This window comes from Paenibacillus apiarius, assembly GCF_017052585.1.
Lineage (GTDB): Bacteria > Bacillota > Bacilli > Paenibacillales > Paenibacillaceae > Paenibacillus_B > Paenibacillus_B apiarius.
Window position 1 is genome coordinate 4,722,057 of sequence record NZ_JAFFHZ010000001.1, and the last position, 115,343, is coordinate 4,837,399.

108 protein-coding genes, 4 pseudogenes, 2 riboswitches and 1 other annotated feature (2 of these 115 cut by a window edge) are annotated in these 115,343 nt (G+C 49.6%); of the genes and pseudogenes, 86 read left to right on the forward strand and 26 right to left on the reverse strand.

What is annotated here, in order from left to right:
• The 18 genes from JSQ80_RS21105 to JSQ80_RS21190 all read left to right on the forward strand — a co-directional run.
• Positions 1-617, forward strand: partial view of a RecX family transcriptional regulator gene (locus JSQ80_RS21105; protein WP_206096573.1) — the 3' portion only. 67 nt of this gene lie to the left of the window's left edge; 617 of the gene's 684 nt are visible here — the last part of the coding sequence; the start codon falls outside the window, past its left edge; its stop codon occupies positions 615-617.
• Positions 618-915: 298 nt separating this feature from the next.
• Positions 916-2,463, forward strand: a complete 1,548-nt coding sequence (gene rny / locus JSQ80_RS21110) for a ribonuclease Y (RefSeq protein ID WP_087432910.1) — start codon at positions 916-918, stop codon at positions 2,461-2,463.
• 72 nt (positions 2,464-2,535) lie between these two features.
• Entirely contained in the window at positions 2,536-3,330 is a 795-nt protein-coding gene (locus JSQ80_RS21115; protein ID WP_206096574.1) for a TIGR00282 family metallophosphoesterase, read from the forward strand.
• A gap of 134 nt (positions 3,331-3,464) precedes the next feature.
• Entirely contained in the window at positions 3,465-3,725 is a 261-nt protein-coding gene (locus JSQ80_RS21120) for a stage V sporulation protein S (protein ID WP_006286829.1), read from the forward strand.
• 272 nt (positions 3,726-3,997) lie between these two features.
• The gene (locus JSQ80_RS21125; protein ID WP_206096575.1) at positions 3,998-4,957 is read left to right on the forward strand and encodes a dipeptidase; all 960 of its coding nucleotides are present in this window, start codon (positions 3,998-4,000) and stop codon (positions 4,955-4,957) included.
• 207 nt (positions 4,958-5,164) lie between these two features.
• Positions 5,165-6,898, forward strand: a complete 1,734-nt coding sequence (locus JSQ80_RS21130) for a 2-oxoacid:acceptor oxidoreductase subunit alpha (RefSeq protein WP_206096576.1) — start codon at positions 5,165-5,167, stop codon at positions 6,896-6,898.
• Between the two features lies 1 nt (position 6,899).
• Positions 6,900-7,766 carry a 2-oxoacid:ferredoxin oxidoreductase subunit beta gene (locus tag JSQ80_RS21135; protein ID WP_087432914.1) on the forward strand — a complete coding sequence of 289 codons (867 nt, stop codon included), beginning with the start codon at positions 6,900-6,902 and terminating at the stop codon, positions 7,764-7,766.
• Positions 7,767-7,879: 113 nt separating this feature from the next.
• The gene (gene pduL / locus JSQ80_RS21140; RefSeq protein ID WP_087432915.1) at positions 7,880-8,449 is read left to right on the forward strand and encodes a phosphate propanoyltransferase; all 570 of its coding nucleotides are present in this window, start codon (positions 7,880-7,882) and stop codon (positions 8,447-8,449) included.
• Between the two features lie 277 nt (positions 8,450-8,726).
• Complete coding sequence (gene miaB / locus JSQ80_RS21145) at positions 8,727-10,280, forward strand: tRNA (N6-isopentenyl adenosine(37)-C2)-methylthiotransferase MiaB (RefSeq protein WP_087432916.1); 1,554 nt, start codon at positions 8,727-8,729, stop codon at positions 10,278-10,280.
• A gap of 87 nt (positions 10,281-10,367) precedes the next feature.
• Positions 10,368-10,847 carry a YlbF/YmcA family competence regulator gene (locus tag JSQ80_RS21150; protein WP_087432917.1) on the forward strand — a complete coding sequence of 160 codons (480 nt, stop codon included), beginning with the start codon at positions 10,368-10,370 and terminating at the stop codon, positions 10,845-10,847.
• Between the two features lie 425 nt (positions 10,848-11,272).
• Positions 11,273-12,970: a GspE/PulE family protein gene (locus JSQ80_RS21155; protein WP_206096577.1), complete on the forward strand. Its 1,698-nt coding sequence runs from the start codon at positions 11,273-11,275 to the stop codon at positions 12,968-12,970.
• Positions 12,971-14,032, forward strand: a complete 1,062-nt coding sequence (locus tag JSQ80_RS21160; RefSeq protein WP_206096578.1) for a type IV pilus twitching motility protein PilT — start codon at positions 12,971-12,973, stop codon at positions 14,030-14,032.
• 54 nt (positions 14,033-14,086) lie between these two features.
• Positions 14,087-15,298, forward strand: coding sequence for a type II secretion system F family protein (locus JSQ80_RS21165; RefSeq protein WP_206096579.1), 1,212 nt, complete (start codon positions 14,087-14,089; stop codon positions 15,296-15,298).
• A 107-nt stretch (positions 15,299-15,405) separates the two neighbouring features.
• Complete coding sequence (locus tag JSQ80_RS21170) at positions 15,406-15,807, forward strand: prepilin-type N-terminal cleavage/methylation domain-containing protein (protein WP_206096580.1); 402 nt, start codon at positions 15,406-15,408, stop codon at positions 15,805-15,807.
• A gap of 63 nt (positions 15,808-15,870) precedes the next feature.
• A complete protein-coding gene (locus tag JSQ80_RS21175) occupies positions 15,871-16,647 on the forward strand; it encodes a prepilin peptidase (RefSeq protein WP_240463740.1) in 777 nt (258 codons plus the stop codon).
• Positions 16,648-16,658: 11 nt separating this feature from the next.
• Complete coding sequence (gene pilM / locus JSQ80_RS21180) at positions 16,659-17,828, forward strand: type IV pilus biogenesis protein PilM (RefSeq protein WP_206096581.1); 1,170 nt, start codon at positions 16,659-16,661, stop codon at positions 17,826-17,828.
• Positions 17,825-18,436 (forward strand): hypothetical protein, encoded by a 612-nt coding sequence (locus tag JSQ80_RS21185; protein WP_206096582.1) that lies wholly within the window; start codon positions 17,825-17,827, stop codon positions 18,434-18,436. Before pilM ends, JSQ80_RS21185 begins: the two co-directional genes overlap by 4 nt.
• Position 18,437: 1 nt before the next feature.
• Complete coding sequence (locus JSQ80_RS21190; protein ID WP_087432925.1) at positions 18,438-19,172, forward strand: hypothetical protein; 735 nt, start codon at positions 18,438-18,440, stop codon at positions 19,170-19,172.
• 60 nt (positions 19,173-19,232) lie between these two features.
• Here JSQ80_RS21190 and JSQ80_RS21195 read toward each other — a convergent pair whose 3' ends face one another.
• The 5 genes from JSQ80_RS21195 to JSQ80_RS21215 form a co-directional block, all read right to left on the reverse strand.
• Complete coding sequence (locus JSQ80_RS21195; protein ID WP_206096583.1) at positions 19,233-20,747, reverse strand: hypothetical protein; 1,515 nt, start codon at positions 20,745-20,747, stop codon at positions 19,233-19,235.
• Positions 20,748-20,789: 42 nt separating this feature from the next.
• Positions 20,790-21,440 (reverse strand): PilW family protein, encoded by a 651-nt coding sequence (locus tag JSQ80_RS21200; RefSeq protein WP_240463741.1) that lies wholly within the window; start codon positions 21,438-21,440, stop codon positions 20,790-20,792.
• Entirely contained in the window at positions 21,437-21,892 is a 456-nt protein-coding gene (locus JSQ80_RS21205) for a type IV pilus modification PilV family protein (RefSeq protein ID WP_087432928.1), read from the reverse strand. Before JSQ80_RS21205 ends, JSQ80_RS21200 begins: the two co-directional genes overlap by 4 nt.
• 207 nt (positions 21,893-22,099) lie before the next feature.
• Positions 22,100-23,104: an electron transfer flavoprotein subunit alpha/FixB family protein gene (locus tag JSQ80_RS21210; RefSeq protein ID WP_206096584.1), complete on the reverse strand. Its 1,005-nt coding sequence runs from the start codon at positions 23,102-23,104 to the stop codon at positions 22,100-22,102.
• Positions 23,105-23,127: 23 nt separating this feature from the next.
• Positions 23,128-23,904 carry an electron transfer flavoprotein subunit beta/FixA family protein gene (locus JSQ80_RS21215; protein WP_087432930.1) on the reverse strand — a complete coding sequence of 259 codons (777 nt, stop codon included), beginning with the start codon at positions 23,902-23,904 and terminating at the stop codon, positions 23,128-23,130.
• 207 nt (positions 23,905-24,111) lie between these two features.
• Here JSQ80_RS21215 and JSQ80_RS21220 point away from each other — a divergent pair, with 207 nt between their 5' ends.
• The 6 genes from JSQ80_RS21220 (at position 24,112) to JSQ80_RS21245 (ending at position 30,030) form a co-directional block, all read left to right on the forward strand.
• Positions 24,112-24,306, forward strand: a complete 195-nt coding sequence (locus tag JSQ80_RS21220) for a hypothetical protein (RefSeq protein WP_206096585.1) — start codon at positions 24,112-24,114, stop codon at positions 24,304-24,306.
• Positions 24,307-24,468: 162 nt separating this feature from the next.
• Positions 24,469-26,166, forward strand: coding sequence for a long-chain-fatty-acid--CoA ligase (locus JSQ80_RS21225; protein WP_206096586.1), 1,698 nt, complete (start codon positions 24,469-24,471; stop codon positions 26,164-26,166).
• Between the two features lie 234 nt (positions 26,167-26,400).
• On the forward strand, positions 26,401-26,820 hold the full coding sequence (locus JSQ80_RS21230) for a PaaI family thioesterase (RefSeq protein WP_087432933.1): 420 nt from the start codon (positions 26,401-26,403) through the stop codon (positions 26,818-26,820).
• A gap of 88 nt (positions 26,821-26,908) precedes the next feature.
• Positions 26,909-27,451: a cysteine hydrolase family protein gene (locus JSQ80_RS21235; protein ID WP_206096587.1), complete on the forward strand. Its 543-nt coding sequence runs from the start codon at positions 26,909-26,911 to the stop codon at positions 27,449-27,451.
• Between the two features lie 50 nt (positions 27,452-27,501).
• Positions 27,502-29,022, forward strand: a complete 1,521-nt coding sequence (locus JSQ80_RS21240; RefSeq protein ID WP_206096588.1) for a nicotinate phosphoribosyltransferase — start codon at positions 27,502-27,504, stop codon at positions 29,020-29,022.
• Between the two features lie 150 nt (positions 29,023-29,172).
• Positions 29,173-30,030, forward strand: coding sequence for an SMP-30/gluconolactonase/LRE family protein (locus tag JSQ80_RS21245; protein ID WP_206096589.1), 858 nt, complete (start codon positions 29,173-29,175; stop codon positions 30,028-30,030).
• A 433-nt stretch (positions 30,031-30,463) separates the two neighbouring features.
• On the opposite strand, the gene JSQ80_RS21250 is transcribed toward JSQ80_RS21245, so the two are convergent.
• From JSQ80_RS21250 to JSQ80_RS21260, 3 genes are all read right to left on the reverse strand, one after another.
• The gene (locus JSQ80_RS21250; RefSeq protein ID WP_176392758.1) at positions 30,464-31,144 is read right to left on the reverse strand and encodes a GNAT family N-acetyltransferase; all 681 of its coding nucleotides are present in this window, start codon (positions 31,142-31,144) and stop codon (positions 30,464-30,466) included.
• 81 nt (positions 31,145-31,225) lie between these two features.
• Positions 31,226-31,903, reverse strand: a complete 678-nt coding sequence (locus JSQ80_RS21255) for a GNAT family N-acetyltransferase (protein WP_206096590.1) — start codon at positions 31,901-31,903, stop codon at positions 31,226-31,228.
• Positions 31,904-31,914: 11 nt separating this feature from the next.
• The gene (locus JSQ80_RS21260; RefSeq protein ID WP_206096591.1) at positions 31,915-32,769 is read right to left on the reverse strand and encodes a carbon-nitrogen hydrolase family protein; all 855 of its coding nucleotides are present in this window, start codon (positions 32,767-32,769) and stop codon (positions 31,915-31,917) included.
• A 139-nt stretch (positions 32,770-32,908) separates the two neighbouring features.
• Here JSQ80_RS21260 and JSQ80_RS21265 point away from each other — a divergent pair, with 139 nt between their 5' ends.
• The gene (locus JSQ80_RS21265) at positions 32,909-33,931 is read left to right on the forward strand and encodes a P1 family peptidase (RefSeq protein WP_206096592.1); all 1,023 of its coding nucleotides are present in this window, start codon (positions 32,909-32,911) and stop codon (positions 33,929-33,931) included.
• A 108-nt stretch (positions 33,932-34,039) separates the two neighbouring features.
• Here JSQ80_RS21265 and JSQ80_RS21270 read toward each other — a convergent pair whose 3' ends face one another.
• Positions 34,040-34,993: an L-lactate dehydrogenase gene (locus JSQ80_RS21270; RefSeq protein WP_087432940.1), complete on the reverse strand. Its 954-nt coding sequence runs from the start codon at positions 34,991-34,993 to the stop codon at positions 34,040-34,042.
• Between the two features lie 257 nt (positions 34,994-35,250).
• Here JSQ80_RS21270 and JSQ80_RS21275 point away from each other — a divergent pair, with 257 nt between their 5' ends.
• From JSQ80_RS21275 to metE, 3 genes are all read left to right on the forward strand, one after another.
• Positions 35,251-35,454 (forward strand): cation transporter, encoded by a 204-nt coding sequence (locus JSQ80_RS21275; RefSeq protein WP_087432941.1) that lies wholly within the window; start codon positions 35,251-35,253, stop codon positions 35,452-35,454.
• 105 nt (positions 35,455-35,559) lie between these two features.
• On the forward strand, positions 35,560-35,850 hold the full coding sequence (locus JSQ80_RS21280) for a HesB/YadR/YfhF family protein (RefSeq protein WP_206096593.1): 291 nt from the start codon (positions 35,560-35,562) through the stop codon (positions 35,848-35,850).
• Between the two features lie 165 nt (positions 35,851-36,015).
• Positions 36,016-36,206: riboswitch (cobalamin riboswitch) on the forward strand.
• Positions 36,207-36,460: 254 nt separating this feature from the next.
• A complete protein-coding gene (metE, locus tag JSQ80_RS21285) occupies positions 36,461-38,788 on the forward strand; it encodes a 5-methyltetrahydropteroyltriglutamate--homocysteine S-methyltransferase (RefSeq protein ID WP_206096594.1) in 2,328 nt (775 codons plus the stop codon).
• Between the two features lie 119 nt (positions 38,789-38,907).
• Here the strand turns inward: metE and JSQ80_RS21290 are convergent, their stop codons facing one another.
• Positions 38,908-39,711, reverse strand: coding sequence for an SDR family oxidoreductase (locus JSQ80_RS21290; RefSeq protein ID WP_206096595.1), 804 nt, complete (start codon positions 39,709-39,711; stop codon positions 38,908-38,910).
• A gap of 212 nt (positions 39,712-39,923) precedes the next feature.
• On the opposite strand from JSQ80_RS21290, the gene JSQ80_RS21295 reads away from it, so the two are divergent.
• The 5 genes from JSQ80_RS21295 to JSQ80_RS21315 all read left to right on the forward strand — a co-directional run bounded on the left by JSQ80_RS21295 (position 39,924) and on the right by JSQ80_RS21315 (position 43,278).
• Complete coding sequence (locus JSQ80_RS21295; RefSeq protein ID WP_087432945.1) at positions 39,924-40,403, forward strand: DUF3939 domain-containing protein; 480 nt, start codon at positions 39,924-39,926, stop codon at positions 40,401-40,403.
• 117 nt (positions 40,404-40,520) lie between these two features.
• Positions 40,521-40,925 (forward strand): DnaJ family domain-containing protein, encoded by a 405-nt coding sequence (locus tag JSQ80_RS21300; RefSeq protein ID WP_206096596.1) that lies wholly within the window; start codon positions 40,521-40,523, stop codon positions 40,923-40,925.
• 133 nt (positions 40,926-41,058) lie between these two features.
• Positions 41,059-41,997 (forward strand): glutaminase A, encoded by a 939-nt coding sequence (gene glsA / locus JSQ80_RS21305; RefSeq protein ID WP_087432947.1) that lies wholly within the window; start codon positions 41,059-41,061, stop codon positions 41,995-41,997.
• 102 nt (positions 41,998-42,099) lie between these two features.
• Positions 42,100-42,501 (forward strand): YuzC family spore coat inner layer protein, encoded by a 402-nt coding sequence (locus JSQ80_RS21310; RefSeq protein ID WP_087432948.1) that lies wholly within the window; start codon positions 42,100-42,102, stop codon positions 42,499-42,501.
• Positions 42,502-43,278: a hypothetical protein gene (locus JSQ80_RS21315; RefSeq protein WP_206096597.1), complete on the forward strand. Its 777-nt coding sequence runs from the start codon at positions 42,502-42,504 to the stop codon at positions 43,276-43,278.
• Positions 43,279-43,387: 109 nt separating this feature from the next.
• Here the strand turns inward: JSQ80_RS21315 and JSQ80_RS21320 are convergent, their stop codons facing one another.
• Positions 43,388-44,020 (reverse strand): nitroreductase family protein, encoded by a 633-nt coding sequence (locus JSQ80_RS21320; RefSeq protein ID WP_206096598.1) that lies wholly within the window; start codon positions 44,018-44,020, stop codon positions 43,388-43,390.
• A gap of 360 nt (positions 44,021-44,380) precedes the next feature.
• On the opposite strand from JSQ80_RS21320, the gene JSQ80_RS21325 reads away from it, so the two are divergent.
• The gene (locus JSQ80_RS21325; RefSeq protein WP_206096599.1) at positions 44,381-45,265 is read left to right on the forward strand and encodes a DUF72 domain-containing protein; all 885 of its coding nucleotides are present in this window, start codon (positions 44,381-44,383) and stop codon (positions 45,263-45,265) included.
• 103 nt (positions 45,266-45,368) lie between these two features.
• On the opposite strand, the gene JSQ80_RS21330 is transcribed toward JSQ80_RS21325, so the two are convergent.
• Positions 45,369-46,223, reverse strand: a complete 855-nt coding sequence (locus tag JSQ80_RS21330) for a VOC family protein (RefSeq protein ID WP_206096600.1) — start codon at positions 46,221-46,223, stop codon at positions 45,369-45,371.
• A 242-nt stretch (positions 46,224-46,465) separates the two neighbouring features.
• Between JSQ80_RS21330 and JSQ80_RS21335 the strand changes: the two genes are divergently transcribed.
• From JSQ80_RS21335 to JSQ80_RS21345, 3 genes are all read left to right on the forward strand, one after another.
• Entirely contained in the window at positions 46,466-48,016 is a 1,551-nt protein-coding gene (locus tag JSQ80_RS21335) for an ABC-F family ATP-binding cassette domain-containing protein (RefSeq protein ID WP_206096601.1), read from the forward strand.
• Positions 48,017-48,155: 139 nt separating this feature from the next.
• Positions 48,156-48,256, forward strand: a riboswitch (purine riboswitch).
• A 269-nt stretch (positions 48,257-48,525) separates the two neighbouring features.
• Positions 48,526-49,122: a xanthine phosphoribosyltransferase gene (locus JSQ80_RS21340; protein ID WP_087432955.1), complete on the forward strand. Its 597-nt coding sequence runs from the start codon at positions 48,526-48,528 to the stop codon at positions 49,120-49,122.
• Positions 49,119-50,465: a nucleobase:cation symporter-2 family protein gene (locus JSQ80_RS21345; RefSeq protein WP_206096602.1), complete on the forward strand. Its 1,347-nt coding sequence runs from the start codon at positions 49,119-49,121 to the stop codon at positions 50,463-50,465. Before JSQ80_RS21340 ends, JSQ80_RS21345 begins: the two co-directional genes overlap by 4 nt.
• Positions 50,466-51,022: 557 nt before the next feature.
• On the opposite strand, the gene JSQ80_RS21350 is transcribed toward JSQ80_RS21345, so the two are convergent.
• The gene (locus tag JSQ80_RS21350) at positions 51,023-53,293 is read right to left on the reverse strand and encodes a helix-turn-helix domain-containing protein (protein WP_206096603.1); all 2,271 of its coding nucleotides are present in this window, start codon (positions 53,291-53,293) and stop codon (positions 51,023-51,025) included.
• A 175-nt stretch (positions 53,294-53,468) separates the two neighbouring features.
• On the opposite strand from JSQ80_RS21350, the gene JSQ80_RS21355 reads away from it, so the two are divergent.
• The 5 genes from JSQ80_RS21355 (at position 53,469) to JSQ80_RS21375 (ending at position 60,289) form a co-directional block, all read left to right on the forward strand.
• Positions 53,469-54,440, forward strand: a complete 972-nt coding sequence (locus JSQ80_RS21355; protein ID WP_240464218.1) for an ABC transporter permease — start codon at positions 53,469-53,471, stop codon at positions 54,438-54,440.
• Between the two features lie 20 nt (positions 54,441-54,460).
• Positions 54,461-55,336 carry a carbohydrate ABC transporter permease gene (locus JSQ80_RS21360; RefSeq protein WP_206096604.1) on the forward strand — a complete coding sequence of 292 codons (876 nt, stop codon included), beginning with the start codon at positions 54,461-54,463 and terminating at the stop codon, positions 55,334-55,336.
• Between the two features lie 5 nt (positions 55,337-55,341).
• Positions 55,342-56,889, forward strand: a complete 1,548-nt coding sequence (locus JSQ80_RS21365) for an extracellular solute-binding protein (protein ID WP_206096605.1) — start codon at positions 55,342-55,344, stop codon at positions 56,887-56,889.
• Positions 56,890-56,934: 45 nt separating this feature from the next.
• A complete protein-coding gene (locus JSQ80_RS21370; RefSeq protein ID WP_206097674.1) occupies positions 56,935-57,888 on the forward strand; it encodes a Gfo/Idh/MocA family protein in 954 nt (317 codons plus the stop codon).
• A 97-nt stretch (positions 57,889-57,985) separates the two neighbouring features.
• Positions 57,986-60,289: an Ig-like domain-containing protein gene (locus tag JSQ80_RS21375; protein WP_206096606.1), complete on the forward strand. Its 2,304-nt coding sequence runs from the start codon at positions 57,986-57,988 to the stop codon at positions 60,287-60,289.
• Between the two features lie 92 nt (positions 60,290-60,381).
• Here JSQ80_RS21375 and JSQ80_RS21380 read toward each other — a convergent pair whose 3' ends face one another.
• Positions 60,382-61,245: a DegV family protein gene (locus tag JSQ80_RS21380; protein ID WP_206096607.1), complete on the reverse strand. Its 864-nt coding sequence runs from the start codon at positions 61,243-61,245 to the stop codon at positions 60,382-60,384.
• Positions 61,246-61,473: 228 nt separating this feature from the next.
• On the opposite strand from JSQ80_RS21380, the gene JSQ80_RS21385 reads away from it, so the two are divergent.
• The 6 genes from JSQ80_RS21385 (at position 61,474) to argS (ending at position 68,069) form a co-directional block, all read left to right on the forward strand.
• Positions 61,474-61,656, forward strand: a complete 183-nt coding sequence (locus tag JSQ80_RS21385) for an RING finger protein (RefSeq protein WP_087432963.1) — start codon at positions 61,474-61,476, stop codon at positions 61,654-61,656.
• A 222-nt stretch (positions 61,657-61,878) separates the two neighbouring features.
• The gene (locus tag JSQ80_RS21390; RefSeq protein WP_206096608.1) at positions 61,879-62,304 is read left to right on the forward strand and encodes a hypothetical protein; all 426 of its coding nucleotides are present in this window, start codon (positions 61,879-61,881) and stop codon (positions 62,302-62,304) included.
• A 613-nt stretch (positions 62,305-62,917) separates the two neighbouring features.
• Entirely contained in the window at positions 62,918-63,610 is a 693-nt protein-coding gene (locus JSQ80_RS21395; protein WP_206096609.1) for a hypothetical protein, read from the forward strand.
• 94 nt (positions 63,611-63,704) lie between these two features.
• Complete coding sequence (locus tag JSQ80_RS21400; protein ID WP_206096610.1) at positions 63,705-64,253, forward strand: pyruvate kinase; 549 nt, start codon at positions 63,705-63,707, stop codon at positions 64,251-64,253.
• A 302-nt stretch (positions 64,254-64,555) separates the two neighbouring features.
• Positions 64,556-65,974, forward strand: a complete 1,419-nt coding sequence (locus JSQ80_RS21405) for a S41 family peptidase (RefSeq protein WP_206096611.1) — start codon at positions 64,556-64,558, stop codon at positions 65,972-65,974.
• Positions 65,975-66,031: 57 nt separating this feature from the next.
• Positions 66,032-66,297, forward strand: a binding site (T-box leader).
• Positions 66,298-66,341: 44 nt separating this feature from the next.
• The gene (gene argS, locus JSQ80_RS21410) at positions 66,342-68,069 is read left to right on the forward strand and encodes an arginine--tRNA ligase (RefSeq protein ID WP_206096612.1); all 1,728 of its coding nucleotides are present in this window, start codon (positions 66,342-66,344) and stop codon (positions 68,067-68,069) included.
• A 63-nt stretch (positions 68,070-68,132) separates the two neighbouring features.
• On the opposite strand, the gene JSQ80_RS21415 is transcribed toward argS, so the two are convergent.
• From JSQ80_RS21415 to JSQ80_RS21425, 3 genes are all read right to left on the reverse strand, one after another.
• Positions 68,133-68,462 carry a hypothetical protein gene (locus tag JSQ80_RS21415; RefSeq protein ID WP_087432967.1) on the reverse strand — a complete coding sequence of 110 codons (330 nt, stop codon included), beginning with the start codon at positions 68,460-68,462 and terminating at the stop codon, positions 68,133-68,135.
• A gap of 76 nt (positions 68,463-68,538) precedes the next feature.
• Positions 68,539-69,948: a sensor histidine kinase gene (locus tag JSQ80_RS21420; RefSeq protein WP_240463742.1), complete on the reverse strand. Its 1,410-nt coding sequence runs from the start codon at positions 69,946-69,948 to the stop codon at positions 68,539-68,541.
• Positions 69,945-70,649: a response regulator transcription factor gene (locus JSQ80_RS21425; protein ID WP_087432969.1), complete on the reverse strand. Its 705-nt coding sequence runs from the start codon at positions 70,647-70,649 to the stop codon at positions 69,945-69,947. The genes JSQ80_RS21420 and JSQ80_RS21425 overlap by 4 nt, the downstream gene beginning before the upstream one ends.
• An 85-nt stretch (positions 70,650-70,734) precedes the next feature.
• On the opposite strand from JSQ80_RS21425, the pseudogene JSQ80_RS21430 reads away from it, so the two are divergent.
• From JSQ80_RS21430 to JSQ80_RS21475, 10 genes and pseudogenes are all read left to right on the forward strand, one after another.
• Positions 70,735-71,335 (forward strand): annotated as a pseudogene (locus JSQ80_RS21430) (multicopper oxidase domain-containing protein); the annotation flags it as partial.
• 596 nt (positions 71,336-71,931) lie between these two features.
• Positions 71,932-72,273 carry a DMT family transporter gene (locus JSQ80_RS21435; RefSeq protein WP_206096613.1) on the forward strand — a complete coding sequence of 114 codons (342 nt, stop codon included), beginning with the start codon at positions 71,932-71,934 and terminating at the stop codon, positions 72,271-72,273.
• A complete protein-coding gene (locus JSQ80_RS21440; protein ID WP_206096614.1) occupies positions 72,273-72,587 on the forward strand; it encodes a DMT family transporter in 315 nt (104 codons plus the stop codon). The genes JSQ80_RS21435 and JSQ80_RS21440 overlap by 1 nt, the downstream gene beginning before the upstream one ends.
• Positions 72,588-72,607: 20 nt before the next feature.
• Entirely contained in the window at positions 72,608-73,183 is a 576-nt protein-coding gene (locus JSQ80_RS21445) for a TetR/AcrR family transcriptional regulator (RefSeq protein ID WP_206096615.1), read from the forward strand.
• Between the two features lie 183 nt (positions 73,184-73,366).
• Positions 73,367-74,326, forward strand: coding sequence for a serine hydrolase domain-containing protein (locus JSQ80_RS21450; RefSeq protein ID WP_206096616.1), 960 nt, complete (start codon positions 73,367-73,369; stop codon positions 74,324-74,326).
• A gap of 353 nt (positions 74,327-74,679) precedes the next feature.
• Positions 74,680-75,732, forward strand: coding sequence for a permease (locus JSQ80_RS21455; protein ID WP_206096617.1), 1,053 nt, complete (start codon positions 74,680-74,682; stop codon positions 75,730-75,732).
• An 88-nt stretch (positions 75,733-75,820) separates the two neighbouring features.
• Positions 75,821-76,867 carry a TIGR03943 family putative permease subunit gene (locus tag JSQ80_RS21460; protein WP_206096618.1) on the forward strand — a complete coding sequence of 349 codons (1,047 nt, stop codon included), beginning with the start codon at positions 75,821-75,823 and terminating at the stop codon, positions 76,865-76,867.
• 219 nt (positions 76,868-77,086) lie between these two features.
• Entirely contained in the window at positions 77,087-78,058 is a 972-nt protein-coding gene (locus JSQ80_RS21465; protein ID WP_206096619.1) for an LCP family protein, read from the forward strand.
• A gap of 186 nt (positions 78,059-78,244) precedes the next feature.
• Positions 78,245-80,740, forward strand: a complete 2,496-nt coding sequence (locus JSQ80_RS21470) for a CoA-disulfide reductase (protein WP_206097676.1) — start codon at positions 78,245-78,247, stop codon at positions 80,738-80,740.
• A 367-nt stretch (positions 80,741-81,107) separates the two neighbouring features.
• Entirely contained in the window at positions 81,108-81,389 is a 282-nt protein-coding gene (locus tag JSQ80_RS21475) for a hypothetical protein (RefSeq protein WP_206096620.1), read from the forward strand.
• Between the two features lie 111 nt (positions 81,390-81,500).
• Here JSQ80_RS21475 and JSQ80_RS21480 read toward each other — a convergent pair whose 3' ends face one another.
• Both JSQ80_RS21480 and JSQ80_RS21485 read right to left on the reverse strand, forming a co-directional pair.
• A complete protein-coding gene (locus JSQ80_RS21480) occupies positions 81,501-81,767 on the reverse strand; it encodes a hypothetical protein (protein WP_206096621.1) in 267 nt (88 codons plus the stop codon).
• A 694-nt stretch (positions 81,768-82,461) separates the two neighbouring features.
• A complete protein-coding gene (locus JSQ80_RS21485) occupies positions 82,462-83,397 on the reverse strand; it encodes a hypothetical protein (RefSeq protein ID WP_206096622.1) in 936 nt (311 codons plus the stop codon).
• Positions 83,398-83,719: 322 nt separating this feature from the next.
• Here JSQ80_RS21485 and JSQ80_RS21490 point away from each other — a divergent pair, with 322 nt between their 5' ends.
• The 5 genes from JSQ80_RS21490 to JSQ80_RS21510 all read left to right on the forward strand — a co-directional run bounded on the left by JSQ80_RS21490 (position 83,720) and on the right by JSQ80_RS21510 (position 89,659).
• Positions 83,720-84,802, forward strand: coding sequence for an FAD:protein FMN transferase (locus JSQ80_RS21490; RefSeq protein ID WP_206096623.1), 1,083 nt, complete (start codon positions 83,720-83,722; stop codon positions 84,800-84,802).
• A 1,001-nt stretch (positions 84,803-85,803) separates the two neighbouring features.
• Positions 85,804-86,214, forward strand: a complete 411-nt coding sequence (locus JSQ80_RS21495; protein ID WP_206096624.1) for a BlaI/MecI/CopY family transcriptional regulator — start codon at positions 85,804-85,806, stop codon at positions 86,212-86,214.
• Entirely contained in the window at positions 86,214-88,112 is a 1,899-nt protein-coding gene (locus tag JSQ80_RS21500; protein ID WP_206096625.1) for a M56 family metallopeptidase, read from the forward strand. Before JSQ80_RS21495 ends, JSQ80_RS21500 begins: the two co-directional genes overlap by 1 nt.
• A 210-nt stretch (positions 88,113-88,322) precedes the next feature.
• Positions 88,323-89,108 (forward strand): hypothetical protein, encoded by a 786-nt coding sequence (locus tag JSQ80_RS21505; protein WP_206096626.1) that lies wholly within the window; start codon positions 88,323-88,325, stop codon positions 89,106-89,108.
• A gap of 251 nt (positions 89,109-89,359) precedes the next feature.
• Positions 89,360-89,659 carry a hypothetical protein gene (locus JSQ80_RS21510; protein ID WP_206096627.1) on the forward strand — a complete coding sequence of 100 codons (300 nt, stop codon included), beginning with the start codon at positions 89,360-89,362 and terminating at the stop codon, positions 89,657-89,659.
• Between the two features lie 305 nt (positions 89,660-89,964).
• Here the strand turns inward: JSQ80_RS21510 and dat are convergent, their stop codons facing one another.
• The gene (dat, locus tag JSQ80_RS21515) at positions 89,965-90,840 is read right to left on the reverse strand and encodes a D-amino-acid transaminase (protein WP_206097677.1); all 876 of its coding nucleotides are present in this window, start codon (positions 90,838-90,840) and stop codon (positions 89,965-89,967) included.
• A gap of 361 nt (positions 90,841-91,201) precedes the next feature.
• On the opposite strand from dat, the gene JSQ80_RS21520 reads away from it, so the two are divergent.
• The 5 genes from JSQ80_RS21520 to JSQ80_RS21540 all read left to right on the forward strand — a co-directional run bounded on the left by JSQ80_RS21520 (position 91,202) and on the right by JSQ80_RS21540 (position 95,746).
• Positions 91,202-91,903: a macrolide 2'-phosphotransferase gene (locus tag JSQ80_RS21520; protein ID WP_272491144.1), complete on the forward strand. Its 702-nt coding sequence runs from the start codon at positions 91,202-91,204 to the stop codon at positions 91,901-91,903.
• Between the two features lie 299 nt (positions 91,904-92,202).
• The gene (locus tag JSQ80_RS21525) at positions 92,203-92,877 is read left to right on the forward strand and encodes a PspA/IM30 family protein (protein ID WP_206096628.1); all 675 of its coding nucleotides are present in this window, start codon (positions 92,203-92,205) and stop codon (positions 92,875-92,877) included.
• A 28-nt stretch (positions 92,878-92,905) separates the two neighbouring features.
• On the forward strand, positions 92,906-93,943 hold the full coding sequence (locus JSQ80_RS21530; RefSeq protein WP_206096629.1) for a TFIIB-type zinc ribbon-containing protein: 1,038 nt from the start codon (positions 92,906-92,908) through the stop codon (positions 93,941-93,943).
• Positions 93,940-94,737 (forward strand): TPM domain-containing protein, encoded by a 798-nt coding sequence (locus JSQ80_RS21535; RefSeq protein WP_206096630.1) that lies wholly within the window; start codon positions 93,940-93,942, stop codon positions 94,735-94,737. Before JSQ80_RS21530 ends, JSQ80_RS21535 begins: the two co-directional genes overlap by 4 nt.
• Positions 94,738-94,756: 19 nt before the next feature.
• Positions 94,757-95,746, forward strand: a complete 990-nt coding sequence (locus JSQ80_RS21540) for an SPFH domain-containing protein (protein WP_206096631.1) — start codon at positions 94,757-94,759, stop codon at positions 95,744-95,746.
• Between the two features lie 122 nt (positions 95,747-95,868).
• On the opposite strand, the gene JSQ80_RS21545 is transcribed toward JSQ80_RS21540, so the two are convergent.
• Positions 95,869-96,777 (reverse strand): EamA family transporter, encoded by a 909-nt coding sequence (locus JSQ80_RS21545; RefSeq protein ID WP_206096632.1) that lies wholly within the window; start codon positions 96,775-96,777, stop codon positions 95,869-95,871.
• A gap of 312 nt (positions 96,778-97,089) precedes the next feature.
• Here JSQ80_RS21545 and JSQ80_RS21550 point away from each other — a divergent pair, with 312 nt between their 5' ends.
• Positions 97,090-97,650 (forward strand): sigma-70 family RNA polymerase sigma factor, encoded by a 561-nt coding sequence (locus tag JSQ80_RS21550; protein ID WP_206096633.1) that lies wholly within the window; start codon positions 97,090-97,092, stop codon positions 97,648-97,650.
• Between the two features lie 65 nt (positions 97,651-97,715).
• On the opposite strand, the gene JSQ80_RS21555 is transcribed toward JSQ80_RS21550, so the two are convergent.
• Positions 97,716-98,075: an SH3 domain-containing protein gene (locus JSQ80_RS21555; RefSeq protein WP_206096634.1), complete on the reverse strand. Its 360-nt coding sequence runs from the start codon at positions 98,073-98,075 to the stop codon at positions 97,716-97,718.
• A 413-nt stretch (positions 98,076-98,488) separates the two neighbouring features.
• On the reverse strand, positions 98,489-99,646 hold the full coding sequence (locus tag JSQ80_RS21560; protein ID WP_336245796.1) for a GNAT family N-acetyltransferase: 1,158 nt from the start codon (positions 99,644-99,646) through the stop codon (positions 98,489-98,491).
• A gap of 1,058 nt (positions 99,647-100,704) precedes the next feature.
• Here JSQ80_RS21560 and JSQ80_RS30195 point away from each other — a divergent pair.
• The 3 genes and pseudogenes from JSQ80_RS30195 to JSQ80_RS21570 all read left to right on the forward strand — a co-directional run.
• Positions 100,705-100,824: pseudogene (locus tag JSQ80_RS30195) on the forward strand (SDR family oxidoreductase); the annotation flags it as partial.
• 157 nt (positions 100,825-100,981) lie between these two features.
• A pseudogene (locus JSQ80_RS30200) lies at positions 100,982-101,206 on the forward strand (SDR family oxidoreductase); the annotation flags it as partial.
• Between the two features lie 160 nt (positions 101,207-101,366).
• Positions 101,367-101,771 carry a GNAT family N-acetyltransferase gene (locus tag JSQ80_RS21570; RefSeq protein WP_206096635.1) on the forward strand — a complete coding sequence of 135 codons (405 nt, stop codon included), beginning with the start codon at positions 101,367-101,369 and terminating at the stop codon, positions 101,769-101,771.
• 184 nt (positions 101,772-101,955) lie between these two features.
• Here the strand turns inward: JSQ80_RS21570 and JSQ80_RS21575 are convergent, their stop codons facing one another.
• On the reverse strand, positions 101,956-103,092 hold the full coding sequence (locus JSQ80_RS21575; protein WP_240463744.1) for a vanadium-dependent haloperoxidase: 1,137 nt from the start codon (positions 103,090-103,092) through the stop codon (positions 101,956-101,958).
• Between the two features lie 713 nt (positions 103,093-103,805).
• Here JSQ80_RS21575 and JSQ80_RS21580 point away from each other — a divergent pair.
• The 4 genes from JSQ80_RS21580 to JSQ80_RS29185 all read left to right on the forward strand — a co-directional run bounded on the left by JSQ80_RS21580 (position 103,806) and on the right by JSQ80_RS29185 (position 106,772).
• Complete coding sequence (locus JSQ80_RS21580) at positions 103,806-104,360, forward strand: MarR family winged helix-turn-helix transcriptional regulator (RefSeq protein ID WP_206096636.1); 555 nt, start codon at positions 103,806-103,808, stop codon at positions 104,358-104,360.
• A gap of 69 nt (positions 104,361-104,429) precedes the next feature.
• Positions 104,430-105,644, forward strand: a complete 1,215-nt coding sequence (locus JSQ80_RS21585; RefSeq protein ID WP_206096637.1) for an MFS transporter — start codon at positions 104,430-104,432, stop codon at positions 105,642-105,644.
• Positions 105,645-105,801: 157 nt separating this feature from the next.
• Positions 105,802-106,047, forward strand: coding sequence for a helix-hairpin-helix domain-containing protein (locus JSQ80_RS21590; protein ID WP_206096638.1), 246 nt, complete (start codon positions 105,802-105,804; stop codon positions 106,045-106,047).
• A gap of 545 nt (positions 106,048-106,592) precedes the next feature.
• Positions 106,593-106,772, forward strand: coding sequence for a hypothetical protein (locus JSQ80_RS29185; RefSeq protein WP_240463745.1), 180 nt, complete (start codon positions 106,593-106,595; stop codon positions 106,770-106,772).
• Positions 106,773-106,943: 171 nt separating this feature from the next.
• Here JSQ80_RS29185 and JSQ80_RS21600 read toward each other — a convergent pair whose 3' ends face one another.
• Positions 106,944-107,141, reverse strand: coding sequence for a hypothetical protein (locus JSQ80_RS21600; RefSeq protein WP_206096639.1), 198 nt, complete (start codon positions 107,139-107,141; stop codon positions 106,944-106,946).
• Positions 107,142-107,362: 221 nt separating this feature from the next.
• Here JSQ80_RS21600 and JSQ80_RS21605 point away from each other — a divergent pair, with 221 nt between their 5' ends.
• Positions 107,363-108,289, forward strand: a complete 927-nt coding sequence (locus tag JSQ80_RS21605; RefSeq protein ID WP_206096640.1) for a dihydrodipicolinate synthase family protein — start codon at positions 107,363-107,365, stop codon at positions 108,287-108,289.
• A 759-nt stretch (positions 108,290-109,048) separates the two neighbouring features.
• Here JSQ80_RS21605 and JSQ80_RS21615 read toward each other — a convergent pair.
• Entirely contained in the window at positions 109,049-109,711 is a 663-nt protein-coding gene (locus JSQ80_RS21615; RefSeq protein WP_336245797.1) for a DUF4097 family beta strand repeat-containing protein, read from the reverse strand.
• Between the two features lie 192 nt (positions 109,712-109,903).
• Between JSQ80_RS21615 and JSQ80_RS21620 the strand changes: the two genes are divergently transcribed.
• From JSQ80_RS21620 to JSQ80_RS21660, 9 genes and pseudogenes are all read left to right on the forward strand, one after another.
• Positions 109,904-110,044, forward strand: coding sequence for a hypothetical protein (locus tag JSQ80_RS21620; RefSeq protein ID WP_176392764.1), 141 nt, complete (start codon positions 109,904-109,906; stop codon positions 110,042-110,044).
• Positions 110,045-110,070: 26 nt separating this feature from the next.
• Positions 110,071-110,847: a MerR family transcriptional regulator gene (locus JSQ80_RS21625; protein ID WP_206096642.1), complete on the forward strand. Its 777-nt coding sequence runs from the start codon at positions 110,071-110,073 to the stop codon at positions 110,845-110,847.
• Positions 110,844-111,499, forward strand: a pseudogene (locus tag JSQ80_RS21630) (GAP family protein). Before JSQ80_RS21625 ends, JSQ80_RS21630 begins: the two are co-directional and overlap by 4 nt.
• Before the next feature lie 33 nt (positions 111,500-111,532).
• The gene (locus JSQ80_RS21635) at positions 111,533-111,697 is read left to right on the forward strand and encodes a hypothetical protein (protein WP_206096643.1); all 165 of its coding nucleotides are present in this window, start codon (positions 111,533-111,535) and stop codon (positions 111,695-111,697) included.
• Between the two features lie 394 nt (positions 111,698-112,091).
• Positions 112,092-112,970 carry a pentapeptide repeat-containing protein gene (locus JSQ80_RS21640; RefSeq protein WP_206096644.1) on the forward strand — a complete coding sequence of 293 codons (879 nt, stop codon included), beginning with the start codon at positions 112,092-112,094 and terminating at the stop codon, positions 112,968-112,970.
• A gap of 310 nt (positions 112,971-113,280) precedes the next feature.
• Positions 113,281-113,721: a LytTR family transcriptional regulator DNA-binding domain-containing protein gene (locus JSQ80_RS21645; protein WP_206096645.1), complete on the forward strand. Its 441-nt coding sequence runs from the start codon at positions 113,281-113,283 to the stop codon at positions 113,719-113,721.
• A 10-nt stretch (positions 113,722-113,731) separates the two neighbouring features.
• The gene (locus tag JSQ80_RS21650) at positions 113,732-114,184 is read left to right on the forward strand and encodes a DUF3021 domain-containing protein (RefSeq protein ID WP_240463746.1); all 453 of its coding nucleotides are present in this window, start codon (positions 113,732-113,734) and stop codon (positions 114,182-114,184) included.
• A 22-nt stretch (positions 114,185-114,206) separates the two neighbouring features.
• Entirely contained in the window at positions 114,207-114,935 is a 729-nt protein-coding gene (locus tag JSQ80_RS21655; RefSeq protein WP_206096646.1) for an ABC transporter ATP-binding protein, read from the forward strand.
• Positions 114,932-115,343: the 5' portion of an ABC transporter permease gene (locus JSQ80_RS21660; RefSeq protein WP_206096647.1), read on the forward strand. Its footprint extends 314 nt past the window's final position; only the first 412 of its 726 coding nucleotides appear in the window; the start codon lies at positions 114,932-114,934; its stop codon lies beyond the right edge, outside the window. The genes JSQ80_RS21655 and JSQ80_RS21660 overlap by 4 nt, the downstream gene beginning before the upstream one ends.

Below are 115,343 nucleotides of genomic sequence, written 5' to 3' on the forward strand. Positions count from 1 at the left end.
ATATTATTCATTTGGATCAAGCTTCGCCGCTAAATGTGCATGAGGAAGTGATGATTAAATATCGCCTGTTGAAAGGAACGGAGCTATCGCTTGACTCGTTGGACGAGATATTGCGCGCAGACGAAGGGAATAGGGCCTACGTTCAATCGATCAAGTATTTGCAGCGCAAACCTAGAACCCGGATGGAACTGGCCCGTAACCTGGCTCAGAAGGGCTATGAAGAGGGTATCATTCAGGAGGTGCTGGATCGGTTGGAGCGGGAGTGGCTGGTCGATGATCAGGCGTATGCGCATCAATGGACCAATCAGCGGGTTACCCGCCATATGAAGGGGCGCCGCTGGATACAGCACGAGTTGAAGCAGAAGGGCATTCCCGAGCGGCATATCAGTTCCGCCATCGATGCGATAGAGCCTGAACAGGAATGGGAGAGCGCCATGCAGGCCGCCCATAAGAAATGGCGGCAAACCAAGGGGGAACCTCATCTTCGCAAGCAGAAGGTGGCGGCTTTCTTGGCCAGAAGAGGGTATCCAATGGATATAGCCCGCCGCGCCGCTTACCAGGCGGCGGATGAGCAGGAAACTGAGAATGGTGAATGGGACGGGGAAGACGGGAAGTAAAATGCCGGCTTGCGGCATTAGCTTGACAATATCTTTTCATGAATAATAAAATGAACATGTATCTTTATTATCACGAAATCAATTTCCCCTTCCAGAAATTGATTTCTAATGATTCATTTCGCCAATTTGAAGATTTCCGATTGTCGCCTTTGGGCGGCGCCGGTGTATGTCGAAGCATGCACCTTCGCCGGCGTAGAGACGCCGGTCACAAGCTTAATTCGAATATGGAACATGTGAACAACCGAAAATGAAACCTGACCCAAGCAGTGCTTGGAGCAACCAACGGGGAGGTGAGGCAATGGAGATTAACATTTGGCTCGCGATCGTTCTCGTTGTGGCTGCATTGTTCTTGGGGTTTGGAATCGGATACCTGATTCGCAAATCGCTTGCGGAAGCGAAAATAACGAGTGCCGAGCACGCCGCGGAGCAAATTATGGATAGCGCGCGCAAAGAAGCTGAGGCACTGAAGAAAGAAACGGTGCTCGAAGCAAAAGACGATATCCATAAACTTCGCACCGAAGCGGAGAAAGACATCCGCGAACGCCGGAACGAAATTCAACGTCTAGAAAGACGCTTGCTGCAAAAAGAAGAGTCGTTGGATAAAAAGTTAGAATCGCTGGAACGTAAAGAAGAACAAGTGGCTAACAAAGAGAAGCGGATCGAAGAGACACAAGAGCAGATCGATCGCATTTGTCAGCAGCAAGTTTCTGAATTGGAACGCATTTCGAACCTGAGCATGGAAGATGCGAGAAGCATCATCTTGACGAACGTGGAACAGGAAGTGCGTCATGAAACGGCACAAATGATTAAAGAAATCGAGCAGCAAGCACGAGAAGAAGCGGACAAGCGTTCACGCGAGATTATTACGATGGCTATTCAACGCTGTGCCGCGGATCACGTGGCAGAAACGACCGTTTCCGTTGTTGCGTTGCCGAACGAAGAGATGAAGGGACGCATCATCGGACGGGAAGGACGCAATATCCGTGCGCTCGAAACATTGACGGGTATCGATCTCATTATTGACGATACGCCGGAAGCAGTCATTTTGTCCGGGTTTGACCCAATCCGTCGTGAAATCGCACGGACTTCGCTCGAGAAGCTTGTCGCCGACGGGCGTATTCATCCAGCGCGGATCGAAGAGATGGTGGAAAAATCCCGCAAGGAAGTGGACGAACGGATACGCGAATATGGGGAACAAGCGACGTTCGAAGTTGGCGTACACGGCTTGCATCCTGACTTGATCAAGATTTTGGGCCGTCTGAAATTCCGTACGAGTTACGGTCAGAACGTGCTCAAGCATTCCATGGAAGTGGCTTATCTTGCCGGCCTGATGGCAGGAGAGCTCGGCGAAGATGTAACATTGGCGAAACGTGCCGGATTGTTGCATGACATCGGAAAAGCGTTGGATCACGAAGTGGAAGGATCTCACGTCGAAATCGGCGTAGAGTTGGCGAAAAAGTATAAAGAACATCCTGTAGTCATCAACAGTATCGCATCCCATCACGGCGATTGTGAAGCAACTTCCGTCATTGCCATGCTGGTCGGAGCGGCGGATGCCCTCTCAGCAGCAAGACCGGGAGCGCGCAGGGAGACGCTCGAAACGTACATCAAACGGCTGGAGAAGTTGGAAGACATTTCAGAGTCGTTCGAAGGCGTGGAGAAATCGTACGCAATCCAAGCCGGTCGCGAAGTTCGCGTCATGGTCCAACCGGATAAGATCGATGATGCGGAAGCCTACCGCCTCGCTCGAGATATTACGAAGAAGATTGAGAGCGAGCTAGACTATCCGGGTCATATTAAAGTAACGGTTATTCGTGAAACCCGCGCTGTGGAATATGCGAAATAACATGGATATATGGGATTTAGGAGAAGTGGCCCTGAGGGCCACTTCTCCCTTTTAAGGAGGACCTTGTTCAACATGAAAGTGATGTTTATTGGTGATATTGTAGGGAATACGGGGCGTAAAGCGGTCAAGCTGCTCCTTCCGTCACTCAAGCAGAAATACAATCCCCACATCATTATCGCCAATGCGGAAAATGCTGCAGGCGGACGCGGAGTAACAGCTGCCATTATTAAAGAGTTCGCCGATCTCGGTATTCATGGTTTTACGATGGGCAACCATACTTGGGACAACAAGGATATTTTCGAATGGATCGATGACGAGAAGCGCTTGGTGCGGCCAGCCAACTTCCCGCCGGGCACGCCAGGGCTGGGGTATGCATCCATCAAGGTAAACGGCAAAGAGTTGGTCATCGTCAACCTGCAAGGACGCACATTCCTGCCGGCCATCGATTGTCCCTTCCGGAAAGCGGATGAGATCCTCGAGTCGCTGGGCAAGAAGCGCAAAGCAGTTCTTGTAGATTTCCATGCGGAAGCTACGTCCGAAAAAATTGCGATGGGCTGGCATTTGGATGGACGCGCATCGCTCGTTGTCGGTACGCATACGCACGTGCAGACGAACGACGACACGATTTTGCCTCAGGGCACAGCATACTTGACGGATGTCGGCATGGTCGGCTCCAAGGAAGGCGTGCTTGGAATGGAGCGCGAAGCGGTGCTGCGCAAGTTCAAGACACAGCTCCCGGTCCGGTTCGTCGTCGATGAAGGTAAATGGCAGTTCCATGCAGTAGTTGTGGACATCGACGAAGCGACGGGGCTAGCCGTTAAGATGGAAAAGGTGCGCGTGCGCGAAGATGATTGGATTATGAGCTAGACGTTCGTTTGACGAACGTCTTTTTTGTTGGCAGAGGAGCCGGGGAGGATCAAGATAGCAGGAATTTTTGGGCGTTTCTCGAATATGTTGTAGTATTGGAGTCAAACCCTAACATTCCCGAGGAGGTACTTTCCATGGAAGTATTAAAGGTTTCAGCAAAATCCAATCCAAATTCGGTAGCTGGAGCGTTAGCAGGGGTTTTGCGCGAACGGGGAGCAGCCGAACTGCAAGCAATCGGTGCCGGGGCCTTGAATCAAGCGATTAAAGCGGTCGCGATTGCACGGGGATTCGTCGCACCAAGCGGTGTGGATTTGATTTGCATACCTGCATTCACGGATATTGTCATTGATGGTGAAGATCGGACGGCAATCAAGTTAATTGTAGAGCCTAGATAGTACGCAGACATGGAAATGACCCAGGGACTTTCTTGGCCTGTTTACGATGTAAGCAGGTTTTTTATCATTATACGATGAAAATTACCTCTAAGCGCGGTCGCTCATCTGCGAATGGCCCCGATAAGAGGTTTTCTATTTTACTGAACAGGCAAGCCAGCTTGTTATAAACTCGGCGCTTAATCGGACAGGCGTAAGGCATTGCGAGTCACTGGCCATCGATAGGGCGGCACATGCGCAAGAGAGGATGAGAACAAGAGAGGATGAGAAATAGAATGAATAACCGAATTATAGATTTCCATTGCGATGTTTTGTATAAAATGTTGTACGAAGGAAGCATTCATTTTGATCGCGAGGATGAACTTGATGTAACATTGCCACGGATGATCCAGGGCGGAGTGGGTATGCAGGTGTTTGCTCTGTTTTTGGAAGATTCTCTTATATCCGGTCCGCCTCGCTTTTCGCAGGTGCTGCGCTGCATTGATTTGTTGCGGGAACGAATCAATGCTTTGCCTGGAGTGGAATACATACGCTATCGGGAAGATGTTGAACGATGGGAACAGAATGCTGACTGTATAGGAGCGCTCTTGTCGCTGGAAGGCGTGGACGGCCTGGAAGGGGATATGGTCTATGTCCGCACGGCTTATGAGCTGGGCGCGCGCTTTGTCGGGTTAACATGGAATCATGCCAATTGGGCGGTGGACGGGACAATGGAGCCGCGTCAGGGCGGGTTTACGAGCAAAGGGCGGCAGTTCATTCGCGAATGCGATCGGCTGGGGCTGATGATTGATGTGTCGCATTTGAATGAGAATGGCTTTTGGGAATTGCTCGATTTGACGGAACGGCCGATATTCGCCTCTCATTCCAATTCGGCTCATGTGTTCGAGCATCCTCGGAATTTGAAAGATAAGCAGATTCAAGCAATAATTGAACGTAACGGGCGTATCGGTGTAACGTTCGTGCCTCATTTCATTAAGGCTGCGGAAACGGTAACGATTGATGATTTGATTAGGCACATTGATCGCATCTGTGAGCTGGGCGGTGAGCACCATGTGATGTTCGGCTCTGACTTTGACGGCATTGACCGCAAAATTGACAAGCTGGAGCATGCGGGACAATACGTTCATCTGCTGGAACAACTGGACAAAAGATATTCGTCGACATTTGTCAAGCAGATCGCTCACACTAATGCCTTGCAATTTTTAAAGACAAATCTGCCTGCAAAAGATGAATGAGACAAATATTCATCTCGCGAAGGTATCATATCCATCGAAAGTTGCTATCGTGGACAACGGGGAAAACGCTTGCTTTTTCATACCCCCGGACATAGAATGAGAGTGACTCAACCATTACTATTTTTTTACTTGTTACATTTTATCGAACTTTGGTGTGCATCCATGAGGGTGCAAGCGCGAGTCACCTTTCAAAAGGAGTGGGCGAGCTTGATTAGTCAATTGTCTTGGAAAATCGGGGGTCAACAAGGGGAAGGCGTAGAAAGTACGGACCGTATATTCTCGACGGCATTAAATCGTCTTGGATATTATTTATACGGCTATCGTCATTTTTCTTCCCGTATTAAGGGTGGACATACGAACAATAAAATCCGCATCAGCACGAAGCCGATTAGAGCGATTTCGGATGATTTGGATATCTTGGTCGCATTCGATCAGGAATCAATCGATCTGAACGTTCAAGAGCTGCGTTCCGGCGGCGTCATAGTAGCAGACGCGAAATTCAACCCGGTCGTTCCGGAAGGCAACGATGCACGGCTGTTCGCGGTTCCATTTACGGCGATCGCCGAAGAGCTGGGCGCTTCGCTGATGAAAAATATGGTTGCTTCGGGCGCTTCGTGGGCACTGCTTGGATTGCCGCTCGAAGTATTTAACAAAGCGCTCGAAGAAGAATTCGGACGGAAGGGCCCGGCTGTCGTGGAGAAAAACGTGGAAGCGGCGCGCCGCGGCGCAGAGTTCGTGCTGGAGCAAGCGGGCGGGCCGCTGACTGAGTTCCAATTGGGGCCCGCAGACGGCAAGCAGAAGCTATTCATGATCGGCAACGATGCGATTGGTTTGGGCGCACTGGCTGCCGGCTGCCGGATAATGGCGGCCTATCCGATTACGCCTGCGTCTGAAATCATGGAATATCTAATTAAGCGTCTGCCGAAGTTCGGCGGAACGGTTATCCAGACCGAGGATGAGATTGCTGCCATAACGATGGCAATCGGAGCGAACTATGGCGGTGTGCGGGCGATGACAGCGTCTGCCGGACCGGGGTTATCGCTGAAGACGGAAGCTATCGGCTTGGCCGGCATGACGGAAACGCCAATCGTCATTGTCAACACCCAGCGTGGAGGTCCGAGCACGGGTCTTCCGACTAAGCAAGAGCAGAGCGACTTGAACGCCATGATCTATGCGACGCACGGTGAAATTCCGAAGATTGTTATAGCGCCAAGTTCGATAGAAGAATGTTTCTACGATATGATTGAAGCGTTTAATTTGACAGAGAAATATCAAGTTCCGGTCATCGTCTTGACGGATCTTCAACTCTCTCTCGGCAAGCAGTCCTGCGAGATGCTGGACTACGAGCAAATCGTCATTGACCGCGGCAAGCTGGTAAGCGAGTTGCCGCCGTTAGAAGAGCATAAGCAATTCAAGCGTTACGAGATCACCGAAGACGGCATCTCTCCTCGCGTAATCCCGGGGGAGAAGGGCGGATTGCATCACGTAACGGGCGTTGAGCATGACGAAACGGGACGTCCGTCGGAAAGCGCGGTTAACCGCAAAAATATGATGGACAAACGGCTAAATAAATTGAATGGGCTGCACATTTCGAATGCGATTCATGCGGACGCTCCTCATGAGAATCCGGATTTGCTCTTGGTCGGCATGGGATCCACAGGCGGAACGATTGATGAAGCGCGGACAAGGCTTGAAGCCGATGGCATCAAGACGAATCATATTACGGTCCGGCAAATCTACCCGTTCCCATCGGATTTGTTCGCTCCGCATGCAGAACGAGCGCAAGCCATCGTCGTCATCGAGAACAATGCGACCGGTCAATTGGCGGATCAAATCAAACTGAATGTTGGGTTCGGCGAGAAGATGCGCCGAATTAACAAATACGATGGCACACCGTTCCTGCCTTCGGAATTGTACAACCAAAGCAAGGAGTTGGTATAGAATGGCAACGTTTAAAGAATTCCGCAACAATGTGAAGCCGAATTGGTGCCCGGGCTGCGGTGATTTCTCGATTCAAGCGGCCATTCAACGCGCAGCGGCCAACGTCGGCTTAGAGCCTGAACAATTAGCGGTCGTGTCCGGAATAGGATGCTCCGGCCGCATATCCGGGTACATTAACGCATACGGCTTTCACAGCATCCATGGCCGCGCGCTTCCGATAGCTCAAGGCTTGAAGCTGGCCAACCGCGACTTGACGGTTATCGCTTCCGGCGGTGACGGAGACGGCTTCGCCATCGGGATGGGGCATACGGTGCATGCGATTCGCCGCAATGTGAACATTACGTACATCGTAATGGACAACCAGATCTACGGGTTGACCAAGGGGCAGACGTCTCCGCGAAGCGCAGTGGGCTTCAAGACAAAGAGCACGCCGGAAGGCGCCATCGAATCGACGCTGTCACCTCTCGAAATTGCGATGGCATCCGGTGCAACCTTCGTTGCCCAGTCGTTCTCCAGCGATTTGAAGCAACTGACGTCGCTCATTGAGGAAGGAATCAAGCATGAAGGCTTCTCGTTCATTAATGTATTCAGCCCATGTGTTACCTTCAACAAGATTAACACATATGATTGGTTCAAGGAGAACATCGTCAACTTGAATACGGTAGAGAGCTATGACCCTTCTAACCGAATTATGGCCATGACGAAGCTGATGGAATCCGGCGGGATGATTACAGGACTTATATATCAGGATAAGACAAGAAAGAGCTACGAGAACCAAGTGGTGGGCTTCCGTCCGGAACCGCTTGCCAAGCAAGATTTGCAACTTTCGTCTGCGGATTTCGAGAAATTGGTGGCAGAATTCAAATAATTGTTGAAAAAGACATGCGTCATTTGACGCATGTCTTGTTTATTTTTCTAGTATAAGTAGTATAATATGAGTTGGTACTAGCTAGAGAAACACATACGTGAGGTGGATGAGAAATGAAAACTGTACCTGTCGGCGTATCTGCTCGCCATATTCATTTAACCCAAGAACATATCGAAGCATTATTTGGACCTGGGTATCAATTGACGGAATTTAAGCCGTTGTCTCAACCGGGACAATTTGCTGCGAATGAAACCGTTGAAGTTATCGGACCGAAAGGATCCTTTAATAAAGTTCGTATTTTGGGACCGGCACGCCCGGCTTCCCAATTGGAAATTTCCCGTACGGATTCCTTTGCGATCGGTGTGAAAGCTCCTGTGCGCGAATCCGGCGACATTAATGGAACTCCAGGCATCTTGGTTAAAGGGCCTGCAGGGGAAGTTGAATTGCAAGATGGCGTTATCGTCGCTGCCCGTCATATTCACTTTCATACTTCAGATGCTGAAAAATTCGGCATTCAAGACAAGCAAAAGCTCCGTGTTTCTGTTGGCGGCGAACGCGGGGTCGTGTTCGAGAATGTAATCGCACGCGTCTCTCCGAACTTCGCGCTTGATATGCACATCGATACGGATGAAGCTAACGCTGCAGGCGTCAAGAACGGCGATACTGCGGAAATCATTGCCTAATATGCGAATAACATTTCAATAGGTCATAACAGAGAATGCAGCATGTCGAGATTGGACATGCTGTATTTTTTTGTATGATGATATCGGGAGCGTTGCAATGAGTAGCGACACTGCTGTCAAAAAGAGATTTTGCCTATCACAGAATTGATGTTCAATTCCCCTAATGATATAATTTGAAGTAATGCTTTTTTTAGCTACTGCCTAACAACATGATGATTATACAGAGAATGAATAAGAGGAAAATACCATTACAAACCAAGAAAAGGGAGTGGCCGACATGAGCAAAAAGCCAAAGGATTACTCCAAGTATTTTGATTTCTCGAACGCAAAAGTTATTTCCGAGGATGAGCACGGTAAACGTATACGAATAAATGGTCGTGAAATCAACATTATTTCGGAGCCGAATCAGCGTGAAGAGAAGCAGCGCGGCAAGCAAGACATTCAAGTGCATTACGACAATGCAGTCGCGGAAGAGCTGCAAGGTCTCGGGAACGGCAAGAAATATCTAATCTATACGTTCGGCTGTCAGATGAACGAGCACGACTCGGAAACGATGAGCGGGCTGCTCGAGCAGATGGGGTATGAGAAGACCGATGAACGCAAGCAAGCGGATATCATTTTGCTGAACACCTGTGCGATTCGGGAAAATGCGGAGGACAAAGTCTTCGGTGAACTGGGGCATTTAAAGACCTTGAAGCTGGAAAAGCCCGGTCTCGTTCTCGGGGTATGCGGCTGTATGTCGCAAGAAGAAAATGTAGTCAACCGCATTATGCAAAAGCACCACTTTGTCGATATTATTTTCGGTACCCACAATATTCACCGTCTTCCTTATTTGGTGCGCGACGCCTTGTTCAATAAGGAAATGGTTGTCGAAGTGTGGTCGAAAGAAGGCGACATCATCGAGAATCTTCCGAAGAAGCGCGAAGGCATGCGCGGTTGGGTGAACATCATGTACGGATGCGATAAGTTCTGCACCTATTGCATCGTTCCTTATACCCGCGGCAAAGAGCGCAGCCGCCGTCCTGAGGACGTGATCGCGGAAGTGCGCGAGCTTGCCCGTCAAGGCTTTAAAGAGATTACTTTGCTAGGGCAGAACGTCAATGCGTACGGCAAAGATTTTACAGACATGAAATACACGTTCGGGGATCTGATGGATGACATTCGCAAGGTCGACATCCCACGGATTCGATTTACGACTTCCCATCCGCGTGATTTCGATGATCATCTGGTCGAAGTGCTGGCGAAGCGCGGCAATTTGGTGGAGCATATCCATCTGCCGGTACAGTCCGGAAGCAGTGAAATATTGAAGAAAATGAGCCGTAAGTATGATCGTGAACGGTTCCTGGAGTTGGCCGGCAAAATTAAAAAGGCGATTCCCGACGTCGTGCTCTCGACTGATATTATTGTAGGCTTCCCTGGTGAAAGTGACGAGCAATTCGAAGAAACGATGTCGCTGGTCAAGGAAGTAGAGTTTGATTTTGCCTATACGTTCATCTATTCGCCGCGTGAAGGAACGCCGGCAGCCGGTATGGAAGACAACGTTCCGATGGATGTCAAGAAGGCCAGATTGCAGCGTCTGAATGAGTTGATGACGCAGCTCAGCCGCAAGAGCAATGAAAAGCTGCTTGGCGAAACAGTAGAGGTGCTCGTGGAAGGCGAAAGCAAGAACAATTCGGATATTTTATCCGGTCGGACGCGCACGAACAAGCTCGTTCATTTTGCCGGATCGAAGGAATTGATCGGCCAGTTCGTCCATGTCAAGGTGTATGATGTCATGTCATTCTACATTAAAGGCGAGCTTGTCACAGAACGGATGCAAATAAGTTCTTAAAATTTTCCTCTTTTTAGGTTACAATGAACAAGGGTGCTTGATACATTTTCCAATACACTAGTTCGAAACAGATGGGAGAGGTTCTCATTGTCGCAACAATCACAATCTTCGCCGCAGGATTCGCAACAAGCCCATCAGACGGGCTGCGGGATTCCCTCGTTCAATACGCGCGATCTGCTCGTGCGTGAAGATATTATGGCAAAGGCCAAGCAAATGGCCGAGTTGATATGCACCACTGACGAAGTGCAGCATTACCAGCAGGCAGAGAAGCTGATTCAACAGCATAATCGTGTGCAGGAGCTCATCCCCCTCATCAAGAAGAAGCAGAAGGAAATCGTCGCCTTCAAATCGTTCAAGAACGAGCAGATGGTGGATAAGATTGAAAAGGAAATCACAGCGCTCCAAGATGAACTGGACAACATTCCGCTCGTTGTTGAATTTCAACAGAGTCAGAGCGATGTCAACTATTTGCTGCAGCTCATCATGTCCGTCATTCGGGATACGGTGTCGGATAAAATTAATGTGGAGGCGGCAACACCAGAGGATCCAGAGACGTGCAGCGATTAACGGCTGCATGTTGTACGAACCAGCACCAGGGCGGTGCTGGTTTTTTTGCTGTTTGCAGGCTCCTCTCCGATCTCGTTTCAGTCGAAAAGACATTCTGGACCAGGCCTCTTCTGAACGTGAGGGAGAGTGGAAGGAAGTACAGGTCAGCGTAGCATTGCTGGCTCGAAATTTGATCCTTCTTTAGCTCAATTTTTAGATGTTTTACTAGAGAAATGGCAATATTTCGAACGATATCGACACTGTTATGGATAACAGTTGTGAAATGTAAATGAAATTTAAAATATATATGTGGGATATATTGACAATAAGAATAAGGTGTGGTTATATAGCACTAAGAAAAAGTTTAAGCGCTTATAATTATAGGTATATAGTATTATTGTTTGAGGCGGGGAATAGTCGTAATTACTCTGTATGAGGTGTGACTCATGAAACAGCGCAAGCGAATCGGAGAATTATTGGTCGAAGTCGGTCTCATCACCCCATCCCAATTGCAGCATGCCTTGGCGGAACAAGCCAAGCGGAAAGGCCGGCTGGGAGATATTTTGCTGTCGGAAGGCTTCATTAATGAGCAGCAATTAATCGAGGTGTTGGAATTCCAACTTGGGATTCCGCACATCCAGCTATACCGTCAACAGATCGATCAGCATGCCATCGAGCTTATATCACAGCGCCTTGCCGAACAATATCGGGTCCTTCCTGTCCGAATCGACGGATCGAAGCTTATCGTAGCCATGGAAGATCCACTGGATTATTATGCTATCGAGGAGCTGCGTCTTGCGACCGGATACCGGATTGAACCGACCATTGCCTCGCGTGAGGAGCTTGCGCGCACGATTCGCCGTTATTACGGAATGCAGGAATCGGTGGACGAGATGCTGCAGCAGTTGCAGCTCCACGAAGAAGAATCATTATCCGCCCAACTTGAAGACGAGCAATCCCCGGTTGTCAGAACGGTAAATCAATTGATTACACAAGCGGTTATTATGCGGGCAAGCGATATTCACCTCGATTCTCAAGATGATGAACTGGTGATTCGTTATCGTGTGGATGGCGTGCTGCGTACCGAGCGGACGCTGCCCAAACATATGCAGAATGTCATTGTTGCCCGAATCAAAATTTTGGCCAACTTGAACTTGACTGAACGCCGTTTGCCCCAGGACGGCCGGTTCGAATGGCTCCACGATCATGCTCAATGGGACGTTCGCGTCTCCACTCTTCCAACTATCCATGGCGAGAAAGTCGTCATGCGTCTGCTCAATCAGCACCATGGCCTGACCGGGTTGGAACAGCTCGGTTTCACCCCGCACAATTTAACCCAATTTCAACAAGCAATACAATCTACATATGGCATTGTGCTGCTGACCGGACCGACCGGCAGCGGCAAATCGACAACTTTATATGCGGCCCTGTCCCAGCTACATCACGAGGGCATCAATGTCATGACGATTGAGGATCCGGTCGAATATCAGCTGCCGGGAATCAATCAGGTGCAAGTCAATGCGGCAATCGGGATGACCTTTGCCCGCGGATTAAGGGCGATGCTGCGCCAAGACCCGAATATTATTATGGTCGGAGAAATTCGCGATTTGGAAACCGCGGAAATCGCCATTCGCGCGGCGATGACCGGACATCTCGTACTGAGCACTTTACATACGAATAGCGGCGTTAATACGATGACACGCTTGATGGACATGGGAGTAGAACCGTATCTCGTCTCTTCTTCGTTGCTCTGTGTCGCCGGACAAAGGCTCGTGCGGAAAGTATGCCCGCAATGTGCGCGGCCCTATCAGCCTACGTTGGAGGAGCGAGGGTGGTTGGGACGATATAAGTTGCCGGCCGATGGGTTGCGCCGTGGCGAAGGCTGCGAAGCATGCGCACGAACAGGATATCGGGGAAGACTGGCCATTCATGAGGTGCTGACGATGGATGACAAGCTGAGGATGCTTACCATGAAAAAACGTCCGGATAGCGAATACCGCGCGGCGGCGGCGGCGCAGCGCTTTGCCTCTCTGTTCGAGGATGGTCTGCGCAAAGCGGCGGATGGTCTAACGACGATAAGCGAGGTGTTCCGCGTGGCGAGCCCGGCTGATGAGGAACGTCTGGAAAGGGGTATGCATAACTAAATGAGTATTTTAGAACATTGGTCTGAATGGTTGGAAATTGCGGTGGCCAAGGAAGCTTCAGACTTGCATTTGTCACCTGATATGCCCCCGATGATGCGCGTAATGGGCGAATTGCAGGCGACGGGTAACCGCATTCTGACAGAGGCGGACTGTACGGAGCTGTGCGAAGGGTTATTGTCGCCTCAGCAGTGGCAGCAATTCGTCATCCGTGGGGATGTGGATGCGGCAATCCAGCACAGCGTGGCCGTTCGCATTCGTCTGCATGTATACCGTATGCAGGGATGTCCGTGTATTGCGGCCCGGATCGTGCATAGCAGGACGGCATCCATCGATTCGTTGGGGTTGCCGGAGACCACGCGGCAGCTCATTCACAAGAAGCAAGGACTTGTGCTTGTCGTCGGTCCGACGGGCAGCGGGAAGTCGACTACGTTGGGCGCATTCGTGAACGAGCTGAACCGGACGAAGCCGCTTCATATCGTGACACTGGAGGACCCGGTAGAGAAGTTGCACCGTTCAAAGCAAGGACTTGTTCATCAACGGGAAATTGGAGTTGACACGCCTACGTTTTATGATGGCTTGCGTGCTGCTCTCAGGCAGGACCCCGACATCATCGTCATCGGAGAAATGAGGGACAACGACACTATCTCGACAGCGCTGACCGCTGCTGAGACGGGGCATCTTGTATTTGGAACTTTGCATACGTCCAATGCCGCCATGGCCATCGATAGGCTCATCGACAGCTTCCCGGGCGAGACGCAGCCGCATATCCGTTCGCAATTGGCGTCGGTGCTGGTTGGCGTCGTGGCGCAGCGTTTGGTCCGAAGGCAGTTCGGTAAGGGGATGATAGGGATATTTGAATTGCTGGTCAATATTCCAGCAGTAGCGCACTGCATCCGCTCGGGCAGGACACATCAATTGCCGGGCATTATGCTGACAAGCCGATCCAACGGGATGATTACCTTTTCCCAAGCGTTTGCCGAGGCGGCGGCCAGCGGACTCATAGCTTATGATACGATTCAATCGGATATCGACAGAGGCGGAGAACTTGAAGCTGCGGATTGAAGCGCTCACTAAATTAAAACGCTTATATATTTGGGTGAAATGAGGTTGTTAGTAATGCCTGATTTTCATTTCCAGGCCATTGATGAATATGGTGTATCCCGGCGCGGCGTCGTGAAAACGGCGACGAAGAAACAAGCGGCTGAGCAGCTGCAAGCAAGGAATTGGTGGGTTACGAAGCTTGAGGATCGCAAAGGTCATTGGCTGCACCGCGATATTGCTCTCGGCGGTCCGCGTGTGAAGGTAGGGGAGATGACCGTATTTTGCCGGCAGTTCGCCACGATGGTGCGTGCCGGGATTCCGCTCGCGGAATCCATTCGCATCCTTGCAGAGCAGGCGGGCAACAAGTCATTCGGCGAGGTGCTGCAGCAGGTGCTTGAAGACTTGGAATCGGGGACGCCGCTGTCACAGTCTGCCGAACGCTATCCATGCGTATTTAGTCAAATGTTCGTCAACATGGTAAAGGCTGGCGAGGCATCGGGAAAGCTGGACGAGATGTTGGAGCGGTTGGCCGTCTTCTATGAGAAGGAGCACCAAACACGCGAGAAAGTAAAATCAGCCATGATATATCCGATTATTATGCTCATCATGACCGTTGTCGTCGTCACGGTATTAATGATTTTCGTTATTCCGAAGCTCGTATACAGCTTCACGACAATGGACATCGAGCTGCCGCTGCCAACCCGGATCGTGATGGCCATGAGCGAGTTCATGCAGATCTATAGCTTTATCGTCATTCCGGTTATGGCGCTGCTTCCGTGTGCATGGGTGTTCCTGAAGAAGCTGCCGCGGATGAGGTACCCTTGGGACATGGCGAAGCTGCGGATGCCGGTGTTCGGGACGCTGCAGCAGAAGCAAGCGCTGGCGCGGTTCACCCGAACGTTCGCTTCGCTCTTCGGCGCAGCGATACCGATAGTGGACACGCTGACCATTGCGGCACGCGTCACGGGCAATGAGGTGTACGGACGCATCATACGCGATGCGCGTGAAGATATCAAGAGCGGGCAGTCGTTGACGGAAACGTTCACTGAGCATGCTTGGTTTCCGCCGATGCTGGTGCAGATGATGGCAGTCGGGGAACGGACCGGCAATTTGGATGAGATGATGGAGAAGGTCGCTGATTTTTACGAGCGCGACGTTGAAACGATGTCTGATCGTTTGAAGGCGATGCTCGAGCCGCTCATGATTGTCGTGCTTGCCGTAATCGTTGGCTTTATCGTGCTGGCTGTAATGCTGCCGTCGTTCAAGCTGATGGACAATCTGCGGTAATCCGTATTCGAAGGGGCGGGTTCAAACAGGGGACCTGCTGCACGATTCAAAACGGTTTTACGGAAGTAAAACATATATCATTTTTCTAGAGAGGGGAAAGGTAAATCATGAGTATGGCATGGGTACAGGAGCGGGTGAAGGCCGCTCGCAACGAGAAGGGGATGACGCTGATCGAACTGCTGGCGGTTATCGTTATTCTGGGGATTATAATTGCAATTGCAGCGGTAGTTATTATTGGTCAGTTCGATAAGGCAAAGGATACATCGGATGCAACATCGATGAAAATAGTGACGGATGCAGCACAACGATATATCTTGGATAATCCAAAAGAAAAAATCGACGAAAATGGTAAGGAAATTACGATGGACGCTCTTGTTAAAGGGGGATACATTAAGGAGCCCCCTAAAAACTCAGAGGGAAAAACATTGCAATCTATTAATGTTAAATATACTTCCGCTACTGATAAGACTCTTATAATTTATCCAACTTGGAAGGATACTACTCCATAAGTCTCACATGTTTATCATTCAGAAAGGTAACTCGCGAGAGTTACCTTTTCCTTAGGGGGAACGATGATGGAAATGGCACTGGCAATGTGGGTTGTCAGCTTCGCCCTGCTTGGGCTCTGCATCGGCAGCTTTCTTAACGTCGTCGCTTACCGGGTGCCGCGCGGGGAGTCCGTCGTGGCTCCGCCTTCGCGTTGCACCCACTGCGGGGAGCAGGTGCGGCCGTATGATCTGATTCCGCTCATCAGCTATGTAATCCTCCGGGGACGCTGCCGCTCCTGCGGTATGCCGATCGCGGCGCGCTACCCCTTGGTGGAGCTGCTGACGAGTGCCGCCTTCGCCGCCGTTGCTTGGAACATGCCATGGAACGGGGAAGCGATCGTGGGGGCGCTGCTTAGCTCGGTCCTGATCGCAGTGGCGGTGATCGACATTGACTGGCGGATCATCCCGAACCGCATTGTTGCATGGGGGATGGGACTCGGGTTGTTCATGCGCTGTTTCATTCATCCGCTGCCATGGTGGAATTATGCGCTCGCAGCCGTTGTCTGCTCGGGGCTGCTTCTATTGCTTGCGATCGCAAGCAATGGCGGAATGGGCGGAGGGGATATTAAGCTGTATCTATTCATTGGCATGGTGCTCGGTCTAGCTTCAGCGCTGTTGTCGCTGTTCACAGCGAGTGTGCTGGGGCTAGTGTACGGCTGTGTGCTGCTATGCTTCAAGCCTGCCTTCGGCAAAGACCGCTCTTTGCCGTTCGCGCCATTCATTGCCGCAGGCGCATGGTGGGCCTACTTGTACGGAGAAGGGGTTCTGCACGCGATGCTTCAATATATCGTTGCTGCATAGGAGGTGTGCGAATGAAGCTGCGCAGGAATAACAATAGAAGAGTAGGTTTGGAGATTAACGATACGTGGCTGCAGGCTGCTGAAATTATAGAACAACCGATGGAAATCCAAGTCGTGCAGGTCAAGCGGCTGCCGCTCGGCGCAGGGATCGTCGAGGAAGGACGCGTGGTTCGCCCGGATCTCTTGACGGCAGCCCTTATCGATCTGTGGGAGAAAGCTGGTTTCCAGTCGCGCGAGGTACATTTCGGCATTCCGAGCGCTTTTGTGCTGATTCGGCATTATCAGTTGCCATCGGTCGTGAAAGCGGAGCTGCAAAAAATGATTGATATGGAGCTTGAGCTGCGCACGCGCCTTCCATTTTCCGATCCAATCTATGATATTGTGTCTTATCCGCAAGATCCGCTTGATCGGAACGAAGTAGAGGAAGAATTGGAGCCGGAGCCCGTTCCGGCTGTTAACAACGCGAACGATGAAGCCGCCGCTACAATCGTAACCGAATGGCGCATGACGACATTATGGAGCAGGCTTCGCAGCGGACTGCGCAGGCCCACGCACCGCGATCAGCCTCAGGTTGTATCAAAGGCGCGCAGCGATGTATTGTTGGTAGCTGTGCCGCAATCGGAGATGATTCGGTATCGCGATGCGATGGAAGCTGCCAAGCTGGTGCCGCGGGTCTTCGACATTAAGCCATTGGCTGTGCATCGATTGTTGCCGCGCCTCCCAGAGGCGCACTATGCCCGTACATATGTTATGGCCAGCATACATGCGAGGCATACGGACATTTTCCTGTTCCATCGCGGCCAGCTGCGTCTGACGCGGAGCTTGTCCATCAACATATCCGCCTCCACATCGATGAGCGGAAGCAGAGTTACGCCTTTGTCCGGGGCGACGATGAATGAGACAGAGGCATATGAATCGGTGTGCGATGAGTTGGCAATGGAATTGGAGCGGCTCATAGAATTTTACCGTTATTCGTCCCAGCAGCAGAGCGAGCCGATTCAATTCGTATTCATTTGCGGCGATACGGACGGTTTAATCGAAATGTATGCCGTGCTGGAACGGAAGCTGGATATGCCACTCAGGAAGCTCGCGGACACGGACACGATTACGACCGAATTGGAAAAGCCTCTTTATCCATTCGCGGTCCCGGTTAGCTTGGCGTGCAGAGGAGGGAGCGTATGAACTTAATGCGCAATACCTCGCAGGCACAGCCTGAGCTCATTAATTTGCTGCCGATCCGTCCGCGTCTCGAACAGCGCTTTCGGCTCTATTTATGGAGCGGAATCGGTATCGTTATAATGGCTACTGCGTTATTGACGTTCGTTACTATTCAATATCGCCAAGGTACCGAACGAATGGAGGCGGATATGAACCGGCTGCGCAGTCAGATTGCCGAGGCGCGGCTGCAGAAGGAACCGACCCCAGTCACTGTCATGTTCACGCAATTAACGGATCAATCCAATCAATTAATCGCAAAGAGGCTTGACTGGGGAAACATGTGGAGCCGTTGGACTGATGCGATGCCTGATGCGATGACTTGGAAGCGGGCTGACGCGGATTCAATAGCAGATAGCGGGGCTGATATCATCAATATGTCACTCATCACGCGCGATGCGGATGCTGTCGCGGCTTACCTGGCTCTTTTGCAGTCAATGGACGCAGTGCAGTCCGTACAATTTCAGCAATGGTCAGGCAATACCGAGCAAGGAACGAATGTGGAGCCACCGTTGTTGGAAGTGGAGTATATCGTCACGCTGCGGCCGCGCGGCATGAGGGAGGCGGCGAAATAACATGGCGGATACGAGAAGCAGACACACGCCGTCCCCAATAAAGAGTAAGAAGCTATGGTTGCTTCTTGTATGGGCAGGCGGGAGCCTGATTCTGCTTGCTATCTTGGTATTCGGATGGCTGCCTGCCCAAGAAGCGCGCCAGCAGCTTACCGTATTGGAAGATATCGAAATGCTTGAAAAGCGGCTCGCAAGCATACGCAGTCAACCTGATCCGGCCCAAGCCACTGCAGCCGATTGGCACAGGTGGCATCGGTCCGTCCCCGCGAGGCATGACGAGAGCGCATGGCTGCAGGAGGTTCGGGATTTATCACGCAGAACGGGGATTAACGTGAAGAAGCTGCGCTTCGTCGACCGACAGCTGCTTGTTCCAACTGAGCTGAGACAGGGTGAAGCGGATGCGGGTGCTGGCGGATCGGCACCAGACGCTGAAAATGAATATAACGAGGAGGGCACATCTTCCGCAGCGGAGAATGGAACACAGGAAGAGCAAGCGAAGCCTGCGCTTGAACAGTGGACATATGAGCTGGAAGGAACGGCCGATTACGAGAGCTGGTTGTCGTGGCTGTCTGATATACAGCGGCAAGAGCGGCTGCATCGAATTGAGAAATGGACTATGCAGCATTCGTACCGTATAGATAAGCCTGGATCGGACAGCGAAAGTCCAGACTCGTTCAATGTGCAGCTTACCATTCATGTGTATGCATCTCCCGGAACTGGCACATTGGCATCGGGTTGACAATTTATAATAACCGGAAGCGGCAAGCCTCCGGTTATTCCTTATCCCGGCCTATGGTTCTTACTGTTCGCGGCGCGGATCCCAATCGGGGATGCCGATGCAGATGCCTCCATCGATGATGATGGACGTGTCGCTAACGTTCCGCAGCAGGAACCGATTATGGAATCCTTGCAGCCCCATATCGCCGCCTACAGCAAGCGTGCCTCCAAAGTCAAATATAACATTGTTGTTCGCGGTCAGATTGTCCTTCACTAAAACATCTCCGCGCACGTTTATCGTATTTTCGCCTCCGAGCATGATGCTTCCCGCTATAATGTCCCGCGTGAGAGCCGGATCCGTAAAGATACGATTATTGACCGTCAACTGCCCAAGAACGACAATCCGGTCGCCTCCCACTGTGGAATTCCCGCTGGAGGTCATGCTTTCAGCGTAAAGCAGCTCGGTTGCCAGCAGTTGAGCATTGTCGTTTACCTCCAGCTTGTTTTTTACGATGATGCGATTGGCCTTGATAACAGTGGGTTCGATCGTGGCTCCGTACTCATTTTTCCAGTCGCTTGCAGCAAGCGGTCCGTCAATAATGAGATCGCCATGAATCGTTAAATGCCCGCCATTGTGCAGCGTTAACGATGATACATGCATGTTCCCGTAAATTTCCGCGTTCACGTAGGAGTCGTATGTAAGATTATGCCCAACGATATGTACGCGCCGATCCTTGGCGCCGATTGTGTACGAGGCTTGCGGCGCATTACGATCGACGACGTCGATATCGAGTTTAATCGTTTCTCCTGCCAAGGCTTCCGGCTTGTCGACCTCAGACAAGTCATGTTGACACTTGCTCCCGCAGCTGCGATCGTGGGAAGGAGCTGTCATTGCCAAGCTGTCCTTCTGCCTGTCCGCTAAAAATTTGCCGATAGGCGACTGCAAGTCAGAATGCTGTCGAATAACAACATCCTCCGGTCCGTCCTCTTCATCGCCGCTTTGCTTGACATGTATAGGCGGGTCTTGCCATTTATCTTGATACGGATCCATGTATTTCCCCTGCAACAGCAGCCTATCCAACGTGCAGTCGCGATCATCCGGATTCGGCGATACGACTGTGTCTCCGAAGCGAGGCGACTTCAAGAAGGAGTAAATCATTTCTTTCTCGCCTTTCTGCAAGGAGGCCTCGCTCTTTATATAAAAGCGATCCGCATCTTTATGAATATCAGCAGGGAGCTCTCCACTATTAGTAATATCGTTCATGCCTACGATTGTCGACCAGCCGCTTCCCGTTTGCACGGTTTTGTTGCCCAATCCTGCGTAGGTTTTGCGATAGTTATCAGCAGTGACTTCTATTCCGCCCATCTTGCGTTGAAATTGGTTTAAATAGGCAATATAGCCTTCCATATTGCCTACCGTCATTTCCTGCGCAATCCGCTGTTCAGAGCTTAGATGCTGCTGCACGACCCCAGTGCCGACGATCTGGAGCAAGAGCGGGACGGTCAGAAATAACAGAATCATGCACAAAAATACAATCATCATGGCGCTCCCGCGTTCCCGGCGCAGAATTCGCATGCATAAATGCAACTTGTTCACGGTATCAGTCCCTTTCTTCAAATAAGTCCAGCCGAGCTTGCATTACCGATCCTTCATCAATTTTGCCGTAAGCGTGTAGCGTGAGCTGGCATTGCCGGACGTTAGCTCAGGCCGCCCCATCGAGTCCCTGCCGATGCTCTGGAATTCCAGTTCGGCTTCCAGAAGACTTCCCGCCTGAGCAATGGCGGGCAACGTTGCTGTGTTCACTGCTGTTCCATCCGGCAATTGAACGATGCGAATGCGCGGAGCAGCCGGCATGTCATGGGCAAGCGAATACTGATAGCGATAGCGATCGGGATTCGATTCGAAAGTGACGGAAGCCGCGGCAAGCTGGGCGATTGCAGCTTCATCGGATAATCCGGGCGGAACGGAGAATGAGTACACGTTCCACTCCTCCTTGGAAGAATGATGGATGATGGCGCGGTAGTCATTGCCAACTCGAAGCCGAATCTCCTGCGGAGATACGAGGGCGGCGATAGAAGCCTCCGAGATAAGATGATGGAACTGCTTGCTTGTCCAGCGGACGGAAGTCTCTTGCATTTGCGCGGCAGCAATCATGTTGCTGTTCGTCTGCAAGCTCCACCAAAAGGACAGGGCTCCGCCGAGAATGACGGAAGTGATGAGCAAGGCCGCCATGAGCTCCAGCAGCGTCAACCCGCGTTCATTGCGGATGCAGGACTGAATGCGCATCATGATTCCTCCCATGTGACCGAGACCGTCAGCAGCATCGGCCGATTATGATAGGGTGACTCGTTCATGTAGACGATCGATTGCACGACAGCTTGATGATCAGCAGATAGGGAAGCGGGGGCTGCGCCGTCTACATATGGCTGTAGCGGATGGATGGTTACTTGGTATGTGTTGGCTTGGCCGGAATGGGCGCGCACATCGTCGCGGGTGATTCCTGTCGGGCCGATTGATTGCGGCTCGGATCGATACTGATGGAGGAACGATTCCGCGATCGTGACGGCCTCGTGAGAGCGGCCCATCGCTTTGTCCGTCTGCTGAACGAAGCCGCTCAGAGTGATAAAAACAATAAGCAGCATGCTAAATATAGCAACAGCAGCCAACACCTCGACCAGCGTCAAGCCGTCGCGGCGATACAGCTTAAAAGAAAAGCGCTTTAACATTAAGCGGGCAAACATACGGAAACACCTTCCTTTATGAAGTGATCCGATAGGACTTGAGAATGATAGGTGAGACCATTATACCACTTATTCCGTAATTTTACAGTTGATTCTGTGAAAATATGATTACAATGACGACAAAAAGCCTTACATCGTCCGATCCGATGCGACCAGAGACGATGTAAGGATGCAAGTTCTGGATTAAGCCCAAATCAAGGCGGCGCTTTAAACGAGCATCTTGCGGAATTCCGTAGTCAAGAGCGGCACGACTTCGAACAAATCGCCGACAATGCCGTAATCCGCCATCTGGAAGATGGGAGCCTCCGGGTCAATGTTGATTGCAATGATGACGCGTGATTGGCTCATTCCCGCCAAATGTTGAATCGCTCCGCTGATACCGCAAGCAAAATAAATTTCCGGCGTGACGACCTTGCCAGTCTGGCCGATCTGCAAGGCGTAGTCGCAATAGCCGGCATCGCAAGCTCCGCGTGATGCGCCGACTGCTCCGTTCAATACGCGAGCCAGCTGTTCAAGCGGCTTGAAGCCCTCCGAACTTTTGACGCCGCGCCCGCCGGACACGATAATTTTGGCTTCGCTCAAATCAATCGATCCGCTCATCTTCGTAACGACATCGCGGACTACGGTCCGCAGCGAAGGCGCGGGAGCGGGAAGAGCTACGACCGCAGGGGAGGATACCGGCGCCTGTGTCGGCAGCGCACCCGCTTCCGGTGTGAGTGCCGGGAAATTATTTGGACGAATCGTAATGATCCAGGGGTTCGAATGAGTCGTAAATCGCCGGGTCTCGAACGCCTTGCCTGCATAGACAGGGCGCCGGAAGGCGAATCCGTCCGAATCTGGCAAAATGGAGATGACATCGGAAATTTGCCCGGTGTGAAGGTGGGCGGCTAGCATTGGCGCAAGATCGCGTCCCATCGCTGTATGTCCGAAAAGGACGACCTCCGGCGATTCTTGCTCTACAAAAACGCGCAACGCAGAGAAGTACGCCTCCGAGTCGTAATATTTATATCGCTCATCCTCGGCGCAGTAGATTTGGGCGATTCCAGGCATAGACAAGCTTTGTACGGCTTCCTGCAATTCGTGCCCAATGACAAGCGCGATAATCCGGTCGCCGGCTGAGGCCATCTGCGCAACGGCGCCGAGCGCCTCGAACGATACCTGACGCAGTTGGTTCCCCCGCATTTCGGCGATGACAGCATAAGTGCGGCTCATATCGCATCACTCCTTTCTTATAATCAAATGCATTTTGCTTCTTCATGCAGCAAGCGAATCAGCTCTTGTACTTGAGCTGCGGTATCGCCTGCGATCAGAAGTCCCGCTTGACGCGGCGGCGGCGGCTCCAACGCCAGGCGTTCCGTACGGGGAGCCAGCGTGGGGACTTGCGGGAGCTCAGCGGCGGTGACGACGCGAATCGGTTTTCGTTTGGCTTTCATGATTCCCGGAAGAGAAGGATAGCGCGGATCGTTCAATCCTTGCTGCGCCGTAAATAGGGCAGGCAATGCTACATCGAGCAGCTCTGTATTTCCTTCGGCATCCCGATGCACCTTGACTAAGTTGTCTCCCGTTCGTTCTAGTACGGTAATGGCGGATACGTGCGGCATATCAAGCATCGTCGCAACGCGAACCGCAATCTGGGCGCTTCCCTGATCGACGCTGAAATGACCGCCAAAGATGATGTCCGGCTGCTGCTCCTGCAGGATGGATGCAATCCAAGATGAGATGACATATTCATCCTCCGCCGGCCCGCTTCCTTCTGGAGGAACGACATGGATCGCTTCGTCGGCACCCATGGCTAGGGCGGTGCGCAACGCTCCCTGTGAGCGCTCTGGACCTACAGTTAGCACGGTCACGGTGCCGCCATGCGCTTCCTTCCATCGCAATGCTTCTTCTACTGCGTATTCGTCGTACGGATTAATGACCCACTTTACTCCATCTTCCGAAGGTGCTCCGTCTATGAGGACGACCTTTTCTTCGGTATCGAAGGTTTGCTTGATGAGGACAAAAATGCTCATGAAATCACCTCGAGTTATGACTTCTTAATACATGATATGTCCGGACGGGCAAGATATCTCCTATTTTACCGCCGGACAACCTGGGAGATGAATTGCATTTTTTCTAACCAGTCTACATATCCATCAAGCAAGGGCAATCCTCCCGGCTGTTGTTTGGCAATAGTTACGCATATATTCACGTCAGACAGAGGGAGGAGGGGTTATGGAATGCTAATTTATGTTAAATGGCTTGTCCTTATTATCGTTGCTTCCATTGGCGTCGGCATGTTTGTCGAAATGATCCGCAGACGCGCGTTCTACATCCGTTATCGAATATTTCATCACGCGGAACGGCTGCACAAGCAACGGCTGTCGGGCAGGCTGCATCCGTACACACTCGGTCCAGAAGCGCTGAGTCATTAGCTGAAAGCGATTTCCCGGCCTGGATCGGAATCGCATGAACGCGGAATGGGGGCGGCCGGGGGATTCGAGGTGCTGGAGCTGAGCGCTATGCCACCTGTTGATGAGAACGATGAACTGCCATAACTGCAATTCGTATACTGAGAGAGGAAGGAGAGGGTAATCATGCTCGGCGAACGATCTTGGATTCGCTATTATCCCGCAGAAGTGGCTCCGTCCTTCGACTATCCGAAGCATAACGTCGCGCAGTTGTTGGTTCAGGCAGCCGCAGAGTACCCGGACCGGACGGCTATTGAATTTATGGGAGTGTCGCTAACGTACCGGGAGCTGCTTGAATCAGCTTACCGCTTTGCGAATGGATTGCATTCGCTTGGCGTAAAGACAAGTGACCGCGTTGCCATTATGATGCCGAATTGTCCGCACATGGTGATTGCGTACTACGGCACGCTGCTCATCGGAGGCATCGTCGTAATGACGAACCCGTTATATATGGAGGGGGAACTGGCGTTTCAATTAAATGACTCCGGAGCAAAAGTCATCGTGACGCTGGACATTCTGTTCCCGCGCGTGCACCTAATTAAGCGCAACACCCCGCTGCAGCAATTCATCGTCGGGTCCATCCGCGAATATTTGCCTTTTCCGAAAAGCTTGCTCTACCCGCTGAAGGCGAAAAAAGACGGTCAATCGCTGGACATACCCGATGTGCCGGGCGTGTTCCGCTTCAAGTCTTGGCTGAAGTCTTGTTCTGCAGATCCGGTCAGCTGTCCGGTCGATGCGGAGCATGATATCGCGATGCTGCAATATACGGGCGGAACGACTGGCACGGCAAAAGGCGTCATGCTAACGCATTACAATCTGGTGTCCAACGCGATTCAAACCGCTAATTGGTTTTTTGAAGCCCGCCGGGGACAGGAAATCTTCCTGGCCGCCTTGCCCTGCTTCCATGTGTTCGGTCTGACGGTGCTGTTGAACTATGCGATGCATCTGGCAGGCGTGCTCGTGCTGCTGCCGCGCTTTGATACGAAGCAAGTGTTGGAGACGATTCAGAAGATGCGTCCGACTGTCTTTCCGGGAGCGCCGACGATGTATATCGCAATCAATCACCATAAGGAGGTTCATAAGTACGACCTGTCCTCGATCAAGGCGTGCGTAAGCGGATCCGCCCCGCTGCCATTGGAGGTGCAGGAACGCTTCGAATCCATCACGGGAGGCAGGCTCATTGAAGGTTACGGGTTGACCGAGGCTTCGCCGGTCACGCACGCGAATCCGCTGAAGGGCTTGCGCAAGAACGGAACGATAGGCATTCCGTTTCCAGATACGGAGACGAAGATTGTTCATTCTGAGACGAGAGAGCCACTGCCTGCAGGGGAGATCGGAGAGCTCGCCGTACGCGGACCCCAGGTGATGAAAGGGTACTGGAACCGGCCGGAAGAGACGCAAGCGGTACTCAACGAGGGATGGTTGCTGACCGGTGATCTGGCGAAGATGGATGAGGACGGGTTCTTTACGATTGTGGATCGGAAAAAAGACATGATCAATGCCAGCGGGTTCAAAGTGTACCCGCGCGACGTGGAAGAGGTGCTGTTCGAGCATCCGTCAGTCAAGGAAGCCGTCGTCATCGGCGTGCCCGATCCGTATCGCGGCGAGACGGTCAAAGCCTTTATCGTTCGGTCAGAAGGCTTGAACGTAAGCGAGGAGAAGTTGGAGGAATGGTGCCGCGCAAGGCTGGCGGCCTTCAAGGTGCCCCGCATTTATGAATTCCGCGACGAACTGCCGAAGACGATGGTCGGAAAAGTTCTGCGGCGCAAATTGATAGAGGAGGAGACGCTGCGCAGGCAGCAGGAAAAAAAAGCAGGAGATTGAAACGAATCCGCCTCATTCTGAATAGAGTGGTATCTATATAGGACATCGTAAAATACATCTATACAACGGCCGATCGTTGGCATGGACGATCGGCCGCATTGTTTCACAGAACAGGTGCTGTAATCTTTGGGATGATCTGTAGATGAGCGTCGTATATACTATATATAGAAATGAGTACATAAACCATTCCGGTTAATTGTTATAAATAGCTGAACAATCGTGAGGTGGAGGCATATGAGTGAAACAAACAATGATCAGATGAACCGCTGGAACGAGATGGCCGAAAAGGCCAAAGCTTCATTTTGGGGATACTTGGGCTGCGAGCTAGTCCGTGTGGATGAATATGAGACTGTCGTAAAGCTGAAGGTGGAGCCGCATCACCTGAATATGATCGGCATCGTCCATGGCGGCGTGTTGAGTTCCTTGCTCGACAATACAATGGGAATTGCCGCTGCTGCGGCACGGCCGAACGCGAACGTCGTGACGAGCAATTTGAATGTTCATTTCGTGCATCCGCTCAAGGGCGGGACGCTGGAGGTACGCGCCCATGTTGTGAGCGCCACGACCCGGATGCTTACATTATATGGAACGGTTACCGACGATCAGGGCCGCTTGGGAACGATGGGAACAGGCACCTTTGTCGCCAAAGGATAGGTTATCGGTTGACTTTTACCGCCATTTTGTCATAATGACGTTAAGCTGCCTATAACTAGGCAAGGGTGAAAAAGGAGGACGATCTGCCATGAAGGCGTTGGTCGTAATTGATTATACGAATGACTTCGTTATCGGCCGGCTTCCGTGCGGACAGCCGGCTATTGATATTGAAGAGCGCATTGCGAATCTGGTGGAGAAGTTTACGGCTGCGGGCGACTATGTCGTGATGGCGGTCGACATTCATGAAGAGCAGGATCCTTATCATCCAGAAGCGGCGCTGTTCCCGCCGCACAACATTAAAGGCACGGACGGACGGCATTTGTATGGACGGGTGCAAGAGATATACAAGCAGAACGAAGCTCGCATATACTGGATGGATAAGACGCGCTACGACTCTTTTTGCGGTACGGACTTGGACATGCGCTTGCGTGCCCGAGGCATTCAAGAAGTGCATTTGGTAGGCGTGTGCACGGACATTTGCGTGCTGCATACGGCGATCGAAGCCTATAATTTGGGCTACAAGATTGTCATTCACGAAGATGCTGTCGCTACATTTAATGGACAAGCGCATGAATGGGCGCTGCAGCATTTCCGCAATACATTAGGAGCTTCTATCGTTAGCGGATATTAACGACAGACGATACCACCGACAGTAGGGACCTCAGAAAGAAGGATGAACTGATGAATACGTCTATGGCGTTACACACGGATAAATATCAAATCAATATGATGTACGCGCACTGGAAGCATGGTACGCATAACCAGCATACGGTATTCGAAGCTTTCTTCCGCAAGCTGCCATTTCACAACGGATACGCGGTATTTGCCGGACTTGAACGGATTGTGGAGTATGTCGAACAGCTTCGTTTTATGGATGAGGATATCGAGTATTTAAGTGAACAGGAAGAGCAGTACGATGCCGATTTTCTGGAGGAGCTGCGGAACTTCCGGTTTACCGGGCATATTGACGCGGTCCGCGAAGGCACGCTCGTCTTCGCGAACGAGCCGCTTATCCGTGTAGAAGGACGCGTCTTTGAGACACAATTAATTGAAACCGCACTATTAAACTTCATGAATTTCCAAACGTTGATTGCGACCAAAGCATCGCGGATCAAGCAGGTGGCGCACAACGATATTTTGATGGAGTTCGGAACAAGACGGGCTCAGGAAGCGGATGCGGCGTTGTGGGGAGCGCGGGCGGCTTACCTTGCAGGGTTCCATGCGACCTCGAACATGCTGGCGGGCAGACGCTTCGGCATTCCGACAAAAGGCACGCATGCGCACGCTTGGGTACAGAGCTTCGAAGACGAGCGGGAAGCATTCGAAGTGTTCTCCGAGGCGCTGCCTAACCAAGTAACGCTGCTGGTCGATACGTATGATACGCTGCACAGCGGCATTCCGAACGCCATTCAAATTGGCCTCGAGCTGAAGAAACGGGGCAAAGAACTGCAAGCGATTCGTCTGGACAGCGGCGACATCGCGTATTTGTCGATCCAGGCGCGGAACATGCTGGATGAAGCCGGCCTGACGGATGTGCAGATTTGCGCTTCCAACGATTTGGACGAGTATACGATCTCTGACTTGAAGCTGCAAGGTGCGCGCGTCGATATGTGGGGCGTCGGCACGCAGTTGATTACGGCATCGGATCAGCCTTCATTAGGCGGGGTATACAAGCTGGTGTCCCGGGAAGTCAACGGAGAGATGCATCCGACGATTAAAATATCGGCCAATCCCGAAAAGGTGACGACACCAGGCAAGAAGGATGTATACCGCATTATTCATAAGAAAAAGAAGAAGGCAATCGCCGACTACATCTGCTTATCGGAAGAAGACGACGTGGAACGCCGTTCCAAAATTAAATTGTTCGATCCAATTCACCCGTATATGCACAAATATGTAGATCAATACGATGCGGAACGACTCCTGCATCCGGTATACCGCGATGGTGAACTGGTATACAACCGACCGTCGCTGGATGAAATTCGGGACTATCACAAGCAGCAGCTGCAGCTATTCTGGCCCGAATATTTGCGCAAGACGAATCCAGAGCGATACCATGTCGATATAAGCACGAAGGCTTGGGAATTGAAGCGTGACATGATAGAAGCGTATGTGCAGGAAACAGAAGCGCGGCGCGTATTTCAGTCGGATAACGGCGACGGTGGAGAAGACGACGCGGACGACCACGGACGTGCGCGCTAAGGCGTCTGAATGTTGGGCGCTCAATTGTCCATTTCATGTGTAATTAACGGTATTCATTATATTCGGCATATTCATTCATGTGGCTGAGCTTGCTTATCAGGGTGCCGAATGATGGAATAAGGATGAGTCTAATGGGGAGGAGCGGGAAAAATGAGCGAGGTCGATCTTACGGCGCGATGCCGCACAAGCGAGGTATTCACAGCTCCGCATGGCTTTACCAATGGCGTAGAAGGACCTGCGTGCGACAAGGACGGCAATTTGTACGCGGTCAATTATGAGCGTGAAGGCACGATTGGACGAGTTACGCCCAAGGGCGAATGCTCCGTCTTTCTCGAACTTCCAGAAGGAAGCGTCGGGAATGGAATTCGCTTTAACCGCAACGGCGAAATGCTGATCGCGGATTATGCAGGCCACAACATATACCGGTATGCGTTCGATACGAAGCGGCTTGAGGTGCTGGCGCATAACCCGGACATGAATCAACCGAACGATATTGCCATTATGGCCAATGATATCGTCTTCGCCAGCGATCCGAATTGGAGCCATGATACCGGACAATTGTGGCGCATTCTTCCAAATGGCGAGATGACGCTGTTAGAGACGGGGATGGGCACGACTAACGGGATTGAGGTCGGCCCCGATGAAGCAACGTTATACGTCAACGAATCCGTTCAGCGCCGGATATGGGCCTACGACCTGGATGAACAAGGCAATATATCCAATAAAAGATTGTTCCGCGAGTTCCCGGATTACGGGCTGGACGGCATGCGCTGCGATACGGAGGGCTATTTGTACGTGAGCCGGTTCGGCAAAGGGACCGTGGCTATCTTCTCGCCGGAAGGCAATCTTGTCGAGGAAGTGCGCCTGCATGGCAGCAATTGCACGAACGTAACGTTTGGCGGGGAAGACGGACGAACAGTATACGTAACGATGATGGATCAAGGCAACGTGGAGACGTTCCGGGCAGAGCGGCCGGGACGGTGCCGGAGACTGTTCGGCCTTGTGTAGCGGAATGATCTGCGGCGGCCTCGCTGTACTGTATGACAGGCGAAGCTCAGCGTTGCAGGATAGGTCCGGCATGTTGTAACGGCAGCGTGAACGCAAAAAAATGGCGGGGCAGGGAAGAGGCTATTCCTGCTCCGCCATTTTCGCTTATGGTTGAAAAATCCACCCTTGGCTTAATTGAGGCAACCCGCGAGCGGGAACCGTCCGCAGACCTTGTGGGACAGCCCCTTCATGTTTAACCGCGCCTTGCTGCCACCGCGACGAACAGATTTATTTCTCGGGAAAGCGCACAATGTTACAGTATCCTGCTTTCCGTGACAAAAGTCGACGCCGATATGCACCCGATGGCCGATTATGCTTGCTTATTTATTTGCTGTTTCGCAATAAAATGACAGAAACTGCCATATTTCCCGGGAATCGCCGATGGGCAATTCCATTAGAGCGGAAGTAAAGCAACGTTATCCCGCTGCTTCAATTGCTCGATCATGCCATACCAAGCCTCGGGCTTGTTCGGCAGCACGGCGTAATACCATTGCAGGAACGCAACGATAAGCTCTGCCGGCACGTCATGCCTATGATCCTGCATCGGCATGAAGCAGAAGTCGAGTCCGCTGACCGCTTCGCCGTCGTTGGACCATGAGGGATGCACATACGGGAAATCCAATCTTTCATAGCCGAGGTGAGACAGCACCTCGCGCCGAACGACGGGATCCATCGGACGCACGCCTCCGAACGAAAAATCTTCTACGCGGTAAGGGTCGTAGATTTCGGCAAACATGCCGATCAGCGATGTGCCCGCCTCTTTAGCGGCTTGCAGCAGATCGCGTTCCCGCTCTTTGTACAAAAAGCGGCCGATGCCGAGTCCGGGTTGGCCGATAATGGTAAAGTCAGTCATTGCTACGTTCAGCGATTCCACGAAGCGATATTCGGTCGCGCCGACGACTTCCTCGCCATGGACAGCGACGAATACGCGAATATCCGGGTCCTCCAGCGGTTCTTTCCATAAATTGAATTCCAGCACTTCCTCTTTCGGAAAAATGCGGCCCATTAACGTGTGCATTTGGGCAAACAAAGGATCTTCTATAGATTGAATGCGAACATATCGCAATGCTGTCATGGCATAACATCCTTTCCTTGAACGTAATTGTATATCATTGCATTTGCATACTGCATAGCCAGGATGTTCATACTCGTGCCGTTATCGCCGGGAGCTCGCGCCGAACGGATTGCGCCATTCCATGAGAAGCCCGAAATTGCACGATTCTTCATCCTCAAGATAATCCGGGACGATGGCGACAGGTGTCCGTCCGCAGCGCAGCAGAAAGCTTACGACGGGATCATGCCATCTTCCTTCCATGATGCCTTCCACATATTGTTCGATCGAACACCGGGCTGCGGCACGTCCGTAGCCGGGCATGCGCGCACCGCCGAGAAGGCGCTCCAATCCGAGCTGGACGACCGTTGCGCACATGGCCTGCATCATCAGCTTGCCGATGCCGCACTTGCGATAATCGGGCCGCACGCTAATATCGACCACGTATAGCGTATTGCCGTCTGGACGATGCGTTCGGATGTAACCGTTATCTGTCGCCTTATACCAAGGCAGGTGCTTCTCATTCGCCTCTGTCTGGATGATAAGGGCGGTCATCGAACCGATGAGCACGCCGTCCATTTCGGCACATAATGCCCCTTCGGGAAAGATGCGCGCATGGTTCGCAATCTGGTCCGTATTCCACCATAACTCCGATGGAAACGGTGGTGGGAAGCAGTCACGCTGGATATCTATAAGCGCTTCCATATCCTCCAAGGTATAGTTGCGCAGCGTGACAAGCCGCGGCTTGTCATCGAATATGACATATAGCGATTGGCGGAACATGCGCCCCCTCCTTACCAATCCGTATATAGATCGGTGCGGCGATCACGCCAAGTCGTGACCGAACCGCGTTCACGCACTTGCTGCAGCAAAGAGACATCCAAGTCGGCCGTTACGATCATATCGTTGTTGATTTCACCTTCAATCATGATGCCGCGCGGCGGAAACGGGATATCGTTCGGCGTGATCACGGCGGCCTGACCGTAATTCAAGCGCATCAAGTCCACGGTAGGCAGCGATCCGACCGTGCCGGTCGCCACGACGTACACTTGATTCTCAATGGCGCGGGCATGGCAGCAATAACGCACGCGATAAAAGGCTTGGCGGTCGTCCGTGCAGGAAGGACAGAAGATGACGTCCGCGCCTTGCGCACGCACCATGCGCACAATTTCTGGAAATTCAATATCGTAGCAGGTTAAAATGGCGATCGTTCCTTTTTCGGTATGAAAGACGCGTACGCCTTCTCCGGCAGCCATGTTCCAATCCTTCACTTCGAAAGGAGTAATATGCAGCTTCGCCTGCTCTTCCACCTTGCCGTCAGGGTAGAACAGATGAGCGACGTTATATAGTTTATCGTTGCGCGTTATGACATGCGTGCCTCCGATAAGATGCATGTTATATTGCTTCGCGAGCCCGGTGAACAAAGCGCGGTAGGCTTCGGTAAACTGCGGCAGATCCTGTATCGCCAGCGCTTCTCCCCGTTCGTCGCCGATGGACATTAATTGTGTCGTCATAAACTCGGGAAAGAGCACAAATTCGGCTTCGAATTCCGCGGCCGTCTTCACGTAATGCTCGACCTGCTGAGCGAATTGTTCAAAGCTGTTAATCGTATGCAGATGGTATTGTACGGCAGATACGCGCATTTTCATTGCGACACCTCCAAATGATGGCTTAGTAACCTCTACCATTATGAGGCAGAAATAAAGACAGAGCAAGCTGTACCTGAAAAAAGGAAAGCGGGCTTCTGAATGGAATATTAATAATAATAATAGTAAAGGGAGTGAGAATGTGAAGCATTCGGATACCGCTTTGCATCATGCGGGCGGCAAGGAGTTCTATCCGGGATGTATAACTGATGTGTCAGGCATCAAGCTGGGCAATGCACAGGATGATGCCGCCTTAACGGGCTGCACGGTCATCATTGCGGAGGAAGGAGCGGTGTGCGGCGTCGATGTGCGCGGTTCCGCGCCAGGCACCCGCGAAACGGAGCTGCTTCATCCGACTGCGCTCGTACAGCATATTCACGCTTTGTGCCTGAGCGGCGGCAGCGCGTTTGGGCTGGAAGCATCGCATGGCGTGATGCGTTATTTGAAGGAGCAGGGGATTGGGCTGGATGTCGGGGTCGGCAAAGTGCCTATCGTGCCATCAGCTATCCTATTTGACTTGGGCATAGGCGATCCGAATGTTACACCGAATGCTGCGATGGGCTATGCCGCTGCGCGCGATGCCATTGATACCGCGTGCCCGCAAGGCAATATTGGAGCTGGCATGGGAGCTACGGTCGGAAAATATGCAGGTCCCGCTCGGGTGATGAAGGGCGGCTTCGGCACCGCTTCGGTCCAGCTGCCAGGGGGGCTTGTGGTCGGAGCGGCGGTTGCGGTCAATGCGATCGGCGAGGTGCGGGATCCGAAGACCGGAATGACGTTGGCGGGGGCAAGGCAGGAAGCCGCAGGCAGCTTCATTGAACCGTTGAGCTTCTTGACACATATGGCGAACCCATTCGGACATACGCGTCCAGGAACGAATACGACGATTGCGGCGCTTGCCTGCAACGGTGATCTGACGAAGACGGAGATGACCAAGGTGGCGCAAATGGCGCATAACGGTCTTGCGCGCACAATCTATCCGGTCCACACGATGTATGATGGGGATACGGTCTTCGCCATGACGACGGGTGGCGTCGCAGCTTCGGTGGATGTAGTCGGCATATGGGCGGCGGAGGTGCTCGGCTATGCAGTTCACAATGCGATCATTGCGGCGGAGTCGGCCGGAGGCGTTCCGGCTTGGCGCGATTGGCAGCCGCATTCATGAAGAAGAAGCGCACGGGAATGGATTCCCGGTGCGCTTTTTTGATCCTGGACAACACTATATTATTGTATATTCCACTTAAAGCACGATTTCCTCCGCTATACCTGCATATTAGCCAGGGAAGACCGAAGAGACGGCTTGCTTCAGCACGCTTGCCGAATGGTGCAGCTTCTGCTTCTCATCTTCCGAGAGGTGAAGCTCATACACATCGCGAATCCCTTGGCGGTTGACGACAGCCGGGACGCCGATATAGACATCGTCGAGCCCATATTGTCCGGTTAACAAAGTAGATACCGACAATACGGAATTCTCATTGCGGAGAATCGCCTTGGTCAGGCGCGCGAGTCCCATCGCGATGCCATAATATGTGGCGCCTTTGCGTTCGATGATATGATAAGCGGCGTCGCGCACATTGATAAAAATATCGTTCAGTTCCCCGTCCGTTGGCTTGCCGTGCGTCTTCCGGTAATCTTCGAGCGGTTGGCCGCCGATGCTGACGTTGCTCCATGCCGGAAGCTCGGTGTCTCCATGTTCGCCGATAATGTAGGCGTGGACGTTGCGAGGATCGACCTCAATCTGCTCTCCGAGCAAAAAGCGAAGGCGCGCCGTATCCAAAATCGTACCGGAACCGATGACGCGATTGGCTGGCAAGCCGGAATATTTCCATGTCGCGTATGTAAGCACGTCAACCGGGTTCGTGGCAACCAGAAACAGGCCGTCGAAGCCGCTGCTCATGACCGATTCAACGATAGACTTGAATATTTTCGCGTTCTTTCCGATAAGATCGAGACGTGTTTCACCCGGAGCTTGGTTCGCGCCGGCTGTGATGACGACCAAATCGGCGTCTTTACAATCGCTGTAGTCACCAGCCCAAATGCGCATATTGGATGCGAATGGAAGGCCATGGTTCAAATCCATTGCGTCGCCTTCCGCTTTTTTGTGATTGGCGTCAATAATAACTAATTCGGAAGCTAAGCCTTGATTGAACAAGGCGAATGCATAGCTGGATCCGACGAATCCCGAACCGATCAATGCGATGCGGGATACTTTGGATACTTGGGTCATAGTAAGTATTGCCTCCTTTGTGCTCTTTGAAGCATTAGTCAACTTATTCAAAATATGCGACAATTAAATTTTAACCAATATTCATATATATAGCCAACCTAAAATGAAAATTTTCATGAAAGGCTGCTTCACGGAGGCAGCGGAAGAGGCGAATGCAACAAAAACGCCATTTGCAGGAACGGGATGAAGGAGTTATCTTTAAATCATGGATATAAAATCATGCAGATAATGATATGAATTCGAAGGGGGCTGCAATAATGGCGCTTTTGACGCTGAAAGTGGAAGGGATGACTTGCGGACATTGCAAGCAGTCGGTCGAGCGGGCCGTTGCCGATATCGGTGGGCAAGCGCAGGTGGATCTGGCGGCGAAGCAAGTGAGCGTCACTTATGACGAGACAGCAGTAAAGCCGGATCGGATTCGCGAAGCGATTGAGGATCAAGGCTTCGACGTCGCCCCGTGAGCGCGCTATCACGATTCGAGGTGAAAAGTTGGGTGTTTTCATCGATTTCTCCACATGGTATGATCGAACATAGAAGGGAACTGAATGAATAAAGGAGGTCCGTAGATGCAGTTACGAGTGACACCAAAGGCAGCACAACGGTTTCAGAGCGATTGGGGATTTGCGGCAGGAGATACGGTGCGCGTATTCGTGCGCTATAGTGGATTCAGCGCTAAGGGACCTTACTCTTTCGGCATCATGAAAGACAGTCCGCAATATCCTGGCGTAACCGAGGTCGTAGACGGCATTACATTCTACATGGAGCAGAACGATCTGTGGTTTTTGGACGATCGTGAGCTGACGTTGGATGAGAACGGGGAAGACATCGTGTTCCTGAATGAAGGAATGTCCATATAGTTTGTTCCTTTTCACTGATTTGGCGCTTCTAGACAAGCTGAGGCGAGCCCTTGGCTCGCCTTTTTGCAGTATCTGCTCGTCCGTTTGGAAAAAGCACTTGTCATCTGTTGCAAGACAGTTTATAATCGTTCTCAATTGGAAGGGTGTCCATCACGTTCCAACTTAATTGCATATCAGGGAACAGGTGCTTTGCGAACATGTCAAAGCTTAATAGGGAAGTTCGGTTCAATTCCGACGCGGTCCCGCCACTGTAACAGAAGAGGTGTAGCCTTGAGGCCACTGGTTCTTGCAACCGGGAAGGCCGCTACCGCCGATGACGCTGAAGCCAGGAGACCTGCCTGTTCTAGCAGCACTGATTGTACCTACGGGAGATAGGGAAGTGTTCGTAAACATGGAAATCGCTTGTCGATGTTCGGCGCAGCCGGACGGCCCGACAGGAGGGCGATCTTCATTATTCCGTCATGGACGTTTACGGGACATCTCTGTTAGTTGGCAGGATGTCCTTTTTGTGCGTTGGCGAAATCATGTTGTACGCTAATTCCGTGTTAACAGATAGAAATTCTACCTGTTTGTCCCGCGGGGAAATCACATAAGGAGAGGAGCAAGGATAATGACAGCATCATCAGTAAAGACAAGTGCGGCAGGATATCCGCGCATCGGTTATGATCGCGAATGGAAGAAAGCGTTGGAGCAGTATTGGGCGAAAAAGATTTCGGCTCAGGAGTTGGAGCAGGAATTAGACAAGATCGAGCTGCAGCGCTTGGCCAACATGCATAAAGCCGGTCTCGATTACATTCCTGTAAACGACTATTCTTGGTACGACCATGTGCTCGACATGACGACGATGTTTGGACTCATCCCTTCACGTTATTCGTATGAGGGCGGGGAAGTATCGCCCGATCTCATGTTTGCCCTTGCGCGTGGAACTCAAGATGCACTCGCTTGCGAGATGACGAAATGGTTCAACACGAACTATCACTATATTGTGCCGGAATGGGAAGGGCGCGCGCCCCAGCTTACGGCCAACCGGCCGCTGCAGGCTTATCGCAAAGCGAAGCTCCAGCTTGGCATCGAAGGCAAGCCGGTCATTATTGGCCCTTACACGTATGTGCGCTCCTTGAAAGGGGTTCCCGCAGGAGAGCGCCTGCAGGTGCTGAAGCAGTTCATCAGCGTATACAGCGACATTCTCCGCGAGCTTGAAGCGGAGGGCGTTCCGTGCGTACAGCTGGATGAGCCGGCGTTCGTGTTGGAGATGAAACCGGAAGATTGGCAGGCTGTGCAATCCGTGTATGAACAGCTGCGGACGGCGGCTCCATCGCTTCCGTTATGGGTGCAAACTTATTTCGATGCGGTCTCGGATTATGAAGCTTTCGTTCAACTGCCCGTCAATACGCTGGGGTTGGATTTCGTCCATGGCAAGGCGCGGAACGAAGCGGCGCTGCGCAAGTCGGGCTTCCCTCAGGATAAAACGCTGGCGCTCGGCGTGATCGACGGACGAAACATATGGCGTACTGATCTGCTGGAAGCGGCCGTGTGGCTGGAATCCGTTGCGAGCATCGTGCCGCAACAGCGTTGGATCGTGCAGCCATCGTGCAGCCTGCTGCATGTGCCGCTGACGGCGACACGCGAGACGGAGCTTCCGGAAGCCATTCGCCATGCGTTGGCATTCGCCGATGAGAAGCTGGAGGAGACGGTGCAATTGGCCCGTCATATCGCACAGCCTGGCGAGGCAAGCCGCGCCGTCTTGGATGACAGTGCCGCGAGTGTCCTCTCATGGCGCAACGAGCCTTCACGCCAGCGCGCAGAAGTCGTGCAGGCATTGCACGAGCTGCTGGCAGAGGAGAAGGCGAAAGGGATTAAGCGCACGCCTTATGAAGAGCGCCGAGTGCTGCACGCTAAGCGCTGGCCGGAGCTTCCGCTCTTGCCGACGACGACGATCGGCAGCATGCCGCAGACGGCGGATATTCGCCGGGCAAGGCTGCGTTACCGGAAAGGCGAGTGGGATGCCAACACGTATGAAACTTTCCTGGAAGAAGAGATGACGCGTTGGATTCGCATCCAGGAAGACATCGGCATCGACGTGCTCGTACATGGCGAGTTCGAGCGTACGGATATGGTGGAATACTTTGGCGAAAAATTGGACGGCTTCGCCTTCACGAAATTCGGCTGGGTGCAATCTTACGGCTCGCGCTGCGTTAAGCCGCCGGTTCTCTACGGCGATGTCGCGTTCAAAGAGCCGATGACCGTAAAAGAGACGGCGTTCGCCCAGTCGTTGACCGCACAGCCGGTTAAAGGCATGCTCACCGGTCCGGTGACGATTCTGAACTGGTCGTTCGTCCGCAATGACGTTCCGCGCGAACAAGCGGCATTCCAGCTGGCTTACGCGCTTCGTCAAGAGATAGCCGCGTTGGAGCAAGCTGGCATCGGAATGATTCAAGTGGATGAACCAGCGGTGAAGGAAGGCATGCCGCTCAAGGCGGAGGATGCCTCCTATTACACGGAGTGGGCAGTGCTTGCGTTCCGTCTGGCTACATGCGGCGCGAAGCCTCAGACGCAAATTCATACGCATATGTGTTACTGCGATTTCTCTGATATGGTGGACACGATTCGTAAAATGGACGCCGACGTCATCTCGCTTGAGACCGCACGCAGCGGCGGAGATATGATCGCCACGCTGGAGAAGCAGCATTATGAGCTCGGAATCGGCCTTGGCGTGTATGATATTCACAGTCCGCGCGTGCCTTCCGTGGAAGAGATGAAGCAGCTGATTGAGCAGGCGTTGGCCGTGCTTCCTGTCGAATCGTTCTGGATTAACCCGGATTGCGGCTTGAAGACGCGTCATGAGCCGGAAACGGTAGCGGCCCTTCGCCACATGGTAGAGGCAACGAAACAAGTGCGCCAGCAAAGAGGAGTTGCGGAGAAGCAGCCGCTCGGATAAGCGGAGCATTGAATATATAGGCAGAAGTGAAGTGAACAAGACACGTCCATCCGCATGATATGACACGGGATTGTTGCATCCCGTGTCTGTAACAAGGATGGACGTGTTGTTGCATCCGGTTAGAGCAGCGATTCCGCGCCGTCAATCACAATTTGAGCGCCGGTGATGTGGCTTGCCGCATCGGATGCCAAAAAGGCCACCAGGTCGGCAACCTGTTCGGGAGATCCCGGCCCATGCTCAAGCGGCTGGCTGCCTTCCGGGTACGTCATCGGTATTTCGATGTCCTTCACGGAAGGTTTCCGGTTCGTATTCTCTTCAATGCGCGTGTCAATGGCCCCTGGACAAATGGCGTTGACCCGGATTTTATAACGGGCGAGCTCCAGCGCAGCCATTTTGGCAAATGCCACCTGACCCGCCTTGGAAGAACTGTAAGCGCTCATGCCGAATCCCGAGAATTTGGTGCTCCCGTTAATGGAGCTCGTTATGATGATGCTGCCGCCTTGCTTTTTCAAATAAGGCAGGGCATATTTCACGGTGACGAAGGTTCCGGTCAGGTTGACCTTGATCGTCTCCTCCCAATCCTCGACTTTCATCTCTTCGATGGAGGAGAGCACGCCGTTAATTCCCGCGTTCGCAAATACCGCCTTAATGTCTCCGCATTGCTCTGCAACCTGTTTGACGGCGTCTTCTACCCGCTTAGGATCTTTTAAATCCACATCATACGAATATGCTTGTCCAGGAAACCGCTTGGCAATGTATTCTTCCGTCTGCTGTGTGCGCTCGTTCTTCAGATCGAACAGCGCGACAGTCATGCCGGCCTCCGCCAAGCGTATCGCGGCCGCCCGGCCGATGCCCGAGCCTGCTCCGGTAACGATGGCTGTTCCTGTCATCTGATGTGTGGCAGCGGAATGCTGCGTATTCATATATCGTGGCTCCTTTCTTTTTATCAACATAGTTTGATGATTCATGTTGGCAGTGATTCACGTCTTGCGGATTTGGTTAAACCTTCCTTAACACACAGTTTGCAGCACATCGTGTGAGCAACAATGATCTATGTTATAATGGATATGTAAACGAATACATTATTCCTGTTTCCATCCGCATGACATAGGAAAACAGAGAGGTGGGTTCAGACATGCGCTGGTTTAAACGTCGGAAACAACAACAGAAGCAACAAATTGCTCCTATACATGTGTCCTTGCAAGACGTAAAAAGAGCGGTGCTCCAGTTCGAGAACGACATGCCTGAACAAATTCAACGCACGACATTGCTGACAGAGGATCAAAGCATTGATCTGAAGCGTATCAGCCGATACCTGGGCGGCGTATCGGATCAGAAGTTCTATATGTCCCGTTATACGTATGAAATTTTCGAAGAGAATGATAAGCTCATCCCTCTTTATTTGGATATGGTTCAGAGCGCGGTTGACGATTATATGGACGAGCATCCGGATCTGCCCGTCATGACCGGTACCCGGAACCGGCAAGTGCATTATGATTTGTTAATGCAGCGGCATTATTTGAAGGAGAAGCCTCCTATCCCGCTTTATCTAACGACCGAGCAGTTCCTGCTTACGCATGAACCGGATTGGCATCGTTCCGAACTGACTCAGTAATAGGTGAAGGACTCTTTTCCCCCAGTGGGATTCGGGTCCTTTTTTGCGCGTAGAAATGATATGCTAATAGAGGTTGTTCAAAAGTCTCTTTTGATCAAGGCAAAGAAGAGGTGCGCCATGGACATCATCGGCTGGATTGCAGAACAGAAGATTCAAGAAGCGCAGAAGGAGGGACAGTTCGATAACCTGGAAGGGCACGGCAAGCCATTGCAGATTAAGGATTTGTCGCATATACCGGAAGACCTCCGCGCGGGCTATATTGTGCTGCGGAATGCTGGCATATTGCCGGAGCCGCTGCAAATGAAGCAAGAGATTGTGCGATTGGAGCAATTGCTTCAAGCTTGTGCCGCTCATAATGACGATTCTCGGCACAGCATCCGCAAGCAATTGAGCGAACGCCGGATCCGGCTGCAAATGCTGATGGAAGAGCGCGGCTGGACACAAAGTTCCGCTTTCCTGCAATATGAAGCAGGTATTAGGAATAAGCTAGCCGAGAAAGAAACGAAGCAGGAAACCGAGTGACAGCCGCAGGCGGGTGAATCGCGCCCGATGAATGGTTCCACTTCGCAAATGACACTCTATAAATGCATGTTCCGGCAGTGAACTGCCTGAGAACCAGGAAACATACTATCAGAAGGAACGGAGCGCGGCACATATGTCTACCTATTGGCAGCAGCTAGAACAAGAGCTTCCCCAGTGGTTGGAGGAGAACAGAAAGGCAGCGGAAAAAGGAGCAGTCGCCACGTATATTCCAGGTTTGGCCAATGCTCCGCGCGATGCGCTATGCATCTCACTGCTTGGCACGCAAGGCGAGCAGGCTCACGCAGGCGATTGCGGCTTGATGTTTACGATGCAGAGCATCTCGAAGGTGTTCTCTCTGCTGCTCGCTCTATTGGATAGCGGAGAGGCTAAGGTGTTCGAGAAGGTAGGCATGGAACCTACCGGCGATGACTTCAATTCGATCTTGAAGCTTGAGCTGGTGGACCCTGGCAAGCCATTCAATCCGTTCATCAATGCAGGCGCGATTGCGATCGCCTCGCTCATTGAAGGTCAAAGTCCGCGCGAGAAGGCGGAACGGATGCTGGAATTTGTGCGCACGTTGGCAGACGATGACACGCTGACATGGAATGAGCACGTGTACGAGTCCGAGAAGGCGACGGCGCATCGCAATCGCTCGCTTGCTTATTTTTTGAAGGATAACGGAATTCTTGAGGATGATGTGGAGCCTACGCTTGAAGTCTATTTTCGCCAATGCGCCATTGAAGTGAATACGACGCAGCTGGCCCGGATGGCGCTCGTGCTGGCCAATCGCGGCTGCGACCCGGTGACGGGAAAATGCTTCATTCCGAGACATTACGTGCAAATCGTCAATTCGTTCATGGTAACGTGCGGCATGTACAATGCCTCCGGCGAATTTGCGATTCAAGTCGGCATTCCGGCGAAGAGCGGAGTATCCGGCGGAATTCTCGCGCTCATTCCGGGACAAATGGGCATCGGGCTTGTCGGCCCTTCGTTGAACGAGAAGGGGAACAGCGTCGCAGGCGTACAACTGCTGGCAGCATTGTCCGAACGCTATGATTGGAGTATTTTTTAAAAAGGGACACATCTTTTTCTTGCTATTCATAGGCTGTCATATAACGTATGTAAGGGAAGGCGACGATTTTACCGATTTTTCCATAAATAAAGGAGTGAAGTCATGTCACCTTATGTGCCAGGAGCCGCTTACCGCATCGGCTCGATTGAGCGCATCGGCCCCGTGCAGCCTGTGCGTCCCGTGTCGCAGCCTCCGATTAGGCCGGATGAATACCCGCCTGTCAACCCGTCGTTATTCGTCACGTCCGCGTCGAACTCTCATCAGCTTGCGCAGCAGGCCGCCAAAGTGCTGGAGCGGATTCGGCAGTCCAAGGAGCTGGCAGGCAACATTATGGACGCCGCGCAGCGCGGCAATGAAACGGAAGTGATCCGGCTTATCCGCGGTGCCGGCGCATCTTCCGTGTTGGCTGTCAAAATTTCCCCCGACGGCATTCAATTGATTTTTAGAACAGAAGAAGCATCGGAGAGCTGCTGTGAGCTCGTCGTGAAGATGCGCTGGAATTGAATGCTCAAGCGCCAGATAGACACCAGAACAGGCGTATCGCTCTCCATTATCGCAGCTCTGCTCATCCTCGTCATCTTTGGTTTGTTTCATATCAGGCATGATCCCGGTCCTTATAAGTATCGATACGAGACATTTACAAGCCAAGAGCGGATCCAGCTTCATATCATCAGAACGGCAGCGGACAATATCGAACCGATCTCGATAGCGACGAACTTGAAGGACAGCGGTTATATGGGAATCAACGCAGGCTTCTTTTACGAAGGGAAGCTGCTCAGTATCGCGATTGTGAATGGTGCCGCCGCAAACGGGGGGCTCGCGGACTATGGCTCCGGCGGGAGCAATGTCAAATATGAACGCGGGACCTTCGTTTTCGACAAACTGGCAAAGAAGTCTTCGATTCAAGTCGTACAAAGCGCAGCGGACATTCAAGTCTTGGACCGGGCGCAGTATTGGGCAGTCGGCGGTGTTAGCATGAGCTTGAACAATCCGCGCTGGAAGGAGCGGGCGGAGCAAGAAGCGCTGCCAGCTATGAATGAGGCCCGCTTGCGTTCCGGCATCCTGCATGATGAAGCGGCAAAAGCATATGCGGTTGTAACCCCGGATCGCGTGACCGCAGAGCAGTTCAGGCAGGCAATACGTGAGTACATGAACATGAAGAGGATTAGTGGAGACGGTATCTTTCTGGACGGCGACGGTTTGGCGCAGTTATATGCGCATGAGCAATACATACGGGGCGATGAGCGCAAGGTGTACGCCATGCTGCGTCTGCTGCAATGAAGATCCCGACTGGAGCAGACTGCACGGCGCGCATAACAAAGAGCGCCTGACCTTGTACAGATCAGACGCTTTGAGGCTGGGGTATGATTGCTATTCGGCTGCAGACGAATTAAAATGTCTCGTGAATGACGGTGCGTTCAACCGGGAAGCGTCCTGAACCATGAGCCGGGGCAGCCGCCTGTCCCAACGTAATCAGCATGACTGGCACGTAGCGGTCAGGGACTTGGAATGTCTTAACGAGCTCATCGCGGTTAAATCCGCCGATAGGACATGTGTCATAGCCTTTTGCTTTGGCAGCAAGCATAAGCTGCATCGCCGCCAAGGAGCCGTTGCGAATCGCCTCCTCGACGCCAATCGTCGCGGAGGACGCGTAAGCGCGTTGAATGTTGCCTATGAGTGTATCGTACACCTGCTGCGTAATCGCGCCGGAGTTCAATGCTTCGCCATAGATTTCGTCTGCCACGAGGCCCGCTTGCGTATCGCCAAGGACGACGATAACGGCAGAGCTGTCGACGATCTGCTGTTGGTTATAGGCAATCGGAAGCATGCGTTGCTTGTTCTCTTCTTCTTGAATGACGAGAAAGCGCCAATGCTGCAAGTTCCACGAAGAAGGCGCCGTGCCGGCTAACTCCAATATTTCGTTCAACTCGGCTTCGGGAATGCGGACATTGGGCACATATTTGCGGACGGAATGGCGGGAACGAATCGTTTCATTTAATGTTGATGTCTGTATATTGTTCATAGGAAGGGATCATCCTTTCGCTTTGTTCATGCTGAATGAGTGCTGCACGCTATTTAAAAGCATGCTTCAAATTATAACTAACTTATAAATAGTAACATGATTAATGTTACTGCTACAATACGCAATTTGAATATTCACTGTGCGTAATGTTAGCTTCCCAAGCCAGTGAAATTGTTATGCTTAAGGCCAAATCATATATCCAAGAAGAATAGTGATTTGCCGCCGCCCGCGAGGATAGCTGATTGCAATGCGCTTGCCAAATGTCGATAATATGTGTAACGGCCTGCCTGCGATGCAGCGAGTCCAAAGCCGCAGCTAAGGTCGATAAGAGCAACGAATAAGACAGCGGAGAGGATAGGTATGCCATATAACGAAAATGAAGCAAATACGGAGCAGCGAATTCAGATTGGTCTGGCTGGATGGGGAGATCATGATGCCATATATGAGCAAGGAACGAAAGCTAACGAAAAGCTTGGCGTGTATGGATCGCATTTTCCGCTGGTGGAGCTTGATAGCTCGTTCTATGCGGTGCCGACGCCAGATCGCATGATAAGCTGGAGCGAACAAACGCCGGAGCGGTTCGGCTTCATCGTCAAGGCTTATCAAGGCATGACCGGACATTCACGGGGAAAGATTCCGTTCGATGATGCGAAGACGATGTTTCAGGTGTTCCGGGAAGCAGCGGAGACGCTTCATGCAGAGGGCAAGCTGAAGGCAGTCTTATTCCAATACCCGCCATGGTTCAACTGTGTGCGCAAACATGTAGACACGTTGCGCCGGACGAGAGAGTGGATGGACGGCTTGCCGCTGGCATTGGAATTTCGCCATCAGAGCTGGTTCACTCCCGACATGCGCGGGCGAACACTCGCTTTTATGCGGGAAGAAGGCTGGATTCACAGCGTGTGCGACGAACCGCAGGTGGGCGAAGGCTCTGTGCCTACCGTGCTTGAACCGACGCATGACGGAGCCACGATGGTGCGCTTGCACGGTCGCAACGCTTCCGGTTGGCAATCGTCTGGCCAGCCGAACTGGCGGGAAGTCCGTTATTTGTACCGGTATTCGGAACAAGAGCTGGCGGAATGGAAGCAGCATCTGCATACCTTGCTGCAATCGACCAAGCAATGCTGGGTCATCTTCAACAACAATTCAGGCGGTGACGCAGCTTCCAATGCGAAGCAGCTTATGAAGATGCTGCATATGAATGTTCCGCCGATGCCGCTGGAGCAGATGACACTATTTGAATGATATAAAGGGAAAAATAAGTAAAGTAAGCAAAAGCCCGGTCATAACGATCGGGCTTTTGCTCATCTTAGACAGCCTTCCCATTTATGCTGGGAAGGCTGTTTTGTCAGCGGGATGCAAGCAATTGAATGCGATTGCCTGAAGGATCGATCGCGAACAGAAGCTCGTTCTCTGTCTTCACGGGCGCTCCGATCTCCGCTAACCGTTGCAGAACTTGCTGGCGTTCAGCGTCACCGGGCAATACGAGGGAGAACCATTTCAACCCGATGCTGCCTGGAGCGGGCTCAGGAGCTCCTTCGCCGTTCCACGTGTTAAGCCCGATATGGTGGTGATATCCGCCGGCCGAGACGAACAGTGCCCGATTGCGAAACGGGATCGTAATGTCCATTCCCAGTCCATCGCAGTAGAACGTCTTCGCCGCCTGTAAATCTGCGACGTGCAAATGGATATGACCGATTATCGTTCCGGACGGAAGACCGGTCCATGGCGTATCATCAGCCGCGGCCAACAGCCCGTCTCCATCAAGCGGATCGCTGACGAAAGGCAGCTCGCCGTCGCGCCATACCCATTCCGATCGCGGACGATCCGCATAAAGCTCGATTCCATTTCCATCAGGGTCGGATAGATAGAGCGCTTCGCTGAATTGGTGGTCTGCCGCGCCTTGCAGCGGATAACCCGTATGCAGCAAATGGGTGAGTGTACGCGCTAAATCCGCGCGGCTCGGCACTAACAAGGCCAAATGATACAAGCCGGTGGTGCGCGGCTGCTTAGGCTGTGGCTGTGCTTGCTGCTCGATGATTAATATGGCCTGCTTCCCGTCGGCGGTCAGCTCAGCGACGCGATCTTGCTGGCGGAGCAATTGCAGCCCGATGACTTCGCGATAAAAAGGCAAGGAGCGCGCCAGATCGGAAACATATAAATGAACGTGACCAATGTGAGTGTCTGTAGCATGTATATTCATTTGTTATCGTCCCTCCATATTCAATTAGTGTAACGAGACACTAAAGGATTGATACTGACATTATAAACTATAATAAAGAAAGTTACTATATTAAATTCAATAATATGATTATAATCTTTTTCTTGACAAGTTGCTAATCCTAAAGGAAGATCGGAGAAGTTATGTTCGTTTCCGGACGGCCTGTTGTACGCATCAGGGAACGAATAAGATGAGATGATTGTGATAGGAGAACTGAACACGTTATGAGTTTATTGACGGTAGAAGAGTTAGGTCACAGCTATGGCGGACGCGAACTGTTTAATGATGTATCCTTCCGTCTTCTGCCGGGAGAGCATGTCGGTCTGGTGGGCGCGAATGGTGCAGGCAAATCGACGTTAATGAATATTTTGACCGGACAAGTATTGAAGGATAACGGCAAAGTCGAGTGGACTCCGAAGGTTCGTTACGGATACTTGGATCAGCATACGAAGCTGACGCCGGGCAAGACGATTCGTGAAGTGCTGCAGGACGCGTTCCTTCCGTTGTATGAAATGGAAAAAGAAATGATGGGCATCGCCGATCAGATGGCGGAGGCCGATCCGGATACGCTTGAGCAGCTGCTCGAACGGATGGGTGAGATACAAGAGGAATTGGATCATAGCGGCTTCTATATGCTTGATGTGAAGGTGGAAGAGACGGCAAACGGTCTTGGCCTCGGCGCAATCGGCATCGATCGGGATGTGGCGAGCTTAAGCGGTGGTCAGCGGACGAAGGTCTTGCTTGCCAAGCTGCTGTTGGAGCAGCCGAATGTGTTGCTCTTGGACGAGCCGACCAACTATTTGGATGTGGAGCATATCGGTTGGCTAACGAACTATTTGCAAAATTATCCGTATGCCTTTGTGCTGATTTCCCACGATACGGAATTTATGAATAAGATCGTGAACGTGATTTATCATTTGGAATTTGCCAAATTGACGCGTTATACGGCGAACTATGAGAAATTCCTGGAAATGGCTGAAATTAATAAAAATCAACATATTAGCGCTTATGAAAAGCAGCAAGAGTATATCAAGAAGCAGGAAGATTTCATTCAGCGCAACAAAGCGCGGTATTCGACATCCAGTCGTGCCAAGAGCCGCGAGAAGCAGCTGGAGCGGCTGGAGCGCATCGATCGGCCGGAGGAAGCGGTCAAGCCGACGTTTGTGTTCAAGGAATCCCGTGCCAGCGGCCGTCTCATCGTCGAATCGAAAAAGTTGCAGGTCGGTTACGATCGCGCGCTGCTGCCGGAACTGAACTTTACGATTGAACGCGGGGACAAAATTGCGATCGTCGGCTGCAACGGAGTCGGCAAATCGACGCTTCTGAAGACGATGTTGGGCGTCATTAAGCCGTATGGCGGAGAGGTGTACTTGGGAGATTTCTTGTACCCGTCTTATTTTGAGCAAGAAGTAAAAGCGCCGGCAGGCACGCCCATAGATGAAGTGTGGAATGCCTTCCCGCACATGAACCAGCACGAAGTGCGGGCCGCGCTTGCGCGCTGCGGGCTGAAGAACGAGCATATTACCCGTCAGCTCCGCATGTTGAGCGGGGGAGAGCAGGCGAAGGTGCGTCTATGCAAGCTGCTGATGAATGAAAGCAATTGGATCGTCTTCGACGAACCGACGAACCATTTGGACGTCGTTGCGAAAGTAGAATTGCAGCGCGCGCTGAAGGAATATAAAGGAACCGTTCTGCTCGTATGCCACGAGCCTGATTTCTATGAAGGCTGGGTATCAAAGGTATGGGACGTCGAGCAGTGGTCGATGAATCAGTAAGGATATGGGAAATGAAAGAAGGTTAGATTTTTTCAGAAATTTCTACTTTCTTTCAATCCTATCTTGATGTATACTACACAAACAACAGATGTAATAAGGCGATTGTTTAATCGAGGGATTGTTGCCCTTATTGAACAGCGTACAATATCGATGTTTTACTCGTATATGTGCAGGAATAGGCTTGCGCGTCTCTACCCGATCACCGGAAATGATTGGACTACGGGGAACCTGAACGTGAATGTCTCATTGACGAGACGGCTTACAGGCCTGCGTCATATGGCATCATTCACGATCCTTCTCTTCGCTCTCCTAAGCAAGAGATATGGTTCATTAATAATGGAAATGAGAATGCTTCTGGATGAGACATGCCGCTGATGTCGGTGACTCATCCTTATAACGGAGCTTCCGTCGTCATTTAACCCGGTCTGGCTATTTCCGCTTAGGAAATCAATAGATCGGGTTTTTGTGTATTTTGCGAGTCCAACATAAGACATAAGGGGGAGCCTTCTGTGAAACGACTTCAAGAGAAAGTGATGCAAGAAGGATTAGTTCTGAGCGACCAAGTATTGAAAGTAGATTCTTTTTTGAACCATCAGATGGATCCGGTGTTGATGTACGAAGTAGGGAAAGAATTCGTTCGCCGTTACGCAGGCGAAAAGATTACGAAGGTGCTTACGATAGAATCCTCGGGCATTGCGCCTGGCCTCATGGCAGCATTGGAGCTCAATGTGCCGCTCATCTTTGCCCGCAAGCAGAAATCGTTGACCTTGCGTGACGATATTCTGGTTGAGAAGGTCTATTCGTTTACGAAGCAAGAAAGCAATGAAGTAACCGTATCGAAAAAATATTTGTCTGCGGACGATCGCGTATTGATTATTGACGATTTCCTGGCAAACGGCGAGGCGGCCTCCGGCTTGGCGCGCATTGTGGAACAAGTCGGCGCTGCCGTAGTCGGGTTTGGCATCGTGATCGAGAAGTCGTTCCAACCGGGACGCAGCATGCTGCTTGATGCCGGATATCGTGTGGAGTCTCTCGTTCGTGTCGCTTCTCTTCATGACGGCAAAGTAAGCTTTGTGGAAGAGGAGCAGGAGGTGCCGGCTCAATGAGCAAGGTTGACAACCATGTCTTCCAGCGCAACCGCCATCCGCTGCAGACGTTCTCGCTCGGCCTGCAGCACGTGCTCGCGATGTACGCAGGCGCGGTCATCGTGCCGATTATTGTCGGGAGCGCGCTTGGCTTTACTTCAGAGCAATTAACGTACCTTATTGGAATCGACCTGTTAATGTGCGGCATCGCTACCTTGCTGCAGGTGTTCACGAACCGCTTCACCGGTATAGGGATGCCCGTCGTGCTAGGCTGCGCGTTCCAGGCGGTTACGCCGATGATTGCGATTGGCAGTGATTTTGGCATTCCGTATATATATGGCTCCATTATTGCGATGGGCCTGTTCGTCGTCCTCTTCGGCGGACTGTTCGGCAAGCTGATTCGCTTGTTCCCGCCTGTAGTCACGGGCTCGGTCGTTACGATTATCGGGGTGACGCTTATACCGGTCGCTTTCAATGATCTGGGGGGCGGACAAGGGAGTCCCGATTTCGGCAACCCGGAAAATTTGCTGCTCGGCTTCGGAGTGCTTATTTTCATCGTCGTTATGAATAAATTTTCGACAGGGTTCTTGCGCGCGATCTCGATTCTAGTCGGACTGGTCGTCGGAACGATCGCTGCAGGGCTTATGGGAAAAGTCGATTTTACGCCGGTAATGGAAGCGGGCTGGTTCCATGCGGTACAGCCATTCTATTTCGGCACTCCAAAATTCAATGTCACGGCCGTGCTGACGATGATTATTGTCGCCATGGTCAATATTGCTGAATCAACCGGTGTCTTCATGGCGCTCGGCAAAATATTGAACCGCGATCTGGATGGCAAGGATTTGGCGCGCGGCTATCGCGCGGAAGGGCTCGCGATTATGATCGGCGGCGTGTTCAACGCCTTCCCATACACAACCTATTCGCAGAACGTCGGCCTCATCCAGATGAGCCGCGTGAAGACGCGCGATGTTATCGTCGTGGCTGGCGGCCTGCTCGTCCTGCTCGGCTTCGTGCCGAAGTTTGCAGCGTTGGCGCAGCTCATCCCGCACTCTGTATTGGGCGGGGCAATGGTGGCCATGTTCGGTATGGTCGTATCGAGCGGTCTGCGCATGCTCGGTTCGCAGGTCGATATGAACCGTCACGAGAACCTGATCATTATCGCTTGCTCGGTCGGTATGGGACTCGGCGTAACGGTCGTTCCCGAAATATTCGAGAGCTTGCCGGATACGCTTCGCATACTGACCGACAACGGCATCGTGGCCGGCACGTTTACGGCGCTCCTCTTGAACGTGCTGTTCAACGGCCTGAAGCAACCGTCAGTCAAGGCGGAGGATCACCATGATGAAAAGCCGCACGTGGCTTAATACCGGTACATGTATGGAAGACAGCCCGTACCTCTGAGGAGGACGGGCTGTTGTTGTGTATATTAAGGCGGTGTAAACACTGTATATTTTCCAATGGGCGATAGGTTGGTACAGGTTACCTCGAAAGGCACTCAACTCTTTATAGCTTACCCTCCTCTCAAACCTTTTCATTTTGGATGCTTTTCCAGCGTTTTGTCCCATAACAAATTTTGTGTCACAAGATAACTACGGTGTCTATCTATGTCTTGTGTTCAATCTCCCTCCGGCTCAGAAACCAATGAAAATGTAGATCTGACATATGGACTCATCGAAGTACAAAATACAGAACCAGTAATTTCTGAGGTGAAGGGTGCTAAGATGATGAATTGGGATAGTTGCTGTGGGAAGTGTGTTGCAAACCGAATGTTCTGAGTAGGCGATACTGCCTGAGGCTAAAGGAGAATGGAGCAAAAGGGGAATTGGTGAGATGAAATGGGTCGACCTGTGAAGCGAAAAAAAAGAACCGCGGGAAGCGGTTGTAGAAAAAGCAAGGCGGGCGGTGACAGGCTGGCGTTCAGTCAGTCGGGCATGGCGTCGATTTTTTTACGGTATTCTCCTGGGCTGAGGCCGGTTGTGTTTTTGAACATGCGTATAAAGGAGTTCACATTGTGATAACCGACACGCGCCGCCACGTCAAGGATTTTCAGATCCGGCTGCCGCAGGAGGCGCTTCGCTTGCCTGATGCGCACATCGTTCACATATTGGCTGAATTTCATGCCGGTCTTTTCTTTAAAATACGAGGATACATACCCGCTGGTCAGCTTCAGTTCATCGGCGATGGAGTCAAGCGAAATATTCTCGCCGAAATGCTCTTCGATATATTGCTTCACGAATTTCGTCACGGCATCTTCCTCTTGCACGCTTTGGGCAATCTGAGCGGCGGCATCATACAGGAAAGCGAGCAAGTAGTTACGCATTCTGTCCACATGGTATCCTCTTTTGATAGGGTCCCAGTCCGTGAACTTCGCCTTTACCGCTTCCGTCGGCAAGTTGTGGGCAGAGAGGCATTTGTATGCGGCATGGCAGCAATCATCCGTGAAACGCTGGATGTCTTCCGCCGTCGCGCGCCTATCATGGAACCGGCGCAATATTTTGTCCAGCCACGATTTCACGGCATCTTCGTTCCCGCTTACCAGCACGGCGTTCAGCTGCTGCTCCTCCTGGCCTGTCATGGATATCTTATCTTGCGGCAACGACGCGAGGATGAGCTCCGTATCCTCATGAAACAGGCGCTGCCGAGCCATGCAGAGCGTTTCCTCATAGGCAGTATTGAATTCGGCGGATGAGGCATATGCGGAGCTGATGGCGATTGTAAAAAACAAATATTGTTTATCATGGTCGAATACCTGCTTGAGCGCGCGGGCAGCCTCTTCGGGCGCTTCTTCCCCTTCGCGCAGCATAATTAAGGCGACAATCTGATCTCGTTCCATCTGAAAGACGAGCGCTTCCTCGTATTTGGCCGATAAGGACGATTGGATGAATTCCATCACGAAATAGGCAGCGCGTCCAGTGGAAGCTTCGGACGTCCAGTCGAGGCTCTGCTTCCGGTGCAGCTTGAACAGCGCCAGGCGGTATGGGCGTTCTTCCTGCAGCAGTTCTTGGAAATCAGCGTTTCGCGTATGAATCATTTTTAACTTGTTCGTGTAAAAATAGTGGCGCAACAGGGAGTTTTTCCGTATCAGATCGCGATTCAGGCTTTGATTGCTCTCGAGCAGCTGCTGCACGTTTGAACCGATTTCCTCCAACTCCATGATCCCTTTATATTTGAGCGCGTCCGCCCGTTTCAATTGGATCGTCCGCAGGAGACTGCGAATCGGTTGATGGATGCGCATGCTGAACCAGACGGAAGCCGTCAATCCGATGACGAGCACGAGCGCGAGAATGCCGGCCAGCATCCAATTAAGCTTGGCGAGTTGAGCTGAGAGGCTGGACGCAGAGATAACGTTCACATATATGGATCCGGTGGCGGCTCCTTTTAAGTAGAAGAAAAACGAGTCTCCACTGGTAACGTATCCTTGGTTCTTCCGATAAGCCGCCATTACTTGCTCCGTATCGAAATGATCTGCGGTGCCGAACAAGAGGGAGCCTGCGTCCGGGGACAGAATGCCAAAGCCATCCGAGACCGGCGGCTGATAGGCGCGAAGGAACGCGTCCGCGTCAAGGAAGGCGCTTGCATAAAAATGCCGCTGCAGCTTGTTCTTGACGATGAGCGGCATGAGATTTCCTTTGCGCAGCGTCTGACTTACGTTGTTCTCCGAGAATTCTCTCGCTGGGAACAGCCGGGTGGCCTCCGATCGGTTGAACTGTGCCATCCAGAAGGAAGGGGAATAATCGCTGCTTGCGTAGAACTTTCCATACATCTGTTGCGGTGTGTTGATTCCGTCCTTCTCGATGACGAGCTTCGGTTCGTGGTACGTAATGGCAATGTTGTCTACATAGGGATAGAAGCTGGCAGACATTTTTTTGAGTTGAATCCGGATGTGGTCGGCGATGTCGTACCGGATGCGGTCGACGTTCAGCGCAAACGAGGAAACGGCATCGTCCATGTATAAATTCAACATCGATGTCGTCAACATGCCGATCTGCCGCTCATAGTTATCAACGGCATGCTGCAGGTCCGCTTTATTATAACGGATGATTTCATCCTGCATGAGGGAACGGAAGAACGCAAACGACAGCATGTGGAATGACAGCAGCAGCACAATGATGACCAAAAAGCTTGCCAGCAATTGCATGAACAGGGATCGTCTCTGGGGCTTGCTCCATTTGAACGATAGCGCGCGCGGCATGGGTTCCTCCTTTTCCAAAATGATGAAGAATGAATTGCACTATTATGGTAGGTGCGATCGCAGTTCTCCACAATATTCTTTTTTTCTTATTTATATGCCGATGTTCGGATTTCAGCGAATTCGCAGATGGAGCGGAAACTTTGCCGATAGCCAGGAGGCGCCGCTTTCGAATACGATGTCGTTGTCACGAAATGGTCACGAGAGGAGGATATGCGAAATCAGACACATCCGCGTCCGGTCTGAGAAGAACCTGCTGCGCAAGCTCAATCAGACCAAATATTTATGGCTGCTGTTTCTGCCTTGTTTGCTGTATTACGCCGTGTTCAAGTACGCCCCTATGTTCGGCATCATCATTTCGTTTAAAGATTACAATTTGTTCAAAGGCATTCAAGAGAGCGCTTGGGTCGGATGGAAATATTACCGGATGTTTTTTGAGAATCCCGATTTCATGAAGCTGATGCGCAACACCTTGCTGCTCGGCGTGTACAACTTGGTGTTCGGATTCCCGGCGCCGATTGCATTGGCCGTGCTGCTGAACGAGGTGAAGCATTCGTTTTTCAAGCGCTTCGTGCAAACGGTAAGCTATTTGCCGCACTTCATTTCCAACGTGGTCGTCGCATCGATGGTAGTCATGTTCTTGTCGCCGACTGGGGGCATTCTCCACGAGCTGTTGAAATGGTTCGGCGCATCCAATGCGAATGTGATGATGGAGCCTGAATGGTTCCGTACCGTGTATGTCGCCTCGGAAATTTGGCAGCATGCCGGTTGGGAAACGATTATTTATTTGGCGGCGCTTACGACGATCGACCCTGTGCTGTACGAAGCGGCCGGCATGGACGGAGCGGGAAGGTTCCGCAAGCTGTGGCATGTCACTTTGCCCGGGATTCGGCCGGCGATTATCATTCTGCTCATTTTGAATATTGGCAAGGTGGTTGAAATCGGATTCGAAAAGGTGTTTCTGCTCTACAATCCAGCCACTTATGAAACCGCTGACATTATCGGCACCTATGTATATCGGGTCGGACTCGTGCAAGGAAATTACAGCTACGCAACGGCGATTGATCTGTTCATGGGCATGATTAGCCTTGTATTCGTCGTGGCAGCCAATACGATTAGCCGCAGGGTCGGAAATACAAGTATCTGGTAAAAAAGGAGGTGGTATGCGTCATGAGACGATTTCCCAAAAGAATCAGTCTGTTTCAATGCATGAATGCACTCATCCTGACAATCGTCGTCGTTGTCACATTGTACCCGTTTATTTACATGGCTGTCATCTCCGTGAGCGGCGATATATATGTCATGAGAGGCGAAGTGTTTCTCTGGCCCAAAGGCTTCAACCTAAAAATGTACAGTCTCGTTCTAGGCGATTTGTCTATTTTGCAGGCCTACTTGAATACGATTATATACACCGTGCTCGGAACGGTCATCGCACTGGCCATCACGTCGGCGGGGGCGTATGCGCTATCCCGCAGCGACATGGTGTTCAACAAAGGATTTACGTTGATGGTTATCTTTACGTTGTTCTTCAGCGGCGGCATGATTCCCTCTTTTCTGGTGGTCAAGGAGCTTGGCATTATCGATACGGTCTGGGCGATGGTGCTGCCTGGCGCGGTAAGCACGTGGAATTTGATCATCATGCGCACTTTTTTTGCCAATATACCGAAGGAGCTTGAAGAGTCCGGCAAGATGGACGGTCTGAATGACCTCGGCTTGTTCTTCCGCATCGCGGTTCCGCTGTCCAAAGCCTCGTTCGCCACGATCGGCTTGTTTTATGCGGTATCGCTCTGGAACAATTTCTATTTTCCGCTGTTATATTTGCGCGATCCGGGGCTGTTTCCGCTGCAGGTCCTGCTGCGCAATCTGGTGCTGGCAGGGCAGGTGATGTCGGGGGACGTCACGCAAATCGGGGGTGATCAGCTCATTGTGGAGGAGTCGCTGAAGTACGCGACGATTATGGTATCGACACTGCCGATATTGCTCGTGTATCCGTTCTTGCAAAAATATTTTGTGAAGGGCGCGCTCATTGGCGCGGTTAAAGGGTGAGACAGATGAAGAAGAGTTCGACACGCATCCGGAAGTGGACGGCTGTGCTGCTGGCGGGTTGCCTGCTTGCCCTGGCGCTTGCAGGATGCGCGAAGGAAGGCGGGAAGAGCGGCACGGATATCGCACAGAAGGGCGGGGATCAATCTGATAACAAGACGTTTACGATGCTTATTGATTCGAATCCGACCTTCCCGTATAAGAAGGATTGGCCAATATGGAAATGGATTGAAGAGAAGACCGGGGTAACGCTCCGTGTGCAGCTCCCATCGGGAAAGCTGGCTGATACCTTAAATCTTGTGATCGCCTCGAACCATTTGCCGGATTTGATGTTCATGAGCGATCGCCGCACTGCCAACAAGTACGGCCAGCAGGGGGCGCTCGCGAACATTTTGGAATATACGGATGAAATGCCGAATTTCAAGAAGTGGATGGAGAAGTATCCGGAAATGGTGAGGCAGGCGTTGTCCGCGGACGGCAAGCTGTTCATGTTCCCGAATGAAGGCTTCGGGGAGACGAACCGGATGATATGGATGTACCGGGAAGACGTGCTTGCGAAGCACGGTTTGAAGCCGCCGAGCACGTACGATGAGCTGTATGAAGTGGCAAAACAATTGAAAGCGCTATATCCGGACAGTTATCCGTTTAGCTTCCGGTTCGGTGAAGAATTGGGCATTTTCATCAACTTGGCGGAAAACTTCGAGACAGGCAGCGATATTTATTACAATTACAGCTCGAACGAGTGGGAATACGGACCGGTGCAAGACAACTATAAAAAATTGGTTGAAGCGATGCGCCGGATGTACAAAGACGGTCTCATTCCGCCGGATTGGCTGTCCATTCAGACGAAGCAGTGGCAGGATATCGTGTCGACGAACAAGGCGTTCATCACGGTTGATTATATCAGCCGGATTGATTTTTTCAATATCCCGCTGCGCAAGGATAATCCGTCATTCAATCTGGCCTTCATGGATCCGCCTGCCGGATGGCCGGGCGCACAGCGGGTCAATCCTTACTTGCACACGCTGGAGACCGGATTGACCGTCGCCTCGACCTCATCCCGCATCAAGGATGTCATGAAATATATGGATTACTTCTATTCCGGGGAAGCGCGCGACATCGCGAGCTGGGGGAAGGAAGGTGAAACGTTCACGACGGAGGGCGGCACGCGCAAGTTCAAGGCCGAGTATGGCGATGCGGTTGAATTGCGGGCGAAGACAGGAATCGCGACGAATGGCGCTTATACGTGGATCGATTATGATTCCCAGCTCGCCCTTGCATCAGAGGATTTGAAGAAGGCGTATGAACAAGCGCGCAAATTCGATGCGAAGTTGCAGCCGAAGCCCGCCTTCAACGAGCAGGAGACGGAGGTGATCGCTTTGACCGGCGAAGCGGTCAAGAAGCATCGGAGCGAAACGATCGCCAAGTTTATTTTGGGCACACGTCCGCTGTCAGAATGGGATCAATATGTGAAGGAGACGGAAAACCTCGGATTGCAGAAGCTGCTCGACATATATAAGCAGGCGTATGCGCGTGCTGCCGAGTTGCAGCTGTAATGGAAAATAGACCAATTGATAGGAACAGGAGGAGCTTTGCTCATGATGAACGATAGCAGCGCGAATAAGAAGTCGGTGCTTAAGCCGGTGCATTCCCGGGAATGGCTGCGCATCGGCATTATCGGCACCGATACTTCTCACGCGATTGACTTTACGGAGCTATTGAATAATGAGGGGCATCCGCATCATATCCAGGGCGGTGCGGTGAATATCGCGTATCCGGGCGGCTCCCCCGATTTCGGCATGAGCATCAACCGGGTCGGAGGATTTGCGGAGAAGCTGGCCGAATCGTACGGCGTCGAGATTGTGTCCTCGCCCGAAGCGGTGGCGGAGCGCTGTGACGCGATTCTGTTGGAAGCCGTCGACGGACGCGTTCATAGCGAGCTGTTCGCACGCATTGCCGATTACGGCAAACCGGTATTCATCGACAAGCCGCTTGCCGTATGCCGAGCGGATGCGGAGATGATTGCGGAGACGGCCGAACGGGCGGGCGTGACGGTCATGAGCTGCTCGGCGGTCCGCTTCGCGGAAGGCATTGCGCAGTGCTTGCGGGATGCGGCTCCGGACGGAATCGCCGGGGCGGATTGCTTCGGCCCGATGGATCTGGAGCCGACGCAGCCGGGCCTGTTCTGGTACGGCATTCATACGGCGGATATGCTGTATGCTTTGCTGGGCAAAGGGTGCCGCAGTGTCCGCACCGCATCCAGCGCAGGACATGACATGGTCGTTGGCGAATGGGGAGACGGCCGCCTCGGCACGCTGCGCGGCAATCGGGTAGGCAACCGCAAGTTCGGCGGCACCGTGCATACGAAGAAAGCGACGATGTACGTCGATGTATACGCGCACGAGAAACCGTACTATGCCAGCATGCTGGAGCAGGTAATGGCCATGTTCCGGACGGGATCGATTCCCGTGGATCTGAGTGAAACTTTGGAAATTATCCGTTTTATTGAAGCGGCCAATGAGAGCCGCAAAACAGGCAGGATCGTTCATTTATAAGCATGAGTTCAATAAAGCAGCTGAATATGCTCCCGTCCTGCCTCGTTATGCAATGGGGAAGTGGCAAGCAACCTCAATAACGTGGAGCGTGATTCTGATGAAGCGTAGTGCCGTAAAATGCCTCAACATTGTTGTGCGGATATTGTGCTGTGCGGTTCTATTGTTGACAACGGTGACGTCAGCGCTGCCCCGCGCGGGTCTGACTGCCGGGAAATCATTCATCACCATCGATCAGGTTCAGGAAACGGAGGGCAAGCGCTTCATCATAACCGGGAGTTATACCGGTGTGTATAACGTCGTGCTGTCCGTGGCCGGCCGTGAGACGGTCGGTACGCGAATGATGCCGACCCTTGGCCCGCATACGGGAACATGGACGGCCACATGGGATGCCTCCGCTTATGACGGGGATATGGAGCTTGTGGCCCGCGGCAATGACACTGCAACCCGATATGGCGTATGGTCGCCGTTCATGACTGTCTCCGTAGATAATCCGCATCTCAGCAAGCCGAAGGTGCGGATAACCGGACCTGTGGATGGGGAGGCTGTCAGCGGGCAGGTGAAGATAAGGGTGTCGGTAGACAGCAAAAACCCGGTGGCGGGCGTTGAAGTGAGGGTGACGGGGCGGCCGTGGCAGAAGGCGCAGCAGGCTGAGGACGGATATAAGTTTTACTGGAGTCCATCCAGTGACGAACGTTCCGCCTACGCTATCCAGGCAAGGGCTACGGATAGCGCAGGCAATGTCGGAATGAGCTTAAGCACGTACGTGTTGGCCGGGTCCGAAGAGGAGGACGGCGGCGGGGACGAAGAGCATGCCGTATTGCCGCGCCAAGACCGCGCTATGTGGATATGGGAGCCGTCATCGTACAACCTGCTGCTTAATCCGGGCTCCCGTGACGTGTTGGAGCAATTTGCGAAGGACACGACAACATTTGCATCTCAACCCGTGACGACGCTCTATTACGCGACCGGCAAATATGCGGATATGGCAATGCTTGAGGATGAGCCGGAGCGGGTGGGGGAATTCGTGAAGTGGGCGCATGAGCATGGGTTTCAGGTTCATGCGTTAATTGCCGGCGGGACTTCGCCGCCTTATATTGCCGTTTATCCGCAGTATCATGACGATGCGGTCCGCGAAATTGAAAGCGTCGTCAATTACAATCTGGCAGCGGATGAGACCGCGCGGTTCGACGGCGTCAATATTGATATCGAGCCTTATATATTGCCTGATTTCGCAGACAGAGCCCCTTTTTTGCAGCAGCAATATTTAAGGCTCATGGAGAGGATGAAGAATAGGGTCGATGTATCCAGAACGAATATCGCCTTCGGACCGGCGATTCCCAGGTGGTATGACACGAACGTAAATACGAAGGCGGTGGAGTGGAAGGGGATAGTGAAGCCGTTGTCCGAGCATATCCAAGATATAAGCGATTATATCAGCATTATGGATTACCGCGATACAGCGTCCGGCAGCGCAGGGATTATCGCGGGGGCGCAGACCGAACTGGATTACGCGGAATCCATCGGGAAGGCGAATTCGGTTGTCATCGGAGTCGAGACGCTTGATATCGCCAGCAGCGGCGACCCGGAAACGATTACGTTCCGGGAGGAGGGGCGGGTGGCGATGGAGACAGAGCTGGCTCTGGTCTACGATGCTTTTGCGGCGTATTCCTCCTTTGCAGGCGTCGCTGTCCATCATTACGACTCGTACAGGGAGCTGCCGTCCGATTGGAGCCGAACCCGCTATGTCTGGAGCCCGCCGCCGGATTCGGAGCCGCCCACCCAGCCGGGAGCCCTTCAAGCCGAGGCGCTTGATTACGAGCGGATTGAGCTCCGCTACGATCGAGCGTACGACAATCAGGAAGTAGGCGGGTATTTGATTTACCGCGGAACGGAAGCCGGCTTCATCCCCGATCCAGATGGATACGAGGCGCGAGTGAGAGGGCTGTCGCACACAGATGCCGGATTACTCCCGAATACGACATACTGTTATCGGGTTGCCGCCGTCGATCTTGCAGGCAATGTCGGCCCGCTGTCCGGCGAGAGCTGCGCAACGACGGAAGAGACGGACTTGCAGCCGATGATTATCGGCAGTATGACGGCTGCGGCAGGCAACGGAAAAGTGAAAGTGATGCTTCAAGTGGTCGATGCGGAGACGAACGTGCCGGTGACCGCAGCGGTGTACGGGCGCTTCGAATTCGCTTCCGGCAAGTACCAGCAGGGGGCGACCGATGCCGCCGGCTTCTATACCGCGACGTCCGAAGCATTGGCACCCGGGCTATTGGTGGGATTCAAGCCTGATCGAATCGTCGCTGGCTCGTATTATTGGGCCCAAGCGCATGATCGCCCGCATTCCGTACGTATTTACACGGATGAGACGGTGCCGGGAAGTTCATTACGATAGTGAGCAATTCCTATAGCAAGGAGCGGCTTCTAGTGAGGCCGCTCCTTCTTGTACAGGGGCGTGTATTGGATAAGCAGCAATCCGCGCCCCGGTTAGTTGTATGATTTGTTTCTGAAAAACAACGCCAGCGTACCCGGTCCGGAGTGGGCGCCAATGGCGCATCCAATTGAGCTGGTCATGAAATTGTTCATCCCGAAGCGCTCTTGAATCATGTGCTTCAACGATTCCAACGCTTCCTCGTCATCGCCATGAGCGATCCCGATAAGCTGCTCCTTGTCCTCCAGATTCGCGCGATTTCCGAGCAGATCGGCTAGGCGCATAATCGATTTTTTTCTGCCGCGCACCTTATCGATGGGGATTAGCTTGCCGTCCTCCACATCCAATACAGGCTTGATGTTCAACAAGCCGCCGATAACAGCGGACGACTTGCTTACCCGGCCGCCACGGTATAAGTATTCCAGATCGTCCACGGTGAACACGTGCTCCATCTGCTTCGCGAGCCGTTCGGCTTGAGAGGCGATGTCTGCTCTGGACAGACCTTCGCGCGCCCAGAGCGCTGCTTGATGCACGACCAGGCCGTAGCCTAGCGATGCGCATTTCGAGTCGATAATCTCGCAAGCGAAAGAAGGATAATCTTCCTGCACCATCTCAAGCATCATGCGCGAGGATGCATACGTGCCTGACAGCTCGGAAGAAAAAGCGATGTAGATCGCCTCATCCCCTGCCTTCGCAATCGCCTCGAATGTTTCTCTGAACAATTCCATCGGCACTTGCGATGTCTTATACACGCGGCCATTGCGCATCCCATCGAACATCTGCTTCGGCATTATGGTGACGCCGTCCTCGTATTGCTCGCTCTCTATGGTTACGACGAGCGGCATTACCGTAATGCCCAACTGTTCTGCGATGGCACGGGGCATGTCGATTGCGCTGTCTGCAAGGATATGAATAGTCATCTGATCTACGCTCCTTATACGGATTGTTTCTTTTATCATACCATGAGTAGGCGCAACTTCCATGAACAATTGTACATCGGATAGGATGGCGCGTTGACCTTGCCGAGCGGAGTGACGGGAGGGGCTTATCAACGCATGAATATTATGGGGGCTGCGCTCATACAAGTAGAGAAAGGATGCAGGACTGCATTCGTATTACGAGCTTGCGCTAAAGGGAGAGAATAGTTCATGGCGAAGAACAAACGCGGCAAAGCCTTGTGGAATATGCCATCTCACGGACGAGGGACATGCCCTGTCTGCAGAAGCACCCGCATCAAGCTGCTCTACACGCGGACGAAAGGAAACGGCACGGCGCTAAAGGTATGCAAAAAGTGCTTCAATGCAGCTCAGGAACGGATTGACGCATCATAAAGTTAAGATGAGCGAAAACGAGTGAAGGCGGACACTGGCCGAATACAAATGGAGATGTTGGAGAGAAGCATCGAAAATTATAGACGATGACAACCAAATATGTCATGAAACAACCGGGGAATGTAATAACAGTCCAGTTAAAATCATTGACCTAATTTATTACAATAGAACAAGGAAGTGTACACTCCACTAATTCCAAACAACAAAGGAGAAAGATAACTGATGAAAAAGATGATTCTTACCATTTCCGCACTGTGCATGTTGGTTTCGGCCAGTCCGGTATTCGCCCACAAGGCAAGTGCCGCTCCGCAAAATCAAGCAAGCGCATTTAAGACGCAGTCATCCTATAGCTACGGATTCGAACTAAGCAGAGATGAAAGGGATGAAAGCGGAACTTTCTATGCAGCCAGCAATAAGGTAAAATTATATGTTACGCAAAAAGGCGACAGAAGCAGCGCCACCGAAGTCAAATATACTTTAGTTCAAGTAAACGACGACGGTTGGGAAACGTATGGCTCTGTCGTTGTAGATGGCAACACTAGAGACGAGTATGTAAAAACATTTAATGTCGAAAAAAATAATAAGTATTATTTCCTGATCACCAACAAGGGGAAGTCGGTACGCGGCAATATTGAAGCAACGCATTAATCCAAAAAAATGACGTCTGTGCCCGACGAGGCCTTGAAAAAGCCCACTTAAAGAAAAAGGTATAGTTCCTCAATTTATGAGGAGGCTGTACCTTTTTTCTGTCTGATAAGGTATCAAAATTAGCGGGTGAGTCCGATGATTCAAACCAACAAACGATGATCTTAACATAGTCGTTCCGAAGAATAATTTGTTGTGGCAAATTAACGAGCTCTAAAGAGAATAGTGAAACTAAAAAATTAATCTGCGGTAGACTGCATCCCTACCGTTCGCAAAAAAGGATTCTCATTCAAAAAATGAATAAGAGTCGTCTTTTTTTGTTGTATTAATCAGATACTCCGAATAAATTGCTTCTTTAGTGGACTTAAGTGAGGAGAACCAAGCCATCTTTGCAACGGATAAAATCAAAGATTTTCTGTAAAAGGAGAATAAAGATATATTTTAGAAAGTGTAGAAATGGAAAAAATATTTTGTCATATAAACAAATTGTGGTTATATTATATATATTGCCCAATAAATAGATAAATTTACCTCGTTGTGTTAGGCGTTAGGGAGGCTGAATTTTGAAATTGTTTGAGAGGGTACTAGAGTTAATAAAACGTAGGAGCGTAAAACGATGAGAAAAAAATCTTTCTTTCAATCTCTAATTTGCAATACAGCAATGGTTGTTGCATTCCTTGTCTTTTTCTTAACTGCTACGCACACATATGCATTAAATACGCAAGTCGATTTGCAATTTAATCATAGTCAGATAGAATTAAGGGACGATTACTCATCACGAACGAATATTTCAGAACACCCAGATTCTCATGGAAATGATAGTATGTTTGTTGTTCCAGCTCTTCCATGGATAGGTTGGGGAATTGGACAATTAATAGGTTGGTTGACAGCAGGAGCGGCTGTCACAATTGTCACGATTGAATTGGCTGGAGAAACATATGCTTTTGTAAATGAAATGGCGGAAGCAATCAGCAAAAGTAAAAAAGAAGACAAGCCTAGATTTTATGTAGCCAAATCTCGAAATGGAAACAAAGAACCTTTGCTTGTCGGAAAACCATTAGGAGAAGGCGAAGCTGAATTATGGTTAAAAGCGAGTATTCATAACGAAGTATGGGCAGTAAGCGATAAGGATGCGAAAGGTCTTGCTATGAGAGTAGGGCAAGGGAAATTTGTAGGACCTGAGAATCACTGGCTGACAGGATATAACGATACTCGCTATTATTATCATTATCATGGTGGCAGCAGAGGAGACACAGGCCATATCTTTTACGGAACAAGTAATTTTTTGGGTAAAAATAAAAGATCATAATCTTCGATAGTTCAAGCAAGAATAAAATGCTCTAGTACCTTCTCAACTAAATTTAATTTAAAGCGATAAGATGAAATTGAAAAGAGGGAGAACATTGAATCTCGACATCAACAAGTTATTCAAAAAATACTTGACTTTGGATATTCCAAATCCTTTCACTCTAGAGCAAATCAATAATAGATTTAAAAACTGCTATTTCGCTGAGGAAGTGGATATACACTATTTTTCTGATTTGGAAAAAGATCCGCATGCCAATTTTGATACAGTTGTAAAAGCTTATATATTCCGAGATGAGCGAGGAATTAAGGAACTTCTTAAGCTTAACCCTGACGAGTATTTAGAATGTTATCATCCTAATGGAATTAACATCATTCTTAACTCAGAGGATAAGACATATTTGTCAGGGGCTACAGAGCAAGGGATGTCATTCTTGCTAGGTCTTGAGACAAGTATTTTCTGTGGGATCTCACAAGAAGACATGGCGCTTGGAAATGAGAAGTTCGAAGATTATCTGAAGGCACTATATTTAGCGGGATATATTCAATTTGAAGACGACCCACTGATTGAGAGAGCTTATCAGCGTTATCGAGACGGGTACACACTAAAATGGTATGGATTAACTGACGGAGAATCAACATTTTAATGAAATAAAGCATCAAAATAAACTTTAAGTGACTGGGTTTCTCGTCGAGCGCAGTCATTTTCTTGCCTGTTGGATTCTGCACAAGGTCACTCCACGTTTTTGACAAGAGTGAGTTAGAGATTTAATAGTAATCGGCAAATAATTAAGTGCTAACAAGAAACGATGTCATAAGAATGCCGAAGCCAGCGCTTCTATTTCTTAAAAATCGTCGGGGCTCTATTAGGGATATCATTATGATAATATTTCCTTTATACTAGTATAAAAATATTAACTATAATGGATATTTATCGGAGGTTATGGGAATGCGATATGTCAAATATACGTTTTATGGGCTTGGGCTCGCGGTTATATCTCTTCTCATTTATGTGCTGTATGTTGTCGGCGAAGAGCGGCCGGCCCCCATGCCTCCGGTTGCGGAGCCGGTCAAGATCGATGTGAAGCAGCTGGAGCAAATCGATAGGCAGAAGCAGAAGGTCAAGGAAGATCTGGCGTTCGTGATGAGCAATATAAAACATGTGCATCCCGCGTCATTCAATGGCCTGCCGGAGCCTGTCCAACGGACCTATGATCAGCTTATCGCGCAAGTGAGCCAGACGGATCGGCTGCTTACGAATTACGATACGTTTTTGTACGCATTGCGCTTGCTGGCGGAATTGAAGGACGGTAATTCAATTGTCGGATATCCGTTGATCTACAATAAGAAAGCGCTTCCAATACGAGTGCGGTGGGTCGGCGACGAGTTGTACGTCGCGGATAGCGCGGACGAGCGAATTCAAGTCAATGACAAGCTGGTTCGGATCGGAACCGAGTCCATTCCGCACTTGCTGGAAGACGTGAAGAAGCTTGTGGCTGACGTAAATCCTTATTATGTAAAAGCGGTTGCGGAGCGCCGCGATATGTTTGTGAATGAGGTATACCTGTCCTCTTTTGGAGCGGTGCAGGATGGCGTCGTGGAGGTTGCGGTCGAACGCGGCGGGCAGTCCCATTCCGCTCCGCTGAAGCTGGGTTATTATTCACTGCATGTCGCGAAGCCGTTGCCGGAGCGCTGGAGCTATCGTTTTGAGCCGAAGGAGAAGCTGGGTATTTTAACGGTACACGCATTCGTGCTTGATGAGAGTTATATGCAGACGCTGCAATCTTTTTTTACCGAAGTGAAGCGGAAAGGGATTGAGCATGTCGTTATTGATTTGCGGAGCAATGGCGGCGGAGATTTCCGGGCTGGCAGCATGCTGCTGGAGTATTTGCCGATTGCCGAATACAACGGTTTTGGCGAAACGGTGTTCCATTCGCCAGAGACAGCTGTCCCGGGAGGGAGCCATCCGCCTGCCGGGAGCACCTCGTTTTCGGAACACAAGATTCAAAATAAGCAGCGCCAAGGGCTGCTGTTCAAGGGCAAATTGTATGTGTTGACGTCCAAGTATACGATGGGCTACGCCACGTGGATTCCGGCGATTGTTCAGGACAATCGGCTCGGGGCCATCATCGGGGAGCCGACAGGAGGCAAGCCGAATCATTACGGCGGCATGGCTTCATTTACGATGCCGCATTCGAGGCTTAACTTTCAGTTATCCCACAAGTTGTTCGAACGCCCAGACTCGGCTCGCAATGGGGAAGACGCTTGTTATCCTGATTGGTCCGTACCCGATCAGATAGATGATTGGGCAGCCGGCAAGGATACGCAGGTGGAGTTCGTCAAGTCGTTGATTCGGAAACGGGCTTGAAACGGACGGTTGATTTTTGCAGGCGACTAAGGATATAATGTGTAAAAATCAAATTGCACAATGACGATGAACGGGAGAGTACTCAGCATAAAGCCGTGAAGCAGCGAGCCGGGATGGTGGAAGCCGGCACGGTGTGCGGAGGAAGCGGACCCGGGAGTTGATTGCTTGAACTCGTTCCGATTGCGGGATGGAAGTAGGGGAATCCGGCACAGCCGTTACGAACAGGAAGTGGATTTCGAATCATTGCGTGCTGCATGCAGCGAATGTGCGGATCGAATTCAATTAGAGTGGTACCACGGAAAGGTTCAGCCTCCGTCTCTTGCAGACGGGGGCTTTTTGCATTTTCAAGCACATTGGAGGGTTATGTATGTTGAAAGATTTTGCGGCAAAGGCGCTAGCGCCGATGCTGAACATGCCGCAGGCAGACATCATCAAATCGCTAGAGGAGCCGCCCAAAGCGGAAATGGGCGATCTCGCGTTTCCCTGCTTCCCTGTGGCGAAAGCGTGGAAGCGCGCCCCGCAGCAAATTGCCGCGGACGTTGTCAAGCTCGTAAATGAGCAGCATGGCGAAGAAGGCATCCGCGCAGAAGCGGCGGGTGGCTATGTAAATCTGTTTTTCGATCCGGCCATGCTGTCGGCAGCCTTGCTCCATAGCATGCTGCAGCCTGCCTATGGGCAGCCTGCGCTCGGTCACGGGAAGCGGATCGTTATCGATATGTCATCGCCGAATATTGCGAAGCCGTTCGGGATCGGCCATTTGCGTTCGACGATGATTGGCAATGCGCTGATGAACCTGTACCGTACCGCCGGTTACGAGGTAATGAACGTCAACCACCTGGGGGATTGGGGAACGCAGTTCGGCAAGCTGATAGCGGCCTACAAGCATTGGGGCAATGATGAGTTGCTCCAGCAGCAGCCGATTGAGGAGAGCTTGAAGCTGTACGTGCAGTTCCACGAAGAAGCAGAGTGTCAGCCGGAGCTCGAGGACGAGGCGAGAGAGTGGTTCCGCAAGCTGGAGGACGGCGATGAAGAGACGGTGCGCCTGTGGACTTATTTTGTGGACATCAGCATGAAGGAGTTCGAACGCGTCTATGAAAGACTTGGCGTCGGATTTGATTATGTATTGGGCGAAAGCTTCTATAACGACAAGATGGATGCGGTCGTGGAGCAACTGCAGCAGAAAGGACTGCTGGAGGAAAGCGACGGCGCGCTGGTCGTCCGCTTGGACGAGGAAGGGATGCCGCCATGTCTTATCCTGAAATCGAACGGCACGACGATTTATCCGACTCGCGATCTCGCTACCGCGATATACCGCAAGGAAGTGATGAAGGCGGATAAGCTTTTATATGTCGTCGGTGCGGAGCAGCGTTTGCATTTCCAGCAGGTATTCACCGTCCTTAAAAAAATGGGCTATGAGTGGGCCGGCGATTGCGAGCATGTGGCGTTCGGCCTCATGACGGTGGACGGCAAAAAGATGTCGACCCGCCGGGGCAAGGTGGTCTTCCTGAATGAAGTGTTGGATGAAGCGGCGGGGAAAGCGAAAGCGATTGTGGAAGAGAAAAGCCCGTCGCTGCATGATAAAGAACAGATTGCGGAAGCGATTGGGGCAGGTTCCGTTGTCTTCGGCGACTTGAAGAACAGCCGCACGCTCTCCGTTGATTTCAGTCTGGATGAGGCATTGCGCTTCGAAGGAGAGACCGGGCCCTATTTGCAATATACTTATGCAAGAACGGCGCGCCTGCTGGAGAAAGGCTTGGAAACGATGGGGGCATCCGGCTTGGAGCAATACGCGGCGGAGCAGGCGAAGGCTGCCGCAAATCCGTATGTGGCCGGGAAGGAAGCTTGGGCCTGCACCAAAACGTTGAGCCAATACGAGCAGATTATCGTGTCAGCCATCGCATCCAACGAGCCGTCAATTCTCGCCAGATATTTGCTTGATGTCGCCAAGCAGTTCAACCGCTTCTACAATCATGAAGCGATTCTCGTAGAGAACGAGGCGGAGAAGTCGACCAAGCTTGTGCTCGTCGCAGCCGCATCGCGCATTTTGCAGCACGGACTTCATTTGCTCGGCATGAAGACGCCGCAGCGGGTATAGCGAGCAACGAGGACGGGCGGTTGCCGCAACATCTCCGGCAACCGCCCGCACCGCTTATTGCTTCTATACCCGATTCGTGTACGATGCCGTCGTGTATTGCGGCTGCGCGTATGCGACATTGGCCGATGCTTGAATCGAATGCTCCAGCTCGCGGCACACTTGTGTAATTTGCTGCATTTGCTGCATGGCCACTTGATGTCCTTGCAGAGCAGATTGGATGATTTGCGTTGCTTGGCGTTCGCGCTGAGCCAGATCTTCGAGACGCGACACGTTTTGCTGCTCCTGCTGCAGCAGCTGCTGATACATTTGGGATGCGCGCTGTGTTTGCTGCATCATTTGTTGGACGATTTGTTCGCACTGATGAAGCTGCGAAGACATTTGTTGATTGTACATGCTGAATCCACCTTTTCTTATATGTTCATATTCCCTGCTTTATTGTGAACTGGAATCTCCTGTTTATGCGTGGGAATTATTGGTGTTTTTTGGTGGGTTCATATTGCGCCAGCATGACCGAGAAAACCGTGCCCTGGCCGGGCTCGCTCCGCACATCGATGCGGCCGTGGTGAAGTTCGACCAGCTTGGAAACGATAGCGAGCCCAAGTCCGGTTCCGCCATAATCGCGCGAACGGGATTTCTCCACTCGATATAATCGCTCAAAGAGAAAAGGGAGTTCTGCTTCCGGGATGCCGATGCCCGTATCTTGGACGCGTACTGCAAACTGCTCTTTCAACGGGACAATGCTCACCTGAATGGAGCCTGCTTGCGTGTAGCGGATGGCATTGTCGAGCAGGTTGAGCCAGATTTGCTCCAGTCTCATTCCGTCCCCCCATACGATTGCCTCCCGCAGTTCGGCATGAAATTGCAATTCAAGCCCTTTTTGCGCGGCCGCGCGTTCGACTTTGGCCACGGCGCTTGCAACGAGCGGGATGAGATCGACCGCTTCCGGGATCAGCTCCATGCGCCCTTCTTCCATCTTGGATAAGTCGAACAGATCGTTGATTAACCGATTCAGCCGCACCGCTTCCGCCGAGATGATCTGCAAGTAGGCGTTCTTCTCTTCCTCCGATTCATACATTTCCTCCGAAATGACCTTCGCATAGCCCTCTAAATAAGTGATCGGCGTCTTCAGCTCATGCGAAATGTTGGCGAAAAATTCATTGCGCGATTCGCGCAGCCGCTGCAAATCACGGGCCAAATCGTTAATGGCATGGGCAAGGGAGCCGATTTCGTCTTGGGACGTAACCGGGACTCTCGTTCCCAATTGTCCGACCGCAATCTGCCGGGTCGCCTGAACCATATGCCGCAGCGGCTTGGACATGCGACGAGACAGGACGAGCGAGAAGCCCAGCGCAATCAGGACGCCGATAACGCCAGAGATGGCAATCATTTGCCGCACTTGGGCGACAAAGCTGCGCACACTGTCCAATGACGATGTAATAATGACGCCGCCCATAAATTGCCCGTTACTCATAAAGGCTCGCCCCGACACGATGCACGGTTCTTGATCAGGCGATTCAAATTCCTTATCGATAACCTGCCCTGCCTTGAGCCGATTCCATTCTTCCGTCGTCAGCAGCGTGTTCATGTTCCGGGAATGGCGATTCGAGCTGTCCGTGGCGTTGCCGTTCCGATCGAAGATATGGATGCCGACTTTTGAAAATTCCGCCATCGTAGAGACCGCATCCGAGGTCAAGCCGTGCTGCGCTTCGGCCATTTTAACAAAATGAGCAGACAGCTCCATCACTTCTAGATGGGCCTTCTGATAATAGAACGAAGTGAAGATCCGATCCGTTACGATACCGAGCGGAATGAGCACGACGAGGAACAGCGACATCATGGAAGCGCCAATCTTGATGTCGACGCGATTCCAGTTCATCATGATGTTCCTTTCTGATTGAACTTATAACCGACGCCCCATACCGTTTGAATCGGGTCGTAGCTTAATTGCGCTCTATGAACTTTATCCCGAATGTTTTTCACATGATTATCGACCGATCGGATATCGCCTTCATAATCATAATCCCACAGTTGTTCGACGATCCGATCGCGGGAATACACACGCTGCGCATTGGCAGCCAACAGCAGCAGCAGCTCGAATTCCTTCGGCGTGAAATCGACGGCTTGTCCATTGATGCGAATCTCCCGGCTGTCCGGATAGATATCCATCCCGGGAACATGAATGGCCGGGGCCGCTGACGCGCCGGCAAGGCTCGCCTGCGCCCTGCGCAGCAATGCGCCGACTCTCGCCACGAGCTCCTCCCCATCAAACGGCTTGACGACGTAGTCATCGGCCCCCATATTGAGCCCTTGCACTTTATCCTTCGTGTCCGTCCGTGCCGTAAGCATAAGGATCGGAATGGGCCAGCGTTCGCGAATCCGTTCACAGACACTCCATCCGTCCATGCCCGGCATCATGATATCCAAAATGACGAGATCCGCCGCTTCTTTTTCCATAATCTCCAACGCTTGTATGCCATTATCGGTTTCAATGACGTCATAACCATGCTTTTTCAAATAAATTCGAATCAAGTTACGCATATTTCGCTCGTCATCGACGACGAGAATCCGTGTGCCTTTCATAGCAACCTCCTTATCCGCTCCTCCTTATTGTAACGCAAAAGGTTGTATAAATTGTGTATTGCTCAACAGGTATGCCATCTACAACATCAACAGTCCGGCCGTCATTCAAAATCAACTGCTGTCCATTGCTCCAGGAGAGCGTTATGATGTGGAATTCGTGGCGGACAACCCCGGCAAATGGCTTATTGAAGAGCCACCCGACATTGGATTTGGCGAAATACGGAGAGATGGCAAATGCAAAGTTCACTTTGAAAGAAGCACATGATCAAGATGTCAAAATGGACTTGAATACCGAGGTGCGCGCAGGCAAAACCGTATACACCATTAACGGCAAAGTGTTCCCGGATACGGACAAGATCAAAGTCAAGAAAGGGGAGCGGGTGAAGGTGACATTCGTGAATCTGTCCAAGAGCGAAGATCATCCGATGCATTTGCATGGGCACTTCTTCCAAGTGCTGAGCAAGAATGGCAAGCCGATTGCAGGAGCACCCATTATGAAGGACACGTTAAACGTCGAGCCGGGAGACACGATCGTCGTCGCCTTCGAAGCCGACAACCCGGGCGAATGGATGTTCCATTGCCATGATTTGCATCATGCGGCAGATGGAATGGTCACGGACGTGCATTATTTGGATTATAAAAAAAGCTATGTGCCTGATCCGGCGGTGAACAATATCCCGGAATAGTTTCAAATCGTTATATGGCATGATGCCGCATTTGTTCAAGCTAAACATAAAATGTGCCTGAAAGCAGATCGGAGAGGAGGTCTGCTTTTTTGCTTGGAAAGGGCTCGATTGATGTAAACTTCAATGCCTCAGATTGCGGTAAAACTGGAGTGTAAAAAGTGCTCTTTGTTCACTCTCCCCGTAACTCAGCTAGAAGTAGAACGAGAGTGTTCGAAGTACTCTTCGTTCATTCTCCCCCCCGTAACTCAGATTGAGGCAAAGCAGGTGACTGGACTCTGTGAATTGAAATTTGATTGTTTTCTCGTTTTTCTGAATGAAGGGGTTAGTGGATCAAAGGTCTTTTTGGAACACTAAGAGCATTGCAAGCGACGAATAGCAAAGAGCCTTGGCAGAGATTTTTTTATTGGAAAAAGAGATGAAGACCCTTGACAGTAGGCACATAGTGTGAAAAAATTCAATTAACTAATGTTAGTTAGGTAAGTGTTGAAAGGGGAGGCACACAGGAATAATATCGCCTTTTTATGGCGCGCAATGTTAAAGGTGGATGTGTTCGGCAAGTTTAGATAGACAAGGCCTCGGAGAGGAATGAAGGAATCATGAATATTCATTGGATTAAAGTGTTTATTGCCGCCTTCTTTGAAGTGTTCTGGGTTATCGGTCTGAAGCACGCGTATGATGCATGGACTTGGATTGGGACGATCATTGCAATTGTCATAAGCTTCTACGTCATGATTATGGCGGGGCGGAATCTCCCTGTCGGAACGGTGTATGCGGTATTCGTCGGCTTGGGGACGGCAGGCACCGTTTTTGCGGATATCGCCTTCTTCGGCGAACCGTTCAACATGACCAAGGTGCTCCTTATTCTGCTGCTGCTGGCCGGCGTGATTGGTTTGAAGCTGGTCACGAAGGAGAAGACGGAGAAAGGGGCTGAATCCTGATGGCATGGATTAGTTTGCTGTTGGCTGGCGTGTTCGAGATGGTAGGGGTTTCCATGATAAATAAATTCCATAAGGAACATACATGGCAGTCGCTTGTCTATATGATGGCAGGCTTCGGCGCCAGCTTTTTCTTTCTCGCCTTCGCGATGGAGACGCTGCCGATGGGAACCGCATATGCGATTTGGACCGGAATCGGCGCTTCCGGGGGTGCCATTCTCGGCATGATTTTGTACGGGGAATCCCGGGAATGGAAACGCATTTTGTTCATTAGCATGGTGCTTGGCGCGGCAATAGGTTTGAAATTGGTATCATAATTGCTGGGAGGGGAGAGTTTATGACCGCGAATCGGATTGTCGAGGTTGCTTTGGGTCATTTTGCGGAGCATGGATATGAGGGCGCTTCATTGGCTCACATCGCAGAGCAGGTAGGCATTAAGACACCGTCCATTTATGCCCATTTCAAGGGCAAGGATGATTTGTTCCTAAGTGTCATCAAGCAAGCGATTCATGATGAGCTTAAGCTATTGCGGGAATTTTGCGGGCAGCATCAGGAAGACACGGTCCAGCTTCAGCTCTATAAGCTCATTGCGCAATATAAAGATAGGTATGATAACGACAATAGCGTGAAATTTTTGCTGCGGATGATGTTTTTCCCGCCCGTGTCTTTGCAAGCATTGGTGATGGAGCATATCAACGGTTATTTGGACAAGATGGAGCAGTTGCTCGGTACGGTGTTCGAACGCGGAATGCAACGGGGCGAAGTGACGCCGCTGGACGCGGGGACGGTTACGGCGTCATTCATGTGCCTGCTCGATGGCGTGCTCGTGGAGATGCTGTTGGGCGGACCGGTACGCTTCAAGAAACGTTTGGAGGCATCCTGGAACATATATTGGCTGAGCTTGACCCCATAGACGATTGAGGCATGGTGCAATGATTAGAAGATTACGAATTCAAGGCGCTACGCAAACGGTTACGTTCGGGGCGTTTTTCTATGTCGCATGATGATGCGTGGAAGGAATATCGCAGGCTGCAAGCGAAATGTCTAGCGTGCAAACAACTCGTTATCTATCATTTGGAAGTGAGGCGCCCTGAAAATGGAGATCCATGCTTATATCGATCAATTTCTAATCGAGCAAAGCTATAATGGCTCATTCTTATTTGCCTATGAAGGCACTATTCGCCTATGTAAAGGCTACGGTTGGGCTGATATGGAGCAGAAGCGGCTTAACGACGAGCATACCGTATTTAAAATTGCTTCGATCGGCAAACAGTTTACGGCAACAGCGATCATGCTCCTGCAGCAACGGGGCCAGCTTGGCGTTCAGGATAAGGTGGCGCAATACGTGCCGGAATTGCCGGGACTCAAGCATTTGACGATTCATCAGCTTCTGACGCATGCGGCTGGATTGGACGAGGATATTCTTGTAGATTGGAATGTTGATGAAGATATGGCCCCTCTACGTCTCCAAGAGATGGAGACGGTTGTTCCGGCCCATCAGGTCGGCAGCTTTCATTACAGCAATTTTGGTTACGCTTTGCTCGGACTCATCGTAGAAAGGGTGTCAGGCCGGACATATGAGGAGTTCATTCAACAGGAGCTCTTCCTCTCCCTTCATATGGAACGGACGGGAGGGCATCTCGCTTCCTATCTTGCGGAAGGGAACCGGGCAATCGGTTACGCGGAGGGGAAACCGGCCTGGAAACAGGATATTCCGAGCTATAACAGCGCCGGGAGCATTCTCTATTCCACGGTAAGGGATTTGTATCGGTGGGAAAGAGCATGCTATGCCGCGCAGTTGATTGGAAGCGATGCATTGCGCGAAATGTTCACGCCCCATGTCGCCATTGATGACGAGCGAGGCTACGGATATGGCTGGATGATATATTCCGGACGCCGGAATACGGTCTATCATAATGGCAGCTTGGCTGGATTCCGCTCTACGTTATATCGAAATACGGAGAAAGATGCGGTGTTGATTGCACTCAGCAATCTGGGCGATACCGGTCTGGAACCGATCGAGCGCTTGAAGCGGAGTATCGCAAGCTGGTTATGACTAGTAGGATGTTATTTATTTAAAAATGGTTATTGAGCGAGATGAACTGAACGTGTTCGATAGCGCTGGAGATTAAACCGGTCGTGGGGCATGCCCTATGGCTGGCTTTTTCTTTTTCACGGACCCGGTGGCTAGAAGGTATGCAGGCTGTAATTGGTCCAATGGATGAGACAGGTGGAACGTCCGAGCTTATAGCTATAAAGCGACATGACTATTGAACATTGGCCGGATGCGATGGCAGCGATTGACGCCATTAGAAATAATGTGATATTCTCTCTATGGAATTAATCGTAATTATTACGGATATATAAACAAATCTATGTACTACTCTGTATCGGAAAGGGAGAACGCGCATGAATGGACTGCTGCGAATAGGCACCTATGCGACGGCTTTTATTTGCATGGCCATTTTGTATTTGATTTTTACGAACCAATCCATAACCGAGCTGCAATTCTCCATCGATCAGACCGCCTTGACGAACGCAACGACGGTCGGTATCAGCCTGATGCTGGAAGCACTGCCGTTCCTCATGCTCGGGGTCGCCGTGTCCGCCGTGCTGCACGAGTTCGTGCCCGAAGGAGCCATGCGGCGATTCATCCCGCGGCATCCGCTGTTAGGCGTCATCGCGGCATCGCTTATCGGCGTGCTGCTTCCACTGTGTGAATGCGGGATGGTACCAGTCGTCCGCCGTCTCATACAGAAGGGCATGCCCGTATATATCGGCATTACGTACATATTGGCATCTCCGATTATTAATCCAATTGTTTTTGCCTCTACGTCGATGGCGTTTCGCAGCCAGCCGGAAATGGCGATGTATCGGATGGTGCTGGCTTTTGCCGTAACGACCCTGATTGGGCTCGTGCTGTACAAGACGGTGAAGCGCAATCCGCTGCGGAATAGCGGAGCGGCCGGGCATGAACATGTGAACCACCATCAAGCCCCGCATGATCAAAAGTCGCGCCATCAAGCGATTGCGCTGAAGGACAAGCTGTCTTGGCTGCGGAGAATGCAGTCGAGTGTATATCATATGGGTGATGAGTTCATGGATATGGGGAAATATTTGCTCATGGGCGCTTTCATTACCGCGGTGATTCAAACATGGGCGGGCAGAGAATGGTTCGCCGATGTCGGCCCTACGGGGCTGGGCGCGCACCTCTTTATGATGGCTTTTGCATATATCATTTCCTTATGTTCCACCTCAGATGCCTTCATAGCCGCTTCGTTCGGCACAATGTTCGCCAAAGGACCGCTGCTGACCTTCCTCGTATTCGGTCCGATGCTCGATCTGAAGACGTCCTTCATGCTGGCTGGCGTGTTCCGCAAGTCGTTCATCGTCAGACTTAGTCTGCTGATTGCGGTTGCCGTATTAGGTTGTTCCCTGCTGCTGCAAACGTTTGTATGGTAGCGATTGTGCAATAGAGAAAGAACACGCAGCGTTAATGAGTCACATTATGCGCCGATTTCACCATTCACCACTCGAAAGGAGCATGACCATGACCTTGTCATCTCGTCCGTGGAAACAGGGATCTATATACCTTTTGCAATCGCTAGTCATGTTCGCATGGTCGTTATTCGTATTCATTCTGTTATGGCAAAATAAGCTGCAGCTCTATATCGCCCCGCGTATGGAAATATGGGTTAAGCTTGGGGCGGCTGCGCTGTACGGCTTGGCGGCGTTCCAGCTGTATCGCGGAATGCGGGCGCTGTCTGAGCCGTCTGCGGCGCAGCAGCACGATTGCGGCTGCTACAGTCATCACGAAGCGTCCTATTCGCTGCAGAAGCCGCTATTGCTGTGCGCGCTGTTTCTGTTGCCGCTCGCAGTGGCTAACGCGCTCCCCGCGACGTCCCTCGGAAGCGCGATGGCTGAGAAGAAAGGCGTGCAGTACGCCGCTTCCTCCGAACGTTCCTCTCCAGCCGCCCCGTCGCCTTTAGCCGCGGGAACGAAGGATGGGACTGATGCAGCTGATGCAGCGCCGGACTCTGACGATGACAGCTTCTTCTTAGGAGCCGACGGAAAGCCCATTCCGATCGAAACCGTCATCGTCCAGCGAGATAAGGGACGGCCCGACAAGTCGGGAACGATCGATGGAAAGTTCAAGTACGACTCCTATTCGAAAGTATACGCGGAGCACGCCTCGTCGCTTGATAAGCAAGCCGTTATCGACATTCCCGAGGCGCTGTTCATCGAGACGATAACGACGCTCGATCTGTACAAGCAGCAGTTTTCAGGGAAAAAGGTAAACATTCGCGGCTTCGTTCACCGGGGGGAAGGAATGAACCGCAACCAATTCGCGGTGGTGCGCTTCTCCGTGGAGTGCTGCGCGGCGGATGCTTTTCCGTACGGTGTCGTGGTGGAAACTCCGCAGGCGAGCCGCTATGCGAATGATACATGGATCGAAGTGAACGGCACCTTATCGACGACGACCTTCGACGACGCGGAAATTATGAAGATTGAAGCGGAAAAAATCGGTAGCATTGCGCCAGCGAAGGAGCCTTACGTCTATATGGACCCGGATTTCTATTTCGGTAAAAGAAAATGAGCCAGTCCAAGTCATGTTGGCAGCATGCAAATTACGATGACGGAATCGCTAGCCGAATACGCAGCTTCGCACGAAGATAATGGAAGAAAGTTGTGGAAGAGTCGAAAAACAACGATAAAATGATCTATAAAATACCATAGTTTACATTTAGGATGTGGAAAATCGTTCCTTCATCTAGTAAAGTGAAATGAGATTTTAAAAATGAAGGAAGGAGCGGCTATGAGAAAATATAAAATATGGGGAATCATACTGCTGGCATTGGCCATCCTTGCAACTGGAGGTTTTCTCTTTCGCAAGCAGCTGGCGGTTCTTGCATTTGATATGTTCCTGTCCGATCGGGTTGAGAAGACGCTGGAACAAACGTACAAACCCATTATCGGAAAAAAAGAAGTCATCCGCGAAGAGAATACTCCGTTCTCCATGCTGCTGCTGGGCATCGACCAACGTGACAAAGAGGCGGGCCGTTCGGATTCATTGATTTATTCCATTATGCGGCCCAAAGAGAATCGGATTCTGCTCTTGTCTATCCCGAGAGATGCCTATGCAGAGATCGTCGGAAGGGACATGCAGGATAAAATCGCACATGCATATGCATTCGGAGAGGCGAAAATGAGCGTGGAGACCGTGGAGAAGCTGCTTCAGCATCCGGTGAATCATTACGCGGCCATCAACTTCACGGGGTTCAAGGACGTAGTGGATGCGCTGGACGGCGTCAAATTGCCGATTACAAAAGACATCGTCAATAAACATTGGAGCCACGATAAATTCAGAATCGAAGCGAACAAGCCGATATACAACGGGCTGGAGGCCCTGAACTATGTACGGTACCGCGAGGATTCGGATATGAACCGCACGATGCGGAATCGCATCTTCTTGCAGGCTATCATGGAGAGGGCTGTCGAGCTGGACAAAGTCGGCCGCATTCCCGAGCTGATGGAAATTGCGGGCGATAACTTCACTACCGATATGCTCCCCAAGGATATGATTGACTTGGCGAAGGCGATGTTTGCGAAAGACAGCCTCCCTGCATTCAGCACCTATATGCTGGACGGAGAAGGGGCGATGATGAATGGAATATGGTACTACATGCTTGATGAAGAAGATCTTCAGTATGCGCGGCAGCTGATCGAGAACTGGCTCGATCCGGCGGTGGACTCCGTGAGCTTGATGGAGCCAAGGGAAAAAGCATAACGATATATAAGGCTGCACTTATTCATATATAGGCCGCCTTACGGCATACATACGGAACAGCACCGCTTTCTCAGGAAGGCGGTGTTTTTTTGACGATTACGGAATGTTTATGTTCAGCGATTTGACGGATCATCTACGATGTTATATTATACCCCTATGGGTATAATAATGGAGAGGATGATCATGATGTCGAACCACAAAAAAATTGTCATTGTCGGCGGTGTCGCCGGAGGCGCGACCGCTGCGGCAAGATTGCGGCGCTTGGACGAAAGGTCCCATATCGTGCTGTTCGAGCGGGGAGAGCATATTTCATTCGCGAACTGCGGACTGCCTTACCATATCGGCAACGTCATTCCGAAGCGGGAAGCGCTGCTCGTGCAGACGGCGGAAGGAATGTCGAAGAAGTTCAATCTTGATATCCGGCCATTGAACGAGGTTACGGGCATCGATTGGGAGCGCAAGGTCGTCGCTGTGCGCAACGTGAAGACAGGGGAGAATTACGAGGAATCGTATGACGAGCTGATTCTATCTCCGGGGGCGAAGCCGATTGTGCCGCCAATTGAAGGCTTCAACGAGGCGAAACACGTATTTACGCTGCGCAATATCCCGGATACCGATCGCATCAAGCAATTCGTGGATGAAGCAGGACCGAAGCAAGCGCTTATCGTTGGCGGCGGCTTTATCGGCTTGGAGATGGCCGAGAATTTGCACCTGCGCGGCATTCAAGTAACCATCGTGGAGATGGCCAATCAAGTAATGGCGCCGCTGGACCCGGAAATGGCCGCGATGGTGCACAGCCATCTGCGGGATAAAGGAGTTCGGCTCATCCTGAACGACGGGCTGTCGTCTTTCATGGAGGAAGGACGCAAGGTGAAGCTGGGGAGCGGCAGAATCTTGGAGACAGACATGACGATCCTGTCGATTGGCGTGCGTCCCGAACACGAGTTGGCGAAAGCAGCGGGACTGGCGCTGGGCAGCCGCGGCGGCATCGTGGTCAATGAGCAGCTGCGTACGGAAGATCCGCATATTTGGGCCATTGGCGATGCCATTGAAGTGAAGGATTATATTCAACAGACGCCGGCGATGATCCCGCTCGCATGGCCGGCCAATCGGCAGGGAAGACTTGTGGCGGATCATATCTATGGCAAGGGGCGCCCGTATCGGGGGACATTGGGCACGTCTGTCGCGAAAGTGTTCGACTTGACCGTGGCAGTCACGGGCAACAACGAGAAGACGCTGAAGCGGCTTGGAACTGCATACGAAGCGGTGCACATTCATCCGGCTTCCCATGCCAGCTACTATCCGGGCGGATTTCCGGTATCGTTGAAAATGACGTTCGACAAGGAGACCGGGGAGATCTACGGTGTGCAGGGCGTTGGCATGAACGGCGTGGAGAAGCGGATTGACGTGATCGCGACCGCCATTAAAGGCAAGCTGACGGTGCATGATCTGCCGGATCTGGAGCTTGCTTACGCGCCGCCGTATTCTTCGGCAAAGGATCCGGTGAACATGCTCGGCTATGTCGCTTCCAATGTGGCGGACGGCGTGCTGGACGTCGTTCATTACGACCGTATCGACGAGCTGATTCGGAACGGCGCAACGCTGGTTGATGTCCGGGAGCCGGTGGAACGCGAGTCCGGCTTCATTGCGGGCTCGATCAATATTCCGCTTGGTGAACTGCGCTCGCGCCTGCACGAGCTGCCTGCCGGCGAGCCGATCTATGTCAGCTGCCAAGTCGGGCTGCGCGGTTACTTGGCTGCCCGGATGTTGGAGCAGCACGGCTTCAAAGCGATTAATGTAAGCGGCGGATATAAGACGTATTCAGCGTACTTCGGGAAGCGGGCGCCGGAAGAGGCGCAGGGACGGCACGAGTCCGGATCATCCGCGCCGCAGGGCGAGCCCGATACGGAGCCGACGCAGTCTGCATTCAGCGACGATCTGCAGGCCCGCTATCACTTGGATGTGTGCGGGCTGCAGTGCCCCGGCCCGATTAGCCAAGTGTACCAGCTGATGCAGAAGGCGGAGGACGGAGACGTAATCGAGGTGTCCGTTACCGATCCGGCGTTTCCGCAGGACATTGCGGCTTGGTGCGGCAAAACGGGGAACGCGCTGCTAAAGCAGGTAGCGGAGAAGGACAAAATCCGCGTCTGGCTGCGAAAGGGCGCAGCTGCCGCGAGTCCGGCCGCGGCCTCCGGCAATGAACCGAAGGGCGAGAAGGGCGCGACGCTCGTCGTGTTCAATCAAGATTTGGATAAAGCGATCGCTTCCTTCATCATTGCGACCGGGGCTGCAGCGATGGGAAAAAAGGTGACGATGTTTTTCACCTTCTGGGGGCTGAATGTGCTGCGCAAGGCGAATGCGCCGCGCTTGGACAAAGACTTCATGGAGCGGATGTTCGGGAAAATGATGCCGCAAGGACCGGACGCGCTGCCGATCTCCAATATGAACATGGCAGGCATGGGAGCGCAGATGATTAAGCGCGTCATGAAAAAGAAGAATGTGGATAGCCTTGAGACACTGATGCGCAATGCAATGGAGCTCGGCGTGGAGCTGGTGGCTTGCTCTATGTCGATGGATGTGATGGGCATTCAGGCGGAAGAACTGATTGACGGCGTTACGATCGGCGGTGTCGCCACCTATTTGGGCAAGGCGGAAGATGCCAACCTGAACCTGTTCGTGTAGAATATTCGCGGCAAGCAAACGATACAGCAATAGCCTATTTCTGAGATTCACGAAGCCTGCATCGGAGGATGCGGGCTTTTTTTATAGCAAGAAACGGTACATAATACGCACATTATTGTCATCCTTTAGTTCAGATTCGGGACATGCAGTGCGGTGAAGGAGCATGCGAAAGATAGAGGAACCATCATGGCGATCGGGTGTCTGACGCTGGTGGAGAAAGAGAGGCTGGCAAAGTAAGAATGGTCCTGCGCGGGGACGAAGCAGCGATCGGGAAATCCGGGGTTCCTCCGTTTATTGTTGGAACTTAGTCAAGTACCCAGGAATATACAGATAATGTAATGAAATAAATATGAAAAGAGGTATTTAAATGATTTATAATCAATACCACCATTGTAATTCTCCAACAAGAGCACCTTTTTCCAACTTAATCGGTCAATTTTACACAATTGCCAATCCTATCCCCTTAATGAATGGTTATGTAATTCCTCAGAGCACACGGGTGTTTATCCACACTGTAACATATCTGCCTTCAGGTGAAGAGTCAGTTACAATCGTGTTTCCGATGCAATCGGGAGGCACTTGCGTCTCAGGTGCAACAAAAGTTAATGCAAGCCAACTTCTAGGCAGTCCCGTACAAACCATTCAATAATTGAAATCCAACCGAGATACCAGCTACTGCAAGACCACTGGGGGCGGGTTTAAGTTATTTTTCGCAATAAATAAATACAAACTGCTTAAAGAACTGGTGATGGCCAGTTCTTTATTTGTTTAATCCAAGTCTGCTTCGGCCAACTGTGAATAACGCACGATCGGCAAGGGCGATGGCATCTAACGCAACATCTTCGTCGATCTGACGATGAACGTTATCAATGGCCTCCAAGATCTCAACGGTCGCTGTGACTAAGGTGCTCCTTACCCCTTGTAACTGCTCAAGGATTTCGTTGAGCTTATCATTGATGTGGCCGTGGGCCATTATGGTCGTAATAGCATTAATGGTCCCAGCAGCGGCGGAGCAGCGCCAGCCCAACTAAATAAACCACCATTATAACCATATAAAATTGGAAATAAAGGGAGGAGCCGTGATAACAGCCCAGAGCAAATTCTAGGCAGGCGCATAGGTATATCTTAATTGCTTTAATTATTCTTTCGGGAGTGTGAAATTTCAGAATGAGCATGATAACACCGATGATGAGCGAAAATGCAAGCGTAAGTTCAGCATGTGGTCACGATCTTGGCATGTGTAATCATATCGGCTGGCCTCCTCAAGCTCAACCAAGCCCGCCGTTTATTCCTAACCCGCCTACTCCTCAAGATTTAATTCCGTGCGTTAATGGGTGGGCATATTTTTGGACGAATACTCATTTGGGTAATTTCTGGATGTTCATTCGAAAAGTTGTTATTGGAACCTCTAATGAAGTAGTCGGCTGTGTTTTGTTACAAGATCAGTCTGGACAGCCGAGATACTACATCATTGAAATAAATCTTGAATATATAACCTCTCACTTATGTAATCTACAAGACATATATGCAGCCACAGACTACAAATACGTATAACTAATTTAAGAAATTACAATTGTTCGAGACCGGACCAAGATTTATTGCCTTGGTGAAGTTGGCTTAATTCAGCGATCCCTGAATGGAACTGGAGCTGATATCAAGAGAGTATCCGCAGTCGCAGAAGAGTACGGTAGAGGACCCCCCTCTTAATTCCCCCTAATTCTTTATTTGACAAAGGCCGTTGTGTTGTCCTGATAGAAAAAACCACAAAAATGCGTATAATTCTCTCGGCAAATGTTAGTTGGATCTAAATCAGGTTCCAGAAAGAAAGCTTTCTTAACAATGGGACGCCCACACTCATCTGTGTATCTAGCTGGTGTGCCTCCTCGTTTGTGGCCCCACATATAACCGGGCCCGCCCGTGACAAGCCGGTAAAAGTGAAAATCGTTCGCTGGCCAAACCACGCATGCAATAGTCAAAGTGTTTGGCTGGCACCCATCCTTCCAACCATCAGCGTGTAGACCCGCTATTACTTCACTACAGGTCATTTCCCTTGCTGGACGGCCTCCGTGTAGGCCAGGGCGTGCATAGCGGCGCTGCGCCAGATGATTGCTGGCGAAGCAATAGCAATTATTCTGACTGACATACTGGGTCATATTGAAAAGGTCTACATTCGCATCAAAGTAATTGTTATCGCATAAGATCCAGGGTATATTAATGGAACGACTGACTTCCCCATTTTCACTAGTAGTATCTGTGTCTGGTTCGACAACTTCACGAGACGATGGTACTAATTTGACACCTTTTGCAGCCACTTCACGCAGTTCGTCTCTTAATTTACTGCCTTTCTTTTCTGATGTTTGCAAAAGCCACTCAGCAGCAGGGGCTCGTCTCGCCGGCTTGCTCCCGACTCGGAACTCCCTAGGAAATGGACTTTCCAATGCCCGATTGGTCCTGTTCCAAATGCCCTCATCCGTCTTAATTTCCCGGATAATCAATCCGCCATAACCAAGGCCTATCACCTCGTCAGGAGTATGCACGGGTGAAATTTGTGCCGGATCGGAAGTTAACATATCAAGCAGTTCCTTCTCTTCTGCTTCAGACAAAAGCCATTTAGGATTGGGCATCCCGGAAAAGATATCCAACTCTACTTCTAGCATGATCAATGTCCTCCAATGTCTTATCAATTTCTCCTGGCAGGCGCCACCGCCTTATTTCCCCAAGAGGCGGGGGGATGCTCTTTTTTTATATTGTCGCGGTTCTAGGTATTCTATACGCAGGCTAGGTAACAATCTTTGATAAGATGCGTATTAACGAAATAACCGTTACGATGAAAAATCTGGAATTTCGCTATGCCGGCAGTATAAGCGCAATATGTAAGTATGGAGCAAGGTGAAGATGATATTTATCACATACATCCATGTGCCACATCGACGATAATTTTGATGGTTTTCAAGATTTCGTGAGGAGGCTTTCATTGATATGACGAACAGTAAAAAGGTGAAAATAGCAGGGGCGGCATTTCTTCTGTTCGTAGTGACAGGCATTGGATATTTTCTATGGAGTAACGATTCCGTGTTCAGCAAGAAAGAGCCGCCGAATGCGCTTGTGACCAAAACCCTTTTTAAATTCGATACGATGATTAGTTTGAAGTTGTATGGTGATAAAGCGTCGGAAAAGCATCTTATGGAAATCGAGAAGATGCTGGATCAAATCGATCAACAGATTAATATGAACAATCATGCGAGTGAAATCCATCAGGTGAATGCGGCCGCAGGAAAACAAGCGGTAAAAGTCTCACAAGGTACGTTCGATCTGGTGAAAGTGTCCGTGGACTATGCCGTGGATACAAAAGGTGCCTTTGATCCGAGTATCGGTTCGCTAGTCAGTCTATGGAAGATTGGAAATGGCGGAGAGCACCCCCCGGCTGCAAGTCTTATTCAACAGGCAAAGTCGCTCGTAAACTATCGAGACATAGAGATGGATGCGAAAAATGTAACGATCAAGCTAGCCAAAGCAGGTATGTCTATCGATCTCGGAGGGATTGGCAAAGGGTACGCAGCAGACCTGGCGGCTAATTATCTGCGTCAAGAGAAGGTGGAGAGTGCGATTATCGATCTCGGCGGCAGCAGTATTATCGCGATTGGCAGCAAACCTACAGGGGAACCATGGCGCATTGGACTTCAAGACCCAGACCGGGAGCGGGGGGAACGATTAGCCGTCATTCAGCTTCAAGATGAGACGATTGATTCTTCAGGCGTGTATGAACGGTTCTTTATGGATAACGGGGTTCGATATCATCATATTCTAGATCCGGAGACAGGATCTCCTACACAGAATGGGATCAAGAGTGTAACGATTATCGGTGGAACCGCTACGGATGCCGATGTACTCTCTACGGCAGCCGTTATTATGGGACTGGAAGATGGGCTGGCTTATATTCAGCAAAAGCCTGACGTAGAAGCGATGTTCATTATGGAGGATAACAAGGTTTATGTGACATCGGGCTTGCAAGGGAAAATTAAGTTAACGAATACGAGATATACCGTCGTTGATACGAACTGACCCAGTTGTTGGGTGGATTTTGGGGGGGACGAGCGATAGGAGTTGTATTGAACTTGAAGGCGAAGTTCAATACAGCTTTTTTGGCATGCAAAAAAGATTGAAAACGTTTAAAAATCACTGCTCAATCAGGACGCTCATCCGATTTCGTCAGGAGAGTTAATTCCGTGGCAATCACCTCGAATTAGTTTACAGGAACTGATACGATTTTTGAATTATATGGAAGTATTGGTCGCAGACAAAAACAGGCTACATCATCCATTCCATACAGTTTCATTTCCTGTGAATCCGTGATCGGTTTTCCTCTTATTCTTGCAATCGTTCTATAAATGAATCGGTCTACCTTTTTCAAATCATACTTTCCAAGAATTTTACTCTTTTTAAACCACCTACTTAATCGCGTGAGGAAGGGGTTGTTTTCTCGTGTGACAGATCATCGCTGTGTCCCATCCACTGTAGAATATGCAAACCGAACCTAACTCAATACCCCAGAAATTCACAGTATGAGCCACCGTGCATTTACAGGCAATGTCTGCTTAAACTTCCAATAAGTTTTGCTATACGGGAAAGACACGCTGGCCTTTTCTAAGTATACGCTGGACTCAGGGGGAAGTAAGAAGAAAGGTTTCTTTGACGATGACCTACCGGGGCATATCTTTCCAAAATACGTTTTTTGGCATGATGGCGACAAATTGGAATACAGTATTTCAACCTCATCGGATATGACCAGGGAACAGAAGAACGAAATTCTGAAAGATGCGGTGAAAAAATAACATTTTGATCCAGCTACAGGTCTTGCGGACAGACTCGTACAGATCTAGAAACAGGATTGTATGGGTTCTTTTGTAGATCATCATTCCCGCAGGTGGGGCGAATCATTTTTGCATGTAACAAAAACGAGAAAATTTTTCTCTACCAAACATGTTGACTTTACCAGACTGCAGTTGTAGCATAATTCATAACTACATGCGTAGTTTTGCAAATTGATTTTGGAGGTTTTATGCATGAATCAAATACCGTCCATCACGGATGCAGAGTTGGAAATTATGCGCGTCTTGTGGACAAATCCGAATTGCCCTTCAAGTGAGGTCGTCAAGAAAATGATGGATCGAATGGGGTGGAGCCCGAATACGACCCGGACGCTCCTTAGTCGTCTGGTGCAGAAGGAAGCGGCTGGTGCGAAGCTGGAAAAGGGTTCGAAGCGCACCCAATTATTTTATCCGATCATCAGCGAGCAGGAGTACCTGCGGTCTGAAACTAAATCCTTCATGAAAAAACTGTATGGCGGAGCATTGAAGCCAATGTTGGCCAACTTTTTGCAGGATAAAAAGCTGAATGCGCAAGAAATCGAGGATCTGAAGGCATTGTTTGACGAAAACCGCAGCGACGGGGAATCGGAAAAGAGAGAGCCCTGATGAATCCTGCATGGAACGAATGTTTATTGTCGTTCTTCGGCTGGGTCATCCGCGGGTCGTTAATGGCCGGCATTCTGGTCGTGCTTGTCCTGAGTTTGCAATTTCTGTTGCGCAAAAGGCTTGAGGCGAGATGGAAATATTGGCTCTGGTTGCCTGTCGCGATTCGTCTGCTGCTCCCTTGGGCGCCGGAATCCTCGCTTAGCTTATACAATGTTCTGCCTGTGGATGTCTTAGCGCCCGGAATTCAACAACAAACGCCAAATCCATCAGCTTGGCATCAATGGTTGAAGGGGACTGAGGGGGATTACGAAGAGACAGCTCAAGCAGAGCGTTTCTACACCGCGGAGAAAAGCAGCCAAATCAGAGGAGATGCGGAAGTATCAGATCCGTCCCATAAATCGGGAACTGTGCGGGACATAAGCATCTGGTGGAGCGGGTTCAAACAAATGGGATTCACCAATCTGCTGATGTTGGTTTGGCTTGCAGGCGTGCTGTTTCTTGCGGCGAAGACGGCATACGACCAGCTTCGATTGAAACAAGCTCTGCGCGCGGGCCGATGTATTGACACGCCTTTGTTATCGGCAGTCTTCAGCGAAACGAAGCAGCTAATGGGCGTAAAGCGTGAAGTGCGGTTTGTAGCAAGTGAGCGCATTCCTGGGCCTGCCGTAGTCGGTTTTCGCAAGCCGGCGATCGTTGTTTCGCCGAGTCTGCTCGTTACGCTGCGAGAGCATCAGCTTCGGTGTATTTTGGCGCACGAATTTGCGCATATACAGCGGCGGGATGTGGCGGTGAATTGGACAATGCACATGTTGCTCATTCTCCATTGGTTTAATCCATTGTTGTGGCTTGCCGTACATAAAACAAGGCAGGATCAGGAGATGGCCTGCGATGCATGCGTACTGAATCGGATGAGTTCACAGCCAAATCTACAGCATATCAATACATATGGGCAAACCATCATCCATGTGCTGGAGCATTTTCATTTGTCAGGCAAACGACATCAGCCAGGGCTTGCCGGATTGTCCGCGACGCATAAACAAATGAAGAAAAGATTGTTAATGATCAAGCGATTTCATAAAAAATCCTATCATTTGTCCATTTTGGGGATGGCGATTATTGTTGCGCTTGGCAGCGTGACACTGGTAAATGCGAAGGGAAACGATGTTGGGGCCGCTCCATCCCCTGCTGTCAACGAGATTGCCTTGAAAACGGCGGCAACTAAACCACAAGCTGAGGGTGAAGGGGAGAAGCTGGAGAAAGCGGAGAAAGAGAGAATCGCCAAGTTGCTTGAAAAAGATCCGGATGATACGTATATCGTATATGTCAGCAATGAATTAAAGGAAGGAAAAGGCGGCCTTCCAGTTGAGGGTTTTTCTCTTTCCGAATTTTATCTCATGGGAAGCCCTTCTCCAAGCTTCGATACCTACGAGGCATATCTCAAAAGAGCATCTGCTTTGAAAGAGGCGGTACCGCAGCAGCCAACTGACTTGCCGAAGGGTTATACTTTCGCCGAAGCGAATATTTATAACGTGTTCACTTCTAAGGATTTTGCACCAGTGAAAGCCGAGGCTAAAAAGCTGGGCAAACAGGTATATTCCAAGAAAATTAACGTGACAAACAGCCACCACATCGGGTTAACGTACACGAATGGAGAAGACTTTATCTCATTTCAGAGCTTTCATTTTGACGAGGAAGATGTAAAAGATAAGAAGAGGAAAGAAAAGGAATACAACTATATATCCGCTAAAGACAGAGAAAAGAAAGATCCGAAGCACGAAGGAAGAAATTATCTTTTCTGGGAAGGAGGCGAAAAAAGCTTTCAAATCGTAACCAATAAGGGTAATCCGTTGACGGAAGAAGACCTGATCAAGCTGGCGAAAACGGCAGTAAAAAAATAGCTTTGTTGCCCATGCAGTCTGAAATAGAATGCAGGGGCTATCTTTTTGAGCGTGATCCGCAGGTTGAAATAGGTCAACTTCTGCATGTATGAAAAGTGAAGAAATTTACATCAATGATGTTGACATTTACAAACTACAACTGTAGTATATTACTAAACTACAGTTGTAGTTTATTTTGATTGAAATCAATAATGAGAGGAGTACTACAAAATGAAAGCAGCATCAAAAGTAGCAATTACAGCATTAAGCAGTATTTTATTACTGGGTTCTTCGATGAACCTAACGGCAGAGGCGGCCCCATCCCGTGCTTCAAGCGACATCGCCTTGAAGACGGCAGCCGCTAAACCTAAGGCGATAAGTGAAGGGGAAAGGTTAGAAAAAGAAGAGAAGGATAAAATAAATAAGTTGATGAAAGAAAATCCGGATGATACGTACATGCTATATGTCAGCAATGAATTAAAGAAAGAAAAAGGCGGCCGGGAAGTTTTTCTCATGGGAGGCTCACCTCCAACCTTCGATACATATGAGGCTTACCTCAAAAGAGCATCGACCTTGAAAGAGGCGGTTCTGCAGCAGCCAACTGACTTGCCGGAGGGCTATACCTTTAGCAAGGCGAATATTTATTTCGTATTCACTCCTAAGGATTTTGCAGCAGTGAAAGCCGAGGCTAAAAAGCTAGGCAAACAAATATATTCCAAGAAGATGAACGTAACAAAAAGCCACCACATCGGGTTAACGTACACGAAAGGAGAAGACTTTATCTCATTTCAGAGTTTTCATTTTGACGAGGAAGATGTAAAAGATAAGAAGAGGAAAGAAAAGGAATACACCTATATATCCGCTAAAGACAGAGAAAAGGAAGATCCGAAGCACGAAGGAAGAAATTATCTTTCCTGGGGAGAAGGTGAAAAAAGCTTTCAAATCGTAACCAATAAGGGTAATCCGTTGACGGAAGAAGACCTGATCAAGCTGGCGAAAACGGCAGTAAAAAAATAGCTTTATAAACGGAATGATTGTAGAAATGATGAGAATATAATATGGATTCGTCTTAGTTCTTGCGTACAAGCCCATGCAGTCTGAAATAGGATGCATGGGCTTTCTTTTTGAGCGTGATCCATAGTCGAACGGATCATTTTTGCATGTAGTAAAAGCGTGAAAACAACTTTCGAATAAATCATGTCGACATCAATGGACTACAATTGTAGTTAAGTGAGTTTAAACATCATAAATGGGAGGGGGGTTACCAAATGAAGGTAGCAACAAAAGTGGCAATCGCTACACTAAGCAGTGTTTTATTATTGGGTTCTTCAGTGAACTTTGCGGCAGAGGCGCAATCCTACGAGAAAACCCAAAAAACCGCTGCTACAAAAACAGCCCAAAAGGCTCCGACTTCAGAGGAAAAAAAGTTTATCGAAAGTGAGATCAAGAGAGTGAGGGCGCTGGCCGAAGAGTCGGGCGATTCGTATGTTCTGTCTCTTAAATACAAGGATCCATTAAAGTACGTATCTAATAAAAGAATCCACGCTGTGGGTGTTCCCTCTGAATGATATACATTAATTCTCTTTGCAATAGTTGCGGGATACATGGTTGACGCCTGGATATCAACCACAAGTCTTAAAGTATTCTCTTTCTCACTGCATTCAAATACCGCAACATCTGCACGGACTTTTTTCCATTAATAGAATGGTTGTACTCTTCTTTCACCTGATATCCTGCTTGCTCCAATTACTTAAATATAAACTATATTAATGCGGTGAATGATTGAAGTGTTCTTATAAAAACAAGACTGGCGACAGGACTTTGTCGACAGTCTGAAAGCTGGTGAAACACCAGCTTCTCTTTCCTTATGCCTTCAATTTGTTCCTTTTAAAGGTGCAATACTTTCCTCAAAGGCAGCTTGCAGTTTCTTCGTAACCGGGCCGCTTTCTCCATTGCCAAATGGCTTATCTCCAATCTGAATAACTGGGAATATTTCAAGGGGCGTCGCTGTAAAGAAGCATTCATCCGCCTCATATACTTCTTGCACTGGAAACTCTCTCTCTTCTACTTCAATATGTAGAGCTTGTGCTAACGAAATAACATGATGACGAGTAATTCCATGTAAAATAAAGTGATCGGCTGGGTGCGTAATCACTTTATTATTTTTTATAATAAAGAAATTGGAATGGCACCCTTCTGTTACAATTCCATCTCGAACTAATATTGCTTCTTGGTATCCTTCTTCGCTAATTTTATTTTTAATCATAATATTCGGAAGTAAATTTAAGGATTTGATATGGCAAAACTTCCAGCGGATGTCCTCTTCCACAGTTGCCTTTATTCCCTCTTTCATCGTGGCAACCGGTCTTGGAAACGCTACAAGGTTTGCAAAATAGGTTGGTTTCAAATTCGATTCATATACATGATTTCGCGGCTGAACACCTCTTGATATTTGAATATATACATTTCCGTCTTCTTGAAATTGATTTTTTTCAATTAATTGCTGAAGCTGTCCAATCAATTCCTCCTTGGTAAAAGGCGGGTTAAGATGAATTTCCTTCATAGATGTAAAGAATCTTTCTAAATGTAAATCTAACAAGTGTGGTTTCCCATTATATAAACGAAACACTTCATAGATTCCATCACCAAATTGCAGGCCCCGTTCTTCTAATGCAACCATCGGCTGCTCTTCCTTTATATTCACAATTCTCCCATTAAACAAAATCCAATCTTCATGCGTACCTTTCACCATTTTTCGCTCCTTTACGAATTATTAATTTCACTTTACAACTTATCTGTACGTTATGCCAACTTAGAAGGCAGTGCAGAGGAATTAAAATTTGGAATGTATATTATTATATGTTCCTATTCTCCAAAATAGTTCGGAGTCATGTGATACCGTTCGTACATTAGCTAACTGTTTCATTTGTTGTTTACTGTAACAAGCGATTGATGGTAAAATATCGGAAAATTAGCATAGGAGGCGTCGGAGTTGCATTGTGCGCGGTTCGTAAAGAAAGAGTAGATGAATTGCTGACCGCATGGAATGCCGCCAGGCATGCAAGCAAGCTGTAACCCAATTAGCCATGGACGCGAGGAGTGGATGTTCAATGACATCGGCACGATCAAATCGTCAACATAGGATTGAAGAGATGGTAACCGCCGCAAATCAGAATGGACTGCGCATAAACGCCAATCAAGTGGAACTAAATGAATCGGGGATGGATTTCCTTGTGGCATTCGCGAAGGATGAGGCGGGCGAGCTGTGGGTGCTTCGCAAGCCGAGACGACCCGACGTCTTGAAGCGGGCTGAGAATGAGCATAAGGTGCTGCAGCTTGTGCGGGCGCAGCTGCCGATCGATGTGCCGGATTGGCACATTTTTACGTCTGAGCTTATCGCATATCCGCTGCTCCGCGGCAAACCAATCGCAACGGTAGACCCGGGGGGCGGCGGATACGTATGGCAGTTCGAGCAGCAGTCGCTTTCGGGTGTCTTTTTCGATTCGTTCGCGGAGGCTCTGGCAGCGCTGCATCGCACCTCCCAAGACGAGGCTGCCAAGGCGGGTGTCCGCATAAAAAGTCCTCAGGAGGCGCGCGCGGAATTTTCAAATCATATGGATGAGATCAAAGGCAGCTTTACGATACCGAAGATGCTGGAAGAGCGCTGGATGGCATGGTTGTCTGATGACTCTTACTGGCCCGGGCATTCGGTGCTGAACCACGGGGACATGCATCCTCCGCACCGCTTATCCGGTGTTGGTGGCCAAGTTTGCGCTTATTACCGGCCAGGAAGCCGATATGGAGATGGCTAGAGGCATGCTTGCGAACTGGAACACGTAAATACAGCAGAGAGGGATAGCCATCTGTTAGCGGATGGCTATTTTTTAGTTAGATAGTGCAGTGCTGGGTCATTCCGCTAACGGAAAGCGAGAGAAACACTTACCGAACGCGGAAGATGACTACTTTCCATTTGGAGAGAACGATTCATGGAGGAATTCTATTAGACTCGATACTCGTCGAATTTTGGGGAATGAAACCTTTTTTCCGATTTTAATGTATTTTTTAATGTATTATTATGAAGGGGGATAATCTTTTCGAGGGGGAGCGCATCATGGGAATCTTATCGAGATTTAGGGATATTATGGGGATTGATGTAAACGTTTTATTGAACAAAGCAGAAGATCCGGAGAAGACGATTGATGATTACATGCGGAGCTTGAATAGCGAGCTGGGTAAGGTTAAAGCGGAAACGGCCTCGATGTTGGCGGATGAGAGAAGGGCGAAAAGAGCAGCGGATGAATGCAACGCGGAGATCAAAAAGCTGCAAAAATATGCCGAGAAGGCAGTGGAAGACGGTAATGAAGAAGACGCACTAAAGTTCCTGGAGAGAAAGGCAATGCAGGCCGAGAAACAAAAGCAATTGCAAACTGCTTATGATCTGGCATCTTCAAACAACGCCAGGATGAAACAAATGCAGGATAAGCTCGTTTCCGATATCGGGAAGTTTGAAGCACGGCGCGCCACACTGAAAGGGAAAATGGCGGCTGCCAAAGCACAGCAAAAATTGAATTCCGGCGGCTCCCCCTTGGGAGCTGTTGAATCCGTATTCGAAGCCATGGAAGAGAAGGTTAATCGGGTTTATGATGAAGCAATGGCTATAGCCGAACTTAGAGCAGGAACGAAGGACGATCTAGATGACTTATTCACACAATTAGAGAAGGATACGAGTGCGAATGCAGAGGATGAATTAGCTGCAATCAAAGAAAAGATGAAAGAGACAGAATAAAAGCTTCTTTGTTATAGGGGTGAACAGGTTGCCGGTTATCGAGTACAAATGTCCAAGCTGTGGAAGCGGGATGGTTTATGACGCTGAAACGGAGATGTTATCCTGCCACAGCTGCGGAAGAAAAGACAATATTCAGGAAATTCCTGATCCATTAACGAAACATGTTTTTTCAGAAGAAGATGAAACCAGGGAGTATCATTGCAATAGCTGTGGAGCCGTCATTATGACCGAAGCGGAGACGAGCGCAACGAGCTGCAGTTTCTGCGGTTCAGCCGTTATTCTTGGGGATCGATTGACTGGAAAGTTGGCTCCGGTGAAGATCATTCCTTTTGCGATTAGTAAGAAACAGGCGATGAAAGCCTTCAAAAAATGGTGCAGAAGAGGCCTCGTGACACCGAGGGGGTTTATGACTGCAGATCGAATCAAGGGAATAACCGGGTTGTATGTGCCTTTCTGGCTCTATGATTTGCATAATGACGTGGAGGTTTATGGCCGTGGCACGAAAGTGAGTACATATAGGTCAGGCGACTATGAGTATACACAAACGGATTATTATGAAATATACCGGGAAATCTGTCTAGATTATGTAAAGGTACCGATTGACGCATCGGAGAAAATGAATGATACACTGATGGATAAATTAGAGCCCTTTCATTATAACCAGTTGGAACGCTTTAAAACTCCGTATCTTGCCGGTTACATTGCCGAAAAATACAGCTATAACGATGAGGAGCTTTTACCTCGGGCTAAAAATAAAATACATAAATATATTTATTCTTATATTAATTCTACGGTGAAAGGATATACCACCGTGAACTATACCGATGTAGATATAGATACAGAGTTAGAACGTGCTGATTATGTCCTGCTTCCGGTATGGCTGGTACACTATGACTACAATAAATCGGAGCATATGTTTGCCATGAACGGCCAGACGGGCAAGGTGGTCGGCAAGCCTCCCATTAGCAAAGTGAAAGTGGCTGCATGGTTTGTAAGTATTTCTGCTATCTTTTTCTTAGCCATACAGTTGCTTTCCTCTTGGATATTAGGAGGTGAAATCTGGTGAGAAGGAAGAGAGTGATCTTTGCTGTCCTGTTATTTTTCGCAATGTTGTTGGCTATTCCTATGGAATGGTTTGCGGGCGAAGCGGTTGCACAGGATGCTAAGCTGATGATTTTTGATTCAGTGGGACTGCTCAATATAGAAGAGTATAATGAGTTGAACGCTCTGGCTAATCAATATGGAGCCGAAAGAGAAACGGACATTATCATTTTTACGATCAACAGCCCGGCAGCTTATGACGTTAAGAGAATGACGCAGGATTTCTACGACGAGTATGCCCCCGGTTATGATAAGCCCCATGGCAATGCCGTAATTTTGATGGTGGACATGACACATAGAGAAGTGTATTTAGCCGGCTTCTATAAAGCGAAGACGTATCTCGATGACGAGAGATTAGATAAGATACGTGATAAGATCACTCCGGATTTGACGAATGGAGATTATAAGCTTGCTTTTCAAAAGTATATTCAAACGGCACACAAATATATGGGATTCCGCCCAGGGGTCAACCCGGACAATATCTTCTTTAATATTTGGGTTCAATTGGGCATTTCGCTGTCCATCGGAGGCATTATCGTTACCTTGATGGTTCGAAGTGCTGGCGGCCGGATTACGGTAAATGCGCAGACCTACGAGGATGCAAGCACTTCAGGACTTCTGGATTGTGAAGACACTTACCTTCATACCAGTACAACAAGCAGGAAGATCGAAAGCAGCAGCAGTAGCAGCGGCTCAAGCGGCGGCGGTGGAACCACCTCAGGCGGTCATTCGCATAGCGGCAGCAGAGGTTCATTTTAAGTGAAGGGATGGATATAGAATGGGGTTCTTCAGAAACCAATTTGCGAATGTTGTGGAATGGGAAGAGTTTAGGGACGATATGATTTTTTGGAAGTGGAGCAACCGAGAGATTAAAAAAGGAAGCAAATTAGTTATCCGCGCCGGTCAAGACGCGATTTTCATAAATAACGGCAAGATCGAAGGGATTTTCGAGGACGACGGGGAGTATAGCATTGATTCAGATATTATCCCGTTCCTGTCTACGTTAAAAGGGTTTAAATTTGGCTTTAACAGCGGAATGCGGGTGGAAGTGTTATTCGTCAACACGAAGGAGTTCACCGTCAGATGGGGGACGCAGAATCCGATTCTGATTCCGAGTCCCCAGCTCCCGGGCGGCATGCCCATTCGGGCCAACGGCACTTTCAATTTTAAGGTGAACGATTACGTTACACTTATCGATAAGATTGCCGGGGTAAAAGACAGTTATCTTGTTGAGGATGTTAAAATCCGGATTACTTCCGTGTTGGATCAGTTGTTAATGAAGTGGATCAGCAGAGAAGGGAAGGACTTGTTTAATCTGCAGGCGAATGCTATCGATATTGCCAAAGGCATTCAAGAAGATCTGGACATGGAAGTGATGGACAACGGCATGACGATTACGGGCTTTCAAGTGATGAGCTTCAATTACCCTCAAGAAATCCAAGATATGATTACGAAGACGGCTTCCCATGAGATGATCGGCAATCTGCAAAAGTATCAACAAGTATCCATGACGGACGGTATTGCATCCGGCAAAGTAAAAGGCGGCGGCGCTGCCTCGGACATGGCGGGCATGATGATGGGGATGAACATCGCCAATGAAATGATGAAAAATATGAACCAAAACCAAAAGCCTTCGGCTGAGACAGAGCCTGCACCTGCTGCTCCCTCTCCTCATGAAGCCAATAAAAAGCCTAACTTCTGCCCGAACTGCGGCGCGAAAAACGAAGGGGCTAACTTCTGCCCGAATTGCGGTCACAAACTGAACTGAACTTGTAACCCGGACAGCCGACGCCACCATGAAGCCGACCACGTAAGGTCGGCTTTTTGTGTTCTGTGAAGTAGGTTGTATCCTTATTTCCTATTGGCACACAATCCTTCAAATAAAGAGCTTTACAGCTCATCAGCAATACCTAACAATGCGATGCCAACAATGACAACGACAATAATTGCATATTGCTTCTTGTTCAGCCGTTCCTTGAGAAATATTCGGGACAGGATGACAGAAAAAATGCTGTAGGAAGCAATCAGGGGTGCTGCAATAATGGCGTTGCTCGACATGGCGAACACATAGAAGAATTGCCCCGTTGTTTCAAATATGGCGGCATAACCTTTAACACGTTCTTTGAACATGTTGAACTGCTGTTTTTTAATAAACTTGAGGTATGTAAATGCCAACACGGCGCAAATGAAAAAGGTGAATTCATAAGCGAGCAGGGCAGCGTCTTCACTGATCAGACTCAGCTCATCCAAATAAATCGCATCGGCAAAGGTTCCGAGCCCGTCGATGAAGCAGTATAGAATCGGGAATGTGATCGCCATAAAACCGATTTGATATTTTTTATCCATTTGCGTTGAACGATTCTGGAGGGCTTCACGTTCAGCTCTCTTTTCCAAAATAGCAATTCCGATAACGCCTAAAGTAATAATGCTCACACCCAATATTTCAATGATGCTCAGGTCGTGGGTGAAAAAAATGAACAACAGGACGGCCGTGACGGCTCCTGAAGAATTCTGCACGGGAGATGCAATGGAAAGCTCAATATAGCGTAAACCAATATAACCGATCGTCATCGACAAGATGTAAAGTGCAGATACGGGAAAATAGCGAATGAAGTCTATGGGATCAAAGTTGATTCCCTGGATGAACATATAGGCCGTGGCGTGAATCCCCATAACCAAGCCCACCATAATGACGATTTTAATATGGCTGAACCGATCATGACTGTCACTTCCTTTTTTATAAAATAGATCAGCACCTCCCCAAGCTAAAGCTGTTAATAAAGCAAATACAAACCACATGATTCGCTCCCCTTGTTACAGATTTCACATATAGTTTAAACTTTATTATTATAAAGACTTCACCATGAATGTCAAGAGCAAATCAGAGTCCCGTACTACTATCTGGGAGCGAAATTGAAATCGGTGGGGAATTCGTCTTCGCCAATCACATCTCCGGTTGCCATCCTGTTTCACCAGTTTAAAGATGAAATGTTATTTATTACCTTCACTTATATAATAAAAATGATAGTATTTATTATAGGAATATTTATAATTTATAGGGATTTATTGAAATTAATTGCATAGGCGAATGTTGAGGAGGTGAATCTAATTGTGAGAGAGAGAGACGAAAGAGATGATATTTTTTTTAATGAAATATGCGACAAATATTTCGATAACATATATAGATATTGCAAAAAAATGATAAAATCACAGCCCGAACTTATGGATTTCGCCGATGAATGTACGCAAAATACATTTCTGGAAGCTCGAAAGCAAATCTCAAAATTAAAAAGTCACCCTAATCTTGAAGGGTGGCTATACACTACGGCAAGGAACCTAATCAATCTTTCATTTAGAACCATGTATATCAAAAATAGATACGAGGTTATGATTACTGATGACATCAATAATAGATTAGAATCACAGGATAATGAATTAGAACAGCTTTTAGAAAATGCTGTCGATGTGGATGCATTATATAATGAAGTATTAAAGAACTTGAATTCAAACGAATACGAGCTTTATACCGATTATTATAAAAAGAAAATGTCAATTTCGAACCTATCGAATAAACATGATGTTTCGGGTACCGCTATAACGACAAGAATTTATCGGGTCAATAAAAAAATCAGAAACATTGTTCAAACTATTCTAGTGAAGCTTGATATCTGAATAAGTTCCGCCTATTTAGATAATTCAATCGCAATGAGTAAACCCCATTGCGATTGAAATTAGAATTACCTTTCCGCCAGATAATCGGCTACGACCCAGCCCCAAGTGTTATGCTTGTAGCTGTACACACTCTTCCAGGCATAGCCGTCTGCGTAGATAGGTTCTGAATGACCCGTGTTTACCATATCACCCTTATAAAGCAAGCCAACCACTGCTCCAGATAAGGAAGGATTGCTTCTGAATCTAACTCCATCTTCAGTTATTACATACGTGATACTTTGAATGATCACTTCATCATTGACTGTTTGAGTATGATGTTGAGTGTTAACATTGCTATGGATGTTATTCTCGGCAGCATAGGCTCCTTGAGTTAAAAATACCATACTTGCGATTGCCAATGAAAAGCTTGCAAATTTTTTAAACATATGAATAGCTCCTTATACATTGTATTGGTTTCTATTGTCCACAATTACGAGGGCATATCTCATTTGGGGAATAATTGAGAAGCATTGTCTTTACTCGGTGATCGTATATGGAACATATCTCCGCCTCCTTTGCATTGTTTTTTGCTTTATAACTGACTAAAGGATGAGATACAACTCCTTCATATATAACATTGCATATATTTTCCTAAATCACATAAAAGTTGTGAACAATTTTAAAAGAAAGGAATAAATGGTTTTTTTATAGACGTTCAGGAAGGTCTGACGAAGCTCACGAATCGGATGCAAGATAATAGGGAGAAGGTAAAAGATGAAAAAGCCGCCCATAATGCGGCGGCAGGTGAATGATATATGTTGATTATGAACCGGAAGAAGCTTGCGGTCAGGGTGCTTTCTTAAAGTGATTCCGCAAGAATCCGCGCGATCTGTTCGCTGTCCTCTTCTCTGTAGACATGTTCATGATAATGCGGTTGATGGATGTCTATCCATCCCTTGCCGACAGCCTGCTTGTAATAGTGTAAGGCGCGTTCTTTCTCACCGATCAAATAAAACAAGCAGGCGGCGTTCCAATACAATGCCACATCTCCATTCCAGTCCCAACCGTTATCTAGCGCTTGGGAGTAACACCATGCTGCGCGGGCGTAGTCTTTTTCCACGCCATACTTCATATCGCCGCGCATATAATGGTTTCCGTTGACAAGGAGGTTGTTCAAGGGAAGGTTCCATCCGAACAGGACCGGGAAATCCGCAAGCAGCTTGAAACCGGCAGATAAGGCTGTTCTCTGCGAGCCTCTATTATTGGACCAGCACTGCCAACCGACTCTTGTTATGCCCCGCTGTTTTGCGAGTGAGAGCGCGCCTAATGCTGTCTTTCGCGCCCACCCGTATCCGCGATAGCTCTCATCCGTTTGAATGCCAAGTTCGCACTCATGTTCAACTACCCAGTCCGTAAGGCACCAGCTTATAATGGCCGGACCCTCATCCGTGTCTTGAATGGCAACACATCCAAAGCCCTTGTCCTCGTAAGCTTCCAATGAAGCCCAGCCTTCTAAAATTTCATGTATAACATCATCGATCCCCGCTAAATCTTGACGTTTCAATAAGACGCTGTCGACCGCGACAATATTATCATCACAAGGGGGAGCTATACTGCTTAAATCGTGAGTAAAAGTCATGCGCCCGCTTCTCATAGGCAATAAATCTTCCATCACCACTTCCAGAGCATCTTCCCACTGCTGATCGGATGGATAATACAGTACATAGTCCAACTCTCCATCAGACGCAAATTTGGGTAACAGCTCCTCTGTGAGCAACTTATTCACTTCTTCGAAAAAGAGGTTGTTATCTGGACTGCCTCCCAGAAAAATACCTTGAGAATTTGTCAACACGGCTGTTGCGCAGTCATTAGACAGAAATACTCTGCCAAGCACATTGCCTGTAATGACGCCTTTAATGGATAAATGGTGCTGCAACGCCGTAAAAAGATGCGCTGCTTTATAAAAGTTTTCACTCGTGAGTTCCAGTCCCTGAACCATGTTCTTGGAATACATCATGTCCATTTGCCTCCCATAAGCATCGAGAGGTGTTATTCAATTATAAATATAGACCTCTCACATGCTTCTCGATTTGTTTGTTCGTATTCAAACATCATCACTCCTTTACATGGATTAGAGGATATCTAAGGTGACTCGTGCTCTGCGCCCCCATTTCATTATGGATAAAGAATACAATTTATTCAAGGAGATCTTCATTGGGCTAACGGGTGACGATCGATAGTTCAATCATTTGTTAGCAGCAGGGATAGGAACGATTAAATTTACCACGACTTAATCAAGAAAACACATCCTTAAAAAGGCGGTACAACATGAACTTGGAACAACGGAAGAGGTGGAATAAAAACGATAAATGGTACCCTTCGATTAAAGTTGAACGACCTAAGATCGCAGAAAAATATATGCTGCGCATATAACGGGAACGATTGAAGGGGCTTCTCCAACTGCAATTATACATTTGAAAGTTCCCTTTTAAGTCTTTTGTCACACTGAACTGCAATTGAGCAGTTCTTTTTCGTGAGATCACATAAATAATGGTAATTACCTCGATTTGAAATGCACATTTGCAGTTCAAACGCTGAAATGGGCGGTATGTGGCCAAAACAACTGCACATTTGCAGTACGCCAAACCTAACCTCGCCTGATGAGGATGTCCTTCTGAACGAGAGGGAGAGTAGGTGAAAAGAAGAATGGCCGTCTGTGTGATTGCATGGGAATACGAAGTGGATTGCGGGGATTGTTTTTAAGAATGCAGTGAAAATCTTTGGCTTAAGCGGTCATTGTTGCTATTATTAAGGCAGAGATGCATTGAGAAGGAGCATATAACCTATCGTGTGTACAGTTCTGTAAGGATTAACAAGTAGATAGAATACCAATTATAGTGATGTCACTATTCTATTTGGTGTTCTTATCTTTAACCTTACAGGGTACGCAGGGATGAGTGTATCATAAACCCATGTTGCGGATACCTAAGGTATCCGTTTTTCGTTTTATGGGAAATTGCATCTCTATTGAGCTCTTTCTGCTTATCCTCCTAATCAGGAATGGAGGAAAAATACATGCTCTCATTGAAAAACAAAATAGCAATCGTTACGGGCGCAAGCCGATCAGCGGGGATCGGTACAGCAATATGCCGTTCCCTTGCAAGTTTTGGAGCAGATATATTTTTCACTCATTGGCATCCTTTTGATGAAATGGAGGGCAATGGCGGGGAAAAGGATTGGCCTGCTCATTTATGCAAGGAATTGGAAAGTATGGGTGTGAGGGCAAGTCATATGGAGGCGGATTTCGCCAACCTGGAAATGCCGTCGCTTATTATGGAGCGGGTAGAAGAAGCGCTTGGCTCCGCTCCATATTACTGTTAACGGGTTCGATCTAGGGCCAACCGATTCAGGCTGGATGAATGAAGAGATGAAAGCCCTGTTTCTGCCGATGTTTCCTATGGGACGGATCGGATTGCCGGAAGATGCAGCCAGAACGATTAGCTTCTTGGCAAGCGATGAATCACAGTGGATTACGGGACAAGTGATAAAATCGGAAGGCGGATTTCTGGGCAAATAATGTAAGTGTTAAAAATAATTACAAACAGAAGGGATTTTGAAAGTTAAGCAGAATAACTTATAGGATTCCTTAGAATGCTTGGAGGTCATATTTTTGTTGCTTTACTTTTGATATATATCACCTGTCTAATAAGTTAATAGATATTAGGAGCTGATATATTATGATATACAAGAACTCACTCGAGGGTATTTCTTCTGATATGCTGGAGGGCTTTTTTGTGGATTGGCCTAATCCACCAAGTCCACAAACTCACTTACTACTGTTGAAGAACAGCAGTAAAGTGGTACTTGCGATTGCTGATAATACGAATCAAGTAGTTGGATTTATTACAGCGATAAGTGATGGAGTTCTATCGGCCTACATTCCATTTCTTGAAGTTTTACCAGAATACAAAAATAAAGGTATAGGCAAGGAATTAGTAAATCGGATGCTAAAAGAACTTGATGACATATATATGATTGATTTATGTTGTGACGATGACTTAGTTCCTTATTATGACAAGTTCCGAATGACGAAGACAAATGGTATGATTTTGAGGAACTATAAAATGCAATCTGGAAGTTAAAAAATAAATATACGCCAGAAACGCTTGGAAAGTTGTCCAAGCGTTTTTTGTGCTAAAGAGGATGGCCTTTTCAGACTTTTCAAAATTTGCCGTCACAGACAGCGCGGACAATCGTATCGCACAGAGCGGTACGGCAGCGGGAGGTAATGGCGGCTGAACCGACATTACGTATGGCTTCTGTCGGCTAACCGATTGTAATCGCAGTCCCGTCAAACTTGGTGAGGGAAAAACCACAAAAGTTCTCATGATAGGTTTTTTTGTAATCCTGAAGCATTCCTATCGCGACTGCTTCGCCTAGCTTTAGCCCCTCGATGCCGTCCGACCGCCAGTGGACACCAGCAGCATCGCGTCCAAGCGCAATATTTGCGGCAAGTTTGTTTAATTCCCCGCCTATGGTTAACAGAGAATCTAAGCAGGGGAGCAATGAGAGTCCATCCGAACTGGCTGCGACGGGATGGGGGATAGGGAACGATTCGTTAAAAAACGCCTTCAGCACAGTAGCTCCAGCCCCGGCTATACAGGCGTGACCAGCGGGGTAAGACGGATGGATCGGAGATCCTTCCGCATAAGCCGAGGGCAGCAAGTAGGTTCCAAACTTGTTGTAAATCTCTTGAATCGCCTGTGAGTCGAGCAGTTCTGAATTGATGCCGTAATTGGCGGCTCCCGTCAATTGGTTGTGCACACGTCCCCCGAATTCCTCGGGGCGGAGCCGGCGATGAACGAGGAACTTCTGAAACCAAGCGGCATCCAGCACCGCTCTTGCCGTCCGGGCTGCCCAATCTAGCACATACGGGGCACCGAATGTGGAGAAACCGCTCTGGGTTGCAGAGTTAAAATAGGGATTGGCTGGATCTAATGCGTTCTTTCCGTAACTGAGCAGAATTAGACAAGCGCTAAGAACCGATTGGTAGGAAAAATCCACATGGACATATTCTCCTAAATCGCGGCCGCTGCGGATATAACGGGAAGTGGGATCGTATACATTTGGCGCGTTCGGAGCGGAGCCGTTTTGAATTCGCAGCCACTCTTCATAGGACGTCATATGGTCATCGCCGACAATAGTCGTACGATATCGCTGAACAACCGTTGTCGCTCCGAAAGGAATGTCCTTCCATAGGAACTGAGAGATATACGGTCCCGCTATGTCACCGGGGGTATCCCCTCTGAACAAGGTGCCGGTGGTGACCGCTCCATTTACTTCCGGCCCGCGAAAATCGGAAAATGCGGTCAGATCCGCAGCAGCCTTCAGGGTTAAAGGATGGATATCGTAGTCTGTGAAGGGCACATCGCGGGTCAGCGCCTGCCAGTAAACCTCCGCCATCTCACCGGCCTCCCAGGTACTGCTGAAAGCCGGTGGTGAAGCTATCCCTAAATGATGACTATCAGGTCCAACCAAATCGAACGCGTATGAGGCTTGAGGGTTGACGATCTTTGCAACCCCGCCGAGCGGTATGGATTCAAAATCCTCACCTGTCTTCAGAGCGGCAATGAATGCATGATACGCATTAAGGTCTACCTCACCAAGGCCATTATGCGGCAACCCTTTCGTAAAGCAGCCGATTTTATTCGGATACCTGCTTTCGTCACCATTGCATGGGTGAGCGGGGGAAGGGAGTCTTTCCTGCCGTTGGGCTGCTGTTGTTCGAATTCGCAATGCCTTGCGGCGGCGCTCGCAATTGTTCAACGGACCAATCAAGCAAGCTCGCCTCGGTTTAATAGTTCCATTCCCCTTGCTTATCTTACTCACGGGCATTTCATCATGTTTCATTCTATCATCCTTTCGAGAAATGATGGTTCTACGCTTGGGTAAAAATGATGGGATGTACCGTTCAGGTGTTGGTTCATTATATTCTTCTACAAGATAAGAGAATGGGGTCTTGTACGATATTATTGGCCGCTTTTCATAGGGTGGAAATGGAGATAGAGAGGAATAACGAAAAAAAATAGTTCAATAAACACAAGGGTTGCAATAACAACAAATATCGATTATATTAGCTTATAGTTAGATAATCTAATTATAAACAAGGTGATGAAATGAGAAAGAAGATTGAGAAGGAGCATGCGGGTGAACAGCAATTGCCAAGATTGGGCGTTGCTCCTTACTTGGAGCTTATGAGGAACACCGCTTCTGAGGATACCAATCAAGCATCAGCTCATATGGGGTTACTGCTGCTGTGGATTGGCGATAACATCCAGGATATGATGGATTTGAACCTGTCTTCTTTTGGAATTACAGAAAGCAAGCTGGATCTGTTGCTGCTGCTGATTCTGCATCCAGATAAAGAGGTGATTACCCCTTCATCTATCGCAGCTCGGCTTGGAATCCGGCGCGCTTCGGCAACGGCTCTGCTCGATTGGCTGGAGAAACGAAACTGGATCGAACGTCAGCCGAATGAAAACAATCGTCGTATGGTTCATGTCCGCATTACGCCAGAAGGCCGTAATCTGGTCGATCAGATACTGCCGACTTTTTGGTCAACTTGCGAGTCATTCATCAGTGATTTGGAGGTGGAGGAGCAAGCGGTGCTGAAGAAAATTGTAATGAAGCTCAATGAAAGCTTAGAGAGAAGGTTGGGCGTGGGTAGATAAATTTTTTAACATTATAATTAGATTATCTAACTATCGTCGTTTGAAAACTTGAAAAGTAGAGGTGTTATCATGACTCAGTTGAGCAATCAATCCGCTGTGCGCCGAAACTACTCACTGATGACAGCGGTGCTGTGCTGGTCGGGAATGGCGGTCATGTGCAGCTTGTACGTAACCATTCCCCTGATTTCCGTTTTTGCTACTACATTTGGCATTACCACTACACACGCTGCGGCGACAGGCAGTATTTTTTCACTCGGCTTTGCCGTGGGATGCCTGATTTATGGCGCGCTGTCTGATAAATATGGCCGCAAGAGGGTAATAGTTATCGGACTTATCGCCTTAACCATTATCTCATTGCTGCTCGGAATGGTTCACAGCTTGACATGGCTTATTGTTCTAAGGGGACTGCAGGGGGCGGCTGCGGCGACATTTTCTCCGGTTGCTTTGGCCTATGCGGTAGAGATGTTTCCAGCAGAGAAGCGGGTAACCACCATCGGATTTATCAGCACTGGATTCCTGGTTGCGGGAATTGTCGGCCAGGTCATCAGCGGTCTCATCAGTCAGCAATATGGATGGAACGCTATCTTCCATCTGCTTGCAGCCGTGTATGCAGTTACTTCGCTTCTAGTACTGTGGCTGTTGCCGAAGGGAGAAATACATCAAGCGCATGCCAACGTGTGGGAACCCATCAAGCACATCGGAAAGGTATTTAGCCAGAAAAATCTAGTACTGAGTTATCTGGTGGCGCTTGTGCTGCTAATGTCTTTTGTAAGTATGTATTCTGTGCTAGGCACTTATCTGAGCGGTCCAACGTTCGGGCTGGGCGAGCAGGAAATTTTATACGTTCGTTCGATTGGAGTGCTTGGCATGCTGATTTCCCCGTTTGCAGGCCGGCTCGCCAATCGGTTTGGTGTACGATCCGTGTTGCGGGGCGGCTTGACTCTGGCTATACTTGGACTCTCTTCATTGGGCTTCATATCCAGCCTGCCGCTACTGGTGGTAATGAGCTTAATCTTTGTAGCGGGGATTGCGCTTGCCGTTCCTTCATTGGTCGCGCTCGTTGGCCAATTGGGCGGGAAATCGCGCGGTATAGCGGTGTCGGTGTATACTTTTGTCCTGTTTGCAGGAACGAGCTTAGGCCCAATTTTGTCCATTCAATTCATGAAGGCAGGCAGTTTTGGGATTACCTTTCTTTTGCTTGCGCTCGTGCTCGGCATTGGTTTGCTTGCAGCTTGTTTGATTCATCGGGAAACGTCGATGGAGATCACATCTGAAGTGCGCTAATGGGAAATATTCGTTCATTAAACAGGCTCGGATTCCTTCAATCGGGTTTTCCATTTAGCAATTGATTGGAAATCACAATAAATGTGACATGAAACAATTGGAGATATTATAATCAATTCATGAAGTGAGGGAATCAACTTTCAAAGGAGAAATCTTTATGACAAAAGGTAAAGACGAAGTCTTGGGTGGCTTGCAGTTGAATAAGAATGCACCGGAAAGTGATCTTCCGGCCGGGTTAGCCAAGCCGGCACGACGGGCACTCACCGGGGCTGGATACGTGCGGCTTGAGCAGTTCACGAAGCTCAGCGAGGCAGAGGTTCTGGGATTGCATGGCATGGGCCCAAAAGCGCTGGATCAGATCCGTCGCGCCCTTGCCGCGAAGGGCCAATCGTTCGCCGAATGAAATAAAGTTTGAAGCCCGCTTTTGCTCCATTATTTTAAACACTTTGGTACCTGTTTGGATGGATAAGCCAGGAGATTTAGGCTGCAGATGAACGCTTTGTTCATTTGCGGCTTTTTTTGTTAATAAGGGAGGAATAACATATGCAATTAAATGGCGGTTGGTCAGAGGACATGATTTCATATGATTTATCGACTGAATATTCCATCCACCGGGGGGAGCCTGAAGTATGGGGAAATTATTGTTCAGTGTATTATAACATGCCACTATAATGGATTTTTTAGAGAAGAAGGCTACAATGCTCCGCATAGACACTCCTTTTGGATCTATAAAGCAGATTGCAGAATAGGCGGGGTTACGATGGCGCCTAATCGAATATACCATTTATTTTTTATCCCTCCGTTCAACGATGCATTTGAGGTGTTGAAATTACTTGAAAAGACGTTATTGCAATGGTCGGATAAAACTCAATATATAAAAGCTTTTGAGGTCCTTCCCGATCAAGTTCATTTATTTGCGCGGGCAGGCTTCTGGCCGGATGAGTTCAGATGCCGTTGGATGCAGCGGCTAGGAGAAAAAAACGTTCCATCGAAGATTTCATCCCAACCGATGCGATTCTAAGGCTGTATATGATGGAAGGCAATGATGCCGAGTCTGTTTATTTTAATCTCGGGTTTGTTCCTGGAGTACAGGAGATACAAAATATGTATATTCCTCCGAAGGCATAGTACTCGTGTTCGAATCAAACTAAAGTGTGATGCGCATGGCATCAAAACGACAGGAATTTAGGGAGAATTAACATTAAATTTTCTAGTACATATAATTTTCATAGTACCATACTCCAATAAAAAAAATGATTCCAATGATAAAAATAAGTGCAAATAGAGAAATGAGAACTATCAATAGTCCTTTTCCAATCCTTTTGCCCGTCTTCTTATTACGATTCCCCGCTCAGGCCCGAGACCGACACAAAAGAAGTCCATGCAGCTTTTATGGGAAGGAGCGGGGCCGCCGTTCACATCGGCCCATATGATGCTGCCTGCCGCCATGACGAGCGCGTCATAGCTTAAGGTATGCTGACTTCCTGATGTATCCATGTATATCAGCTGCCGCTTCTGGCCACTCTCCCAAATGTTCAGGCAGCATGACTTGTGCAATTTGTTACAATATCTCCATAAAGGAAGATTGTAAACGCCGGGGAGGAATGATATCTTTAAGTGGCAGGATGAGTTATCGATATCTCATTTTACATTTCGTGATAGTATGTGTTTTCACAAATAGAAAATCATGAACAGCATGGACAAAGGAGCGAGTAGATATGCAACACAACGGGTTACATGGCATCGTCCCTCCAGTTATTACGGCAGTCAATTCATCCGGAGCTTTGGATCGGCCGGGCATGGGCCGCATGATCGATCATTTGATCGCCTCCGGCGTGCACGGATTGTTTTTCCTCGGTTCGGCGGGGGAATGCTTCCATCTCTCGAAGGAGCTCAGACAAGAGGTTGCGGAGTTCGTCGTGTCGCATGTGAATGGGCGCCTGCCGGTGCTGATCGGCGTCGGTTCGACGAGCACGGCGGAAGCAGTGGATTACGGCAAGCATGCGGAGGCCATCGGGGCGGACGGGGTGGTTGTCATCAACCCGTATTTTGCGAAGCTGAGCGACGAGCTGTTGTTCCGCCATTATGCGGATATTGCGGAGGCCGTCAGTGTGCCGATCTACATCTATAATTTCCCGGCGCTGACGGGGCAGGACGTGAAGGTGGATCTGGTCAAGGATCTGGCCTTGACGTACCCGAACATCGTCGGCATCAAAGAGACGGTCGACCGCGTAGAGCCGATTCTGGAAGCTATCGCGAAGGTGAAGAGCGTGCGTCCGGATTTTCAGGTGTTCGCGGGTTATGATCATCATTTGTTGGAGACGCTCATTGCCGGCGGGGACGGAGTTGTTCCGGCGAGCGCCAACTTCGCGCCGCATCTGACGTGCGGGCTGTATGACGCTTACCGGCGCAGCGATTTTGCGATGGTCCAGGAGCTGCAGCGGAAGCTGTTCCGCGTCGTTACCGAGGTGTATGCGGTGGACACGCCGTTCTTCAATGTGCTTAAGGAAGCGGTCCGTGCCACTGGAGTGGATATTCCGACCGATGTGTTGCCCCCGGCGCGCTCGCTGTCGCAGGAGAAGAAGGCGGAGCTCGAACGTTTGTTGAAAAAATATGATCTGATTCGGATTATCCAGCACGCTTGACAGGGCAGTTCGTGCTCGGCTATCTCCGACAAAAATGGGACGATCCGTTGCAGCCTGAAAAGCCAGACCCGTACAAGCGGGATGGGGGCGCAACGGGTCGTATTTGGTTGATCCGGGGGGCTACGCCAAGATGTGGCGGCATGCTGGGATTTTCGTGCGCTGGGAGTCAATAATTAATTTTCAATTGTACAATATGACTAATATGCTGAGTATCAAAGCAGCCAATACTAAGTGTTGAACTGCGCCCTCATCAAGTGACTGACAATCGCTGAAGTTAACTTCATCCTTCATATGGCCGAAGAACGATTCCATGGATGCATTGTCCCAACAAGTACCCCTGCGTGACATGGATTGCATAAAGCCATTAGTAATCCGGCGCCTTACTTTGGGATGGGTATAATGCATGTCCTGATCGGAGTGAATGATGGCTTCAGGATGTATGTTGCCATCAAGCCGTTCCAGTAGTCGCTCAAAATTTCGTTCGACATGAGATAATTCCAGCGTAGAGGAGACACATTCGACAAGGATCTGTTTTGTCGCACCATCCTTCACGCAGGAGAGAAACGCCCGCTGCTAGATCTAGGGGCCCGCCAACATTTTAACGGAAATATACGCTAAGCCCTCGATCATGTCCGGCTTGGCGTTTTTTCTTACGTCTGGAAGGCCAGGATTGACGAGGCGGCAACATGCACGAAAAGGCACCGTTTGCCGCTTCGTTTCCAAAGAGCGGTATTACAAGATTTGCACGTTATTCACCCGTTATTTAACCGTTATATTCCCGGATGCCGTCTTAATCTGTAAATTAAATGAACCATCCCCTGTCCGGCCCTCTGTTTTTCGACTGGTTTGCTGACGATTTTCCAATGGAATAGCAACGGATCGTCTCCCGCTGCCAGTCTGAAGAAGCCATTGAACGTTGGAATCTGTGTTTTCCAGTTTTAAAAGCACATTGCCGCTTTTTACAGAAACTTTGATTTCATTCGTTATTTCTGTATAATCCAGCGATATATTCCCGCTTTTTCCTCTGATGTCAAGCTCCTCTGCATGTAAATCATTAATATTGACATGTCCGGAAGAGCCGTCAACAATTATTTTGCCCTCATAACCTATTGGTACGCGAATGAAAAGCTCAGGCATTTGCCCGATATTCAACACGCGACGTACATCGCTCTTCAAGCGGATTTTAAGATTGCGCCTTCCTTTATCGAATAGGACCCCCGGTCCATTGTCGTACATCAGCAAGGAGGCTTCAAGCTCAGCGACATCAGCTGTACTTACATGCACCGTTGTGCTTCCATGATCAATATGGATTGTATCTATGCCGTACAGCGACATCATTTGCAAATCTTCGATCTCATTGTGACCGCACGCGCTAATAGAAAATATGCAGATCAACAATAGGCAGCCGTAAAACTTCTTCACTCCATCACCTCAGTTTCGTTATAAGAATTAGTATATAAGATTACGCAACGTCACTTTCAAGTTTCATGAACAAAAAGCGCAGCAAGTAATAAAAAAAGCTTGAAAATGACGCGGCGTCATTTTGTATAATCAAGTTTGGTGAAGATCCCCCTTATTCAGGAGGGAAATAATTGCACAAAGGGGAGGATGGCTGTGAAGAAAGGAGATATCATTATATATGGATGTGTGATTGTGGGGGCGGGGATTGGACTTATGATTAACCATACGTTTCCCGCGGTATTGGTAGGTCTTGGGGCAGGCTATTTGATTAAGTATGCATTATATAAGGAATAACGTGGTGTCGTTGGAGGTATTCAAAAATGATTCACATAAAAAAAGTTGCGAAGCAGACCAACATTACGGTCAGAACACTTCGGTATTACGATCAAATCGGGTTGTTGGCCTCTTCTTCCAAAACAGAGGGCGGGCACCGGCTATATTCTGAAGATGACCTCAAGAAGCTTCAGCAAATTCAATTTTTAAAGGGCATGGGGTATGGATTGCAAGATATCAAGGATATGCTCACTGACCCCAAATGGAATTGGTCAAGGGGGTTGAAAAATCAACTGACTTTTATATTGGAGGAGCAAGCAAGATTAAAGGAAATCGAGCTATCTCTGCGCGGGTTATTAAATGGCCTTGCAGTAGAAGGCGGCGATGAAGAACTGGCAATTCAAAAGCTTATTCAGTTGTCCAATCAGGATGAAAAGAGGCTGAAGTTGTTCAGGGACAGCATGTTCAATGACATGGAGCTTGAGCTTTGGACAAGATTGCCGAACATGAATGATGAACATCCCGAATCGATGGAATGGATTGCTCTGATTGGTCAAATTACCAAATGTTATGCGAATAAGGAACCTTCGTCACCACGTGTGCAAAATATTATAAGGCGCATGCTGGAAAAGCAAAGGGAAGAATTTAAAGATGAGGACGAGTTTATTAATAAATTATGGGATTTGAGGAAATCGCCCGCGGCGTCCGAGAAACTGGGGCTTTATCCTATCAAAAAGGAAGTTCTTGATTTTATGGAGCGTGCATATGAGATTTTTATGTCCACCGTTCCGGACAGTTCCACCAAGCAAGGAGGAAAATCGTGAGCAATGAGTTACTGCTGATGATTGGCGGGTTAGCCCTGATGGATACCCTCAGTCCAGCTACGCTGGGGGTAACGGCCTATTTGCTATTAACTGAGAAAGAACGACTGAGTTCCCGACTAATGATTTATTTATTGACAGTCGCCGGATTTTACTTTTTAGTTGGCGTAGCGCTCAAATTGGGACTTGGTGTAATTTTAGAGGCGTTCTCCACAGTTTTTCAAAATCGTATAGTAAGTTGGGTCATGCTCATTATTGGGGGGGTTTGTTTATCGCGAGCTTCTACGTTCCCCAAAGTGAAAAATCGGAATTGCCCAGACCCCGGTCAAAAAGTAAAGCAGCGATGGTGGCATTGGGATTCACAACATCAATCATTGAAGTGGGTACAGCCTTCCCCTATTTTGCGGCAATCGGCCTTATGACGACTTCTGATTTAGCGCTGTACCAGTGGTTTCCTCTGTTGGCGGCTTATAATGTCGTAATGGTGCTGCCGCCATTGATTGTGTACGTGCTGCACGTGCTGTTTGGTCACGCGATGCAAAGACCATTGGAAAGCCTTCGGCTTAAAATCGCCAAGCATTCGGGTTCGGCGCTTTCGTGGGTCATGTGTATCGTTGGACTGCTTTTGATTTTCAATAGCCTTGACTATTTGTAAGTATTTGCAGCAGGTTTGGCGGCAGCGGCTAAGGTGGCATTGTTCGTTCAGGAACCGGTGCTGCTCATTCGCGCTGCCGGAACGTCCAACTCAATAAAAGAGCCACAACAAAGCGGAAAGCACGACGAGTCGTTGAAACGGTTGGCCGAGGTGATGCGATCTGCCCTGAAGCATCGCAAAGCGAGTGGGCGAGTATGATGGGAGTTACGCATTGTTCGATTTTGCTCCGTTACTCTTGTTCCGGATCGATAGGCTCCAGCAGCTCACTCACTAATTATGCTTCAGGAGCAGGATGCCCGGTTGGTCTGGGACTGTCACCCGGACCAGCTTTCCCCTTCAATGCGCCAAAGTACAGCTCGATCAGGGCAAGGTTACGTCATCGGTCGCCGCCCAAGCCGACATTCCCCTTTGTAGGGAAATCGGCTTTTTTCTATGCCAATCAACTTGAACAGGGATTGACGGAGTGAATATTCAGTAATAACATATAACACATCATTTCTATAGGGAAAACACCTATTATGCTGCCACAGCCCTGTCTTTAGATTAGACTCTGCAAATATAGAAACACGATGAAGCGGAAGGAGACTGCGCAATGTCTGAGAATCACGAATATTCAGAACCTTACCCCGGTAGTAATCGCCTCACTCTGCAAGCTGACTGCGAGCACTGCTTCGGCTTGTGCTGTGTCGCGCTGCCCTTCGCTGCTTCGGCAGACTTCGCGACTGACAAAGATGCCGGAAAGCCCTGCCAAAACCTGCAATCGGACTTCCGTTGCGGCGTTCATACCAGCCTCAGGCAGCTGGGCTTTCGAGGCTGCACGGTTTATGACTGCTTCGGCGCAGGGCAAAAGGTTTCCCGAGTTACCTTCGGCGGACACGACTGGCGGCAAGCCCCAGAATCCGCGAAACAAATGTTTGAGGTGTTCCCGATCATGCGGCAGCTCCATGAGCTCCTCTGGTATCTGACCGAAGCGCTAACGTTGCAACCTGCCCGTCCGATCCAAGGTGAGCTCCGCTTGGCGCTCGACGAGACGGAGCGCCTCACGCACCTCGATCCCGACTCCATCATGGATCTGGACGTGGCAGCGCACCGGGCAGATGTCAATGCTCTGCTTCTGCGGACGAGCGAACTCGTCCGGGCCGAAGCCCTTCGCACGCAGAATGTCCCCTCAGGCCGCCGGAAGACCTATGGCCGAGGTGCCGACCTTATCGGTGCCAAACTGAGAGGTGCCGATCTTAGATGCTCCAATTTGAGAGGGGCCTATCTTATTGCTGCTGACCTCAGAGGCGCAGATCTTAGAGTGGCTGATCTCATCGGTGCTGATTTCCGAGATGCTGACCTCAGGGGCGCCGACCTCACCGGAAGTATTTTTCTCACCCAAGCCCAGATCAACGCGGCGAAGGGAGATATCAACACCAAGTTGCCGCGTTCACTCGCACGCCCAACGCACTGGTCCGTCTTCAGAGGATAACGCAAGCCCTTGAGCCCTCTGGCAAGATGCCGTATTACTTGGCAACTTCTATCATTTTTGAGGTGGATTGCCGTCTGCAATGTAGTGTAGTGCTAACCCCTGCTTTCGACTCGAAAAGCGGGGATTTTTGGCATTGAATCAGCACACCGAAGCCCGCCTTCGAGTGCTTTTTTTTTGTGCGTTGGAAAATGTGGCCTACCTTCATTGCCATATGACCAGTTATCGTTCGAAAATGACCGAGTATCCAAATTCCATTTACAATAAGCCTCTTGGTTTTTATAGTGAATACGGATGAAAGGAATGAAGCGCCGTGAAATTTGAAGTATCGATTGATCCAGCTTGCAAAGAACCGAAAATTATCATCCTAACCGACAAAATGACGGATGAAATAACTGATATCGTGAAGCTGCTTTCAGAATCCTTTACCGATTCATTAGCGGTGTTTTCGGAAAGAGGCGTTAACATCGTGGAAAGCAGAAAAATCGTCAGAATTTATACGGAGAGGAAAAAGGTTTTTGTTCAGACCGCTCATGGTACGTATACGGTTCGTTCAAGATTATATGAGCTGGAAGAAAAACTGAACAGTCAATTATTTGTCCGTATTTCAAATTCGGAAATCATTAATATTAAAATGATTATCAATATGGACATAAGTATTACCGGGACAATTGGGATCCTGTTAAGGGGTGACATTAAAACATATGCATCTCGCCGATACGTTTCAAAAATTAAAAAATTGTTAATAGGATGAGGTGATCAACATGTTGAAAAAATTATTGAGTCGAGCTGCTGGAGGGTTTGCATATGGTGTGTTAGTCGGACAAGTGGTGCAAATCATCATCTCCCTCTCTTTGGGAGAAGGGAAGTTTATGCCAGTAATCTCAGACTTTCGCTCGTTATTTCAAAGTGAGATTACAGCTGTAATAGTTCAAATGATATTGACAGGTATTATTGGTGTGGCTTTTGCTACGAGCTCTGTTGTATTTGACATTGCAACATGGAGCTTACTGAAGCAATACGTCGTACACTTTTGCATCACAGCGATTGTATGGGTGCCGATTGTTATTATTTGCTGGATGCCAAAAACGTACAAGAGCATCCTCATTCTTGGTGTTAATTTTTTAGGAACGTATTTGATTACATGGTTCATCCAATACACGATTTCCAAAAAGGATATCCAAGAGATTAATGCTGCTATCAAGGCTGAAAAATGATGAAAAGGCAGGCGATAGATCGATGTCAATTGAAATAAAGGAACTGACGAAGCAGTATCAATCAAGAAAGGCGGTCGATCATTTCACTCTCTCGATTCATACGGGTGAATGTTTTGCACTGCTTGGACAAAATGGTGCAGGCAAAACGACAACTATTAAAATGCTTTCTTGTTTACTAACACCGACAAGTGGAGATGCATTACTGCTTGGTGATAGTATTGTCACAAATTCAAAGGCTGTGAAGCAAAAAATCAATGTGTCACCGCAGGAAACGGCTGTTGCGCCGAATCTTTCCGTAAAGGAAAACCTTGAGTTTCTTGCAAGAATCTATGGCAGCAATAAGCAACAATCACAAATGAAAGCTGTTGAGATGATGAAAGAGTTTGGTTTAACAGAACGAGCAAAGAACAAAGCGAAAACATTGTCAGGCGGTATGCAACGACGTCTGAGCATTGCCATGGCACTCATTTCCAATCCTGAAATACTTTTTTTAGATGAGCCAACACTTGGACTTGATGTTCGTTCAAGACGTGAACTATGGAAAGTGTTAAGCGGGCTTAAAGGAAAGATTACGATTATTTTAACAACGCACTATTTGGAAGAAGCAGAAGCACTGGCTGACCGAATCGGGATTATGCACGGCGGGGAATTACATGCGCTTGGCACGGTGGATGAGTTGAAGGAAACAACGGGACAATCTAATCTTGAAGATGTATTCCTTACACTGACTGAGGAGGAGAGCGATGTATGAGATATTTCGCATTTGCTTCACGTAATCGTAAAGAGATTTTTCGAGATCCGTTAAATCTCCTATTCGGTCTTGGACTGCCTGTTGTTATGATGGGGATCTTTTCAGTCATGCAGAAAAATATGCCGTTTGACCTTTATAATATTGAAAAACTAACGCCGGGTATTATCGTTTTTAGTTTTTCTTTTATTACGTTATTCTCGGGCATGCTGATTGGTCGAGATCGAAGCAGTTCGTTCTTACTGCGAATCTTTGCTTCTCCAATGTCGGCATCTGATTATATTGTTGGCTATGCATTTCCGCTATTACCGGTTGCCACCCTGCAAATTATCGTTTGCTTTATGACCGCATTTTTCTTTGGCTTATCTTTTAATGCGAATGTACTTCTTACAATCGTTGTGTTGATTATCA

What these genes read in the sequence shown, in the direction of transcription:
- rny (WP_087432910.1), top strand. Translation starts at nt 916, where the DNA reads ATGGAGATTAACATTTGGCTCGCGATCGTTCTCGTTGTGGCTGCATTG.
- JSQ80_RS21115 (WP_206096574.1), top strand. Translation starts at nt 2,536, where the DNA reads ATGAAAGTGATGTTTATTGGTGATATTGTAGGGAATACGGGGCGTAAA.
- JSQ80_RS21120 (WP_006286829.1), top strand. Translation starts at nt 3,465, where the DNA reads ATGGAAGTATTAAAGGTTTCAGCAAAATCCAATCCAAATTCGGTAGCT.
- JSQ80_RS21125 (WP_206096575.1), top strand. Translation starts at nt 3,998, where the DNA reads ATGAATAACCGAATTATAGATTTCCATTGCGATGTTTTGTATAAAATG.
- JSQ80_RS21135 (WP_087432914.1), top strand. Translation starts at nt 6,900, where the DNA reads ATGGCAACGTTTAAAGAATTCCGCAACAATGTGAAGCCGAATTGGTGC.
- pduL (WP_087432915.1), top strand. Translation starts at nt 7,880, where the DNA reads ATGAAAACTGTACCTGTCGGCGTATCTGCTCGCCATATTCATTTAACC.
- miaB (WP_087432916.1), top strand. Translation starts at nt 8,727, where the DNA reads ATGAGCAAAAAGCCAAAGGATTACTCCAAGTATTTTGATTTCTCGAAC.
- JSQ80_RS21155 (WP_206096577.1), top strand. Translation starts at nt 11,273, where the DNA reads ATGAAACAGCGCAAGCGAATCGGAGAATTATTGGTCGAAGTCGGTCTC.
- JSQ80_RS21160 (WP_206096578.1), top strand. Translation starts at nt 12,971, where the DNA reads ATGAGTATTTTAGAACATTGGTCTGAATGGTTGGAAATTGCGGTGGCC.
- JSQ80_RS21165 (WP_206096579.1), top strand. Translation starts at nt 14,087, where the DNA reads ATGCCTGATTTTCATTTCCAGGCCATTGATGAATATGGTGTATCCCGG.
- JSQ80_RS21170 (WP_206096580.1), top strand. Translation starts at nt 15,406, where the DNA reads ATGAGTATGGCATGGGTACAGGAGCGGGTGAAGGCCGCTCGCAACGAG.
- JSQ80_RS21175 (WP_240463740.1), top strand. Translation starts at nt 15,871, where the DNA reads ATGATGGAAATGGCACTGGCAATGTGGGTTGTCAGCTTCGCCCTGCTT.
- pilM (WP_206096581.1), top strand. Translation starts at nt 16,659, where the DNA reads ATGAAGCTGCGCAGGAATAACAATAGAAGAGTAGGTTTGGAGATTAAC.
- JSQ80_RS21185 (WP_206096582.1), top strand. Translation starts at nt 17,825, where the DNA reads ATGAACTTAATGCGCAATACCTCGCAGGCACAGCCTGAGCTCATTAAT.
- JSQ80_RS21190 (WP_087432925.1), top strand. Translation starts at nt 18,438, where the DNA reads ATGGCGGATACGAGAAGCAGACACACGCCGTCCCCAATAAAGAGTAAG.
- JSQ80_RS21200 (WP_240463741.1), bottom strand. Translation starts at nt 21,440, where the DNA reads ATGATGCGCATTCAGTCCTGCATCCGCAATGAACGCGGGTTGACGCTG.
- JSQ80_RS21205 (WP_087432928.1), bottom strand. Translation starts at nt 21,892, where the DNA reads ATGTTTGCCCGCTTAATGTTAAAGCGCTTTTCTTTTAAGCTGTATCGC.
- JSQ80_RS21210 (WP_206096584.1), bottom strand. Translation starts at nt 23,104, where the DNA reads ATGAGCCGCACTTATGCTGTCATCGCCGAAATGCGGGGGAACCAACTG.
- JSQ80_RS21215 (WP_087432930.1), bottom strand. Translation starts at nt 23,904, where the DNA reads ATGAGCATTTTTGTCCTCATCAAGCAAACCTTCGATACCGAAGAAAAG.
- JSQ80_RS21220 (WP_206096585.1), top strand. Translation starts at nt 24,112, where the DNA reads ATGCTAATTTATGTTAAATGGCTTGTCCTTATTATCGTTGCTTCCATT.
- JSQ80_RS21225 (WP_206096586.1), top strand. Translation starts at nt 24,469, where the DNA reads ATGCTCGGCGAACGATCTTGGATTCGCTATTATCCCGCAGAAGTGGCT.
- JSQ80_RS21230 (WP_087432933.1), top strand. Translation starts at nt 26,401, where the DNA reads ATGAGTGAAACAAACAATGATCAGATGAACCGCTGGAACGAGATGGCC.
- JSQ80_RS21235 (WP_206096587.1), top strand. Translation starts at nt 26,909, where the DNA reads ATGAAGGCGTTGGTCGTAATTGATTATACGAATGACTTCGTTATCGGC.
- JSQ80_RS21240 (WP_206096588.1), top strand. Translation starts at nt 27,502, where the DNA reads ATGAATACGTCTATGGCGTTACACACGGATAAATATCAAATCAATATG.
- JSQ80_RS21245 (WP_206096589.1), top strand. Translation starts at nt 29,173, where the DNA reads ATGAGCGAGGTCGATCTTACGGCGCGATGCCGCACAAGCGAGGTATTC.
- JSQ80_RS21250 (WP_176392758.1), bottom strand. Translation starts at nt 31,144, where the DNA reads ATGACAGCATTGCGATATGTTCGCATTCAATCTATAGAAGATCCTTTG.
- JSQ80_RS21255 (WP_206096590.1), bottom strand. Translation starts at nt 31,903, where the DNA reads ATGTTCCGCCAATCGCTATATGTCATATTCGATGACAAGCCGCGGCTT.
- JSQ80_RS21260 (WP_206096591.1), bottom strand. Translation starts at nt 32,769, where the DNA reads ATGAAAATGCGCGTATCTGCCGTACAATACCATCTGCATACGATTAAC.
- JSQ80_RS21270 (WP_087432940.1), bottom strand. Translation starts at nt 34,993, where the DNA reads ATGACCCAAGTATCCAAAGTATCCCGCATCGCATTGATCGGTTCGGGA.
- JSQ80_RS21275 (WP_087432941.1), top strand. Translation starts at nt 35,251, where the DNA reads ATGGCGCTTTTGACGCTGAAAGTGGAAGGGATGACTTGCGGACATTGC.
- JSQ80_RS21280 (WP_206096593.1), top strand. Translation starts at nt 35,560, where the DNA reads ATGCAGTTACGAGTGACACCAAAGGCAGCACAACGGTTTCAGAGCGAT.
- metE (WP_206096594.1), top strand. Translation starts at nt 36,461, where the DNA reads ATGACAGCATCATCAGTAAAGACAAGTGCGGCAGGATATCCGCGCATC.
- JSQ80_RS21290 (WP_206096595.1), bottom strand. Translation starts at nt 39,711, where the DNA reads ATGAATACGCAGCATTCCGCTGCCACACATCAGATGACAGGAACAGCC.
- JSQ80_RS21295 (WP_087432945.1), top strand. Translation starts at nt 39,924, where the DNA reads ATGCGCTGGTTTAAACGTCGGAAACAACAACAGAAGCAACAAATTGCT.
- JSQ80_RS21300 (WP_206096596.1), top strand. Translation starts at nt 40,521, where the DNA reads ATGGACATCATCGGCTGGATTGCAGAACAGAAGATTCAAGAAGCGCAG.
- glsA (WP_087432947.1), top strand. Translation starts at nt 41,059, where the DNA reads ATGTCTACCTATTGGCAGCAGCTAGAACAAGAGCTTCCCCAGTGGTTG.
- JSQ80_RS21310 (WP_087432948.1), top strand. Translation starts at nt 42,100, where the DNA reads ATGTCACCTTATGTGCCAGGAGCCGCTTACCGCATCGGCTCGATTGAG.
- JSQ80_RS21315 (WP_206096597.1), top strand. Translation starts at nt 42,502, where the DNA reads ATGCTCAAGCGCCAGATAGACACCAGAACAGGCGTATCGCTCTCCATT.
- JSQ80_RS21320 (WP_206096598.1), bottom strand. Translation starts at nt 44,020, where the DNA reads ATGAACAATATACAGACATCAACATTAAATGAAACGATTCGTTCCCGC.
- JSQ80_RS21325 (WP_206096599.1), top strand. Translation starts at nt 44,381, where the DNA reads ATGCCATATAACGAAAATGAAGCAAATACGGAGCAGCGAATTCAGATT.
- JSQ80_RS21330 (WP_206096600.1), bottom strand. Translation starts at nt 46,223, where the DNA reads ATGAATATACATGCTACAGACACTCACATTGGTCACGTTCATTTATAT.
- JSQ80_RS21335 (WP_206096601.1), top strand. Translation starts at nt 46,466, where the DNA reads ATGAGTTTATTGACGGTAGAAGAGTTAGGTCACAGCTATGGCGGACGC.
- JSQ80_RS21345 (WP_206096602.1), top strand. Translation starts at nt 49,119, where the DNA reads ATGAGCAAGGTTGACAACCATGTCTTCCAGCGCAACCGCCATCCGCTG.
- JSQ80_RS21350 (WP_206096603.1), bottom strand. Translation starts at nt 53,293, where the DNA reads ATGCCGCGCGCGCTATCGTTCAAATGGAGCAAGCCCCAGAGACGATCC.
- JSQ80_RS21355 (WP_240464218.1), top strand. Translation starts at nt 53,469, where the DNA reads ATGTCGTTGTCACGAAATGGTCACGAGAGGAGGATATGCGAAATCAGA.
- JSQ80_RS21360 (WP_206096604.1), top strand. Translation starts at nt 54,461, where the DNA reads ATGAGACGATTTCCCAAAAGAATCAGTCTGTTTCAATGCATGAATGCA.
- JSQ80_RS21365 (WP_206096605.1), top strand. Translation starts at nt 55,342, where the DNA reads ATGAAGAAGAGTTCGACACGCATCCGGAAGTGGACGGCTGTGCTGCTG.
- JSQ80_RS21370 (WP_206097674.1), top strand. Translation starts at nt 56,935, where the DNA reads ATGAACGATAGCAGCGCGAATAAGAAGTCGGTGCTTAAGCCGGTGCAT.
- JSQ80_RS21375 (WP_206096606.1), top strand. Translation starts at nt 57,986, where the DNA reads ATGAAGCGTAGTGCCGTAAAATGCCTCAACATTGTTGTGCGGATATTG.
- JSQ80_RS21380 (WP_206096607.1), bottom strand. Translation starts at nt 61,245, where the DNA reads ATGACTATTCATATCCTTGCAGACAGCGCAATCGACATGCCCCGTGCC.
- JSQ80_RS21385 (WP_087432963.1), top strand. Translation starts at nt 61,474, where the DNA reads ATGGCGAAGAACAAACGCGGCAAAGCCTTGTGGAATATGCCATCTCAC.
- JSQ80_RS21390 (WP_206096608.1), top strand. Translation starts at nt 61,879, where the DNA reads ATGAAAAAGATGATTCTTACCATTTCCGCACTGTGCATGTTGGTTTCG.
- JSQ80_RS21395 (WP_206096609.1), top strand. Translation starts at nt 62,918, where the DNA reads ATGAGAAAAAAATCTTTCTTTCAATCTCTAATTTGCAATACAGCAATG.
- JSQ80_RS21405 (WP_206096611.1), top strand. Translation starts at nt 64,556, where the DNA reads ATGCGATATGTCAAATATACGTTTTATGGGCTTGGGCTCGCGGTTATA.
- argS (WP_206096612.1), top strand. Translation starts at nt 66,342, where the DNA reads ATGTTGAAAGATTTTGCGGCAAAGGCGCTAGCGCCGATGCTGAACATG.
- JSQ80_RS21415 (WP_087432967.1), bottom strand. Translation starts at nt 68,462, where the DNA reads ATGTACAATCAACAAATGTCTTCGCAGCTTCATCAGTGCGAACAAATC.
- JSQ80_RS21420 (WP_240463742.1), bottom strand. Translation starts at nt 69,948, where the DNA reads ATGATGAACTGGAATCGCGTCGACATCAAGATTGGCGCTTCCATGATG.
- JSQ80_RS21425 (WP_087432969.1), bottom strand. Translation starts at nt 70,649, where the DNA reads ATGAAAGGCACACGGATTCTCGTCGTCGATGACGAGCGAAATATGCGT.
- JSQ80_RS21435 (WP_206096613.1), top strand. Translation starts at nt 71,932, where the DNA reads ATGAATATTCATTGGATTAAAGTGTTTATTGCCGCCTTCTTTGAAGTG.
- JSQ80_RS21440 (WP_206096614.1), top strand. Translation starts at nt 72,273, where the DNA reads ATGGCATGGATTAGTTTGCTGTTGGCTGGCGTGTTCGAGATGGTAGGG.
- JSQ80_RS21445 (WP_206096615.1), top strand. Translation starts at nt 72,608, where the DNA reads ATGACCGCGAATCGGATTGTCGAGGTTGCTTTGGGTCATTTTGCGGAG.
- JSQ80_RS21450 (WP_206096616.1), top strand. Translation starts at nt 73,367, where the DNA reads ATGGAGATCCATGCTTATATCGATCAATTTCTAATCGAGCAAAGCTAT.
- JSQ80_RS21455 (WP_206096617.1), top strand. Translation starts at nt 74,680, where the DNA reads ATGAATGGACTGCTGCGAATAGGCACCTATGCGACGGCTTTTATTTGC.
- JSQ80_RS21460 (WP_206096618.1), top strand. Translation starts at nt 75,821, where the DNA reads ATGACCTTGTCATCTCGTCCGTGGAAACAGGGATCTATATACCTTTTG.
- JSQ80_RS21465 (WP_206096619.1), top strand. Translation starts at nt 77,087, where the DNA reads ATGAGAAAATATAAAATATGGGGAATCATACTGCTGGCATTGGCCATC.
- JSQ80_RS21470 (WP_206097676.1), top strand. Translation starts at nt 78,245, where the DNA reads ATGTCGAACCACAAAAAAATTGTCATTGTCGGCGGTGTCGCCGGAGGC.
- JSQ80_RS21475 (WP_206096620.1), top strand. Translation starts at nt 81,108, where the DNA reads ATGATTTATAATCAATACCACCATTGTAATTCTCCAACAAGAGCACCT.
- JSQ80_RS21485 (WP_206096622.1), bottom strand. Translation starts at nt 83,397, where the DNA reads ATGCTAGAAGTAGAGTTGGATATCTTTTCCGGGATGCCCAATCCTAAA.
- JSQ80_RS21490 (WP_206096623.1), top strand. Translation starts at nt 83,720, where the DNA reads ATGACGAACAGTAAAAAGGTGAAAATAGCAGGGGCGGCATTTCTTCTG.
- JSQ80_RS21495 (WP_206096624.1), top strand. Translation starts at nt 85,804, where the DNA reads ATGAATCAAATACCGTCCATCACGGATGCAGAGTTGGAAATTATGCGC.
- JSQ80_RS21500 (WP_206096625.1), top strand. Translation starts at nt 86,214, where the DNA reads ATGAATCCTGCATGGAACGAATGTTTATTGTCGTTCTTCGGCTGGGTC.
- JSQ80_RS21505 (WP_206096626.1), top strand. Translation starts at nt 88,323, where the DNA reads ATGAAAGCAGCATCAAAAGTAGCAATTACAGCATTAAGCAGTATTTTA.
- JSQ80_RS21510 (WP_206096627.1), top strand. Translation starts at nt 89,360, where the DNA reads ATGAAGGTAGCAACAAAAGTGGCAATCGCTACACTAAGCAGTGTTTTA.
- JSQ80_RS21520 (WP_272491144.1), top strand. Translation starts at nt 91,202, where the DNA reads ATGACATCGGCACGATCAAATCGTCAACATAGGATTGAAGAGATGGTA.
- JSQ80_RS21525 (WP_206096628.1), top strand. Translation starts at nt 92,203, where the DNA reads ATGGGAATCTTATCGAGATTTAGGGATATTATGGGGATTGATGTAAAC.
- JSQ80_RS21540 (WP_206096631.1), top strand. Translation starts at nt 94,757, where the DNA reads ATGGGGTTCTTCAGAAACCAATTTGCGAATGTTGTGGAATGGGAAGAG.
- JSQ80_RS21545 (WP_206096632.1), bottom strand. Translation starts at nt 96,777, where the DNA reads ATGTGGTTTGTATTTGCTTTATTAACAGCTTTAGCTTGGGGAGGTGCT.
- JSQ80_RS21555 (WP_206096634.1), bottom strand. Translation starts at nt 98,075, where the DNA reads ATGTTTAAAAAATTTGCAAGCTTTTCATTGGCAATCGCAAGTATGGTA.
- JSQ80_RS21560 (WP_336245796.1), bottom strand. Translation starts at nt 99,646, where the DNA reads ATGATGTATTCCAAGAACATGGTTCAGGGACTGGAACTCACGAGTGAA.
- JSQ80_RS21570 (WP_206096635.1), top strand. Translation starts at nt 101,367, where the DNA reads ATGATATACAAGAACTCACTCGAGGGTATTTCTTCTGATATGCTGGAG.
- JSQ80_RS21575 (WP_240463744.1), bottom strand. Translation starts at nt 103,092, where the DNA reads ATGGCGGAGGTTTACTGGCAGGCGCTGACCCGCGATGTGCCCTTCACA.
- JSQ80_RS21580 (WP_206096636.1), top strand. Translation starts at nt 103,806, where the DNA reads ATGAGAAAGAAGATTGAGAAGGAGCATGCGGGTGAACAGCAATTGCCA.
- JSQ80_RS21585 (WP_206096637.1), top strand. Translation starts at nt 104,430, where the DNA reads ATGACTCAGTTGAGCAATCAATCCGCTGTGCGCCGAAACTACTCACTG.
- JSQ80_RS21590 (WP_206096638.1), top strand. Translation starts at nt 105,802, where the DNA reads ATGACAAAAGGTAAAGACGAAGTCTTGGGTGGCTTGCAGTTGAATAAG.
- JSQ80_RS29185 (WP_240463745.1), top strand. Translation starts at nt 106,593, where the DNA reads ATGCCGTTGGATGCAGCGGCTAGGAGAAAAAAACGTTCCATCGAAGAT.
- JSQ80_RS21600 (WP_206096639.1), bottom strand. Translation starts at nt 107,141, where the DNA reads ATGGATACATCAGGAAGTCAGCATACCTTAAGCTATGACGCGCTCGTC.
- JSQ80_RS21605 (WP_206096640.1), top strand. Translation starts at nt 107,363, where the DNA reads ATGCAACACAACGGGTTACATGGCATCGTCCCTCCAGTTATTACGGCA.
- JSQ80_RS21625 (WP_206096642.1), top strand. Translation starts at nt 110,071, where the DNA reads ATGATTCACATAAAAAAAGTTGCGAAGCAGACCAACATTACGGTCAGA.
- JSQ80_RS21640 (WP_206096644.1), top strand. Translation starts at nt 112,092, where the DNA reads ATGTCTGAGAATCACGAATATTCAGAACCTTACCCCGGTAGTAATCGC.
- JSQ80_RS21650 (WP_240463746.1), top strand. Translation starts at nt 113,732, where the DNA reads ATGTTGAAAAAATTATTGAGTCGAGCTGCTGGAGGGTTTGCATATGGT.
- JSQ80_RS21655 (WP_206096646.1), top strand. Translation starts at nt 114,207, where the DNA reads ATGTCAATTGAAATAAAGGAACTGACGAAGCAGTATCAATCAAGAAAG.